This is a genomic window from Aerococcus urinae (genome assembly GCF_001543175.1).
Taxonomy (GTDB): Bacteria; Bacillota; Bacilli; order Lactobacillales; family Aerococcaceae; genus Aerococcus; species Aerococcus urinae.
The window spans coordinates 461,371-576,713 of sequence record NZ_CP014161.1 but is presented as its reverse complement, the minus strand read 5'-3'; the positions used below and the strand labels follow the sequence as shown (position 1 = coordinate 576,713).

Sequence of the window (115,343 nt, the reverse complement as noted above, 5' to 3'; positions counted from 1 at the left end):
TACTTCATCCAAACCATAGAGGGCATGGAGAGTCTGGGTCATCTCCTTCACTTCTTGACTAACCGCCCGCTCACTAAGGAAAGACCTTTGAACCAACTCGGTAAAATAAGCCATATCAAAATCACTGACCAGACTAGTTTTTAAAGAGGTTTTACTTGGCTTCTTTAACAAGCTTTGCTTTTCGCTTTCACTCAATTGGCGACTGCTTTGAGACAGGTGAAAAACATCCTGAAAAGTCGCTGTGACCTCCTGCCAGTCATTTTCCTGACTATCGGTGATTTTTTCAAAGCTAAAGCGGTCTAATAAGCGATTAAACCGCTCTTCCCCCACATGGTCCAAAAGCAAGCTAGTCATTAAGCTATCCTTAAAAAACTGCTCAGAAGAAACCGGTGCTAACAACTGATAGAGGGCCTGCACTGGAGCTTGACCACTTTGCTGGGTGTAGCTACGTAAGAGGCCAATGGCTTCTAAGCGGCGCCTACTTCTAACATAGCGTTCTTTAGAAAAAACCAATTGGTCCATGATTTCCCCATGGTTAATCACTTCTGATTGATAGTCTGAACGGTCAATATAGGCATAGAGAGTCATATAGAGTGCAAAGGCTTCGGCCCCAATAATTGGTTGATAGAGATAGGTTAGAACTTCCAGATTAACATTGGAAACAATTTGTGTGAGGATAATTTTGAGAGGTTCACGTGGATTTAACTTTTCCCATGGATTCAAGACTGATCTTCCTCCGCGTTATTGGCTTCTAAGTCTAAATTCGTTTGCCCCTCCGCGTTATTTTTTTGCATTTGCTTCAACTGCTCAATTTCTTGCAAAAAGACGGTAGGATCTTCGAAGTGACGGTAGACACTGGCATAGCGAATATAGGCAACTTCATCGATCTTGGGCAAAATATCCATGACCATTTCCCCTATTAGGGTTGAAGGCACCTCGTTTTGTCCTTTTTGCCGAATGTCCGATTCGATATTCTTAACCACTTCTTCTAAGGTTTCTAGGGCAATTGGCCGTTTTTCACAGGATCTCACTAAGCCCCGTAATAATTTTTCTTTGGAAAATTCTTCCCGGGTACCGTCCCGCTTGATAACCAGTAAAGGCATCTTTTCTACCCGTTCAAAGGTCGTGAAGCGAAAATCACATTGCGTACATAGGCGTCGCCTTCTTATCGATGTATTTTCCTCCACAGGCCGACTATCGATTACCTTCGTATTATTATCTTGACATCTGGGGCAGCGCACAATATTCACCTTCCTTGGACATTTTCTAAAATATTTCTTTTATTAATTATAGCACAGTTTAAAGGCGGAAGGATAAGGGGCAAAATCCAGCTTGGTCAGCTTATTTTATGGCTTGAAAGCCTTGGATGCTCAACCAGGCCTCGACTTGCTTTTCCGTTTGATGGATGCTGCCCTGGTTATCAATCACAATATCTGCCCAGCGAAGTTTCTGTTCAATATTATATTGAGACAGCATGCGGTCAAAGGCCTCGTCTTCACTTAAATTATCCCGGTCCATCAGTCGTTGCAATTGAATGCTTTCTGGAACATAGACCAACATCACCGCATCACAAGCGTCCTGGTACTTGGTCTCATAGAGTAAAGGAATATCCAAAACAATCAATTGATGGCCCTGGTCTTGGTAAGACTGGGCTTGGTCGTTGACCCAGTCATAGATATAAGGCAAGAGCAGTTGATTAAGCGCTGTGAGTTGATCCTTATCGGTAAAGACCACATCCCCTAGTTTCTTCCGGTTAAGGGTGCCATTGGGAAAGAGAAAATCCTCTCCAAAATGCTCTTTTATAGCTTGTAAACCCTGTGTTCCCGGCTCAACCACAGCTCGAGCCCCCAGGTCTGCATCCACTACCGGAAAACCAACTTTTTTAAAATAATTAGAAACAGTAGATTTTCCTGTAGCAATTGACCCTGTTAATCCTAAGCGAAAAGTCATTCATACACTCCCTTTATTTCTGACAATTGGGACAAAAATGCGTCCCTCGCTGTCCTAACTTAATTTTCTCAATGGTTCTTCCACAATTTAAACAGGCTTGGCCCTGGCGCTGGTAAACTTTGAGATAATTTTGATATTGACCGTCCTCCCCTAAGGTGTTCTGATAGGTCCGCACACTAGAGCCGCCTAAGTCTACCGCTCGACTCAGTATATCTCGCATAGCTTCTAATAGGAGCAAGGTCTCTTGGTCAGTCAACGAATTGGCTAGCCGACCTGGATAAATTCCCGCTTGAAATAGAGATTCATCAGCATAAATATTACCAATTCCGGCAATCTTTTGCTGGTCCAGTAATAATGATTTAATGGGTCGCTTGGATGCCGCTAATATTTTTTGGAATTGATCCAAGCTGATATCCCAGGGTTCTGGACCGAGTTTTAAATTTTTAATAGCTTGGGGCATATCTTGGCGAGAAAATAAGGATATCCGACCAAATTTACGCACATCATGATAGCGTAAGTCCCTGCCATCACGCAAGTGACAGATGAGGTGACTATGCTTTAAAACCGGTGTCTGCCTAGCGCAGACAAAATACTTGCCTTCCATCCGCAGATGGCTAATCCAGGCGTAATCGCTCCAATAAAAAAACAGGTATTTTCCATAACGGTCGACTCGTTCAAAGGTCTCCCCTTGCATGGCTTGGCGAAAGACTTGGGCTGGACAATTAATAATCTTTGCCCATTTTACTTCCACATCCTGTATTTGGGCTTGAGGAAGGACTCTATTAAGCCCCCGTCTCACATTTTCTACTTCAGGTAACTCTGGCATTAACTAGCCTCCTTCATCCCGCTAAAATACTGTTAGCAGTCTAACCTATTCTAATCAAACAATAACCATAAATAAAGAAAAAGAGTGCGACAGGTGCACAGAAAGGCAAGAGCACTGGAACTAAAGGGCGTAAGAATTCTAAAAAGAATTCATCGTCCTTTAGTGAAGTGGATGCTTGCCTTGCACCAGGAGCACGTTTAAAAGAGTGCGACAAGCGCAAAAAGAGGGGAGACCATTGGAAGAAGTGGAGCTCACCTCGCGCTTGGAACAGGTTTAAAAAGAGTGCGATGATCACATCAAAGGATGAAAACACTGGAGAAAACTGGAATAAGCTCAGTGGAACTGAGCGTTACCAGCTTTTTGAAGTGGACGTTCGTCCTGTGACCAGTGCACGTTTAAAAGAGTGCGACGGGTGCGCCAAAGGACGAAAACGCTAGTCATACTATATCCTCAGATTTGGACAGCTAAAACAAAAACGAAGAGAAAACCGTATTCAATAGTCTCCCTTCGTTTATGAAAATGCCAGCAAAGCTAATTTTTAAATCAGGTTTTACTCCCTTTATTTGAAGGGCTTTGAACTCCTGTCCCAGCCTATCTTCTCCATTAAAACCTTTCTTAGATTTTCCTACTTGGCATCATACCAAGTGGACCCGTAGTTACTATCAACAATTAATGGGACGTCTAAGGAAACTGCATTTTCCATGACCTCTTTAACTAAGGCAGCTAAGTCTTCTAAGTCCTCTTTGGCTACTTCAAAAATTAACTCATCGTGGACTTGGAGGAGAAGATTCGCTTGAAGTTGATGTTCCTTTAAGGCTTGATCCATCTCAACCATGGCTACCTTAATAATATCGGCTGCCGTTCCTTGAATTGGCGAATTCATTGCGGTTCTTTCGGCAAAGGACCGAACATTATAATTTTTAGCCTTTAAGTCAGGGAGGTAACGGCGACGGTTAAAGAGAGTCTTAGCGTAACCGGCCTCACGGGCAATTTCCACACTCTTGTCCATATATTCGGCCACTTTAGGGTAAATTTCAAAATATTTATCAATAAAGGCCTTGGCCTCTTGACGAGAAATCGAGAGGTTTTGACTGAGACCATAGTCACTAATCCCGTAAACAATTCCAAAATTAACTGCCTTGGCTTGACGTCTTTCATCCTTACTAATGTCCTTTTCATCTTTATGGAAGACTTTGGCCGCTGTAGCGGTGTGGATATCCTTATTTTCTTTAAAGGCTTCTTGGAGATGGGGGTCACCAGAAACATGGGCAAGGACACGTAATTCAATTTGCGAATAGTCCGATGAGAAAATGACCCAGTCCGTATGAGAAGGCACAAAGGCTTGGCGAATTTTACGCCCCTCTTCGGTACGGATAGGAATATTTTGTAAGTTCGGATCGGCTGAACTTAAGCGCCCGGTCGTCGTTAGGGTTTGAATGAAACGACTGTGTACCTTGCCATCTTGGTGGATGTAATCGAGGATTCCTTGAACATAAGTGGATTGGAGCTTAGCTAATTGGCGATAGGCTAGGATCAAATCAATGATGGGCACCCCTTGTAATTTTTCCAATTCCGATTGGGCCGTTGAATAATTACCGGACTTGGTTTTCTTGCCACCCTTTAGGCCCATATCTTCGAAGAGAATCTTGCTCAACTGTTGGGTAGAATTAATATTAAATTCAACCCCGGCTTCTCGGTAGATTTCTTCTTGCAGCTGGTCAAGTTGCTCTTCATAAGACTGGGATAAACCTACCAGCCTGCTGCGGTCAACGGAAATCCCCATAATTTCCATTTTAGCTAGAACTTGGGCTAGAGGGAGTTCAATTTTTTGGTAAAGTTCGACCATCTCATCCGCTTCGAGACGGTCTTTAATAATGGGTAGTAGGTCATTAATGACGGATACCTTAGCCACCAGGTGGTCATAAAGACGGGTTTTATCTTCAGGAACCGCCACTTTCTTGCCTTTCCCATAGACTTCACTATCATAGGCTAGATAATCCAAATTGAATTCTCGTGCCACATTAGCCACATCGCCACTTAAATCACGTGCATGGATGAGATAGGAAGCGATAAGGACATCATCACTAACCCCCTCTAAGTCCATCCCCAAGTCTTTTAAGATCACTTGGCTGCGCTTAGCATCATAGAGGACCTTTTTAGCATGGGGATCTTCAATCCAATTTTTGAAAGCTTGGCTTTCCCTCACCAGGTCTGGAGAGGCCAAGTAGATATTATCCTTATTCCCCCAAACAACGTAGATTAACTCCCCTTCATGGTAATTATTTTCGAACATTTCTAGGTAGAGGGCTGTTTGGTCTTGGGTGAAGTGCTTAGCTTCAAGCTGGTCAAGGACTTGATACTCAGGGACTTGCCAGCTGGAATCCTCTAATTCAAAGTCAGCGTCAGCCCCAGAGTTAGCTAAGAATTTTTCCATAAATTGCTTGAAGTTCATCTCACGATAAAAGTTAACCAAATCTTGAGCCTGAATGCCTTGGCATTTTAAGTCTGTCAGAGATTTTTCAACTGGGGCATCAAGAATAATTCGGGCTAATTTTTTGGATAAAAAGGCCTGGTCCTTATCCTTGACTAAGTTTTCCTTACGTTTTTTCCCGGAGACTTGGTCGATATTGGCATAGACCTCTTCCATGGAACCAAATTCCTGAATTAATTTCAAGGCAGTCTTCTCCCCAATCCCAGTCACGCCAGGATAATTATCGGAATTATCGCCCATCAATCCCTTAACATCAATGAGCTGTTCAGGGCTTATCCCTTGGTCTGCTTGGATGGATTGGGGGGTATAGGAATCGATATTAGTAACCCCCTTGCGGTTAATATCTACCCTAACCTGGTCTCTAGCTAGTTGAATCAAGTCCTTGTCCCCTGAAATAATGACCACATCCATCCCGGCCTCTGCGCCTCTTTGGGACAGGGTACCGATGATATCATCCGCTTCGTAATTCGCTAATTCATAGTGGGCAATACCAAATGCATCCAGCAATTTATTAAAATAAGGCATCTGTTCTACAAATTCTTGTGGCGTTTTATCCCGACCACCCTTATATTCAGGATAATACTCGGTTCGAAAAGTGGTCTTACCAGCATCCCAAGCCACCAGGGCATGGCTAGGCTTTTCTTTTTCTAAGACGTGGGTCAACATCAAGTGAAAAGCATATAGTGCATTGGTATGTAGCCCTTTATTATTTTTAAAACGATTTAAATCATGCATGGCAAAAAAAGCCCGAAAGGCTAATGATGAGCCATCGAATAGCAATAATTTTTCTTGCTTTGACAAGTTGATTCTCCTTTACACTCTTAATGGTCCATATATTGGGGAAGAACGGTTATCATGGCATCCATCACATTTTTTTCTCCCGTCGTTTCATTATTAGTAATGACATGAATAGTGAGGTAACCCTTTAATTCATCAACTCTTAAAATTTCAAAATGAAAGGTCAGGGTCACATGATGATAGATGGGATTATTAATCGTAAAATTCAATTCCACCAGGTCTGAATTAGGACCAGGGAATTGACCTGAAACTGTCCGTGTTACAGCTCCAATCAGAGCAATGGGCGGAATCTGGGCCCCCTCCCTACCAGGTAAATAAAGCGGATTATGATCATCCGTTACCCCCATGTAGAGCATGATATCGCGTTCACGAAAAGATTCCGTTGTGGAAAAAGTATCGCCCACTTGAAACCTTCTTTTCTGATTTTGCTTTTCTTCCATTAGCCACCACTCTTCTCCCTTATATTTTAAGTATTTCTTTTATTTTAGCAAAAGCAGACCCAGTTGACAAAAAGCCTAGCTAGGAAAAATAAAAGCCAATGATTAAAAAAGCCTGACCAAACTGGCTAGGTCAGCGATGACTTAGAGACAGTGGTCAGACTTTTCAAATATTTTTATATTTTATTGTGGAATAACCAATTGTTGACCAGGTAAAATCAATGAGTTGGCCTTTAATTGATTGGCTGCCAGTAATTGGTTTAAGGACACCCCATGGTTAAGTGCAATTCGATATAAGTTATCGCCGGCCTTAATTTGATAAGTATTGGCCGCTTGAACTTGACTGACTGGCTTAGGGCTGGCTGGCCTTTGACTAGGGGTTGGTGCAGTAATTTCTTGACTAGCACTTACTCCTGATTTAGCTGTGGGTTGATAAGCAGCTTTAGCCGCTAAATTCAATTTTTGCCCTACATAAATCGCATTAGAAGTTAAGCCGTTCATTTCTTTTAACTGATTCACAGTCAGGCCTTGGTTACGGGCAATGCGGTAGAGGGTGTCCCCAGCTTGGACTTGGTAGACCCCTGCCTGACTACCATTATGACTTGGTCTTGGGTTATTGGCAGCTGGGCTATTGTTAGATGGCTTATGACTGCCTTGGCTAGTTTGGTTAGTAAAGACTTGACCAGGATAAATGAAATTCGAAGTTAAGCCATACTTAGCCTTTAAAGTATCCACAGTCATACCCAAGTGCCGTGCCACTGTCCACAAGCCGTCCCCAGCTTGGACGGTGTAAGACTTGTAGCCTGCATGGCTTTGACCTTGAGATTGCTGATTGGTAGTTGTGCCTGCTGGGCTAGCTGAGTTTTGTTTTTGTCCAGGAGCATAGAGAACCTGACCAGGGTAGATAAAGTTAGAAGTTAAGCCATTAGCAGCTTTAACTGCTTCAATGGTCGTTCCCAAGTTCTTAGCAACCGTCCACAAACCATCCCCAGCCTGGACCCGATAGGATTGTTTTGCAGACTGAGCGGGCTTAGCAGCAGGGCTAGAAGTCCTTACTGGTGAGCTCGTATTTGCCTTAGCTGGACTGGATGAGCTTGCCCCGGCGTAAAGGACTTGACCAGGGTATATCAGGTTGGAACTGAGGCCGTTAGCTTGTTTGACTGCCTCAATACTGGTTCCGAGTTGGCGAGCTACTGTCCATAGACCGTCACCAGGTTTCACTACATAGGACCGTCCCCCAGGTTGAGCTGTAGGCGTGCTTACTTGGCTGGAATTTCTTTGATTGTTACTAATGGTTTTCCCTGGCGTATCGTATTGGCTTAAATTATTCTTAGCGATAATGCTATTTAATTTACTGCCATAGGAAGTATCGGTTGCATAGCGACCGGTTAACCAAGCCGTGGCATCCTTATAGGAATTAGTCTTGCTCTTCCAGGCCCCGCTATAGAAATTAGGGTTCCAGGAAGTCCCATTCTTTAATACGCCAACATAATCGATGAGGGATTCCCGGTAAGATGGATACATCCGAAAGCCATCATTAATTTGATAATAATTTCCGCGACCATCATCCTCTAGGGTGTTAAAATTAGCCGTTTTTCCTTTATAATTTCCCTTGATACCAAAGAGATTATTATAGGGTGCTTGAGATAAGCGACTAGATCCCCAGCCTGATTCTAAGGCAGCTTGTGCCATCATCACGGAAGCATAAAGGTCATTTTGATTGGCTAAGTCATAGGCGTAAGGTAAAATTTTATTAAGAAAATTATTGCTAGTGGGTGCCAAAGTCGTTGCTTGGACGGGTGTATAGTTTGCCAATGCATCTGCCCCAGCAATAGCAACTACGGAGCTCAATAAAACCGCACTGGTCTTAATAAGTTTCTTGGACTTTTCTTGATGACCTGTCATAATATTAGAAATCCCCTCTCATTATCTAGAATTACTCATTAATAATTATAGTATAAATTGCAAGGAAAAAAATGCCTTTTAACAAAAGAGGGGATTCTTAATATTCGTAATAATTTTGTAACATTGCTAGCGTATAATAGAAGCAATTCGATAGAATGCGAGGAAAATTTATGTTTAAAAATGTGATCGAAGTCAGCCATCACATTATCAAAGGACATTTACAAACCGGCATGACCGCCTTAGATGCCACTATCGGCAATGGCCATGACACCTTACTCTTAGCTCAAATCGTCGGCCAGTCAGGCCAGGTTTATGGCTTTGACCTCCAAGAACAAGCCATTGAAAACACTGAAGCTTTATTAGAAAAACACCACTGTCAAAAGCAGGTGAGTCTTTACCATGACTCTCACGCTAAAATTTCTCAGTATCTTAAGGCTGATGACTACTTGGACCTGGTTATTTTTAACTTGGGTTACCTCCCTAAGGGAGATAAAAGCATTATTACCAAGCCCGAGTCGACAATCCCGGCTATCGAGGCTAGTCTTTCACGGTTAAAACCCGAGGGAATCCTCTTAGTAGCGGCCTACTTGGGCCATCCTGGAGGAAGAGAAGAAGCTCAAGCCATTCAGGACTACCTCAGTCAAATCAACCAGGATAAGTATAGCGCTAGTCACTTTGAATTCCTTAACCAAAAACACCTCCCCCCAAAATTATTTCTTGTCGAGAGGAGATCCTAGTATGAATAGAGTGAAATCCCTGTTAAAAAGCTTCCAGCAGTCCTTTTCTTGGTCGAATTTTTGTTTTCAATTTTCTTTGCTTTTATTAGCCTTCCTTCCTGGATTAAAAGCCATCGGGTCAACCGAAATCATCAATTTTTACGGCCTAGGCCTGGCTTTTATCTTTCAATGGCTTACCCAGGAACTCTTTTTACTCTTTAGCTTTGGTGAAAAGCATTCCCTGATCGGCCAGGCTAAGGCTTTACTCTTCATCGAATGTCTATGCTTTATAATCATTTTTTTACTGGCTTTTTCTTTTGGTTGGTTGGCCCTAGTTCTAAGTATTCTTATCTGGCTTTTAACTCATAGCCATATGATCAGCCAGCAGTGGAGCCCTTATCTACCTATCATCGTCTATTCCGGGCAATTATTGTTAATGAATAACCTGTTAGAATATTTAAATTTTTCGACTTTTCTTACCGCATTTAGCCTAAGCTATTGGCTGGTTTACCTAGGATTTCTGGCCTGTTTGACCCAATTAATCACAAAAGTTAAGAAAAGCTTGGTCCTCTGGGGAGCCTTGCTCCTTATTGCGGCGATTCCAGCCGCCATTTTCTTCAGACAAGATCAAGTCTCACTAGTGGTCGGACTGATCCTCTTAAGTATTGTCTGCTCCATCAGTAAACATTACCAAGAAAAAAATAACCATCATGAAAACTAATCCTCTTTGCTCTCGGCAAGAGGGCTTTTAATATCGTAAGATTTAGCCAAAGCTGCTTGTATCACAGCAAATTTTGTTCTCTTAAACTGATAAAAGAGCTATGCCCCACCACTAAATGGTCCAAAAGTTCAATCCCGATTATTTTTCCTGCTTCCTTTAATCGGCGAGTGAATTCGATATCTTCTGGGGAGGGTTCTGGATTTCCTGAAGGGTGATTGTGACCTACCATGATCCGGGCCGCCGATACCCTGATCGCCTCTTTATAGATTTCCCGAGGATGGGCCACCGACATATTTAAGCCGCCGATAAAGATAATCTGTTTTTTGATCACTTCATTTTTAGTATTTAAGTAAAAAACCAAGACCTTCTCCTGATGGCTATCCGCCAATTCACTGAGATAATAGTCCCCTGCTTCCTGACTTGAATGAATGGTTCCCAATTTTATTAACCGAGCTTGGTGTAAACGCTTGGAGAACTCAAAAATAGCCTGGAGTTCCACTGCCTTAGCCCTACCAATGCCTTCAATGGCCAGTAATTCTTCCGTAGCAGCCATTTTCAATTGATATAAGTCTTCAAAATGGTTCAAGAGTTTATGGGCTAACTGGATGGCTGACCCATATTTGCCCCCTGATCGTAAAATAATAGCCAGCAATTCATAAGTTGGCAAACTATTGGCCCCATATTCCATTAAACGCTCCCGCGGTCTAGCCGATTCGGGCAAGGTTTTAATAGGAATACATGTTTTTTTACTATCCATATCTAAGCCACCTCCACCCTATATAGCCGCGAAGCCCCATTGAATTCATCAAACAGCGAAGAGTTAAAAACATAAAAAGATCAGAATCCTTAAAATCCTGATCTTCTTTTTATGATTTCTTTTATAAGTTAGCTATGTCTATTCTACTGTTACCGATTTAGCCAGGTTTCTGGGTTTATCGACATCTAAGCCGCGATCAATGGTCGCATAGTAAGCGAGGAGTTGCGCGGGGATGACTGTAATCAATGGCGTTAACAAATCATGCACATGAGGCAGGACAATTTGGTCCCCTTCTTGGTCTAGTCCTTCCATAGCAATAATTAAATTATGGGCGCCACGTGAGCGAGTCTCTTCCACATTACCACGAGTTAACAGGGCGGTGTTGGCTTGGCTAATGATCGCCACAACAGGGACGCCATCTTCGATCAATGAAATGGTACCATGTTTTAATTCTCCAGAAGCAAAACCTTCTGTTTGAATATAAGAGACCTCTTTTAATTTCAAAGCCGCTTCAACAGAAACCGCATAATCTAGGCCACGACCAATATAAAAGGCTGATCTTTGGTCTTTAAAGTAATCGGTTGCCAATTGATGGAAATAATCCGCTTGTCCAACCACTTCATCCATGGCTTGGGCAGCAATTGATAATTCATGTTTTAAGTCAAAGGGAAGGTCCAAGCCCTTCTTACGGGCAATTTGATCAGCAATAATTGCTAAAACTGTTATTTGTCCAGTATAGGCCTTGGTGGAAGCCACCGCAATTTCAGGGCCAACATGCAAGAGTAAAGTATAGTCAGCCTCCCGTGATAAGGTGGATCCTGGCACATTGGTAATGGTTAAGGAAGGATAAGCTTGGGCATTGGTTTGGACTAGGACTTGGCGACTATCCGCTGTTTCCCCTGATTGGGTTAAGTAAATAAAGAAAGGTTTCTCAGGTAAAAGCGGCGGATTATAAGAAAATTCCGAAGCCACATGGACCTCTGTAGGAACCTTAGCAATTCTCTCCAGAAGCACTTTACCAACTAAGCCAGCATGCATACTGGTCCCAGCAGCTACAATAAAGATACGGTCACTAGCAGTAATGGTTTCCAGCAAGTCATGGTCGATACTTAATTGCCCCTTGTCATCTTCATAGGCTTGAATAATCTTACGGATAGCTGCTGGTTGTTCAACAATTTCTTTCTCCATGTAGTAATCAAAGGTGCCTTTTTCTAAATCGTCAGCGTCCAAACTAGCAGTATAAGGCTCTCTGCTTACGACTTCACCCGCTAAATTCTCAATTTTAACTTGGTCTTTACTTAGGGTGACTAATTCACCATCATGAATTTCAATATATTGGTCAGTATAGGCAATCGAAGCCATGGCATCAGAAGCGATGGTATTATAACCTTGTCCTTTGCCAATTAAGAGCGGGCTCTTATTCTTAGCTGCATAAAGATGGTCAGGATCTTCAGTATCAATCAAACCTAAAGCATAGGACCCTTCCAAAAGACCGACAGTTTTTCTTAGGGCGCTAATCGCATCAAGGTCTTCTTCCCGGCTAAATTTAGCAAGCAATTCCACGACAACTTCGGTATCGGTATCCGAATAAAATTCAACATCGGCTAAATAGTCATTTTTTAAGGCTTGGTAGTTTTCAATCACCCCATTATGAACCAAGGCAAAGCGGCCATCGTGGGATAAATGAGGATGGGCGTTAGGGACTGATGGCACCCCATGGGTGGCCCAGCGTGTATGACCTATCCCTAAATGAGCCGGGATAGACAGATCGACTTCTTCGCGTAATTGAGCAATCCGCCCTTTGACTTTAAAGAGGTGTCCTTGGTCCTCTTCATCGACCACATAAATTCCCGCTGAGTCATAGCCCCGGTATTCTAGGCGTTCTAAGCCCTTCAAAAGCACCTCTTGAGCCCGCATTTCGCCAATAAATCCTACAATTCCACACATAAATAGTTTCCTCCTAAAAATACCCATCACTTAATGGGCACACTGATATTAACTACTTAAGCACGAGAAAAGGATTTTGTTTCATTTGCTAAAAATGATTTTTGTGCTTTTCTATGGATTGTGCAACCCCTAGGCCACCCGCCGAATCTTCGATAAACCTAGTCCTCGTCACTGAAAAAATCGCTTTAATCAGTCAGGCGCTATCTGTCAACAACAGATTTTATTAATAACATTTAAGTAGTAATTACATCCTAGGCCATTGTTAAAAGCTTGTCAATATAGGCAGAGCCCCTGTTAACAAAATTAAGTAAAATTTATAAAAAAGAAAAGAGTGCGACATAAATTAAAAAGGCTAGGACTTTAACCCTAGCCTCTTCTTATAAATTAAAACATCCTTAGCTTCTTTTATTTTTACTATTGATGAGCCTTCGTTCTGCTTTTGGATTTGGTAGTTGAAGAGCCATGGCACCGGCTCGAGCACAAGGTCTCTCGCCTAGCGAGCTTCAAACGGATAGTACGGCTAATGCCTACTATCCGTATTTCACATCGCTTGCTTATTCATGGCTAACAACCAAATTAAAAGCGCCACTACTGCTCAAAACTATTTAGAGATCAAAACTGGTAAATAATTAATCATCAACAGTAAATCAATAAAGAATACAAATTCATCCACTAATTCGTAGCTTTTAAATCAGCTAAACGTTCTTTAGTGGCTTGGTATTTTTGTTGGTAATCCTGGCCTTTTTGACGCTCTTTCTCTACCAGATCAGCGGGAGCATTATTCACAAAGCCTTGGTTGGCTAATTTCTTCTCTACCCGTTCAACTTCACTAGCCCATTTGTCTAGTTCAGCTTCTAAGCGTTGAATTTCTTCATCGATGTCAATAAAACCAGCTAAAGGCAGGTAAATTTCACCATCACTAAAGAATAGGGTCATGGCTTGGTCAGGGACTTCCGTATCCAGGGCCATTTCTAATTCACTTGGATTAGCAAAGCGATTAATATATTCTTTGTTTTCCTCTAACATGGTCAAAATCTCTTGGGAATTAGCTTTGACATGAATGGCAATCGGTTTGGAAGGTGCGACATTGTTTTCATTCCGTGCCGTACGGATAGCTCGAATAAAGGAAATCAAAGCCTCCATATGGCGAGCAGCTTCTTGGTGGATTTGACTTTCATCGACTTCAGGGTACTTAGCCGTCACAATAGAATTGCCTTGGTGAGGAATATGTTGCCAAATTTCTTCGGTAACAAAAGGCATAATGGGGTGGAGTAAAGCTAGCATTTGTTCAAGGACATAGCTGAGCACACTCCGTGTCGTATGTTTGGCCTCTTCATCATCACCTTGTAGGACTTCTTTACTCATTTCAATATACCAGTCGCAGAAGTCATTCCAAATAAAGTGATAGAGGGCCCGGCCAGCTTCACCAAATTCAAAGGCATCAAAACGGTCAGTCACCTTGGCAATGGTTTCATTTAAGCGGGTCAAAATCCACTGGTCAACAATGGAAGTGACGTTACTTAGATCAATGTCATCATAGGTCATTCCATCCAAGTTCATCAAGGCATAGCGGGAAGCATTCCAAATTTTATTGATAAAGTTCCATGCAGCTTCCAATTTTTCTGGATAGTAGCGGATATCTTGGCCTGGCGTTGACCCTGTAGCTAAGAACCAGCGTAAAGCGTCAGCCCCATATTGATCAACAACGTCCATGGGGTCCACTCCGTTGCCCAGTGACTTAGACATTTTTCGCCCTTGGGAGTCGCGAATCAAACCGTGGATGAGAACATTTTTAAAAGGACGTTCTCCGGTAAATTCTAATGATTGGAAGATCATCCGACTGACCCAGAAGAAAATAATATCATAACCGGTTACCAAGGTATCTGTTGGGAAGTAACGCTTATAGTCGCTAGCCTCTTCATCTGGCCAACCCATGGTAGAGAATGGCCAGAGAGCACTTGAAAACCAGGTATCTAAGACATCAGGATCTTGCACCCAATTTTCTTCATCCTCAGGAGCTTCCATCCCAACATAGACTTCCCCACTATCCTTATGGTACCAAGCAGGAATTTGGTGTCCCCACCAGAGTTGGCGGGAAATCACCCAGTCATGAACATTTTCCATCCAGGAAACAAAGGTTTGCTCGAAACGTGGTGGGTAAAAGTCGACACGGTTTTCGGTATTTTGATTGTCTAGGGCTTGCTTAGCTAAGGGAGCCATCTTCACAAACCATTGGGTCGAAAGCCGGGGTTCCACTACAGCGTCAGAGCGTTCGGAATGACCCACACTATGGACAATCTCTTCAATGTCTACCAAGCTACCATCAGCTTTTAAGTCTTCAACAATGGCTTGACGGCATTCATCCCGGGTCATGCCTTGGTACTTGCCGGCATTTTCGTTCATTGTACCGTCATCATTCATGACGTTAATCCGCTCTAAATTGTGGCGGTTGCCCACTGCAAAGTCATTGGGATCATGGGCTGGGGTGATTTTAACCACACCAGTACCAAAGTCACGGTCGACATAGTCATCACTAATCACAGGAATTTCTCTACCCACAATTGGTAGGATAACGGTCTTACCGATGTAGTCTTGGTAGCGTTCATCATCAGGGTGGACCGCAACGGCTGTGTCCCCTAACAGGGTTTCTGGACGGGTAGTAGCTAGGCGCAAGGAGCCTGACCCATCAGCCAGAGGGTATTCCAAATGATAGAAAGCTCCCTTGTCATCTTTGTAGACCACTTCAATATCTGATAAGGCGGTTTGGAAGACGGGGTCCCAATTAATAATGTACTCACCCCGGTATATAAGCCCCTTTTCATACAAGGTCACAAAAACTTTACGTACTGCTTCTGATAAGCCATCATCTAGGGTAAAACGTTCCCGCTTATAGTCCACAGAAATCCCCATTTTGGCCCATTGGTTACGAATGGTTTGGGCATATTCCTCTTTCCATTCCCAGGTTTTGTCGATGAATTTTTCTCGTCCTAAGTCATAACGGGAGAGATTCTCCTCTTTACGTAACTTTTCTTCAACCTTGGCTTGGGTAGCAATCCCCGCATGGTCCATCCCAGGTAACCACAAGGTATCATAGCCTTGCATGCGTTTTTGGCGGACGATCATGTCTTGAAGGGTCACGTCCCAGGCATGGCCGAGGTGGAGTTTACCAGTAACATTGGGTGGAGGAATCACCACGGAATAGGCTTCGACTGAAGCATCTCCATTGGGTTCAAAGACTTTTTCATCGAGCCATTGGTCATAACGGCCTATTTCTACCTCATTAGGATTATATTTTTTGGGCATATCAATTTCTTGCACTAAAAAGCACCTCTCTTTATGGAATGATTTCTTAAGTTTATTAGAAATAAGTAAAAAAGCCCTAGCTTCCTGATTAGGGAAGATAGGGCGCTAAGTGCACGGTGCCACCTATATTTATGACTGGATGATAACGGCATCGACCGGACAGTTCAGTTTGTAAGCAACCATGCTTTTTTCTCTTGATGGCCTCTCACCAAACGCCACTCGCTTCACTGATTCAAAAACAACCTCTTACGCATTACCTTTACTTATTTTCAATCTAGTTTAACAAGAAAGCTAGGAAAAAGCAATTTAATTTCAAGGTCTAGGCTAACCAACCATGGTCTGCCTGAGTCCTCCCCTTGGGCGAGGAAACATAGGGATTGCCTTTAACGTAAAAACGTAGCGGCTTATGGGTCCACTCGCCCTTATTGGGAATACCGATACGAGGACCTTGCGCAATCTCTGCTACGGCTTTAGGCTCATGAAAGTCAATGGTCAAGGGGTACTGTAAAACCGACGTTCCGTAGTCGACTTCCTTTTCAACCCCTAAAGCTTGAGATAATTTGCCCGGCCCATTGGTTAAGAGCCTGCGCTGGTCTTGTTTGCGCCGACTCTTCATCAAATCAATGCCTTCCACAGGTTCCAAGGCCCGGATCAATACCCCTTGGGGTTCATCTTTACTTTGGGTAATCATATTCACACACCAATGGCCGTGAATATTATAGATATAAAAAATCCCCGCCTCCTGGTAAAAGGCTTCTAAACTGGCGGTCCGCTTGCCACCATAAACATGGGCTGCTTGGTCACTTTCCCCCAGATAAGCTTCCGTTTCAACAATAATGCCACTAGTCACTCCATCAGAGGATTTCCTTCTTAGGCGACAGCCTAATAATTTTTGGGCAATTTCTGACGTGGATAAATCAGGATCTTTATAGAAAAGTTCAGCCATTAGTCAGCCGTTCCTTTAGTTTTACCTTCCCATTCATTGAAGCCACCCTTTAAGATATAAATATCTTCATAGCCTTCCTTCTTTAAAACTGAGGCCATCCGCGTGGCAATATTTACCCCATTGTCATAGAGGTAAATCTTTTGTGACCGGTTGAGACCAGGGGCTTTTTTCATTTGACGAACTTCACTATAAGGAATATTACGGGCACCAAGGATATGGGATGAACGGAATTCTTGGGCTTCCCTAACATCAATAATTTGGGCTTGGTGCATGGTAACTTGAAAATCTGCTTGGTCAATCATACTTGCTGATTGCTTTCTTTTGATCCAAAAATAAGCTTGATAAATCAAGAAAGCTAATAGGGCCACGACTAGTAATAGATAAATTAAAGTAAAACCACCAATTGTTTGTGCTAATAACATAAATTACTCCTTACTTTTCTGTCTAACTAAATTGGCCGCACCAATCACTCCCGCATCATTACCCAATTGGGCTAAAGAAATTTTGACTTGCCGGAGATTAGGGCGGTAAGTATATTCTTTAAGAATAGGTGTCATTTTGTCGATCAGATACTGGCCGGCATTAGCTACTCCCCCTCCCAAAACAATCTGTTCAGGGTTAAAGATGCAGGTTAACTGGCTCAAACAAAGCGCCAAGGCTTTCAGAGACCGTTCCATCACCTTCTCAGCTAATAAATCGCCCATCTTAGCCGCATCAACAATGCTTTTGACGTCCACCTCTTGGCCTCCACGAAGCTGCTTGGCTAAGGAAGAATCAAAGCGCGAGTCCCTAGCATAGTCCTTGCTGAGGCGAAGAATACCTGTCGCTGAAGCCAGGGTTTCCACACAGCCTCTGGATCCGCAAGTGCATAAGTAGCCATCGACTTCGCTAGTCATATGGCCAATTTCCCCTGCAGAACCTTGACCTAGCAGGAGCTCACCCTGGCAGATAATACCGCCACCCACGCCCGTTCCCAGGGTAACCAAGATCATATTTTGACTCTTACTTCCTGCTCCTTTGGCGAGTTCACCCAGAGCAGCCACGTTGGCATCATTTTCAATATAAACGGGAAGCTGGCCTAAGCGATTTTGAAATTGGTCAACAACTGCAATCTCATTCTCCCAACCCAGATTATAGGCACCAGTAACCGTTCCCCCCTCGCGATTTATAGCGCCAGGAGACCCCATACCGATCCCCATACAGTCCCTTAGGTCTAAATGGGTCGCCTCAACATGGTCTTGGATGGTTTTGGCCAGGTTAGAAACAATATTTCTCCCATGGTCAGACGTATCCGTAGGAATTTGCCACTGATCGATTTTTTCAAGATCTGGAGTAAACAAAGCCAGCTTGGCGGTTGTTCCTCCTAAATCAATACCAACTATAAATGCCATACTTGCCTCCTAATGTATAAATAGGGTATTAAAGGCCCCATGATTCGCAATAATTATACCAGCAATCACTGAATAAACAAGAATTGATAAGAGGATACTGCTTAGACGGTGTTTAGGGTTATTGGTGATAATGAGGGTGGCTAAGAAACCACCGATAATGCCCCCAATATGCCCTGACATATCTACATTGGCCATGAACAAATTCATAACAATATTCAAGATAATTAGGGTCTGGTATTGGTAGCCCATGGCCTGAAAATAGCGGTCATGAGGGTTGAGATAGCGCATGGCTAAGAAGAAAGCAAACAAGCCAAATAGTGCCGTACTGGCTCCTGCTGAAACGCTCGTTGAGAATTGGTAACTAAATAAGTTCCCCATAATTCCCGAATAAAGATAGATAAACAAAAAGCGCCAGGAACCAATAATCCCTTCCACCTCACTCCCTAAATACCAGAGAGTAATGGAATTGAATAAGAGATGAGAAAAACCGATATGAACAAAAATTGGCGTAATTAAGCGCCAGTATTGCCCATAGATTGCTATTAAAGCATTCTCCTTAGCGCCAAAATGCAGGAGGGTTGAGATACTGAGGCTCGATCCCGTGACTTCCATCAAGAGATAAATAATAATTTGAATAGCTAATAAAGCATAGGTGATATAAGCTTTTCTTCGCATTTTAACTCCTTCTGTGTCAACTAAGTCTAATTACCTATTAACTTTACCATACTTTTTCTCGACAAGCTGTCAATAAATAGGTAAATCAGATAAAGCACAATAGACAAGATGACGTTAAATATTTGGGCTTTACAATTAAATTTTTTCATGGTGTCGATGATAAGATCAGGTGACCAAGTCAAAGCGACTCTATCCTTAATAAAAGTGATTCTATCAAATGTAAAAGACTTCTTTATGGCCCCACAAGGTAATTTAGCTTGGTAGCTTTCATTATACTGCTAAACGTTCTCCTTCTTCATAGGAAAGTTGATAAGATTGTATCTTGTTTGAATAGCACTTAGCGATATTTTTGGTAGTATAATCTGCTAGTAAATGATAAGGAATATTTATCCATAAAAATAGTCCCAAGCCTTGAATGCCTAATCCAAGACTTGGGGCCACTACACACAAGGTGTTTTTATATTGCTCCTACACGGCCAAAAATTTAACCCTGCATGACTAAGCCACCATCAACGTATAATATTTGACCGGTCATCATCCTACTCCAATCTGAAGCTAAAAATAATACTGGACCAACTACATCATCGACTTGAACCATTCGAGCTAAAGGAGTTGATTCAATAATCTTTTCTTTCAATATTTCTTTCGTTGTTTTAGTTGAATCTGTTGGATAGACCAAACCTGGTGCTACACCATTCACCCTAATATTAAAGACACCTAAGTCCTTAGCCATGCTTTTCGTATAACCAACAATGCCGGCCTTAGTAGTGATGTAATCCGCATAGGGGACAACAGGATCAGCAACCAAATTAGATACCATATTAATGATACTGCCTGAATTATTTTTCATCATAGTGTCTAAAACCGCTTGGGTGAGTAGACAAGTTGCTTTTAAGCCCCCTTCCAGCTGCCTTTGATAGTCTTCCCAAGAAAGCTGCCAAACTTTCTTCCTTTTCTCGGCATCGAATTGAAAAGGAGAAAAGACATTATTTACTAAAACGTCAAGACGACCGAAATTATCTAATACTTTTTTAACAACTTGATGAACCCCTTCTTGTTTTGTAACATCTCCCTTAGCGAGAAGAGCTTGAACGCCTTGAGAGGTACAATATTCTGCCACCGCTCTTGCTTGTTCTTCACTTTTGCGATAATTAATGACGACATTAGCGCCTGCTTTGGCAAATCCTTTTGCTATTGCAGCCCCAATTCCTCGACTTGATCCACTAATGAAAACAACTTTTCCAGCCAGCAAATTACTCACTCCTTCATTTTCTAATCTCTATAGGAATTCCAGCGTTCAGAATCTCTAAGAGAAGCTGAGTCAATATCTACTATTCGAACCAATTCTCTTAGTAGGGAATAACCATCAGAATTCCAAGCTGGATGCACTTGCATCATCGCAGATAGACTCGTTACGCGAGTAACCCCTAATTTTCCCCAATGGTTAGCCATTTTAAATAAACTTTCTGTAGGAGCTGCTACCCCTACGCTCTGTAAAATGGATAATTTATTCACTAGTAAATTATCAATATCCTCCCATTGATCTACAGCAATCACTTGTATCACGCGAGACAATGGCGAAGGGCTAAAAGTCAATGCTTGGCTATAAGTCACTAGCCAATTCTCAGGGTGAGCTGGGAAGATCTCACACCCTCCCTGCCATTCGATTTTTTCGCGCCACTGAGATCGTAAGTAAGCTTCTTCGAGCGATAACTTTCTGAGTGGATAACGCTTTTCATAAGCTCTTAATTCTCCTGCTAACATAAGGGCAAATTCTCTGGGAGAAACTTGACCTCCTCCTTCCACAAAATAAATCTGAGGGGAATAGCATCCTTGTTGATCATAATAAACTACCGCTTTAGCTGCTTCATGGACGATATGATTTACCTTTTCAGCATTTAATACTTGATGATGAATCACGCCAAAACTCAATTTATTCCCAAAGCTAATAAAGTGACTTGCTGGTGATAGCTTGGCTTGAATAGCTGCCATGGTTTGATTATTTCCATAAGCAAGAACACAATCAGACGAGTCAATCAAGGTTTGTTCACGCTCCTCATCTCCTCCCTGCCAGGAAAGGATGGCTAATTTATTAGCCAATTTAGGCTCAATTCGAATCAGCAATTGACAAAATAAGCCAATAAAACTCGGTTCACTAGAAGATACTTTTCCAATCAGCTTTCCTTTCACTAATAAATTAGCGACTAAACTCCATAATGGTAAGGCAGGCACATTCCCTGCCCATATATGCGCACACATTTGTGGAGCAAAAGCGCGACTATATCCCCCATGCATTCTGGGCACAAATTCTTCTAAAATATTAGGATTTTCAAAATTTTCAGCTAGCCAGCGCCTGAGTTCATGTTTCCTAAAATTCAATAAAAATTTAGTCAGAGCTAAGCGTAGAATTTCTGAATCATAGCCGGTAATAATAGGAAGTATTTTTTCATATTTCTTTCTAAGGGAATTCTGGCGATCTAATAAACAAAGGATCGCCTTATCTATAGCAGCTATGATCTCTGTTAAACTAATTTCAGAGCTATCGTTTTTCATGCGTTCTATCATTATTTTTAACTGTTCAACATTAGGAGCTGGGACTTGGATACGAATTGAATCAAATATCAGTTCACGGTTTTCAATAGCAAGATCATTTACTATAGGCGGCAAATAGCCACAGTTTATATTAATCATGGTGACCCTCTAACCAATCTTTAGCTGCTATCGAGCAGCCCTTAGGCTCTCCATTTTTTACCCGTCCCAATAACTCAAAACCACATCCATGGTCAATGGCTAAGTCTCCTGTTTGAATAGCAGGGACAGAATTAATATTTGCTAAATCAATATGAACGAGTAAACCTGGTTTCCCTTGCTCAACCTCTAGACCCGTCGCGGGGTCAATGATTTTATATTTTATCCAATGCGGCCCTCGTTTTAATAGCACTTTATCAAAAGCAAACTGGGTATAATATTCTGTGGATAATTCTGTCATACCATACATATTCACCGGATTTGTTCTTACCGGAAAAACCGAAAGTAGCTTTTGATAAAAAGTATCTAGCTGATAAACCTTAGAGAAATTTTTGAACCCCCCAGTATCAAATAATAGACTATCCGGATGGATCGGAAGCACTTCTCCTTGGCTTAAGGCTTCAAACAAGTGGACGAAACTATAGCTAGCTCCTAAAATAATTACTGGTTGCTTTTGATGCGCCATTAGCCATTCTTTTAAAGCAGCGACTTCTAGGCCTTTCTCAGTGATAAAATGCATGGAATCCGGCTGACCATTAGCCTTCAATATTTCTAAATAGTGAGCCAGTGAAGAATTAGGCATCTCTTCTTCATTAGGAAAAAGAATTGCCGTAGGTAAAGATTTATCAGTGACATACTGCTTGAAACCTAACAAGGCAGACAAATCATAAATTTCTAGATCTTTATGATAGTGTTTTCCACTGATTCCTGTCGTCGTCCCGCTTGTCATAAATATACGCGAACATTGTTCATGTGGTGTTGCACTCAGAAATGCATTTTTAAAGGCGTCGGTTGACACTGCCGGGATGTCCTTCCAATGACGTACTTGTCTTATCCCTACAGCTCTTCTTTGACAGAATTGCTGATAATCTTGATTATGTTTATATAAATATTCAAATAAAAGTAGAGCCATATCATTAAAATTTTCTTTTTCTTCGGGATGCTCTATAAAATGTTTAATAATCTTTTTCATTTTTCCCTCCTACAACATAAAAAGGCCACTATCCTCTTGAGTTCAAGATGACAGTAGCCTTCTCCCGTTGAATAGATTTCCCTACGCAATAACTTGATCAGGTTCTACGGGTATATTCTCAGCCATCCGGCACCCCGAATCTCAATTCACATAAATTTTATCATAGCGCTTACATAGCATCAATATGTATGGCTTTTTTTAATGATTTCATAAAAAATGACTTGTAAGGAGGAAAGTGTGCTAAAAGTAGAAAAGCCCTGATATTCATTGAAGGAATTATGTGCGATAGACTTTCGATGCCTTCCCTAGTTAATTCAACTAGCTCAGGTCAGACTTTTGCAAGCTATTTCGATTAGAAATTTTTTAAAAAGAGGCTGGAAAGTTTTCCAGCCCCTTTTCACTATATCAATGTCTAAAAAGAAAATGTCATTCTAAAAGCAATCTCAGCCTTAACTGAATAAGAACTTCCAACGAATATCAGCAAATCGAGTGATAGTCTGAAGACTATCGGTACATTCTCTTTTTAGCAATAGAAATATTTCTATTTTTTAACTTCTCTAAATAAGCATACTTTACGTAATTTTGGACTATATTTTTTTAATTCAATACGGTCAGGGTTGTTACGACGATTTTTTTCTGTTAAGTAAATGCGTTCGCCCTTAAGTTCCGTATTTTCTAAAAGAATGTTAATACGCATTATTTTCCCTCCATCAGATCAATAATTTATCATAGATTTTTAATCATACCTTAAAAGTCTACCATAGTTCTCAGTGCTTTTCAAACTTTTTATAAAAATGCCCTGGAATTATTTTTTATGGTAATAGGCATCTAAGACCTTGTGACCAACAACCTCTGCTGTCTTATCAAAGGCCGAAGCACTGATTTCTGGAATGACTACCGATAAGGCAATCTTAGGTTGTTCGTAAGGCGCGTAAGAAACAAAGGTTGAGTTAATTATCCCTTCGGTCCCTGTTTCCGCCGTACCAGTTTTAGCAGCAATAGTCACCGGGAAGCCTCTAAATTCATTATATGAGAGACCTTGCGGATGGTTGGCTGCTGACCAGAAACCTTGTTGAATTCGTCCCAGTTCTTCTGGACTTAACTGTACGGCATTCAACAATTTAGGTTGGTTTTGATACACCACTTGAGGGGTGTCAGACTCATGCTCACCATTTTCTCTGAGCACTTGTTTAAGCACATGGCTGGCATAGCGTTTACCACCGTTAGCGATAGTTGCGACATATTGGTTCAATTGCATAGGCGTATAGGTATCATATTGACCAAAAGCCAAGTCAATATAGTTACCAGGGTTACCCCCTTCACCTTCCAGACCAGTCACTTCATTTTGTAGGTCAATGCCGGTCGAGCTTCCTAAACCAAATTGATGGTAAAAATTACGCAACTTATTACCCGTTTCTGGATCTAAACCAGCCAAGGACATCCCTGCTTCATAATTGGGTAAGCCCCCGATAGCCATGGCAGTCCGGATCATATAGACATTGGAAGACCTTGCCAGAGCCATGACATCATTAATAGGAACGGGGCTAGTATTGTGGGCTGCCCACCAGGAAGCCTTCCTTGGTGTCCCAGTAAAGTAAAGCGGTTGGTCAATAAAGATATTTTCTTGCCCCGGTTTTAAAACGCCATAATGGTAACCGGCCCCAACTGTGGCTCCTTTGACGGTAGATCCCATGGTAAAGGATGAATTAATGGTTCCCAGGGCATCGTCAATGATTTCGCCATGTTCGTTCCGGTATTTACCAGCCATGGCCAGGATCTCCCCATTATTAGGGTCACTGGCTACCACATAGATGGAATTATTTTTACCGGTACTTGAGCCGTGCAGGTAGCCCTCCAAAATTTCTTCAATTTTCTTTTGAAAATCAGTATCAATGGTCAGTTGAACGGTATTGCCCATCGAGCCAGGATAAGCCTTGTCGGTTCTCACGACCTCGCCTCTTTGGTTAATTTCAGTTTCGTACTTGGTCTTGGCACCATGCAGGGTATCTTCATGCATGGCTTCCAAGTAAGACTTACCGACCCGGTCATTGCGGGCATAACCTTGGGCCAGGTAGTATTCAGCCTTATCACTCGGCAGTCCCTCTTCTTCAGAAGTCACGCTACCGATTACTGAGCGGAGTAAGTCTTTTTGTGGATATTCTCTACGCCAATCCATGGTGGTATTGACCCCAGGCATTTCATTACTATGCTCACTGACCAGGGCAATTTCTTCATTGGAGACATCCTTGTTTTTAATCAAGGTTGGTGTGAGGGCGTAGGCCCCATTCATGCGCTTATAAATCAGAACCGCTTCGAGATCATCCCCAGAAAAATTGATATCCTCTTCAGAGACATAGGATAATTGCTTCTCGTACAGTTCACTATCCCTTAGCCGCAAGTCTTCTTCTGACATCCGCTCATTTAAGCGGTCTTGATTGCTGGCAATCCAATAATCCTTTCGGTCTCGCTCTGTGACTTCCCCAGTATCCAAATGAATAAAACTGGCTAATTTCCGGGCAGTCTTGGCCATATCTTCCCCCGTGACATTGGGGCCTCGGGTGTAATTAATGGCTTGGAGTCCCTCGTTATCCACCAACATCTTATGGTTACGGTCCACAATATAACCTCTAGGAACACTTTCTTCAGACATATTCTTTTCAGTCATATGGACCAGTTCTTGGAAGGCTTGACCATTAACAACCTGTAAGTAGCCTAAGCGGAAGATAAGCAGAGCAAATAAAATAAATACAATATAAAGTAAAATGTTTAGCCGATTCAAGTAATTATGCCAATGGGGCGATTTCCGCCGTAAAGTTTTGGAATTAACTTGGGCTTGTTTTTCTCTCCCCTTGTGCTTAGCTGACTTATCAAAGTCATGCGACATGCCTTCACCTACTTTCTTTTTCTTATCGTCATTAAGTGCCAACACTCACTTTCTAAAAAGCAAGTCACCTATCATTATAATCGATTTCTATGATTTTGTCTGACTGAAAGTAGACTTTTATAAATTCTTTGAAAGATCTCTTGACCTGGCCATGTTCTGATAAATTAATTTGTGCTAAGCTAAGGTGAAATCAAGCATCTTTAAGGAGTTAGCACGGTGTCTTTAATGAAGAATTTTTCCAAAATGAATGCAGTTAAACGGTCGCTCTTATTAGCGGCAGGCCTCCCAGTTTTAATCCTGGTCTTTATTTACCTGTTTCAGGGTATCTTTCCCTTTGGCAATCAGACGATTTTAACTGTGGACTTAGGCCAGCAATATATTGATTTCTTCCAATATTACCGGGAGACCCTGCTAGGCAATTGGCAGCAAATCTTCTACTCTTTCCAAAAGGGAATGGGAGGAGAGATGGTAGGAACTTGGACTTATTATTTAATGAGTCCCTTTAACCTCCTACTCCTCCTCTTTCCCCAAAAAGCCCTCCCCATAGCCTGTGTCTGCCTGGTCCTAGCCAAGAGCGCTGCTGCTAGTACCAGTTTTCTCTGGCTACTTTACAAAAATTATGGCGACCACGGCCCCTTGACCATCAGCTTTGCCTGTTTCTATAGTTTAATGGGCTATTTTTCCGCTAACCAACTCAATATCATGTGGTTAGATGGCCTGGTTTTTTTGCCTTTAATCATCCTAGGCATCCTAGACCTTATCCACCACAAAAGGAGCACTTATTATATCATTAGCCTGGCTCTCTTATTGATAGCCAATTATTATATCGGTTATATGGTTTGTCTTTTTGCTGTGCCCTTCTTTCTTTATGAACTCTTTGGCGCCCAATTTACCAAGAAGACTAAACAAGCGAGATTCTCATTAAAGCAATATTTTACTATAGGACTGCGCTTTATTTTGTCCTCTTTGGCAGCAGCCGGACTAGCGGCTTTCACCCTTATTCCGACCTACTTTGCCCTGGCTCAAAGTAAAGGCAGCTACCAAGAGCTTCATTTTGACTGGTCCTTTGCCTATCCACTCTGGCAGGTTATCAGCAAACTGGTGGTCGGTCCCTTTAACTTCGACCAAATGCCGGAGGGTTTACCTAATCTCTTTGTCCCTTCCCTGGCTATTTTAGCGGCCCTGGTGTTTTTTCTGCAAAAGCGGTTCAGCTGGCAGGAAAAACTGATGAGCTTTTTGGTCTTAGCTTTCTTACTCTTATCCATGAATGTTAAAGCCCTAAATTTAATTTGGCATGGTTTTCAGTATCCCATCTGGTACCCCTACCGTTTTTCTTTTGTCTTTTCCTTTTTCCTCCTTTACCTAGCTTATCGGACTTTAAGGCAAGTAGAGCCTCTAGGCAATCAGCCAGCCATTGTGACCCTGTGCCTGGTTGGATTATCCACCCTAACCTTGGCCTTACACTACCAAGATTTTTCTTATATTAGTCCTAATACCCTACTTTTCTCAACGATAGCTTTTGTGTTTAGTTTTTTTGGCCTTTACTATCTCAGTCATTCCAGTAAGAAAATGGCTCCCTTGCTACTCTTGTCTGCCTTGGCTTTGATTGAGAGCATGACCAATACTGCTTTAACCTTAAACTCTATTTCTTACCTTAACTATGACAGCTATGCCCAGTATTTAGAAGTCAGTCAACCGCTTTTAACTCGTTTGCAGGACGATTCCGGCGAGGATTTCTACCGCATTGCTAAGACCTTTCAACGGACTAAAAATGACCCCATGCAATTGTCCTACTATGGATTAGACCATTTTAATTCAACCATTGAAAGATCGACCACCGAACTTTTTAAAGCTTTGGGCCAACCGACAACCACTGGTTCAGTCAATTACTCGAATGGCAGCCTGGTCACCGATAGCCTCTTTAATGTCAGATATCTGATCAATAGCCAAGTCCAAAGCCAAAAAGAGGTCGAAGATAAGGCCTATGAGCGCCGCTTAGTTAGCCATCGCCCCGATTTTAACCATTATCCTTTAGTTGACCAGGTCCAAGGTTTTTCGGTTTTTAAGAACCCTTACGCCCTGTCGCTCGGCTTTCTGGTCGATGAAGCCATCAGTCAAATGGACTTGAAGCCTGACCAACCGATCGATAACCAAGATAAACTCTTGGCCTATCTCAATGATCAAGACAGTCGAGCTACTAAGGACAGCTATCTGGATTTCTTCCGGGTCAGGGACTTTAAGCGCATGGATTTAACTAATCTAGAAAGTGATGACCCCAGTCGGATTAATACCAGCTACCATAAGACGAACCTAGAAAGTAAAAGTTTTATCGACTTTACTCTAAAGATTGATAGCAAGCAAGCCTACTACTTGACTGTACCAGGGGATTTATCGGAGGAGGATGTGACTTATTACTTGGATGGCAAAAAGCTAAATTATGATAAAAGTTACAATTCCACCCAAGTCTTTAATATCGCCAACCAATCCAGCCCGGGGGAAAGAATTTTTACCATCGAGGTAAAAGCGGATAATATCAACCTTTCCCAGCTCAACCTCTATTCCTTAGCTAACCAAACTTTCGACCAAGTGATAAATAGCGTGGCGGATAAAAAACTACATATTGACCACTTTGCTGATAACCACATCAAAGGAAGCTTTGAAGGCAAAGCGCATGACCAAGCTCTCCTCCTTACCATCCCCTATAATGAAGGCTGGCGGGCCCAGGTCAATGGTAAAAAAGTCAATTTGGAACCGGTTTTAGACCGGAGTATGATGGTCATTAAAGAAATCCCTCAAGGAGAAAATCAATTAGAACTCCGTTTTCGTCCCCAGGGATTATCCTTAGGTGTGGCTATTTCCTTAGCCCATGTCCTTGTTTTGTGGTCGCTTTACCGAAGCAAACGGAAATAATACAATTAGAAAATGCATCCAATCATCATTTTGAAAGGATGCATTTTTTGCTTGATGAGTATTATTTCTCACCAGCTTTTTGCCAGAGCACACAGGTGAAACTGGGGCTGGCGGATTTAGCATACTTGGCTTCCTGACTGGCTAAATCAAGGTCAACATCAGGGTGAACAGGGAGATATAAGCCTTCGCGGTAGCCAAGCACCTGCTTAGGGTAATATTTTATAAAGTCTTGGCTATCTCGGAAATGGGCATAATTATAAATGGAGTCTTTTTTCTCTTGATAGTATTGCCCCCAGTCTCCAGACTGAGTAATGGAACCGATTAAAAGATAGCCACCCGGCTTTAATAAGTCAAAGCATGAAGCAATAAAGGCTTCTAAATCCTCAATAAATTCAATAGCGGTCATGGAAAAAATCAGATCAAACCTCTCCCTGGGGAAATCTAGGTGATTCATATCCATTTTTTGAAAGGTAATGGGCAGGTCCAGCGCCTCCGCTTTCCTTTTTGCTTCTTTTAACATTTGGCTAGAGATATCGATCGCTTGCACTTGAGCCCCCGCTTGAGCCAGGCGGACGCTATAATTGCCTGTGCCGCAACCTGCATCTAAGACCGACATGCCTGGATGAACATTAACTAATGAAAAAGCCAGTTTTGCTTCAATCTGATCGACAAAAGCCCCGACTTCCCCTTGGTACCAGCTATCATAATTTCCTGCTAGATCATCAAATAAGGCCATTGACTTCACCTCCTTTACTCAATATAGTTTATTTTATCCTATTTATTGATAAAATGGTGCTTGTAAGAACTTTTTAACCAGGCTAGAGTCTTTAAATATTAGTAAAAAAGCGATTTTCTAAGCGGACTCGGTTAATTTTTTGCTATACTAAACTGATGCAAAGACTGTTTAATGAGGAGGAAAATTTTGAAAACCTTACGTTTATTCTTTGATAGTATCTTTCGCTTTAAAGATACACTTGTGGCTTTTTATATGACTTTGAAGCATAAATTAGTCTACGTTTTATTATTGAGCCTAGTGATGACCCTACCGGCTATCCAACCCAGCTACCAGCTACTTCATACGGTGAGAGGCAATGGGGCCAGCATTATCCAATCCATACCCGATTTTACAATTGAAAATAACCAACTAGTCAGTGAAAAGGACCAGGCCTTTATCAATAAGACTGATTTCTTAAACTATGTCTATAACCCCAAGGACCAAATCAGTCAAGAAGACCTTAAAAAAATCGATTCATCAGCCCTAACCATTTATACCAACCCGAAAAATATCACATTCTCCTTTATGGGTCAGCAACAAAGCTTTCCTTATGCTGACTTTAGCACGGACTTAGATAGCCAAGGGCAAAAGCAAATCATCCAAAGCCTGACACAATTCCAACCTTGGGTCTATCTCTTAGTCTTTTTAGGGATTTTTCTATTTAATAGCTTACAGGTAAGTCTATTAGCCCTAGTAATTGCCTTATTTATGGCACCCATGGCCATTACCCGTAAATTGCAATTGACCCTCGGCAAGCGCTATAATTTTGCCTTAACGGCCATGACCTTCCCTCTAGTCCTTATCCAATTGGTTCATCTCTTTGGCTACCAGGTGACCTTTTCCTTTTACATCATCCTCTTTACTGCATTAGTTCGCATCTGGGCCTTTACCAAACAGATTAAAGTGGTAAAGATTGACCCTAAGCAATGGGACGCCAACAAAGATCAAGTGAAAAACGATAAGAACTTGGTAAACTTAGACAGACAAGAAGAAGAGACTAAGCGAGGCCAAAAAGATGACCCTGACCATTCTAATAAAAATGATGACTAAAAAATGCGCTCCAATGAGCGCATTTTTTAACGGTTGTTTTCTTTATTTTGCTTGCGTTTTTGTCGAGCGACTTGCCTTTGTTTTTTATTATATTTATCTCGTTTATAAGATTTAATTTGACGGTCAAGTTTTTTCTTATAACCGGGTTTAACTTTTCTCTTCTTATTGCGGTTTATCATTCCCCTAATGACATGGTCAGCTTCCTCTTGGTGGCGGCCTTTTCTTAACTGCCGTTCCTTATGGTCTTTAACTTCAACCCATTGACCGTTTTTAATGTCTTTCACCTCAAAGTGGATCCCACGATCTTCTAACCAGCCAATCGCTTTTTCTTGGTCAGGATGGTAGAAGGTCAAGGCAATGCCCTTCATTCCTTGCCGTCCCGTACGGCCTACCCGGTGGATAAAGAATTCTAACTCTTTAGGAATATCATAGTTAACCACATGGGAAACTCCTTCAATATCAATCCCACGGGCAGCTAAATCCGTAGCCACCACATATTGATAATCAAGGTGTTGGATTTGACGCATGACCCGCCGCCGTTCGCGACTATCCAGGTCACCGTGCAACTTAGCTACCGATAGCCCCCATTGCTTGAGTTTTAAATAGAGTTGGTCCACTTCCTCGATGGTATTAGCAAAGATAAGAACCAAGTAAGGTTCACCCATGGTTAAGGCTTGCTTGAGCAGATCATCTTTGGACCGCCCTCTTAAGGGGAGTAAGATATTGGTAATGGTTGGAGAAATCAGCTTTTCGTTGGCCACTTGGATCCATTCCGGATGTTCCAAGTACTTTCTAAGGAAGGGACGTAATTTCTCCGGGATGGTGGCGGAAAAGACGTAAATCTTCAAATCATCTGGCATCCGACTGGCGATTTGGTCCACCGTATGCAAAAAGCCCATATCCAAAGTCATATCAGCCTCATCCACCACAAAGTGTTCCACTTTATGGACATTGATCGATCCCTCAGTCACTAGGTCTAATAAGCGACCGGGAGTTCCAATCACCACTTGGGGATCTTGGTTTTCTAGGCGTTCTTTTTGCCGCTTGGTGTCAGTCCCCCCATAGGCTCTTTCAATATGAAAATCTACATCACTTTCACTAACCAGCTGTTGGGCGGTTTGATACAATTGGTCGGCTAATTCCCGGCTCGGTGCTGTAATGACTAATTGGGTATAATTAGCCGGTTTTAATTGGTCGATTAAGGGAAGCAAGAAGGCATGGGACTTGCCTGATCCTGTTTGACTTTGGGCAACTAGGCTTTTTCCTGCTTGAATAACGGGAATGACTTTCTTTTGAATCGGGGTAGGTTCTTTAAAGGCTAATTTCTCTAAGGCCGCCTCAATAAAAGGCTGGAACTGGTATTCTTTAAATGACATAAAATTCTCCTTTAGCTTTTAAGACTTAAGCGATGATTGTTAAATTAAAATACAGCTTGCCAAGCCGACGACTAGTGGTTATAATTTAGGGTTTATAAAGACCTGCTAGCCAGATTGCATTCAGCTGATAGACATTCTATAATAAAACCACTTTGAAAATGAAAAAATGAAAGGACTTATCACAATGGACCAACAAGTTTCGGGAATCATTGTTCTCTTCGGGGCATCCGGTGACCTTGCCCAACGGAAATTATATCCCTCTTTATTTCACCTCTACCAACAAGGCTGGCTCAGCCAGCGTTTTGCCTTGATCGGCACTTCTCGCCGCCCTTGGACAGATGAACACTATCATGAGATCATCGTTGAATCAATTATTAACTATACCAAGGATGAGAGTTTGAGAGCAGTAGCTGGTGAATTTGCCCAGCATTTTTATTATATCTCAAATGATGCTTCACAAACAGAGGATTATATCCTACTCAAGGACAAAATGCTAGACCTGCAAAAGCAATATCAAACTGATAAGAACTTTCTTTATTACTTATCCATTGCCCCTAGTCTCTTTGAAATCACCTCTCACCACTTAAAGAAAACCGGGATTATCGATATTCCAGGTAACCACCGGGTTATTTTAGAAAAACCTTTTGGTGTTGACCTGGCTTCTGCCCAATCACTTAATCAGGCCCTTAATATCTCCTTTGCAGAAAGCGATATTTATCGTATTGACCACTATGTTGGCAAGGAAAGTGTCCTAAATATTTGGGCAACCCGGCAGTATAATCCCTTTTTCGAAGCCATCTGGAACCACAACTATATTGACCACTTCCAAGTCACCCTGTCAGAAGATTTACCAGTGGGGAGTCGGGGGGGCTATTATGACCAAACTGGAGCCCTCTTAGATATGTTCCAAAACCATATCCTACAAGTGATCTCCTTTGTAGGCATGGACTTACCTAACTCTCAAGACGACCTCCATCCTAAGAAAGAAGCCTTTTTAAGAGAAATTCCTTCTTTTGACCTTGAAAGTGTCCAAACTAATATTGTCCGGGGCCAATATGGTCAAGCAAAAGATGGGAGTGAGCCGGCCTATCGCGACCTGGAAGGGGTTAGTGAAGACAGTAGTACCGAAACCTTTGTCGCTGGTAAGTTCCGTATCAACAATGACCGTTGGCAGGGAACACCCTTTTATTTCCGAACAGGTAAGGCACTCAGCAGCGGAAAATATACCACAGTTGAAGCGGTCCTCAAGGATAACTTGTCGACCTGCGATTCTCCTAACCGGATGACCTTTGTGATTACCCCTGAATACGGCTTAGAAGTCTCCATGAATCAAAAAGCCTTTAAAGGGGGCTTTAAACCGCAAACCATGCGCATGCTGCCTGATAAGGAAATCCTCGAATCACGGGTGGCCAGTGAATCCTACGAAATTCTCATCTACTACGCCTTCCTTGGTAATCAGATGCTATTTACGACTTGGGAGGAGCTCAAAGAACAATGGCGGATCGCCGACTCCATTAAGGATGCCTGGTTACAACTCGATCCCCCAGCCTTCCCTAACTATCCCGCCATGACCAAGGGCCCCGAAGCCGCAAAAGACCTGATCGAAAGCGACGGCCGCCGCTGGATCAACCCACAATACTAAAAAGAGTGCGACAGTCACAACAAAGGACGAAATCGCTGGAGAAAACTGGAATAAGCTCAGTGAGGCTGAGCGTTTTCAGTTTTTGAAGCGGACGTTCGTCCTGTGACTGGAGCAGGTTTGGAATAGAGTGTGACGGGTGCACTAAAGATCGATAGAGCTACGCATACTATATCTGTACGTCGCTTTGCTTCCTACAGCTATAGCAACTGGAGTTAAAGTGCAAAAATTCTTGAAAAGAATTTCTTGCGCTTTAGTGAAGTGGAGATCGATCTGCATCCGGAACAGGTTTGGTTAGGATGTGAGAATGCCACCAAAGGCTTGAATCGCTGGAGGAAAATACCATAAGCACAGAAATCTGTGCGTTGGCATTTTCTGAAGCGACTTCAAGGCGGCATTCGAACTCAACTAAAGAGTACGACAGTCACATCAAGGGACGAAAACACGTCATATACCATGTCTAAAAAGAGGCTGCAAGTCCATTTGCTTGCAGCCTTTTTAAAATACTAATAATTAATAAGAAAAATCACCGCCGAGGGGCGAATTTGTTTATTAGTTAAGACAAAATTTAGCCTTCATTGCCCTTTTCTTTTAAATAATTTTTAGCAGCTTCATTCAATTCTGCCACAATTTCTTGGCACTCTGCCTTGGAATAGGCATTGGCGCCTGATGCCTTGGCATGTCCGCCCCCTTCATGGCCCTCAGCCACTTGGTTGATGGCAGGCCCCTTACTGCGAATACGGCAGCGCATGGATCCATCGGCTTTTTCAACAAAGATTACCCAGGCCAGGACACCTTGGATCGATCCCGGTGTTTGCACAATATTATGGGATTCCGCCTCGGTTACTCCCAATTCCTTTAAGACTTCTTGGCTAATAAAGACCGCATTAACCAAACCATCTTCGCTTAATTTAAAGTTTTCTAGGACATAGCCTTTCAAGCGCGCTTGACCCATACTTTCGGTTAAGGAAGCCTGCATGCGTTCGCTAGCTGGGAAATCGTATTTGCGTAATTCGGTGGCAATGGCCATCGTTTTTACGGAAGTATTGTCGTATAGGAAACGTCCAGTATCGCCGACGATCCCTAAGAATAAATATTCTGCTCCTTGATCAGTCATAGTAAAGGTCTCCGGATGACTTAAGAGGATATCGGCCCAAATTTCACTGGCTGCACTAGCTTCTGGAAGGACATAGTTGATATCCCCATAAGAATCATGGTTAGGATGGTGGTCAACTTTAATCACCATTTTTGCCTTCTGATATCGTTGGTCATCAATGCGTTCGGTGTTAGCAGTATCATTAATAATCACTAAGGCTTCAGGGTATAGGTCATCAGGAATCTCATCCATTTGGCCAAAATTAGCCAGGGAAGGTTCATTTTCCCCAGCCGCATAGATCTTTTTCTTTGGGAAAGTAGCTTCTAAGACAGCCTTGAGTCCCATTTGTGATCCCAGGGCATCGGGGTCTGGGTTGACATGGCGGTGGATAATTATGGTTTCATAGTCTTTAATGGCTTGAATAATATCACTGATCACAAGTTTTCACTCTTTCTATATGGCTTCTTACTGTCTAAATAAGTTGACAGATATAATGGCTTGGGCAATATTTAATTGCTGGTAGTAGACTTTAATACTTATCTTACAATTTTGTCTACTATGGTAAAGCATTTCAGGGTAGATTTGAATGGATTTGTCGCAGTCAACAGCGGCAAAGTAATAGTAATTCATTGATTCAATAATAGCTAACTCCCCGATAGCGTCTTTTATATACCGGCAAGTTGCCACATTGATCAAGGTGGCTAGAAGACTCTCCGATAGGGTCCCCAGGTGGTTAGCAAAAGACCCATCACTTTGGAAGGTATAAAATAATTCCGACCGGTCACTGGCCGCACGTTTGAGCTTATCGTTTAATAGAATCTCTAAGCGGTAATCTTTGTAAGCAGCGTTTTCGTTAAACTGCATGGTATAGAGGACATCTTGCCGGGACATAATCCCCACTAACTTGCCCTGGTCATCGACCACAGGGGCCATTTCTAAATTATCCCACAGCATGAGCTGGGTGATACTGGCCACACTCATTTTTAATTTAGCTACCAAGGGCGAAGGGGTCATGACTTCAACAATGGGGGAATCCGCATTAGCATCGAGAATATCCTTAGCTGCAATGACCCCGACCACTTCATAGTTATGATTGAGGACAGGAAAACGCGTATGGTTACTCTCTTCATTCAACTGCCGGTAGCGGCTCACCTTGTCGTCCTGAAAGAGGAACTTGACCCGGTCTAAGGGGACATAAATATCTTCGACCAGGACAATATTTTGTTGAATTGCTCGCTCAACCAGGACCTTATTAATAATCTTAACCGTCGAATAGGAGTCAAAGCTCACGCCAAGCAAAGGAATTTGGCGTTGGTTAGCCAAGTCGACCATCCTTTGACTCGGGCTAAAGCCCCCGGAAATGATAACGGGAACATCGTGGGATAAGGCCAGTTCTTGAACATTGTCCCGGTTCCCCGTGATCATGAGTAGGTTAGGTTTCAAATAGCTAACAATCGAAGAGACCTTCATGGCTCCAATAATAAAGTCACGGATCATATAGTCCAATCCCTCTTCACCGCCAAAGACCTTAGCATTGGTCAAAGAGACGACTTCTCCTACTGACATAGCTTGGTATTTAGGACTTTCCGCCTCTTCAACCCGGACTGTCCCTACCCGGTCTATGGTTTGAACGAGGCCGCGGTTCTCCGCCTCCTTAATTCCCCGGTAGGCGGTCCCTTGGGACACGTCCAGGTTGCGTGCTAGACTCCTGACCGAAATGCTATGGTCAACTGGGAGGTCTTTGATATATTGAATTACTTGTTCATGCTTAGTAGTCATTTTTCTTCCTCTTCGTTAACTAATACAAGGGTAGCCGGATATTTTCAAAATCCACGGTTAATAAATCACTCAGGGTAATGCCTAATAATCGAACCCCCTGACTAACATCACCATACTGTTCCCACAAGTCTTGGGCATGAAAATAAATATCATCATAAGAATTAATCGGATCCTTCAAGGCCCGTTGGCGGGTGGTGGTTTCAAAATTGCCATAGCGGAATTTCAAGGTCACTGTTTGTCCTTGAATATTTTTGTCTTGCAGGCTATTAGCTACCTTCTGGGCAAGATGTCTTAAGACTTCATTAACTTGGTCATCATGATAAAGAAAGGGATAGAGGGTCGTTTCCGTGCCATTGGACTTACGACTAGTTCGTGCTTTAACGGGACGGTCATCCACTCCCCTAACCCGCTCATAGAGGACAATCCCCGCCTTACCGAAATGTTTAATACAATCTTCCTGAGACAATTCTTTGAGATCTTTTCCCTTATAAATATTTAACTCATGCATTTTTTCACTGGTACGCTTACCAATCCCGTAAAACTTTTCAATGGGGAGTTCTTCTAAAAAAGCAAGCGCCCGTTTGGGAGTAATGATAGTCATGCCATGCGGTTTATGAAAGTCAGAGGCTAGCTTAGCGATAAATTTATTATAAGAAACTCCAATACTACAGGTGAGCCCCAGTTTATAATAGATATCCTTTTGAATCCGTTCAGCCACGTCCATGGCGTAAAGGAGTTGGTAGTGATTGTTAGTCACGTCCAGAAAAGCTTCATCGATAGAGAGAGGTTCAATAATATCAGTATATTCACGGAAGATATCGCGGACGTCTTCACCGACTTTGCGGTAGTAGTCCTTATTGCCCTTAACAAAGTAAGCCTGGGGGCATAAACGGTAGGCCTCACTAGCACTCATGGCAGAATGCACTCCAAATTTTCGCGCTTCATAGCTCGCCGTTGCCACTACACCCTTGCCACTGTTTTCTTTAGGATGTTGGGCAATGATCACCGGTTTTCCCCGTAGGTGGGGATGGTCACGTTGTTCAATTGAAGCATAGAAGGCATCCATATCTACGTGAAGAATTTTTCTTGAAGGATCGATTTTGGGCTCCCTAAATTCTAAAACACCGATACGACGCATAAGTCACCTCCTCGTCTCCTTAATAAAATTATCATAGCATAAATTCGGTCCCTGCTTTCATGATGGCGCTCTTCCAAGCCAAAATAAAAAGGCTGAGCTCTCACCCAACCTGTTTAAGCATCACAATAGACTTTGGATATCGATGTGGTCTAATGAAGGAACATCATAGACCGTGGCCTCCAATTGCAAGTAATCAAAATATTGATTAATCGACAGTTGCTTAATGGCTTGCTTACGTTCCTGGTAAGAAGCCGGCAATTGGTGTTTCCAAGCAAAGTCAGTAAAATATTTTTCGACATCATGACGACTGATTTTTGGATAACCCGCTCGTTTAAACTCACGCGCCTTCTTTTGACAAAGCGGCTGAATTAATAAACTTTGCCATTTGGATAAGCTATTGTTCGTCTTCTTCACAATTATTGCTCATCCTCATCCTTGATTAGGATCGTATCTTCATCGGTAGTCACCACATCAACCGTTTCATCATCATTACTGTCCGCTTGAATATCTTCTGGCTCAGTCGGAGTTTGGCCAGTACCCGCTTGATGGTTTTTAATTTGAGCCACACTAGCGCGTTCAAAAACTAAGAAAACACCTTCAACGTCGATAGTTACGGTGTTATTCGTTTCATCAATTTCAGAAACTACCCCGTGTAAACCTGAAATCATCACCACTTCGTCACCAACAGTTAAGCTATCCATCATTTGCTTCTTTTGTTCTTGTTGCTTCTTGGCTGGACGAATCATTAAGAAATACATCATCGCACCAATAATAACAATATATAATAAAATACTTACCATAATTTATAACCTCCATCTATTTATTAACTCAATTATACTAAAAATTCTTAGGATTTTTCTTGTTTAAGCCATAACGTTCAAAAAAGTCTGCCTTAAATTCAAGTAAGTTATCCTCACGAATGGCTTGACGGACATTGGCCATGAGATCAGTCAGGAAGTGCAAGTTATGAATACTGGTCAAACGCGCCCCTAAGATCTCATTGGTATGGATCAAGTGTCTGATGTAGGCCCGACTATAGTTTTGACAGGTATAACAGGAACAAGCTTCATCTAAGGGTCTAAAATCACGTTTAAAAGTGGCGTTCTTTACTACTAAACGGCCTCGACTAGTCATACAGGTCCCATTACGGGCGATCCGGGTCGCAAGGACACAGTCAAACATATCTATCCCGCGAATAGCCCCTTCAATCAAAGCATCTGGGCTCCCCACCCCCATCAGGTAACGGGGTTTGTGGCTAGGCATAACTGGAGTCAAGTAGTCAAGGACTGCGTACATTTCTTCCTTAGACTCCCCTACTGAAAGACCACCAATAGAATAACCCGGAAAATCGAGATTAATTAAATCCTGGGCATGCTGGAGTCTTAAGTCCTTATAGCCACCCCCCTGGATAATTCCAAATAGGGCTTGGTCTCCCGGACGCTGGTGGGCCGCTAAGCCCCGTTCAGCCCAGCGGGTCGTACGATTAATACTATTCTTCATATAATCATAAGAAGCATCAAATGGAGGACATTCGTCCAAACTCATAATAATGTCTGCCCCTAAGTTATTTTCAATGGAAATCGCTTTTTCAGGACTTAAGAAAAGCCGGTGGCCGTTTAGGTGGCTTCTAAAATAGACCCCTTCCTCTTCCAGGCGGCGGATCTTAGTTAGCGAGAAGACCTGAAAACCTCCAGAATCAGTCAAGATAGGACGGTCCCAATTCATAAATTGGTGTAGACCGCCAGCTTCTTTAACGATATCATCTCCCGGGCGTAACCACAAATGGTAGGTATTGGAAAGAATGATTTCTGCTCCCAGGCCCTTCAACTCTTCAGGAGATAGTCCCTTGACTGTGGCTAGGGTTCCGACTGGCATGAAAATAGGTGTTTCAAATGACCCATGCGGCGTGGTCACCCGCCCTAAGCGAGCACCCGTGTGCTTTTCCGTTTTGATTAATTCATAAGTAAGTGCTGGCATTTCCTACACCTTTCTAGCTAAGAAAAAATAATGAACAAGACTATTTTAGCAAAGATTTCAGCATTTAACTAGGACTAGGCCAGTGAAAAAGGAAATTGTATTTACTAGGTTTTCCTCATAGCTAGTAATTAATAAAAGAGGCTGCGACTATGGTCACAGCCTCTCTCAGATCATTATTTTAATCGCTATTCATTAGCTTAGGCTTCTTTGATTTTTTCAAAGCTAGCCCGGTCTTGGTCCTTGTCATAGTCCACTTCAACCTCTTGGCCAGCGGCGACATCTCCGGCGATTATAGCGCGAGCCAATGGCGTTTCCACTTCATTGGTGATAAAGCGGCGGAGTGGACGAGCACCAAATTCAGGTTCATAAGCCGTCTCAGCAATCCAATCAATTAATTCATCGCTGAAGTGTAATTGAATGTGTTGGTCTTTGAGACGTTTATTGAGTCCGGCCAGCATCTTGGCAACAATCCCATGCATATTGTCTTGTGACAATGGCGTAAAGAGGATAATATCGTCAATCCGGTTAAGGAATTCAGGTTTGAAATAAGTATAGAGGCGGTCTTTAACCTTGTCTTGAGCCTCAGTAGATATTTCTGAAGTATTCCCATCTTTGGCATCTTCTAGGAGTATATCAGAACCGATGTTACTGGTCATGATAATAATGGTATTCTTAAAGTCCACTGTCCGGCCTTGACCATCTGTCAAACGCCCATCGTCAAGAATTTGGAGGAGGATGTTATAAACATCACTATGGGCTTTTTCAATTTCATCCAAGAGGACAACGGAATAGGGATGACGGCGGACTGCTTCGGTTAATTGTCCCCCTTCTTCATAACCTATATAGCCAGGTGAAGCCCCAACTAAACGAGACACATTGGCTTTTTCCATGTATTCACTCATATCGATACGGATCATGTTATCTTCAGAGTCAAAGATTTGTTCAGCTAAAGCCTTAGCCAGTTCAGTCTTACCTACCCCAGTTGGCCCTAAGAAGAGGAAGGAACCTAGCGGCCGGTTAGGATCTTGGATCCCTGCCCGAGAACGGAGAACCGTATCCGTTACGCTATTAACCGCTTGGTCTTGCCCGATCACCCGTACATGCAGGCGGTCAGCCAGGTCAAGTAATTTTTCCCGTTCATTTTGGGCTAACTTAGTCACTGGGATACCGGTTTGGCGAGAAACCACTTCTTCAATTTGGTCCTCGGTGACCGATTCTTGGACTAAACTTGGTTTACCACTAGCTTCAGTTTCGTATTTTTCTTCCATATCTTCTAATTCTTTAGCCAACTTAGGTAGAGTCCCATGTTGCAGTTGGGCAGCCTTTTCTAAGTCATAATTATTTTGCGCGATTTCAAGTTGTCGTTTAGCATCGTCAATTTCTTGACGTTTGTCTTGGATATGGCTGAGGGAGGCTTTTTCATCTTCCCATTCCAAGGTCAATTGGTTGGTCTTTTCACGGACTTCAGCCAATTCTTTTTGCAATTCTTCTAAGCGTTCCTTAGAAGCGGGGTCATCTTCCTCTTTTAAGGCTTCTTCTTCAATTTCTAATTGCAATTGACGGCGCCGTTGTTGGTCAAGTTCCGTTGGCATGGAATTCATTTCCACCCGAATCTCAGCGCTAGCCTCATCGACTAAGTCAATAGCCTTGTCAGGAAGATAACGGTCAGTGATGTAACGGTCAGATAATTCAGCTGCCGTCACCAAAGCTTGGTCATGGATTTTAACGTGGTGGTGGTTTTCAAAACTTTCTCTTAGGCCCCGTAAGATTGAAATAGTATCTTCAACGGTCGGTTCATTAACTAAAACCTTTTGGAAACGACGCTCTAAAGCCTTATCTGTTTCCATGTATTCACGGTATTCATCTAAGGTAGTCGCCCCAATACAGTGCAACTCACCACGGGCTAACATGGGTTTCAAGAGGTTACCAGCATCCATAGCCCCTTCTGCCTTACCAGCACCAACTATGGTGTGGATTTCATCAATAAAGAGGATGATTTCTCCGTCTGATTTCTTAATTTCATTAAGAACAGCTTTCAAGCGTTCTTCAAATTCTCCCCGATACTTAGCCCCTGCTAATAAGGACCCCATATCGAGAGAAAAGATAGTCTTATCACGTAGGTTACTTGGCACGTCACCCTTGACGATTCTTTGGGCCAAACCTTCGACAATAGCGGTTTTACCAACACCCGGTTCCCCAATCAGAACAGGGTTATTCTTGGTTTTTCTAGAGAGGATCCGGATAACGTCACGAATTTCATCGTCACGGCCAATAATGGGATCCATTTTCCCTTCTCTAGCAATCGCGGTTAAATCGCTCCCGTATTTCTCTAGGGAATCATAATTTTCTTCAGCGTTTTGTGAGGTCACGCGATCACCCTTTCTCAGGTCTTTGATTTTGTCCTTGACTTGGTCATAACTGGTATAAGATTTTAACCACTTAGTGAGGTCAAGATAGTTCAATTTAAACAGACTTAGTAATACAATTTCAGTAGACAAGTATTCATCTTGGAATTCTTTGGCCTCTTCTTGGGCGGTTTGCAATAATTCTGCTAGGGAACGGGAAATACTTTGTCCGTATTGCACATTGCTGCCATTGACAACAGCGATACTGTCCAGTTCACGGTCAAGTTCCTTATCGAGTTCATCCATAGGAATATTCATTTGATGATAAAAATTATAAGCAAATTGTCCAGGTTGTACTAATGCTTTGAAGAGATGCGGAATCGAGATTTCTTGATGATGTCTTGTCATCGCAATTTGTTGGGCATTTGCAAGAGCTTCTTGTAAACTTCTTGTCATTTCCATATTATTCATTCTCTTCGCTCCTTTGATTCATTCATTTTAAAGGTATCTTTTAACCTTTACATTGACTATTATAACATATTGGTCAGTATTGATCAACATATTTAGTCAAAGTTAGTCAAATTATTTATCAAAAATCCCCTGGAAAATGAAAAAAGAGCTGACCTTTAAGGCCAGCCCAAAGAAAAAGCTCCTTCTTAGCTTTACTTCACTTTAAAAATCACTTGCTCACTGTCTTTATCATAAGAGAGAGTCACTTGGTCTTGTGCTTGAATCTGTCCACTAATAATTCTTTCTGCTAGAGGCGTTTCCAGGTGTTTACGAATAAAGCGCTTTAAGGGCCGGGCCCCATACTCAGGTTGATAAGCTGATTCGGCTAAGCAATCCTTTAAGCCTTCTTGATAGCTTATGAAGATGTCTTGCTGACTTAAGCGGACTTTCAACTGGTCTAGGAGTTTCTCAACAATCGCCTCCATATCTTCTTTAGATAGGGCTGAAAAGAGAATGGTATCATCAATCCGGTTTAAAAATTCAGGTCGGAAATGTTCTTGGAGTTTCTTAGTTACTGCTTGACGAGCTTCATGCGATATCTCACTGTTTTTATGCTGAAGCATATCCGCAAGCAGAATATCCGAACCTAAATTACTGGTCATAATCAAAATAGTATTTTTGAAATCAATCACTTGACCCTGGTTATCTGTTAGCCGGCCATCATCTAGAATTTGTAATAAGAGGTTAAAGACATCCCGGTGAGCCTTTTCAATTTCATCTAAAAGAATAACCGCATAGGGTTGTCTACGAACTGCTTCCGTTAATTGTCCCCCTTCTTCATAACCAACATAGCCAGGAGGCGCCCCAACTAAGCGGGCCACACTATGCTTTTCCATATATTCACTCATGTCTAAACGGATGATTTTTTCTTCATCATTAAATAACTGGTCAGCTAGCGCTTTGGCTAGTTCGGTCTTTCCTACCCCTGTGGGACCAAGGAATAAGAAAGAACCAATCGGGCGGTTAGGGTCTTGGACATCAGCGCGAGAACGAATCACTGCCTGACTAACGGCTTGAACAGCAGGGTCTTGGCCGACAATACGTTGGTGTAAACGGCTAGCTAAGTGCATTAATTTTTTCCGTTCCTCTTCAGCCACTTGGGCAACAGGAATGCCGGTTTGACGCGCAATCACCTTGGCGACATCATTCTTTCTCACCCAAGGATCTAATAGGGCCTGGTCACCATCTTTTAGGACGGCTTGATAGTCTGCCTTCACTTTTTTGATTTTTTCTTCCAGCTGGGGAATGCTTTCCTCTTCTAAGACTTTCACCACTCGACTATCAAAGCTTTTTTGCGCCTGCTTCAGGTCTAAGTGGGCTTGAAAGAATTTTTGCCGGTAATCTTGCCAGTTTTTAAGCAAGGCTTTTTCTGCCTGCCACTGGTCATTTAAAGCAGTCTCTTTTTCTTGGGCCCTGGCTAAATCCTCTTTGACCTGGTTTACTTCATCATCCTGACCGCTTGAAGTGAGATGAGAATTAGCTAGAGTCAGCTCCAAATCATAGCGGTCTTGTCTAGCAGTTAATAAGCTAGCTGGTGCTTCTTTAAGAACCATACTTACTTCTGCACAAGCAATATCTAAGACATCAATAGCCTTATCCGGTAAATAGCGATCAGTCATGTAGCGATCACTTAAAGTCACACTTGCTTCGATGGCTTGATCTTCTATAAAAACGTGGTGGTAGCTTTCATATTGGGCCTGTAAGCCTTTGAGAATAGCCTGACTCTCAAATAAAGTCGGTTGTTCAACTAATATCCGTTGGAAACGACGATCAAGGGCGCGGTCTTTTTCGAAGTATTGGTGATACTCCTGATGGGTGGTCGCCCCAATACAGTGAATTTCACCTCGAGCTAACATAGGCTTGAGTAAGTTTCCAGCGTCCATAGCACCTTCTGTCTTTCCAGCTCCCACAATGGTATGGATTTCATCAATAAAGAGAATAATTTTTCCCTGTGAAGCCTTCACCTCATCAAGGACGGCTTTTAAGCGTTCTTCAAAATCACCACGGTACTTAGCCCCTGCAATCAAGGCCCCAATATCTAAGGCCATGACGATAGTTCCCTTTAAACTGGAAGGCAGCTTAGCTTCCTCAATATGCTGGACCAGGCCTTCGACTAAGGCAGTTTTACCTACTCCTGCTTCCCCGATAAGGAGGGGATTATTCTTTGTCCGCCGCGATAGGATGAGTACCATCTCAGCAAGTTCTTTTTCCCGGCCGATAATGGGATCCATTTCACCCGCCCGGTAGCTAGCATTTAAATTCCTAGCATACTTGGATATAGCGGGGAAGGATAAGTTCATATCGTCACTCTCAATTGTCCGCTTTTCCTGGTATTCGGCTAATTTTTTATGGGCACTGGCGCGGTTAACATAATTATTTAGCCAATGGGTCAATTCGTTGTTTTTAAGGTCGAATAGGGCCATTAAGAGGTCTTGACTAGTGATTTCATTGGCCTGGCGTTTTTCTCGGTAATTTTCTGCCCCTTGGAAGAGGTCGCCGACTTGTTTAGTGAATTGTTGGCCATAATTGAGATTTTTACCATAATCGCTACCTAAACGTGATAATTCGCGATTAATTTCTGCCTGCATGGCCTTCATTGGCACATTCAAGGACTTTAAAAAACGATAGGTAAAACTATCTTGATCCTCAATTAAATAGTTAAAAACATGGGCAATTGCAATATTTTTATGTTTTTTCTCAATAGCCAAATTTTCAGCTTCTTTTAAGGCCGCTTCAATATTTTCGGCTAAGCGTTTTTTATGATTAACCATTTTTCCCCTCCTTTACTCAGCTATAAATAAGAAGAAGGCTGCGACTCCTGTCCCAGCCCTCTCCTATTATCTCTGTTCAACTAATAGTCATTATGCTTATTCTTATAGCAGTAAACTATAAGGATTTTCTAGATAAGAAACAATTAGGTCTAAGAAAGCGCCAGCTGGATCACCATCTAGTAATTGATGGTCGAAGGTTAAACTTAATGGGAATTTACTTAACTCTACCACTTCGCCGTTTTCATCAAAGGCTAATTCTTTTTGGATGGCGCCTAGACCCAGAATACCTGCTTCTGGTGGGTTGATCACTGGGGTGAAGTATTCAACGCCTCGTCCTCCCATATTAGTAATGGAGAAGGTCGACCCTGAATAGAGCTCCCCTGGTAATTGGCCAGCCTTGGCTTGGCTAGTCACTTCATTAATCTTTTCACCTAACTTACTTAAACTGAGCCCCTGGGCATCTCTAATGACAGGAACCACTAGGCCATCAGCAACTGCGGTCGCCATTCCAATATGAACCGCTTCGTGTTGCTCCCATTGACCGTCATGATACCAACTATTCATTTCAGGCGTCTCTTCTAAGGCCTTAACAGCTGCCCGGGTAATTAAGGTGGTCCAGCCTAGTGCTGCCCCATCGTCAGCTTTAGACTTAATTTCTTGGCGCAGCTTGCTTAATTGGGTAACGTCTGCCTTACGATGTAAAGTCAATTGGGCAGTGGTTTGTAAGCTTTGGACCATCCGTTTAGCAATGGTCTTCCGCATACCTGGTAAACCTTGGCCAGCTTGACTAGTGGCCACTTGGCTAGGTTTAGCTTCAGGTTGATAGCGTTCGACATCACGACGGGTAATTCGACCATTACCACCTGTTCCTGGAATGTCCTCTATATTATAGCCTTTTTCTTCAGCTAATTTACGGGCTACAGGAGTGATAAAGATACGGTCGCCCTTAACGGCTCCTTGGCGTGCTTTGCTATCAGTTTTATCCTTGCTTGTTTCTTTTGGACTTTCTTTGCTACTGGAGCTGGATTCTGCTTCAGTTTCACTAGCCTCTTCAGTTGAGTCTTCAACTTCTACTACTTCACCGGCTTCCCCAATATAAGCCATGGCAGCCTTACATTTTAGGGTGTCGCCTTCATCAGCTAGAATTTTAATCACAGTTCCTGCTTCTGGGGCTTCCACATCACCAGATAATTTTTCTGAACTAATCGTTGCTAGGACGTCCCCTGAAGAAACTTCATCGCCTTCTTTAACATACCATTGTTCGATAGTTCCTTCTGTCATGGTGAGTCCTAATGTTGGCATTACTACTTCTGTCGCCATATATTTCCGCCTCCTTATGCTCTTAAGTCGTCAATAAGTTCAGCAGCTTCTTCAATGACCTTATCGGCATCAGGTAAATATAATTGTTCCAAGTTCACCGCAAAAGGTACCGGTACGTTAGGAGCACAAATACATTTAATTGGCCCATCAAGGTAATCGAAGGCCTTGTCACTCACCACCGAGGCAATATCGGTTGCTGTATTATTGTGTGGGTTGGATTCATCAATAACAATTAGACGACCGGTTTTCTTCACTGATTCAATCACAGTTTCTTGGTCCCAAGGGGCAACTGTTCTGAGGTCAATGACTTCTACTGAAATACCGTCCTCAGCCAAACGTTCAGCAACTTCTTCCGCTACAAAGAGCATTTTACCAATCGTCACAATGGTTAAGTCATCCCCTTGGCGGTAAACATTGGCCTTACCAATTGGGATGGTATAGTATTCTTCTGGGACCTCACCCTTTTGGCCATAAATGGTCTTGTCTTCAGAAAAGACCACAATATTATTGTCTTCAATTGACGCTAAGAGTAAGCCCTTAGCATCATAGGGTGTGGCAGGAACAACCACTTTAATTCCTGGAATGGAACCAAAGATCCCATAATAAGAGCCTGAGTGTTGGGCAGCTGCACTCGCTCCAGCCCCATGCATGGTCCGAACTACCATTGGAATCTGTGCCTTACCACCAAACATATAGCGCATTTTTGACCCTTGGCCTAATAAGGAGTCTAAACAGAAACCGATAAAGTCGTTAAACATTAATTCAGGAACAGGACGTAAACCAGTGGCGGCCATCCCGACTGCCGCAGCCATATAACCCATTTCTGATAAGGGGGTATCAATGACACGATCTAAACCGTACTTAGGTCCCAAACCCTTGGTAACCCCCATAACGCCACCCCAGGCATCCTCATTTTCTTCAGCTAAATGGTCAACTTCACGACCACCCGCAATATCCTCTCCTAAGAGGACAACGCGGTCGTCTTTTTCCATGGCTTGGTCTAAAGCTTCATTAATTGCGGTCATAAAGGCAATTTCTCTACTCATATTAAAGTCTCCTCTCTCAGCTAAATCCTCAGATTAGTCAGCGAAAACATCGGTTAATAGGTTTTCAGCAGCCGGAATTGGACTTTCTTTAGCATATTCCACTGCGTCTTCCACATCTTGTTTGGCTTGGGCTTCGATTTCTTCTAATTCTTCTTGACTGGCCAAGCCATGTTCAATGGCATAGTCTTTAAAGACTTGGATAGCGTCACGGTCAGCCCATTCTTTTTCAGGACCAGAGAGGGCTTTATATTTTTGTTCGTCACCCTCAAAGTGACCATAGTTTCGGTAAGCCACACATTCAATTAATGTTGGCCCCCCGCCTTGACGCGCCCGGTCAATAGCTTCACCAGCTGCTTCATAAACAGCCATCAAATCTTTTCCATCGACACGGACTCCTGGCATATTGTAGGCTGCTGCCCGTTCAGCGATGGTTTCCGAACCGGATGAATACCATTGTGGGGTCGATTCCGCAAAGAAGTTATTTTCATTAACGAAAATAACTGGTAATTGCCAAATACTTGCCATATTTAAACACTCATGGAATAAGCCTTCATTAGAAGCCCCGTCCCCAAAGAAACAAACAGCTACTGAGTCAGTTTTTAGGTATTTATTACGCATAGCAGCGCCAACCGCTAGTCCGAATCCGCCACCAACCATACCGTTGGCTCCTAGGATCCCCTTATCGAGGTCAGCAATATGCATAGAGCCACCCTTACCTTTACCGAGACCAGTCTCTTTACCAAAGATCTCAGCCATCATGCCTTTAAGGTCGCCGCCCTTAGCCACACAGTGTCCGTGGCCCCGGTGAGTAGAGGTAATATAGTCATCATCAGTTAAGTGGGCACAAACACCACTCGCAATAGCTTCTTCACCAGCATACAAGTGAACAAAGCCAGGGATTTCCCCTTGGGCAAAGAAACGGTGGACAGTATCCTCAAAGTCTCGAATTTCGTTCATCGTTTTATAGATCGCCTTGGCCTTATCCGGACTCATGGCTTTAACTTCAACATCAGAGGCAGTTTTAATATCGGTCGCCATCCGTTCTTTAAACTGGGCTTGTCCGGAGCTTTGTCTTTGCTCTTGTTGTTGTTCTTGTGTTTTCACCATAATGAATTCCTCCTATTGTCTCTGTTTAACTCATTAATATTTTCTTACCAATGCTTTAGCGACATCTCCAATAGTTTCCGATAAGGTAGGGTGGGCAAAGACCATTTGGGCTAATTCATCAATCGTGCCTTCACATTGATAAACTGCTAAGAGAATATGCATGATTTCACTGGCTCCATGGCCAACTACCAAGCCCCCTAAAATCTGCCCATATTGTTTTTCACTAATTATATTGACAAAGCCTTCACTCTCATCCAGAGCAGCGGCTGCCCCATTCATCATGAAAGGAATCTGATGACTAATCACATCATAGCCAGCTTCTTGGGCTTGGTCTTCATGCATACCAAAACTTTCAACATCAACGTCAACCGCCATCTTACGAGGCACAGCATTAAAATCAAGGGGATATTCAGCCTGTCCTAGGATTGCCTTGACTGCCTTGATACCTTCATGGCTAGCAGCATGGGCAAATGGCCATCCACCGATTAAGTCCCCAACACCATAGATTCCTGGAGAGCTGGATTGATAGCTTTCATCAACTGCTAAATAAGTGCCTTTTTTATCCAATTCAAGTCCCATATCCTTTACCATGGTCAAATCTGGACGCCGGCTAATCATTAAGAGAAGCTGGTCAAAGCCAATCTCTTGACCATCACTCAGATGGACCTGGTCCGGACTAAGATGGTCAATGGTTACTCCTTCAATCACTTCTACAGAAAGTTTTTTGAATAGCTTTTTGACATAGTCTTGTACCTCTTTGACTTGGTTTGGAATAATGGTTGCCTTTTCCTCAATCAGACTTACCTTGACACCCAAGGCAGCCATAGCAAAGGCAAATTCCACCCCATGCTCGCTGGCCCCAACAATCACTAAACGCTCAGGTAAATCTTCCATGTGGAAAAAGCTTTCATGGGTCAAATAATCTACCCCTTCAATTCCAGGAATTGTTGGTTCTAAAACCCGACTTCCAGTTGCCAATAAAACATTTTTGGCACTAAGGGTCTGATCATTAACCTTAAAGGTCTTATCTTTGACAAAGACTGCTTCACCTTCGATAAAATCAATCCCATTGCTTTTAAAGATCTGTAAGATTCCTTGCTGGTTTTGCTGGACGACTTGATCTTTCCGTGTCTTTAAGACTTTAAAATCAATGTCATCACTGACTTGAGCTAATCCATATTTGGCCAGTTGCTTACTTTGTAAGGCCCAGCGGCCATTTTGAACATAGCTTTGAATGGGAATACAACCTGAATTTAAACAAGTCCCCCCTACCGGACCTTTGTCAACGACAGCCGTTTTCAGCCCTGACTTTGCTGCTTCTTCTGCAGCAATATAGCCTCCCGGGCCTGAACCAATGACTAATAAATCATAATCTGCCAAGAAAATCACTCCTTCCAACCATAAATGTAATCGCTTTCATTAATGATAACACATTCTTTTTTAATTGCCAGAAAATTCATACATCATTTTGAATTTTATTGTGAAATTTATCCAATATATATTATTATTAGAAAAATTTCATACAAATCTTTATTAACTCTCAGCCCGATCACGCAAAAAGAGCTGGCTCCTCGTCCAGCTCACATGTAAAAATTTTTATTTCTAATAAAGACTTGCTCTTTACTCTAGCTGTCAAGAACTAGCATTAACTTTTCCTTTATGCCTTGTTTTGGCCAGACTTCAAGCGATCAGCAAGAAAGAGACAAAGAATGGAAACAACAGCTAAAATGATTGATAAGATAATCGCTAAGCGGTAAGAGCCGCTGAAATCATAGAGGTAACCATACATAGAAACAGCCACGGCCGCTCCGGCATTAGCAATAAAGTTCACTGAAGGATAGACCTTATCAAATAACTTTAATGAGAAAATATGCTTGGTCACCAAGGCCAAGCCAACCGCTGAAATAGAATAGACTGCCCCATAGAGGAAACTTCCCAATAATGAGATTTCTGCCACTCTAAAGGTCATAATGACAATAAGGCCGAGAACCATGGTTGCTAGCATAGTGTAGACCGACACCATCGCACCCTTGGCATCAGAAATAAAACCAATAATGATTTTAAAAATAATATTCCCTAACATTCCTGCAGATACCATTAATGCCGCCATAGTTGGTAAGTAACCGTACTCTTCGCCAATAGCAGGGAAGTGTTGGGCTAAACCGGTTAAAGCTGTGATCAATAAACTAGCTACAATCAACAAGACAAAGGTCGGTTGGGTATAGGAGAAGGCTTCTTCCCCACTATCGTCTCCTGTTTCATCCGCATCAGCTGCCTCTTCTTGATAGCCATAAGGTAGTTTATTTTCATCACGGGGATCAAAGGCAAAAGGATAGATAATAGCTGGTAAGGCTAAGAGAACAAATAAAAGTGCTTGAACCAGATAGGTTTGTCGCCAGCCAATACTTTGGATCAGTTGGGTTAACATCGGGGCAAAAATCGCACCAGCTACGCCTGAAAATGCAAAAACCACACTTGAAACCGTCCCATGCTTAGCCTTATACCAATTATTAATCAATAATTGTAAGGGAACAATCCCGTAAAAGGCAGCAAAAACGCCACGGGTAAAGGCTAGAATATAGAATTGCCACATGGAATTCGAAAACCCCATAGCCATGGTGGACAAGGCCGTCACTAATGAAGCTACGATCAAGACTTTCTTAAAGGAAAACCTTTTTAAAACGCCCGGAACCGCAAAAGCCGCAAAGGCCGTTCCAAAACTAATCAGGGTCGCGTGGATTGCAAAGGTCCCAGTCAGAACATTTAAATCTTTGGAAACCGGCCCTAAGAAGACACCAACCGAATTGATATTTAAACCGACAGCCCCAGCTACTGTAAAGGCCATTATAATTGTTAGAATAAGATATTTACCTTTCATACCATCTCCTCTTTCTATCATCTAATAGATAACAAAAGCTGGAGTGATGGGGATACTCCAGCTTTTATCACTTCTTAAGTTATTAAAGAATACTTAGTGATGAAATTACTTGGTCAGCTTCTTCAACCATGCTGTCAAGAATTTCTTTTACTGGACGAACTTCTTCAACGACACCAGCAATTTGGCCAATGGTCACTGTACCATTTTCAGTATCTCCCTTAGCCCCTTTAACTAATAGTTCTAGACTAACAGGTTCAAAATCTTCACGGCCACCGCCATTATCGATAATTTCTTGCAGGTGGTCAGAGCCTTTGGTTTGTAGTAAACGAATTGGAGAACCAATTTCACGGGCCATTTCAAAGGTTGAATTTTCTTGAGCAGAAACAGTTGCTTCCTTATAACTATCAGCGATTGGTGCTTCTTCACTAGCCACTAAAACTGTACCTAATTGCGCCCCAGATGCCCCTAAAGCGAAGGCAGCAGCCAGGCCATGACCATCAGCAACTCCCCCAGCAGTCACCACAGGGATCTTAACTGCCTTAGAAACAGCGCGGGTTAGGGTCATGGTTGCCACTGTCCCGATATGTCCACCGGCTTCGTTTCCTTCACAGACCACGGCATCGACACCGGCTGCTTCCATTTTTGCGGCTTGTCTAGCTGTCGCTACAACTGGAATTACCTTACAGCCTGCTTGGTGCAAGGGTTCGATCACTGGCTTAGGATTTCCAGCACCCGTTGTTACGACCGGAACTTTTTCTTCGGCAATAACTTCGATCATATCAGCAATATTTGGTGACATTAACATCAAGTTAACCCCAAATGGTTTATCAGTTAGTTCTCGAGTTTTTCTAATTTCTTCATGGAGGGTTTCTTTATCCATACCCGCTGAAGCAATTATCCCTAAACCACCTGCTTCTGAAACAGCGGCTACCAATTGGTGATAAGCCACGCCCCCCATAGCACCTTGTAGAATAGGGTATTTGGTTCCGATAACTTCTAATAATGGATTTGACATAGTAAGGATCTCCTTTGCATAATATTTTTTTGATAAAATGAAAGCAATAACAAGTCTTAACAGAATCCTAACCATATGGGCAATGGTCTATAAATAGAAAAGTTGGAGGCAGCTTGTCTTATTGATCTTTTTTCGTAAAATATAAGAAAGCGCTTTAACTTTTGCTACACCTTCATCCTACTGTATTGCTCACTCTTTCACCAGTTGATAAAATGCAAAACAGCCTTGCAATAAATACAAGACCTATTCAAAGGAGTATAGAATCATGAAAATGTCATCCATCAACCTCCAGCACCTCTACTATTTTATCGTTGCTGCTAGACATCAAAATTATAGTTTAGCCGCTGAAAAACTCTTTATCACCACCTCGACGCTCAGTCGAGCTATCCAAGGTCTAGAAGAAACGACCGGTGTACCCTTATTTATTAACAATAAAGGCCGGGTCCGTTTAACTGACTATGGGACGGTTTTTTATCGCTATGCTTACCAAAGCATTCGTACCATTGAAGAAGGAATTTTTGACCTCCAATCCATGGCGGATATCCGCCACGACACCATTCATATTTCTTGTGACAGTCTCTTTTCCATTGCTAATAACATGATTCCCTCCCTATTAGCCTACTGCCAAAGAGCAGACAGCAACCTTAAGATTAACTTTGAACAACTCCCTACTAGTCAAATGATTAAAGACTTGCTGGATGAAAAATTAGATGTCGTTTTTGCCAGTGACTTTGGCTTTGATAACTACAATACGCAAATTGAAACGGAACTCCTCTTTGAAGAACGCCTAGCCTTAGCTGTGCCCGATGCTCATCCCTTAGCCAAGAAAGACCAAGTCACCCTACAAGAAACGGTCGACCTCACCTTTATTCGTACCAGTGATAACGAAAATTTCAAAAAATTGATCACTAACTTGCAATTGGCCTCTATTTCGAAGAAGACCTATCCCATTCATACTATCCACCGGGTGGTCGACGACAATACCCTAATGGCTATGGTAAGAAATGATATTGGGGTTGCCCTGGTCTCTGAAAATACCATTGCCGGAACCGTTGGTGTTAAAATCCTACCCATTGTCGACCTACCTATTAAACGTCCTATCTATATGATAAAAAAGAAAGAAAACCTCCCTTCATATAGTGTGGACGTCTTCACCCAATATGTGCGTCAATTTATCACTGAGGAATACAAATAATTTTTATCTTTTACTGATTTATCTGGCCTCTTGCATTTCCTGTAAGGGGCCTTTGCCTTTTTTGAAATACAATTTCGTGATTTTCTTCACTATAATAGGAGTTGAAAGCAAAACAAGTCTTTTCACTTCCACTCATGGGCAAAACGGAAGAGAAAGGATACTATATAATGAACATTCAATTACTTGATGGCGTAAAAGTTATTGATTTTTCTACCATGGTAGCCGCTCCAACTACAGCCCGCGTAATGGCTGACTGGGGAGCAGATGTTCTCAAGGTGGAAGCCCCCTCTGGAGACCAATTAAGAGGGACCGGTGCCACCATGAACGTTACCGCTACTGAGGATGAAAACCCTATTTTTGAAACCGATAACCTCAATAAAAAAGGGATTACCCTAAACCTAAAAAGCGAAGAAGGTTATCAAATCATGATGCAATTACTTGAAGAAGCCGATGTTTTTATTTCCAATATTCGCATTCATTCCTTAGAAAAATTAGGCTTAGGCTATGAAACCCTAAAGGCCAAATTTCCTCATTTAATTTGGGGTCATTTTTCAGGTTACGGGACTAAAGGCGAAGAAGCCCATCGTCCAGGTTATGATGTCGTGGGTTATTGGGCCCGCGGTGGCTTTATGGCCAGCTTAGCACCAGTTAACCATCCCCCAATTTCTGCTCCTTCAGGGGTTGGAGATAGTGTGGCTGGTCTTTCCCTCTTAAGTGGGATTTTAGCCGCTCTACTCAAGCAAAGACAAACCGGTCAAGGGGAAGAAGTCCGTGTATCACTTTTAGGTTCTGCCATTTTCTGTAATAAGATGATGATTGTTTCTTCCCAATACGAGGACCACTATCCTAAAGACCGTATGCATCCCAATAACCCCTTCCTACAATCCTATCAAACCAAAGACGGCGAATGGATCATGCTCTGCCTCGTGCGCTATGAAAGTGAATTCCCTCGCTTCATGAAGATTATCGGTTTAGAGGAATATATCGATGATGAAAGCGTCAATACCTTGGATGCCTTCCAAAAGAATCCTAAGCAATCAGAATTTGTCAAACAAGTAGAAGCAGCTATTGGTAATATGGAAAGTCAAGATCTGATTAATAAAATGCTGGCTGAAGACTTTACCTTTGAACGGGCACAAACTTTTGATGAAATTCCAAATGATAAACAAGCCTGGGCTAATAATTACCTGGAAAATATGGAATTTGGTAAGGATGGCAAACGTGTGGCCATGCCTGCTTCGCCAGTCCAATTCTCAGATGATAAAAAAATACCATTTAACCATGCGCCCCGCTTAGGAGAACACAATCAGGAAATATTAACCGACCTGGGTTACAGTGAAGAAGACATCCAGTCACTAAAAGAAAAAGGCGTTATTTAGTTCAAAGCGTATAAAATAGAAAGGGAAATGATTATGTCTGACTATGTAGTAACTTCGATTAAAGATGGTATTATGACAATTTTGGTCAATCGTCCCGAAGTCCTCAACGCGATTGATACCCAAGTGGTGAATATGATTGGGGACGCCATCACAAGTGGTGAAGAAAATGATGAAGTAGAAGGCATGCTTCTAAGAGGTGCCGGTGATAAGGCCTTTATTGCTGGGGGAGACATCGCTTGGTTCTTAGACAATATTCGTGCGAAGAACTGGGCCGCCTTTGAAGAAAATATGAAAGGCCACAAAGTAATCCGTGGCAAAATGGAACAATGTAAGAAACCATTAATCGCAGTAGTTGACGGCTGGGCCCTGGGCGGCGGTTGTGAACTGGCCTTAGCCAGTCGGGCCATGATTGTCACTGACAAAGCCAAATTTGGCCTTCCTGAATCTACTTTAGGAATTATCCCAGGCTACGGTGGCATGCTGCGATTAAACCACCAATTAGGCAAGGAAATGGCTAAATTCTTCGCTATGACTGGGACCATCTTCGGACCTGATGACACCGAAAAATTAGGCTTATCCCATGCCCGAGCAAATACAGAAGAAGAAATTTATGTGGCAGCTAAAGAATTAATTAATAATATGCCTGACAAATACCGGGAACGTGAAATTCCTGAAGACTACCATGACCAATTAGTGGCCTTCAGTGATGAAAATATTATGAAGACCATTTACGGGGAACCGGTAGAAGGTATCGATAACTCTAAATTCGTTGAAAAGATCCACGAACGCTCTCCTTCATCCATTTTCACTGCCAACCGGGTTATCGATGAACAAAGCGGTAAAAGCATTGATGAAGGGATTCAAATTGAAATTGATGCCATCTTGAAACTTTTCCAATCTGAACAAGCCGAATATGGTATTGCAGCCTTCGTTAATAAAGAAAAAACCGACTACTATAACGATTATTGGAAGGAAATTCTTGAAAAAGGACGCCAATAAAAAGATTATTATATAAACTAGCCTTCATAAAATAGATACACCTAGATAAAGAGCTTTCTACCACAGGGTAGGGAGCTTTTTCTTTGCCTACTTTTAAGAGTTCTACATATTTAGTAAGGAAGATAGGCTAGCTTACAGGCGCTATAATCTCTCCTTGTCACCTAAGCATTCTTAGCCTCACTAAGAAATAAAATAAGGCCGGGGGTTTCCCCCAGCCTCTTTAAACCATTCATTAGTTTATTTAAATTATCCTGTGAACTCTTGCATATCTTCTTGACCCAAGAGCACTCGTTCTGCCCCTTTCGATAGGGCGATCATTTCATGTTCGCCAGCTTCCACAATAACCGGGGCGATAAAGGCTACTCGGTCACTGATTGCCTCCGTTATTTTTTGGGAATGAGCGACTCCCCCGGTAAGAATAATCCGATCTACCTTTCCTTTAAGGACAGTAGCTAATGAGCCAATAGCTTTAGCAATTTGATAGACAAAGGCATCGATCACTAGTTGGTAATAAGCATTACCGTGGTCAGCCTCGGCTTGTACTTGCCGCATATCTGTATGACCTGTATACGATTTAATACCGCCCTCTTGTTTATTTAATCGGACCATTTCTTCATAAGAATAGCCCTCTATCACTTTAAAGAGTGCTAATAAAGGAAGTTCACCGGTCCGGTCCATCCCCATAGGGCCTTCATCATCAGAAATGTTATCAATCATCCGACCTTTTTGGTGGGCACTAGTTGAAATACCTCCCCCCATATGGCAAACAATCAAATTACTTGCCTCATAGCGAGTTCCCAGGTCCTGGCAAACCTTCATGGCTACCGCACGGGTATTTAAGGCATGGCTGCCACTGACTCGGTCAGCCCCCTTTAAGCCTGATAGCCGGGCCACGGGCTCAAACTGGTCAACCGCCACTGAATCATAGATCATAATCGGTACATCCTTTTGCTCATGCTCTGCCTTTAATTCATAGGCGATGATAGCAGCCAGACTGGAAGCATGGGGATTTCTGGTCTTGTGCGTCAGATAGTCCACCATCTGCTCACTAATCCGATAGGCCCCGGCATTCACTGCTGGTAGAGTCCCTCCCCGGGCTGAAATCGCATCAAGATCTGCCAGAGTCAAAGCATTTTCCTCTAAAAATTTTTCTACGCATTGTTTACGCAAGTCCTTTTGCTGAATGACTGGCCCTAGATGGGCTAAGTCTTCAGGACGATGTTGGTAATTTTCTACTGCTTGGATCTTACCATCACTATAAAGCGACACTTTAGTCGAAGTGGATCCCGGATTTATGGCTAAAATTTTCATAGGCTACCTCCAGGAAAAAAGTGCTAAAAGTAAGGCAAAAACTTTTTCATCACTGCTCGAGCCCCGAGAATTCATCACAATGGGGACTTGAGCGCCTTTGACAATCGTGGCCAAGCGTCCCTTACCCAATATGGTCAAGGCCTTGCTTAAGATATTCCCCGTGGTCATATCAGGAGAGATTAAAATATCCGCCTGTCCTGCTACTGGAGACTGGTAATCCTTGAGTTGACTAGCCTCTTGGCTGAGAGCAAGATCTAAGGAAATTGGCCCAGCAATCCTGCCCTTAAAATAAGGATCTTTGGAAAAATAATCCCTTAGGTCACGAGCATCAATAGAAGATTGAATTTTTTCGTTGACTTCTTCAGTAGCCCCTAAGACAGCAATTTTAGGCGCCTCTATTCCAATATCATTCATAACTTCAATGGCATGATTGATAATAATCTTTTTCTGGTCGAAATTGGGATTTAAATTCATTCCCCCATCAGTATTTACCAGTAACTTAGGGTATTGAGGAATATCCAGTAAGGTTACTGTTGAGAGTAAGCCACTACGCACGATCCCCTTCTCCTTGTTGACGATGGGGCGGAGAAAATGACTGGAAGGCAGTTTCCCCTTACAAAGCATCTGGATTTCCCCTTGATGAACTTTTTCCACTGCAAGCTTAGCAGCAGCAATATCATCTTTAGCATCAAACACTTGATAGTGACTCAGCTGGTAATCCTTGACTAAGAACTCAATCTTAGTCTTATCCCCCAGAAAAACGGGTTCAATATAGTCTTTTATTCTTGGGTCACTAGCGGTTTTAATACTGGAATGGTCAAGGGCATTAACAAAGCCCACCTTGACCCTGGTCTTGGGCTGAAATATTTCTAAAAGTTCTTCAAAAGATTTCATGGCAAAGCTCCTTTACCAGCCATGGTCAATTTCTCCCAGATCAATTGGATCAGAAATACGGGAAACATTAAGTAGGTGACGATAGGTCAAGTTTTCTGAAATCACGTTATTGCCCCAGGTTCCGCAACCTAAAGATACTGACGTATTCAGACCGTTTGTCGCACCACCCATGGCATTGACAACCTGGTTAACCATTAAACGTGAAATAGGTAAGTGGAGGCCAACATATTCTTCGCGCTCGCGACTATTGGTGAAGACGACAGAAGAATGCCCTGCCCCACCCTGGATAACTAAGTTTCTCTTGGCTAAGTCAACAGCTTCCTCGAAGTCATCATAGGCAGCCATAGTCATTAAGGGGAACAATTTTTCTTTAGTTAAGGCTTCCTCTTGGTCATTTTTAGTGATTTTTGCGACAACAATTTCGGCTTCTTCAGGAATCTCTACTCCCGCTACTTGGCCGATAAAGTGAGGACTCTTGCCAATTAATTCTGCTTTAAACTTACCTGACTCATCAATTAAATTGTCTCTTAGCTGGTCAACAATTGCTGAATCGGTGATAACGTGGGCCTGATGTTTTTCTAAAGCGTGAACTAAGTCAACTTCTTTATCTTTCGGATAGAATAAAATTTGTTGGCTAGTACATGGTAAGCCATTATCAAAGGCACGAGCAGCAACACTCAATTCTGCGGCTTTATCAACATCAAAGTCTTCATCCAAAATTCCCTGAGAGTTTCCAGCACCGACACCATAAGCTGGCGTCCCACTGGAATAGGCCGCATAAACCAATCCTGGTCCCCCGGTGGCCACAATTAAATCAGTATGGGCCATTAAGTCCTGGGTTGCTTCATTGGATGGTGATTCATAGTAAACCAATAGGTCCTTAGGTGCTCCTACTTCTGCTAAGGCATCCCGCATAACTTCAATGGTTTTAGCGGTACTTTTAATGGCACTTGGATGGGGAGAGAAAACCAAGGCATTCCGACCTTTGAGTGCCATCATCCCATTACCTAAAGGGGTGATGGTGGGTTGGGTAACTGGCGTCACCGAACCAATAACTCCAGCCGGATGGGCGACTTCAGTGATACCAGTTTCCTCGTCATAGTGGATAACTCCCACTGATTTTTCATCCTTGATATCTTCCCAGACATTTTTAGCAATATTTTGCACTTTTTCGGTACCGGAATCTAACCTTCCCATACCGGTTTCTTCAATGGCAAAGGCTGCTAATTCTCCGGCTTTTTGATAAACCCGCTTGGCAACATTTTCTACCATAGCATCCACTTCAGCTTGACTATAGTCTTGGATAGCCCCCATGGCTTTTCTAGCCCGTTCAATTAAGTCCTTAACATCTGACATTGTTCTTCCTCCTTATAAAATCTCTAGATAACTTGCTTGGTTGGAAATATAGTAATCTCACTGACATTAGCATCAGCTGGTGCACCAATAGCAAAGGCAATAGCCTGGGCCACCCGGTCAGCTGGAATAGCGACTTCTTCATAAACCTTCTCTAAGCCGGCCTTTATAGCTTCATCAGTAGTATGGGCAGTGAGGTTGGTATCTATATCTCCAGGATAGAGGGTAGTCGTCCGAATATTAGTCCCCTCATCAGCGGATTCGCGCCGAATGACTTCCATAAAGACTCTCACCCCCCATTTACTTGCACAATAAGCTCCTGTATCAATAAAAGGATGGAGGCCAGCAATGGAAGAAACCGTGAGAAGATGACCCACCTTTTGCTCTTTAAAGACAGGCATGGCTGCGGCGATCCCATACATAACTCCCTTTAAGTTAATATCAATCTGCCGATCCCATTCCTCGACCTTAATATCTGATAGGCGGGACAGTTGCATAATTCCGGCACAAAGGAAACTGGCATCTAAGTGGCCATATTTCTCAATACTAAAATCAACTAATTTTTGATTGGCTTCGTATGAAGTCACATCAATTTGAAAATATTGACTATCTCCCCCTTTGGCATTAATGGCTTGAGAGACTTCCTGGGCACGGTTGGCATCTAAATCTGCCACAATGACCTTGGCCCCTTTTTCCGCCAGCAAATAAGCAGTAGCTTGACCAATTCCGCTAGCCGCACCAGTAACAATCACTACCTTGCCTTGAATATTCATAGTATTCTCCTATCTTATGTTGTTAGCGCTTTCATTTCTTTAGCTAAAGGACTCGTCATAAAGATATCTTTACTGCAGTTTACCAAGAAAGATCGATAAATAATAATACATATTTTGCATTTATTAATAACTTTAATTTATATAAAGAGGAGATTAATTTAAACCAGTAAAAAATCCCCCAAGTCTATAAGTATGACTTGGAGGAGATATTTGAGTGCTATATATTCTGTTAGGCAAAGTCGCGGAGGTAATCCCTAGAAAAATCGAACAAGACTTTAGCGGCTTGGGAGAAATAATGGTCTTTCTTATAGACCAGGCTGATCGTCCGCTGGATGGAATAATCGGCAACCCTAAGCGGGATTATCTTTTCTTGACTGGATAAGAGGGAAATTTTAGGGGTAAAAGAAATCCCATAACCGGCTTCGACCAATTTATGGATCGCAGCGGCATCTTCTAATTCGATCTGATAATCAGGGGTAAAGCCGGCCTGTTGACAGAAACCATCCGTTAACTCCCGAAAACTATAACCCTGACTCGAACCAACAAATTTTTCCGCCTTTAAATCGCTTAAGAAAACCTGCTTAGCCTGGGCCAAGGGGTGTTTCCGACTCACTGTGACAAAGATTTCTTCACTGATTATAGGGAGGGTCTCGACTTGGTCATGGTTAATCTCATGGGTAGCTATCCAAAAATCCAATTGGTCCTTTAACAATTTTTCGAGCATCAAGCCACTCGCTGCTTCATACTGCTTGACCCGAACCTTGGGATAATCGTGGAGAAAGTCACTCAATAAGTTAGGGAAGACATGGGGAAGGGTAACGCCAATGATAATTTCACCATGTTCTAAACCGGAAATTTCCCTAACCACCCGCTTGCCTTCACTTAAGGCGCTAAAAGAATGGTCCAAGTAAGTTAAAAAAGTCTCCCCATAGTGGTTTAAATGAATACTACGGCCTTGACGAATAAATAAATCGACCCCTAAGTCTTCTTCTAACTGTTTAATAGCCCGGCTAATGGCTGGTTGAGATACATTTAATTCTTCTGCGGCACTGGTCATATTGCCTATCTCAGCCACCGCTTTAAAATATTTCAAAGCATAGTAGTTCATTTTACCACCTCTTCATTGATTGTCCTTATTATTTCAATTCCTCATCCAATTTTCAAGGGCTAGCCAGCAAGCTTTCTTGGATCAACTATCCGTACAAAAAATGCCATACCATATTGCGGTATGACATTGTTAATTAAAATTCACATCAATACAATTTAGCCTAAAAGCAAATCGCTTGGGACAAAATTCCTAATCATAAGCTTAGATATTAAGCCAATTCAGCACGGGCAGTAGCGAGGGCTTGACGAAGGGCATTAGCTGCTTCATCAACTTCTGCATTGCTTGCTTTCAAGTTGAGGCGAGTTCCTACAGCCTTGGTGATTACTTGATTTAGATGATTGTAGGCATTGAAAGAAACCTTGCCCAGTAATTCGCTATCGCGGATGCTCCGAACTTCACCGATCAAGTCACGGAGTTCAAGTTTTCTTTCTTTAGAAGCACGGGCATTCAAGGTCGCTTGTGCAATTTCACGGGCTTCACCTAATTGAGCCTTAATTTCTTCCATTGCAGCTTGAACATCGACTGTTTTAGCGTGAAGATCTAATTGTAGGCCAACAGCCTTAGTTAATGTGGCATTGAGTGCCGTGTAAACTTCAGTTGGCACATTCCCTAAGATTGACCCATCGCGTTCAAAGCGGGTGTTCCAAATGAGGTCTTTCAATTCACGTTTGAGGGCATTTGGAGCGATTTGTTGGTCAGCTGGGATACTTTCTAAGTAAGCAAGAGCATCCCCATAAGCGGCCTCAAGTTCAGCAACCGCATCGTCGATTTGATAAACGCGGGTTTCTGAATATAATTGAACCCCAACCGCACGGGTAATAGCCTGGTTTAGCTTGTGGTAAACGTCAAATGGGACTTTAGAAAGGATGTATTCGTCACGTTTGAAGCGGGTGTCCCAGATAGCCTTGTCCAATTTTTCCTTAATATAAGTTGTGGCAATGTCTTTAGGGGTGATATTCCGGTAAGCATTACCGAAGACTTCTAAGGCTTTTAATTCATTTAAACGCTTAGTCAAACGTTCTGCCGTTGAGAAAGGATCGACAACAGACATAAAGGCATGAGTAATTTCTAGACCAGCTTTAGAATGAACAATTTGTGGTTTCATCCGCCATTCACTGGTTGCTGTTTTAATTAATTCGGCACCCTTGCGCAAGACTTGAGCGCGTAAACGGATGGTATTTGGGTTATAGAAGCTGCCTGGGTGGTAACTGAGAACCATACCGTCTGCAACGCTACGACCAATATCCAAAGCCATTTGCCCTAATTTGTCTAAAACATAGTTCACAGGTGTCCCATTGAAGGTCACTTCAGAAGGAATTAATTCAGCAATGGCACCGACAACTTCTGTTGAGAGATAGACATCGTGACGAACCGCTTCGGCTTTAAGTTCAGCGATACGTTGGATCAATTCACCGATTTTAGTGAAGTTTAAGTTTACGGGTAGGATCGAATCCATGATCGCTCCGATACCAGCAGCAGGCCGTTCCCCTTTTTGTAAATTTTCTAATAGGCTAAGGATGCTATCCGTTGTTCCAGTTACTTTACCCACTAATTTTTCAAAGTCTTCGAAGCTAACAGCAGGTTTATCTTCACCAGCTGCATAGAAGGAGAAACCAGACGCCCGGCTAACACTTGGTTGGCCTTCCACAATGTGGTGAACGTCACTTTCATCTGGGCCCAATTCGCCGTAACGGATAACAAATTTAGACAATTCGACTAATAGTTCATGGTTTAATTCATTATCAACGAGCACTTCCCCTAAGGTCTTTAAAACCTCTTCGCTAGTCGCACGGTCTTCGTCTTGAACCGATACTGCAATCGCAACCGAGAGAACTTTATTGAAGCCTGCGGGATTTTCCTTAGCAAAGTTTTCTAAAGCGGCAAAGTCAATCGCTTCTTCTTCACTAGCAAGGCCTTTTCCCTGGTTGACTTGTTTATAATCATCGTCAACTTTTTCGACCTTCACTGCTTGCTTGTCTTTACCAGTAGCCTCTCCATCGACTGCTTCTGTTTCTTCTTTTTCATCTTTTTCTGCTTTCTGAGCTGTTTTATCAAGCTCTTTTTCACTATCTTCTACTGGAGTAGACTCTTCCTTATTAGTTGACCTTTCTGGACTAAGCTCTTTTGGCTCACTAACTTCTTCATGCTGACCAAGCTCTTCACTTTCCGCAGGAGAAACTTCTTCCTGATATTCTAGAGGAGCTTCAGCTGCTTTTTCAGCAAGTTCTTCCTCAAGATCTTTAATTTCTGCTTCAGGCAGAGCCGTTTCAGTTTCTGCTTCACTCTCAATTGTTTGTGATTCTTCTAATACAGCATCATGGTCTTGGCCTTGCTGTTCTGGGATAACCAATGATTGTTCTGCTGTTTGATTACTTTCAACTTGATCAATTTCAGCTGCTAATACAGCTTCTTGAGAAGCAAAAAGCATAGTCATCCCAAAAGCTATAGAAAGCGCGCCTTTGCTAACTTTGCGACTTAACAAAATGTGTAATTGAGTGGTCGATTGACTCATCTTCATTCCTCCTGTATTCACATGAAAACCAGTGATAACATCAGCAACATCTTAAGCGCTTACAAAGATGGCAAAAAGAAACAATTTATTGTTCCGTTTCACATTCCTACTTTAAAACTTTGATCCTAATTTGTCACCCTTATCAAGGAAATTAATTAGAAAATGTTTAAAAAGACTGTTAAATCAAGGATGAATTTTTTAGCAAAAAACAAAATGGTATTTATGGTGAAATGATAGAGGACTATCATTTGATTGACCAAAAAATTGCTTCATTGTGCTCCCCTGTCACCGTAGACATTAACCAAAGTGATGTCCCCTGCTACCAAGCAGACGACAAAAAAGAACTGGGAAACTTTTCCCAGTTCTTACTTGGATTTCATATTTGAGGAGAAGGAAATCTTTAGCTTGTTAACTTTATTTATCTTGTTTTTCTTCTCGCTCTTCACCATCGGCTTGAGAGTCCTTATCTTCCTTGCCGGATTTCTTCCCATCTTCTAGGAAGGGAATACCGAAATCAAGGAAATGACCTGGTCTAAAGTCGGTAAAGAAACGACTGAATTCATCATTGAAGCGTTGGTGCATTTGATTAAAGTGATCCATTAATTGATCATATTGAGCTTGGTTTTCATCAGTAACATCGACCCAACCAGTGTCTTGACCATTAATGTTCATCCGCATTTTGCGGCTAACTTGAGGTTTTGAACTATTGGCTTGAGCTGGATGCTTAGCAGCTGCTGATTCTTCAACCTTATAAGAAACCACATCATCATCTTCTAATTCATTGACATCGACTTGGAATTGAGCGCCCTTATCTTTTAAGAAAGCTAATTTATCTTGGTCTGAAAGGTTAGCATATTTGATGAAATCTTGTTCATTAAGTTCTGCAACTAGGGTACCTTTACCATATTTATCACTGTTAACTTCTGCAGTTACTGTATACATTTTCATAAATGATCACCTTTCTTAGTTATTTTGATTATCTTACTATTAGGATCTCTTTCATCCTACAGCTATATTATAAGCTTTTAATCAAAATTAGTCAATCTATATGGTTGACTTTATTTGACCTTATAGATAAAAAGGAGAGTGACCTCACTCTCCCTATTAACTAAAATCTTTATCCTTAGCAAAAACAACCACTTTGGATTCATTTTCTAAGACGACATCATCTTCTTGGTTGATAACTTTTACAGATACAAAGGCAATGCCACGATCTGGCTTACTTTTAGAAGCTTTAAAATCAGTAATTTTCCCTTCGATATGCAAGTCGTCTCCGGGATAGACAGGTTTAGTCCAATTGAGGGTCACTCCGGCACCAATATCCCCATGTTTAAAAGGAATACTTTCAACCATTAATTTCATCATAATGGCAGTCACCAACCAGCCACTAGCGCAAAGTTGCTTAAAGAAGCTGTTTTCAGCGGCGCTTTTATCCAAGTGGAAAGGTTGGGGATCATATTTTTCTGCAAAACTGATGGCTTCTTCTTCAGTCAGATGATAGCTCCGGCTTTTGAATGTTAGACCTACCTGACAGTTTTCTAAATAGATAGCTTCCACGGTCTATTCCTCCCTTTTTCCTAATCATCAGACAATTAAAAAAACTGTGCCTAAGACACAGTTTTTTAATCGCTTATTTTTTGCGACGACGTTCAGCAATACGAGCTGCTTTTCCGTGACGATCACGTAAGTAGTAAAGTTTCGCACGACGTACTTTACCTTGACGGATAACTTCAATTTTAGCTACTCGAGGAGTATGTACTGGCCAGATACGTTCAACGCCAACACCGTTTGATACTTTACGAACGGTGAAGGTTTCGCTGATACCTTGACCTTTACGCGCTAAAACAACGCCTTCAAAAATTTGGATACGTTCACGTTCACCTTCAACAACACGTGCGTGTACACGTACAGTGTCTCCGGGACGGAAATCTGGAATATCGCTGCGTAATTGTTCGGAAACAATTTCATCGATTAACTTTGGGTTATGACTCATGATAATTCTCCTTTTCCAACAGATATTCATGTTCCATAGTGACAGCGGAATATTGTTTAAATTTGTGAAATAACCTCACTCGTAAAATGATACCAAAATTCAAGACCTGTGTAAAGGCTTATTTTGGATTTTCTGTCTGGACTTCTAGCAGCCACTGCTTTTCTTGGTCAGACAGGTCAGCTTGGGCTAAGAGATCGGGGCGTCTGAGATAAGTGCGACGGATGGCTTCCTTTCCCTTCCAGTCGGCGATCTTTTGGTGGTCACCGCTGACGAGGACATCAGGAACTTCCATGCCCATAAATGACCGTGGTCGGGTATATTGGGGATATTCCAATAGGCCAGTAGAAAAAGACTCCACTTCCACTGACTCATTATTACCTACCGCCTCATCCAATAAACGCACAGTGGCATCAATCACCGTCATAGCCCCTAGCTCTCCACCGGTTAAAACAAAGTCACCAATGGAAATTTCATCAGTCACATAGTTTCTAATCCGCTCATCATAGCCCTCATAATGTCCACAGATAAAGATTAACTGATCTTCTCGGGCCAGTTCTTCCGCCTTGGCTTGGTTAAATCGCTGTCCAGCAGGATCCATTAAAATCACCCGGCTAGCTGGACGCTGGGATAAATCCTCGCTCACTAAATGCGGATCAATCGCTTCCAGGGCCCGATAAATTGGTCCGACTTGAAGCAGCATACCTGCTCCCCCGCCAAAGGGATAATCATCGACATGACCATGCTTATTATTGGCAAATTGGCGAAAGTCAGTGACTTCAATATCAACCAGACCCTTCTCCTGAGCCTTACCAATAATGGACTGGTTCATGGGTCCAGTAAACATGTCTGGAAATAGACTTAAAATATTAATCTTCATCGTCAATCAATCCTTCAAGTACATCGATTACTATTTTTTTCTCGTCTAAATCGATCGCTTTGACCACGTCATCGATATAGGGAATCAGAACATCTTTCTTGCCGGGCTGACTACGTTGGATAGTCCAAACATCATTGGGCCCTAATTGGGTGATGGCTTTGATCTTTCCTAGCAGCTTACCCGCTAGGTCATAGACCGCCAAGCCGATGATTTGATCATAGAAGAACTCGCCTTCAGCTAAATCATCACTTTGCCGATTTTCAGCTGCAACCATTACTTCCATTCCCTTAAAGCCTTCTACATCATTAATTGACGGCATGCCTTTAAAACTAAGAATATGAAAATTTTTATGCTGGCGGTGACTATTAACTTCGACTTCAGCTTCCTTATTCTTATGGTCAAAGATGACTAGTTGGCTTCCTGGTTGAAAACGTTTGTCGGGAAAATCAGTGGTCGCAATCACACGCACTTCTCCCTTTAAGCCTTGGGTATTCACAATCTTTCCCACACGGTAAAATTCTTGACTCATCGTATCTCCTTATCAAGTTTGGTTGATGCCTAAGAAAAAAACTAGGATATAATCCTAGTTTAACTGATAATCTTACTAATACCAATCATCTTATTGGGCTTCGTCGATACGGTCGATAGTTAATCGAACCCGACGATGACCTTTTACGCGTACACTATATAAAATTGTGCGAATAGCATTCGCTACGCGTCCGCGCTTACCAATGACACGTCCAACGTCATCGGGATGTACCATTAAATGGTATTCTAAGAATTCATCCCCATCACTCACTTCGAGTTGAATGTCTTCAGGATAACTCACTAAAGGTTGAATAATAGTCATTAGTAAATTTTCAATGTCCGGCATGCAATTCACCTATCTTTATTTATTATGCTTAGCTTCGTGATGTTTTTGCATAATTCCTTGACGAGAAAGAATGTTACGAACAGTATCAGTTGGTTGAGCACCGTTTCCTAACCATTTTAAAGCAAGTTCTTCATCTAAAACAACTTCTTCTGGTTGGGTAGTTGGGTTATAGGTACCAATCTTTTCGATGATACGTCCGTCACGTGGTGAACGCGCATCTGCTGCGACGATACGGTAAAATGGGTTACGTTTTGATCCCATACGTTTTAAGCGTAATTTAACTGCCATGAATAAAATTCCTCCTTGTATTTTTATTTTTTCAATCTTTTATTCACATTGCTATACTATAGCAAATTCTAAGGAGTCTGTAAAGTATTTTTTCTTTACAGCTGGAATTTATTACTGGAAGCTATTCGTTTTTTCTTTTCAACTGACAACCGGAACCTCCCAGTTTTTTACCAGCCCTTGGGTCGGTCAAGAATTTCTTTATAGCGAATGGCCTGATCTAAATTCTCTTTAGAAAGGCGGGGCTTAGCCGTGGTTAAAACAGAGGGCTGTTCCTCTGCTGTTAGGGGAAGATCTTGAAAATCATCAAGATCCGCATAAGTTTCCCGCAGCTCGCGGCCTAAATAATCCTTGAAGGCTTGTTCGTCTTTGGCAATCAAATCAAAGTCAACGGCATTGGTCTGCTTAGGCTCTGCTTGCTCTTTATCCAAGGCTAAATCCTCAGCCTCGTCAGCTAGCTTGAGGATTTTTGCCTTCAGGTCCTGCTTGTCTCTTTCTAAGGCAATGCTTTGACGATTAGACTTAGTCAAGTGAGGTGGACGAGAAGAATCTTGCTGGCTTTTGGGAGAGATCTCCTCCCTAGCTTCATCCTCACTTACAATCACTTGACTGTTTTCTTCCTTCTGACCTTCTTCGTCCTGGAGGGCTGGGTCCCCTTGGTTGTCAGAATGAGCTATTTCTTCTTTGATGAGGGACCAGGCCAATTTCACTTCTTTAAAAAGTTGCCGCCACTCTGCCTTATCCATTATTTATCACCTGACTTATCCTCATGGGCTAGGGATTGACGCATGTCCGTATCCGCTTGAACATTTTGCATCCGGTAGTAGTCCATAGCCCCCAAATGACCGGATTCTAAGGCACTGGCCATGGCTAAGGGGACCTTAGACTGAGCTTCAACGACCTTGGCCCGCATTTCTTGGGTCTTAGCGACATTTTCTTGTTCCTCAGCCACGGCTAGGGCCCGGCGTTCTTCAGCCTTGGCTTGGGCAATTCGCTTGTCTGCTTCAGCTTGTTCGGCCTGTAATTTAGCCCCAATATTTCTTCCGACATCCACATCAGCAATATCAATGGACAAGATTTCATAAGCAGTCCCCGAGTCAAGTCCCTTGCGGAGGATGGTTTGAGAAATGGAATCTGGATTTTCCAAAACCTCTGAGTGATTTTGCGAGCTCCCTACTGTGGTCACAATCCCCTCGCCAACCCGGGCAATAATGGTTTCTTCTCCTGCCCCACCGACTAAGCGTTCAATATTAGCGCGAACAGTTACCTTAGCCTTTGCCTTGACTTCAATCCCATTACGGGCCACTCCGGCAATGATTGGGGTTTCAATAACCTTAGGGGTAACTGAAACTTGTACCGCTTCAAAGACGTCACGCCCGGCGAGATCAATGGCCGCCGCTTGCTTAAATTCCAAATCAATATTAGCTCTTTGGGCAGCAATCAAGGCATCAACCACCGAATTCACGTCCCCGCCGGCTAGGTAATGGGCTTCGAGTTCATTAATATCGATGGCTAAACCGGCCTTGGTCGCTTTGATCATTGGTTTAATAATACGTGAAGGATTCACCCGCCGTAAGCGCATCCCAATTAAGTTACCAATGCCTACCTTAACTCCGGAAAAATAGGCCGTTATCCACAAACCAATCGGAACAAAAACGAAAAAGAGAATGATTAATGTCAGTAGTAAAACCATGATAATAAAAAAACTGCCCGCCTGTAAATTTGTCATTGGATATCATCCTTTCTGTATTGCTTTTTCCAAGTAAAACAAAAATTTTTACCTGATCGCCTTATTTTATTTCAGCGACTAGCAAGCGATCATTCTTCACCTTAATGACTGTGACCTCGCTTCCCTTTTCTATATAGTGATACTGACTAAGAACTTCGAGAATTTCCCCATTAGAGAAGCGGGCCTTGCCCACTGGACGGCAATCAGTGACTGCGATCGCCCTCTGGTTGAGATATTTGGATGGGTCAGCTAAGGACTGGAAACCATCCGCTTCTGTCAGTGAAGTGTCTAAAACCATTTTCTTTGTGAAGGGCATTTGAAAACCTAAGCGGGTTAAGATTATCACTGTGACTATAGCAATCGTTAAGGCCAGGGTGCCGTCGATTAAGGCCCTTAACCAATCTCCCTGCAGTTGCCATAAGGATAGATAAATCACAGCTAGACCCATCAAGCCTAAAAGCCCCATAGTGGGTAAAAGAAATTCAAAAGCCAGGAGAGAAAACCCTAGAACCAATAAGATCACAGCCAGCCAAGAAGCACTAGCAAAGAAATAAAAGTATAAAACAAAGAGAATCAGGCTTATTAAGCCCATAAAGAGATACTCTCTAGTCATCAAAGCGACTATTAAAGCCAGGACTCCTAAAAGAAAGAGCAGACTTCCCATCCTACCACCAACTCCCTTCTTTTCTCGCTTTAATAATAGCACAGCCTTAAATAATACAGAAACAGAAAGATAAGAAAAATGTCCCAAAAGTTGGCTTTGCCCTGGGACAAGACTGACTTTTGAAAGACATTTTACCGAACTTAATATACAAAAAAGCTGGGATTATTTCCCAGCAATTTCGCCCTTTAGCTCCAGTTGCTATAGCTGTTCGAAGCGGAGCGAGTTACAGATATAGTATGCGTAACGGTCTTGCTCTTTAGTGCACTTGTCGCACTCTGTTCATTAATCATTAAATTGGCTTTGGTAGAGTTGGGCGTATTTACCATTTTTAGCCAGTAATTCTTCATGGCTTCCTTGTTCAACAATATCCCCCTGGTCTAGGACCAGAATTTTATCAGCTTCCACAATAGTGGACAAGCGGTGGGCAATCACAAAGTTGGTTCGCCCTTGCATGAGCTTAGCCATGGCTGACTGGATAAGTTGTTCGGTACGGGTGTCCACTGACGAGGTGGCTTCATCAAGGATCATGACTTCCGGGTTAGATATAAAGGCCCGGGCAATGGTAATTAATTGCTTTTGCCCTTGAGAGATATTATTGCCTTCTTCATTTAAGAGAGTGTTAAAGCCATCAGGCAGGCTTTGAATAAAGTGATAGCAATGAGCATCCTTGGCTGCTTGAACCACTTCTTCATCGCTAGCTCCCTCGGCCCCATAACGGATATTATCCGCAATGGTCCCCTGCTGGAGCCAGGTATCTTGAAGCACCATGCCAAAAAACTGACGCAGGTTTTCCCGGCTGGCTTGGCGGATATCAATACCGTTGACGCGAATAGCCCCGCGGTTAACATCATAGAACCGCAACAATAAAGAAATCAGGGTGGATTTTCCTGCCCCGGTTGGCCCTACAATCGCTATAGTTTGACCTTTTTCAACCTGGAGATTCAAGTCTTTAATAATCATCTCTTCCTCATAGGCAAAGCCAACATGGTCAAAGACAATACTTTCAATGGGTGCCTCTATTTCATAAGTGCTATCCTCAACCACTTCGGGAGCATCTAATAATTCAAAGACCCGGTCGGCCGAGGCCAGGGTTTCTTGGAGAAGAGTAGCCATTTCGGCAATGGTATTAATGGGCCGGGTAATTTTTTGACTATATTGGATAAAAGCCAAGACATCCCCAATTAAAATTCTCTGCCCTAAGACAAGTAACCCTCCCACAATGGCAATGGCCACGTAGCCAATATTACTGATAAAGGTCATCACTGGCAGTAAGATCCCCGCCATAAAAGAGGCATGGTAGGAGACTTCATAGAGATGGTTATTATAGCGTTGAAATTCTTGGTCAGCCCGGTCTTGATAATTATAGGCCTTAATCAAATCAGTCCCGGTGAAACTTTCCTCAATGTAGCCCACAATAGCTCCCAGGCCCTTCGCCTTGGCCCGAAAATATTTCTGCGACCGTGAGGTGATGAAGCGGGTTGCGAAAAAGGACAGCGGAATGGTAATAAAGAAAATTCCCGTCATGGTGACTGAAATTCTAAGCATCATAATCAAAATTCCCACTAAGAGGATGGCCCCGTAAAAGACTTGGTCAATACTTTGCTGGATATTACGTCCCAAGCTTTCAATGTCATTGGTCATCCGACTCAATAAGTCCCCAGTCAATTGTTGGTCGAAGAAGGACAGGGGGATTTTCTTGATTTTTTCCGAGACGGCTTGGCGCAATTCCTTGATAAAGGATTGAGCCAAATAGGTCAGCAAGCGCCCCTGAAAGTAACGGAAAAGGCCCAGGACCAGGTAAATGGCAATAAGATAGAGACAGAAGACCTTGATCTGGTCAAAATTAATGGCCTGGCCCTGGCTGATGTCGGCTGCAATGCCATTGGTTAAGTCTCCCATAATCCGAGGAGCGATAATATCACAGGCTGCAATCACAATAGTCGCTAACAAGCTAAAAATGAGCAGCCAATGGTACTTGCCTAAATGTTTGATTAAACGCAGCAAATTAGCTTGGCTACTTTGGTGTTTCTTCCTAGCCATGGATGTCATCCTCCTCCCCTTGACTAATAACAATTTCACGATAGAGTTTAGAATGCTTCATAAGCTCTTCGTGGTTGCCATATGCACTGACCTTGCCCTCATCTAAGACCAGGATCTTATCGGTATGGCGGATGGTGGCCACTCTTTGGGCCACAATAATTAACATGGCATCGCCCAAGTTATCTTTTAGGGCTTGGCGCAATTGATAATCCGTTTGATAGTCTAAAGCTGAAAAAGAATCATCAAATAAGTAAAGGGGAACCCGGCGGCTAAGAGCCCGGGCAATGGCCAAGCGCTGGCGTTGCCCACCGGAAAAATTAACCCCTCCCCGAACCATGCGGTCAGCTAGGGGACTGTCAGATAAGAAGTCCCTAGCTTGGGCAATTTGGAGGTTATCCTCCATAGCGGCATCCGTGACGGATTCATCCGCATAAGATAGATTTTCCCCCACAGTCTTGGTAAAGAAGAAATTCTGTTGGGGAATATAAGAAATGTACTGGCGAACCGATCCTGGCGCTAAACTTTCAATGGCATGACCATTAATTAAGAGCTCGCCCTCACTGGGTGGGTAAAACTGTAAGAGGAGTTTTAAGAGGGTTGATTTCCCTGACCCGGTTCCACCAATGATCCCTAGGCTTTCCCCTTTACTTAAAGAGAAATTAATCTTATCTAGGGCAGGTAAGGCCGCTCCTGGATAATAAAAAGTCAAATCCTTGGCCTCTACCCGACTAATGGGTTCGGTAAGTAAATTATCACCGATCATCTCTGCTTGTGGATAGGCTAAGACTTCACTAATTCTTTCCGTAGAAGTCACGGTCCGTGGCAACATAGTAAGTAAGTTACAAATCATAATTAAGGCCGTTAAGACCTGGGTAATATACTGGAGATAGGCCATTAAACCACCAATCTCTAAACTTCCCTGGCTAATTAAATGAGCCCCAAAATAGGCAATGGCAACAATTCCTAGATTTAAAACCGTGGAAAGAATCGGCATGACCGTAATCATTAAATTGTTGACCTTTAAGGCGATTTGATAATATTCATCATTGGCCTGACTAAAGACGGTTTCTTCATAGCCATTCTTATTAAAGGCCCGAATCACCTTTAAACCGGTCAAGCGCTGGCGAAAGAGCAGGTTGATCCGGTCTAACTTCCCTTGTAAACGGGGAAAATAAGGGAGGGCCTTCTTGATAATGACCCACATCCCCAAAAATAAAAAGGGAATACTCAGTAAAATAATAACGGATAATTGCATGTTGGTTAACATGGCCATAATCAGGCCCCCAATAAACATGAGCGGACCACGCACCCAAGGCCTTAGTCCCATAAGCGCCATTTGTTCTACCTGGCTGACATCGTCTGTCGTTCGCGTGATTAAGGATGAAATGCCAAAATGTTCGGTGTCATCAAAGGTCATATGGTTGACCTTGGTATAAATAGCATGTCTGACGTCACGGGAAAATCCCATGGCTACCTTGGCAGAATGAAAGGCCGCAGACCCCCGACAGATCACTGTCAACAGCACGACCACCAGCATTAAGCTCCCAATTTTTAAAATAAATGAGGTATCCCCTTGGGCCACGCCCTGGTCAACCACTTCAGCCATTAAGCGCGGTAAAAATAATTCCCCTAGGGCATTACCAAAAGTTAAAGCAATCACCAGCAAAATCCGCCAGCGATAACCCTTTAAATAGGAAAATACTTGCATAAAAATGACCAACCTCCCCCTTAAATTGATTACTGACTAACTACTAAAATACCCTATCTAAAAAAACATAGCAAATCATTTACCTATCCACTAAAAAAGCCCCGCTAGAAGCGAAGCTTGTTAATAGGTAATTTGAATATAGTCTCCCAAACTTAATCAATCATAGGCTTATGTATTTGACTCACTGCCCGGCTTGAATTCTTGAGAGCTATTTTTTGGCCAGCACAAGGCCTAGCCGCTTAATTATAGCGACCAAGAAGACGTTTAACCTTCTCATAGAGGGCGAGAAAGTGGGGATGTGGTGACCAGGTAAAGGTCCCAATATTTCTTTCCGCATAGCCGTTAAAGGATTGCTTGAAATGAAGCAAGCCGTTATTTTCATCAAAGGGCTCACTGATGCCCAGGAAATTATAGACCGGAATGTCATGGTCTAGGGCCAGCTTGATGGATTGATCTTGGATGAGATAAGGAGCATTGATGATGGAATATTCCTCATCTGAACCCGAATAGAGATAGGTCATCTCATAAGGACTCTCAATAAAGAGAGCCACTGCTAAAACGGTTTGTTCTTCTTTGGCTTGGTCCACCCAGACTTGGGCATCGGTAATCTTTTTCACTTGAGCGTCATATTGGGATTGGTATTCCCGTCTTTGGTTGTTCTTTTTGCGGCTATTGGGATTTTTAACCAGGTCTTCATCTAAGTCCGCTAAGATTCCTTCTAATTCCTCTTGACGTTCAACTAAACTCGCTTGGTAGTCTTTGAAGTTAATTTCCGCAATGACAAAGCGGGCCGCACTGCCAATGTTTTGGTAAACTTCTTCAAAGTATGGATATTCCTTAGGCGCAATCCCCAATCGCTGACAGGTCTCCTCATAGCAAGCATAGAAGCGCGGCATTTCTTCAATGCCAGTAATCTCTCGGACCACGGTACTATACTTATGGGCTTGTTTGAGGGATTGTTGGGCGCCATGGAGGTAGGATTTTTCCACCTTGTTGGGGTCAACTGTAGTCAAATCCTTCTTATAATTCCAGTCAAAGCCGGCAAATTCTGGTCTTTTGTCTTGGTAATGGTAGGTGAAGCCTGCTGCTTGAATCCAGGAAACCAGATCTTCATTAATCTTTTTGGGGTTTTGTGCCTTTTCATCAGTAACAATAATCCCAACATCTGGCTTCACGAGTAAGGAGATCCCCTTATGAGACTTGACAAAATCCTTAATCCCATTCAAGAAAGTAATGATTTGGTCGCGATTGCTTAAATCGCCAGGTAGCCAGCCTTCTAATTCAAAGGCCCCACCCACATGGGTAGGTAAGCTGGCCAAAATGCAGGCTTCTAGAATCTGATTTTGGTCGTCTGCTAAGGCTAAATAATGAATGTCTCGGCCCCGGGCGGCTTTTAAGCGCGCCATGTCTAGCGATTGCAAGTGGTTACTGCGGCCTAATTGCTTGATCCACTTGTCAAAATCATCTGCTGCTATTTCAACGAATTTCATTTATCCCACTAGTCTCCTTCACATTTACCCTTTTTTGCCACGTTTTTTACGTTGCTTATTTAATTTCTTCTTCATGTGTTTTGCTGCTAGTTCTTGAGCCCGCTGTTTCTTGCGACGGCCACCATCCATACCAGGCATATTAGGCATATTCCCCATTCCATTAGGCATGCCCCCCATTAGGGAAGATAAGGAACTCATATCCCCATTGGTCATGGCTGACATCATGGTCCGACTTTGGTTAAATTGTTTAATCAATTGGTTAACTTGGTTGACCGTGGTTGCTGATCCCTTAGCAATCCGCCGACGCCGGCTTTGGTTAATTTCATCCGGATGGGTCCGTTCATAATCAGTCATGGACTGGATAATGGCCTTGGTACGGACCATATCTTTAGGGTCGATGTTTAACTTATCAACCGGTAGTATCTTATTTAAGCCCGGTATCATCTTGATAATGCTTTCAAATGAGCCCATCTTGTTCATTTGATCCATTTGCTTAACGAAGTCATTAAAGTCGTAGGTATTGGCCTGCATCTTAGCTGCCATCTCTTCGGCTTCTTTTTCATCAAATTCTTTTTGGGCCTTTTCAATTAGGGTCATCATGTCCCCCATACCCAAAATTCGGTTAGACATCCGGTCAGGATAGAAGGTTTCAATGTCTTCTAATTTTTCCCCGACCCCGGTAAATTTAATTGGTTTGCCAGTGATAGAAGCAATGGACAAGGCGGCCCCACCACGAGTATCCCCGTCTAACTTAGTCAGGACTACCCCGGTGAGTTCTAATTCTTCATCAAAAGTCTTCGCCACATTAGCAGCTTCTTGACCACTCATGGCATCAACGGTTAAGAGAATTTCATCGGGATGAACAGCTGCTTGGATGTTTTTCAATTCATCCATCAGGGTTTGGTCGATCTGTAAGCGTCCGGCAGTATCGATAAAGATAGTATCGTAGTTATTCTCTTTGGCATAAACGACTGCCTTTTGGGCGATCTCAACAGGGCTCACTTGGTTACCTAGTTGAAAGACTGGTAGATCCAGCTGACGACCAATGGTTTCTAGTTGGTCAATAGCAGCAGGCCGGTAGACGTCAGCGGCCACTAAGAGAGGTTTGCGATGGTCTTCTTCCCGTAAGTGATTGGCTAGTTTACCCACCGTGGTAGTTTTACCAGCCCCTTGTAAACCAGCCATCATAATAATTGTTGGCCCTGCTTCATTATAGTTAATGCCAACTTGCTCGCCACCCAATAATTCAGTCAATTCTTCATCGACGATTTTGACAATTTGTTGGGTGGGACTCAGTGATTCTAAGACATCACTATTTAGGGCCTTATCTTGGACCTTGCGAACAAAGTTTTTAACCACTTTAAAGTTAACATCAGCCTCGAGTAAGGCCAAACGCACTTCCCGCATCATTTCTCGCAAGTCGCCTTCTGAGATTTTTCCCTTTTTACCGACTTTTTCTACCGCTCCTTGCAGGCGGTCCGATAAACTTTCAAAAGCCATTCCTTACACCTCTTTATCATCCATTATTAGTAACTTATCTATTGTTTGATTGAGTACTTCATCTTGGGCATAGTTGTTTTTGACATAGTCCCTGAGGCCCTTGATCGTCGCTTGTCGCTTACGGAAGTCAGTGGCTAAGTGTAAACGGGACTCATAATTTTCAAGGGTCTTCTCCGTTCTACGAATGTTGTCATAAACGGCCTGCCGACTGACATCGAAATAGGCCGCAATTTCACCGAGGGAGTAGTCATCTTGGTAGTAAAGACTAATATAATCTTGTTGTTTTTTAGTTAATAACTGGTAATAGAAGTCCAGTAAACGGTTAATTTCATTAGTCTTTTGAATTTCCATATCTGCCTCCATCACTAGATTACTTCTAGCTTACAATCTTTAAGAATACCGAAGTCCTTAGGGAAAGTCAATGCAGATCCCAGTAAAATCCCCTTAAGATTAGGGAGTCAGAAAAAGGCTGGGACCCATTCCCCAGCCTAGTATATCAAAACCTGTTTCAAGCGCAGAGCAAGCGTCCGCTTCAGAAAATGGCGACAATTTCTTCTTAAAAATTTTTACGCCTTTTTCTTCCAGCGATCTTGCTCCTTGACGCGCTGGTCACACTCTCATGATTTTTAAACTTCAACGACGTCTTTAACTAATTGATAAATAAATTTCTCCCCGTCAAAGGGTTGTAAATCATCCATGCCTTCGCCTAGTCCTATCAGCTTCACTGGTAGGTCTAACTCATAACGAATGGCAAAGATAACACCACCGCGAGCAGTACCATCTAACTTGGTTAGGACTAAACCGGTAATGTCAACAGTTTTGTTAAATTCCTTAGCCTGTACCAAGGCATTTTGTCCCGTCGTAGCATCCAGGACTAGTAAGGTTTCATGGGGAGCGTCAGGGATTTCCCTTTTAATGACCCGGTTCATCTTATCCAATTCATTCATTAGGTTCTTCTTGTTTTGTAAACGACCAGCTGTGTCGATGAGTAAATAATCATAGCCTTCACTGACCGCCTTATGAACAGCGTCATAAACCACGGCAGAAGGGTCCCCATTGGCCTTACCACTAACCACCGGCGCTCCGACCCGTTGACCCCAGGTATTTAATTGTTCTACCGCTCCGGCCCGAAAGGTATCTCCAGCAGCTAGGAGAACTTTCTTGCCCTGGCTGATGTAATGGTGGGCCACCTTAGCAATGGTGGTGGTTTTTCCAACTCCATTAACCCCGACAAAGAGCATCACAGTTGGTCCATCGGGATTTTCCTTTAAGGAAACTGGGCTGTCCTGACCCTTTTCATAGATCTTGACCATTTCCTCAATCACAGTATTTTTGACATCTTCTCCCTTGGTCACATTCCGTCTTTGCACTTCCTCACGAACGGCATCTGACAGGGCTAAGGTCATATCAAAGCCCACATCACTGGTAATCAAGGCTTCTTCTAAGTCATCAAAGAATTCCTCATCCACCTCACGAAAACCAGCAAAGAGGTCATTCATACGCTCGGAAAAACTTTTCCGCGTTTTCTCGACACCTTTGTCGTATTTTTCAAAGACAATCTTTTCTTCTTCTTCCTCCCGGTTCTTCGCTTGTTCAGCGACTAGCGGATCTTCACCGGTAAAGGCTTGTTTAATACGGTCAAATAAACCCAAATTGTTTCACTCCCTTATGACTTCAATACCAATTCTTCAATGGCATGGGCAACCCCATCGTCCATATTAGATTTGGTAATATAGTCAGCATATTTTTTTATTGCTTCATTGCCATTAGCCATGACAACGGCTGTTCCTGCCCATTGTAACATAGCCTTATCGTTCTCTTCATCACCAATGGCCATGACCTCACTAACATCGATATTTAAATAATTGGCCAAGGCCGCCAAACCTTGTCCCTTATCCACGCCCTTAGGCATGACCTCCAACTGATGGCCGTGAGAACGCATGACGGAATAGTCTTGATAAAGCCAGTCCGGCAATTTTGATAGCTGGTCTTCAATATGTTCCTTAGGGGTATTGGTCACCGTTTTATAAAAATGATGGTCCATACCCACAGCTTCCAAGTCAAAAGGGACAAAGGGAAGAAAAGGCATTTGTTGGTCATAGTGACCCGGCCAGTCCTTGGGATACTTCAAACGATGGACAGTATTAATGTCTACCGCATCAATAGGCAAGCCCAGCGGATACATCATGTCATAAATCCGCAACACATCTGCTGTCGTCATAATGGTTTCAGAAATAATCTCGCGGGAATCATTATGTAGAACTAAGCCACCATTATAGGTAATAGAGAAATGTTTCGCAGTATTCATGTTAAAGCGATCCAAGGCAAATTGAATGCCTTCAATGGGACGACCGGTGCAAATCACCACTTCAATCCCCGCTTCCACCGCTCTTCTTATGGTAGAAGCATTGGCTTCACTAATGGTCTTATCATCGCGTAATAAGGTTCCATCTAAGTCAATAGCAATAAGTTTAATCATGCAATCTATCCTTTATAAATCCTTAGCGCATGCCGAAGCAAACTTTACAAAATTTCTTTCTCATTATATCACAGATCAAGAAAATAACCCATTTTGGAAAGGATGTGAGGAAGGATCAGTGAGGGAGATTCCTTGGAAGAAAAGATGATAAGATCAGCTTGCTGATCGTTCAACTTTTCTGAAAGGACATCCCCTTACCCTTCCGAACTCAACTAAGGAGAGTGTGAGCTGACGGCAAAAAGTGAAACGCTGGAAGAAATATGCGGAAATCCTTGAAAAGGATTGACAAATATTTCTGAAGCGGAGGTCACTTTTGTCAGCGAACAGGTTTGGGGAGAGTGTGACAAGCGCGCCAAAAGGCAAGACCGCTACGCATACTATATCTGTAACTCGCTAACGCTTCGAACAGCTATAGCAAACTGGAGCTAAAGGGCGAAAGAAGTCTCCAAGAGACTTCGTCGACCTTTAGTGAAGTGGACGCTTGCTCTGCTCTTGGAGCAGGTTTGGAGAGTGTGAGCTGACGGCAAATCCTTAACTAAAAAAGCTGGGAGACTCGCCCCCAGCCTTGATGACTTTTTAAATCCATTATCTCCTAATTCAACTGGTCATCAACGTCTTCTAAACGAACCGAAGCCAGCTGGGAAATTCCCTCTTGTTGCATGGTCACGCCATAGAGAATGTTAGCGGCTTCCATGGTTCCCTTACGATGAGAAATAACAATAAATTGAGTTTTTTGAGCAAATTTTTGCAAATAGCGCCCATAGCGGGCCACATTGGCATCATCTAAGGCGGCTTCAACTTCATCCAGAATGGAGAAAGGCACCGTTTTGACATCCAAAATAGCAAAGAGCAGGGCAATAGCAGTAAGGGCCCGCTCACCGCCCGATAATAAGCTCAAGAGCTGGAGTTTCTTCCCTGGTGGTTGGGCCATGATTTCTACCCCAGTATTCAGTAAGTCATTGGGATCGGTAAGCTTGAGGGTCGCCTTCCCCCCACCAAAGAGAGCCGGGAAAATACTTTCAAAGGCGTCGCGGATAGCTTCAAAGGTAGTCTTAAAGCGGCTAGAGACTTCACTGTCCATTTCAGCAATGGTTTGATAGAGATTTTCACGAGCATCGATAGCATCTTGGCGCTGTTTATCGATAAAGCAAAAACGCTCATAGACCTCATCATATTCCTCAATGGCCTGCATATTCACTGGTCCCAGGCTGTCAATGGCCTGCTTTAATTGCTTAACCCGGCTGGAGGCTTGGTCAATCGACATGGTTAACTGACTTTCTGCCCGCGCCCGTTCATAGGTCAAACCGTATGATTCACTCAACTGTTCCAGGTGATTATCGATTGAAACCTCATAGCGACTGGCACTGGCTTCTAACTTAGCAATACTTTGTAAGTTGCTTTGAATTTCTGAGTTCAGTTGACTAATCATTTGATTGGCAGCTTCAACCTTTTGACTAGCTTTCTGGCGTTCTTCTTTGGCTGTTTTTAACTGAGACTGGATATCTTTACTTTGCTTTTGGAAACTTTGTAATTGAGCCTCTAAATGCTTTTTCTTCTCCTCCTGGTCGCTATCATTAGTCAGAGCTTGGCTGAGTAAGTTAGCAAGTTCTTGATAAGACTTTTCCTGGTCAGCGAGCTCTGCGGATAAACTGTTTTTTCGGTCCTTAGCCTGCTTCACTTGCTCCTTGGTGACCGCAAAGTCAGTCGCAATCTGTTGAAACTCGTCTTGCAAGTGGGCTTTTTGTTGGCCCTTTTCTTCATCAGAGAGTAAACGAGCATCGATCTTGGCCTTGGCTGCTTGAATTTTTCCCTGTAAGTGAGTCAGTTTTTTCTGACTGGTGGCCAGGTCTGCCTGACTCTGCTCAACATCCTCTTGGCTGAGATTTTTCTCATAGTCTTGGCCTTGAACTTCCTTAGCCAATTTCTCCAGCTCTTGAGTCAAGCGCTCCCTTTCGGTCTGGCTAGAGCGCAGGTCATAGCGGGCTTCACTGCCCTTTTCTTTCAAGCTTTCTAAGGCCTGGGCCATCTGATCTTGGTCTTTCTCTTGGGTCGCTATCCGGCTAGCTGCTTCTTGGTAAGCGGCTTCCATAGACTCAATCGCTTGGCTTAAGCTTTGGATGTCATTTTTACGACTAAGGAGGGAGGTCTGGGTCCGCTTATTAGCACCCCCGGTTAAGGATCCGCCTGCATTAACGAGGTCCCCGGTCAAAGTGACGATCCGGTAACGAGCATGGAGGGCCTGGGATAGACGGCGAGCCCCGGTTAAGTCCTCAGCCAGAATGATATTTCCCATCACATTTTCCATGACGGTTTGAAATTGATCGTCAAAGTCTACCAAGTCAACCAACAGGCCGATATAAGCGGGATCAGCTTGGACCCGGCTGACTTGCTGGTCACTGATTCGCCGACTTTTCATAGTATCCAGGGGGAGGAAGGTCGCCCGCCCAGCCTTCTTGGCCTTCAAGTAGGTAATCACTTCCTGGGCCACTTGGCCATCCTGGGTGACGATATTTTGCATGCTGCCCCCTAAGGCCGTTTCTACCGCCAGGGTATAGTCCTCAGGCACATCGATCAATTCCGCAATAGCCCCAAAAATCCCTCTTTTTTGACTCTTTAATTTCAGGGCGTTTTTAACCCCGTAATAAAAGCCTTCGTGATTATCCTCTAAATTCTTTAAGGAATCTAATTGAGCTTGCTTTCTCAAAAGCTTTTGATTGAGTGTCTGGTTAGCATTGGTCGCCTTTTGAACTTGGGCTTGGGCTTGTTGCAAGGACTGGACTTGGGTTTGGTATTCTTGGAGCAAGTCTTTTAACCTTTGCTCTTTGTGACTAATTTCTTGGTCCAATTCTTCCTGCTGGTCTTCCAGTTTAGCCTGTTCTTTTTTAGTGGACCGGATCCTCTCAGCATATTTTTCTTGGTTCTTTTGCCCTTGTTGGATATCCTTCTCATTTTGCTGGATTTGATTAGATAAATGACTCTCTTCCTGTAAATAAGCGATATATTGGTTACGTAAATCTTCCAAATCTTCTTCGCTATAATCACTTAAAGCGGCTAATTGATCCTTGAGGGATTGATAGGAGTCGGCTTGGCTTTGATAAGTTTCTTGGTACTTATCTAGCTGAGCCTGGTTACTTTTTAAGTTTGCTTTCAGTTTTTCAATTTTTGCTTGTAAATTGGCCTGTTCTTTTTCTTGGCTTTGGCGGTTAGACTGGATAAAACGCTGCTCCTGCTCCATCATTTGCAGTTGACTACGCAATTTCTCCCCAGCCTGGAGCTTGACCACATAGTTGTCATTGAGATCATTGACACGGTCATCAGACTGTTCTTCAGCAACCTTGGCTTGGGAGAGAGCTGTTTCTTCCTGGTCAAGCTGCCTCTTCTTAGTTTCATTGCTTGCTTGAATGCTTTCCAAATCTTTTTTAGCCAGTTGCCATTGTTCATTGAGGGTTTCAATTTGAACGGCAGTCAGGGCAATTTCAATTTGACTGAGCTCTTGCTTCTTATCCCGGTAGGAAACGGCTGCTTCTTTTTGCTCCTTGAGGGGGTCCAAGCGCCCTTCAATTTCTGACAAGATATCTTCAATTCGATTTAAATTCTCTTGAGACCGGTCAAGCTTACGTTCAGCTTCTTGCTTCTTACTCTTATACTTCATGACCCCAGCAGCTTCTTCAAAGATAGCGCGCCGCTCTTCAGCCCGCTGGGTAAAGATTTCTTCCACCTTACCTTGGGAAATAATAGAGAAGGATTCCTTCCCCACTCCCGTATCCATCATTAACTGGGTGATATCCTTTAAGCGGCAATTTTGGCCATTAATTTTATAGATACTGTCCCCCGAACGGGTATAGCGTCTCAAGACCGAGACTTCATCACTATCCATATCAAGAACCCGGTCACTGTTATCAAAAGTTAAAACAACCTGGGCGTATTGGGATTGCCGTCGACTTTGTGAACCTGAGAAAATAACGTCATCCATTCTTTTCCCCCGCAGTGATTTCGCGGATTGTTCACCGAGCACCCATTTCACTGCTTCAGTGATATTCGATTTACCACTACCGTTTGGTCCAACTATGGCTGTAAAACCCCGGTCGAGTTCAACCCGGGTTTTCTCTGCAAAGCTCTTAAAACCGACCATTTCAATTGTTTTTAAATACACACACTTGCCGTCCTTTATTTATCTTTTTGTATATCCTCGAGGGCCTGTTTGGCTGCCGCCTGTTCAGCGTGCTTCTTGGAAGTCCCCTGGCCTTGCCCGATGATTTCACCATCCAAACAGACCGCTACTTCAAAACGTTTATTATGGGAGGGTCCAGATTCCTTCAACAAACGATAAGATAGGTTAATCTGACCATCTTTTTGTAGTTCTTCTTGGAGGGCGGTTTTATTGTCTCGGTGGTCCTTAAATTCACCGCTCTCGATCTTAGGATAAATGGTTTGCTCTAGAAACTTCTCAATAGCATCTAACCCAAGATCAAGATATAAGGCTCCCACAACGGCTTCAAATAAATCACAAAGTAAGGAAGAACGTTCGCGACCACCATTGGCTTCTTCACCGTGCCCTAGACGGACGTATTGGTCAAAGCCACACTCCTTACACCGTTTACTCAAACTTTCCTCACAGACAATTAAAGCCCGAATCCGAGATAAGTCGCCTTCTGGCAGTTGGGGAAAGTAATGGTAGAGGAAATTAGACACCGTTAATTCTAAAACGGCATCGCCTAAAAACTCAATCCGTTCATTATCTTCTAAATTTTCTTTGCGTTTTTCATTCACATAGGATGAATGGGTGAAGGCAATTTGATAATGACGTTTTTCTTGAATGTCCAAATCAAATTGTTCTTTAAAAAGCTGCTTAATGGCTTTAAACATGGTTTTCCTCCTTAATAATTAACTCTTTTTCGCCAAACTGATAGCATCAACTAATTCTTCTAAGGTTTCAATATGGTCTGCGGTTGAATCGGGAATGGAGACCTTGAAATAATCTTCTAAGGTCATGACCAGCTCCACAATATCTAAGGAATCCGCCCCCAGGTCCTTAGATAAGTGGGTGGTTTTATCGATTTTCTCATCTTCCAAACCGAATCGCTCGCTGATCATTTCTCGAATGATATCAAAAATTTTTCTCTCTTCCATAGTTGGTCTTCCTTCCCAAAGCAATTCCTTTCTAAAGAACTAGTCTTCTGCTTGAATTTCCTTATTAGTGATTTGTTGGGCCAGACTGTCATAGGTGCCTGACTTGACAATTTGCCGGGCCTGGCCGATGGTTGCAGCAACGGTCTTGGCACTAGCGTTACCGTGACACTTAATCACTGGGGCTTTAACCCCAAACAGGGTCGCTCCACCAACACTTTCAATATCAAATTGTCCTAGGGTTTCCTTTAAGGAATTTTTTATCAATAGAGCTCCTAATTTTGTTTTTAGGTTCCCTGATTTGAGGCTATGACTGACTAATGTAAGAATCTCTTTAGCTGTCCCTTCAATGGCCTTTAGAACGGCATTACCGGTAAAGCCATCACTAACCACCACATCGCAGGCCCCAGCTAAGATGTCACGGGATTCCACATTACCGATGAAGTGGATCTGTTCTTCTTGGCTCAATAATTCAAAGGCTTCTTTAGTGACTTTGTTGCCCTTAGTATCCTCAGAGCCATTATTCAGAAGCCCCACCCGTGGCTGACTCTTGCCTAAGACATCCTTGGCATATTGGTTACCCATCAAGGCATTCTCCCAAAGTTGCTTGGCCTTGGCATCGGCATTAGCGCCCATATCTACCAAGACAAAGGATTCCCCTGATTCTCTTAAATTAGGTAGGGTTCCCAATAAGGCCGGACGGTCAATTCCTTTAATTCGTCCGACTAGCAAGGTTCCTGCTGCTAAGAGGGCCCCCGTATTACCGGCTGAGACCAAGGCATGAGCCTGACCCTTCTTTACCGCCTTAGCGGCAACAACCATGGAGGCATCCTTCTTGCGGCGGATGGCCCGGACTGGTTCATCATCACCAGCAATTTTTTCAGAACAATGGACAATCTCAATAGGATAGTCGCCCTCAGGGAGCAAGGCTTGGATTTGGTCTTGGTCCCCATAGAGCAGAATCTGAATATCGGAATAGGTCTGGACTGCTGCCAGGGCCCCTTCCACGATAGCTTGAGGGGCGTGGTCACCACCCATAGCATCTACTGCAATTTTAATCATGTGCTTCACTCCTTTAGCCTCGATCAGGCTTGACGTTCTTCTTCCACTTGATTCAACCAGGCGCCTAGTAAGGGATAGTCCTGGGCATTTTCCATGAGGTAGGGAGCAAATTGAATAGCGTCCTGGCGGCTATATTCCAGAATCTCACCATCTTCGACCGGGTCGGCTAAGTGGAATTCAGGTAAGCCACTTTGCTTGGTTCCAAAATAGTCCCCTGCTCCCCGCAACTCTAAGTCTTGCTGGCTCAAATAAAAGCCATCATTGGACTCAGTCATTATTCGCATCCGTTCTTTACCGTTTTCCGTATGGGGGTCAGCCAACAAGAGACAGAAAGAGGCTGCCTGGCCCCGGCCAACCCGACCTCGTAATTGGTGGAGCTGGGCTAGACCGAAGTGGTCGGCATCCAAGATAACCATTAAGCTAGCATTGGGAACATTGACTCCCACCTCAACCACCGTCGTGGCAACCAGAAGCTGGATCGTATTTTCACTATAGGCCTGCATGACAGCTTCTTTTTCTTCATTAGATAACTGCCCATGAAGGAGACCGACCTGGTAGTGGTCCCCAAAACGGGCCTGGTAATCAACATAAATTTTCTCTGCGTTTTGGGCCTCGACTTTTTCTGACTCTCCTACCAGGGGACAAATAATATAAGCTTGTCGCCCCTTAGCTAGTTCCTGCTTTAAGAGGTAGTCGACCTGGCTAGCCTCCTGGGGCCTTAGCCAGAGGGTCTTAACCGGCTGACGGCCAGCGGGGAGTTCCTTTAATTTGGAAACTTCCATATCGCCCATCAAAGTAATCTCTAGGGTCCGGGGAATGGGGGTAGCGGTCATATAGAGAACATTGGGATGGCGGTCTGTATTCTTATCGATTAATTGCCGACGCTGCTTAACCCCAAAACGATGCTGCTCATCGATAATGACTAGCCCCAGGTCCTTAAAATGAACATCTTCCTGGAAGAGGGCATGGGTGCCGATCATTAAGTCAAGGTCTCCCTGGGCCAGCTGGGCGAGGATTTGCTTGCGTTCTTTGCCCTTGGTAGACCCGGTTAACAAGGCACAGCGCAGTCCTGTGGCTTGGTAGATACTTTGGGCCTCTTTAAAATGCTGTTCAGCTAAAATTTCGGTAGGTACCATTAAGGCCCCTTGAAAGCCAGCCGATACAGCAGCCGCTAGAGCGATTAAAGCCACAATGGTCTTCCCACTCCCCACGTCCCCTTGCAAAAGCCGGTTCATGGGATAGGGCTGTAGGAGGTCCCGACAAATTTGATTAGTAACTTCTTTTTGTCCCTGGGTCAATTCAAAGGGAATCGAGCGGATAAATTCTTTCAGCTGGTCATTGTCATAGAGAATCTGTACCCCTGCTTCTTGGTAGCGCTGGTTGAGCTTGCGCCATTGGATACGGAGACTATAAAGAAAGAGTTCCTGGTACTTAATCTGGCGCCGGGCATGCTGGCTATCAGACTCAGTATTTGGAAAATGCATTAAGCGAATGGCCTGGCGATGGGGAATTAACTGGTAGCGCCTTGACAATTCTTCGGGGATTAGCTCAGGAATCTGATCTTCATACTGGTCAAGAGCTGTCTTAATTAACTGCCTTAAAGCGGACTGTGAGAGCCCCTTGGTGGTATGGTAGACAGAGGCAGTCTCATTATCCTCACTGGAAAAATTAATGAGTTTAATTCCCAATAATTGCTGGCGCTTAGCTTCATAGGTCCCATAGATCAAGATCTCTTCTTGGCTGTGAATTTGCTTTTTGAGGTAGGCTTGGTTGAAGAAATTGACATTGATAATTTCATGGTCCACCTGCAAACGAAAATGGAGGCGGTTGCCCTTACGTCCCCGAAAATAATTTACCACGGGTTCAGTAACCACACGGCCCTTCAAGGTTGCCTTTTGGTTATCAGCCAATTCCTGAATACTTTTAACCGACAAATCTTCATAACGGAAAGGAAATTGACAGAGTAAATCATAAATGCTTTCAATCTTCAAACGCTTCAACAGGGCCGCTTTTTTCGGGCCTACTCCAGTTAAGACGCTGACTGGATCAGTGATACTCGACATTAACTTACTCCTTCCCGCTATAGGCTACTATAGATCGATGTCCGCTAAGATATTAATTAAGTCGCGGCGATAATTGTAACCAGATAATTGGTTTACCACCAGGAATTCATCACAGTCTAATTCTTTCATCAAATGGCTAAATTTAGCCTGAATTTCTTTAGGGCTAGCGATTAATTTAGCCTCTTGGTAGTGGTCAATGGTTTCCTTCTCCTCATCAGAAAAAGGATAGAATTCCGCTTCCTCCACACTCAAGAGTTGGTACAAGGCCCGCTTGTTACTCCTAAAGGTCAGTATCCAAGCATTAATGGCCTTCTCCAAGCCTTCTAAGACATTTTCATCATAGGCCGAAATGACATAGAGAGACACCATGACATGGGGGGTATTACTAATCCCATTGGGTTTAAAATACTTGCGATAAATGCGGATGGCTTCTTTACATTCCTCATAGGAAGGATTGAGGAAGAGACCAAAGAGCATGCCCCAGCCTTGTTCAGCAATATAGCGAACGTGGCGGGTGGAGGTCACCATGACATAATAAGGAATCTCATGGTCAAATAAGACTGGCATGGCCCGAGCTTTTCCTTCTTGGTGGACTGACCGTTGATCATGCATATAGTCATAAAGGGCGACTAATTCATCCTTATAGGGTTTGGGATTCTTAAAGTCAAAGCCCCCCATTTCCTTTTGGTCAGCCTGTTCCTTAGGATTACTATAACCTACCCCCGCTTCAATCCGGTGGGGGGCTAAGCATTCCAAGACTTTAAAGTTCTCAGCCAATTGATAGGCACTTAAATTATCCAGCATCACCCCACCTGTGCCCAGGCGGATATGCTTGGTAATTGCCGCTGCGTAGCCTAATGTGACTTGGGGGCTTGACCCTAAGAGTGCCGGGGTACTGTGGTGTTCAGCAAACCAGTAACGAGCCAGTCCCTTTTCATCTGCCAATTGTAATAAATTCATGGCGCTTTTAAAGGATTCGATCGCCGTCATTTCACGATCGCGAGGGATAAAATCCAAAATACCTATTTTCATATGACTCATTCTCTTTCACCCTTCTAAATATAGAAAACAGACTGCAAGACAGCCTGTTTCTTAACTATTCAACAGAAATTAAGTAACTATAGACAGGCTGGTCCCCTTTATAGACTTCAACTTCTAATTGATCATTATCTTCAGTGATAAGGTCGGCTAACTGACTAGCCTCTTCTTCACTGATGTCTTCACCATAGATTAAAGTCACTAATTCACTTTCTTCATCGGTTAAGGCCTGGACTGTTTTACGGGCTGCCTGACTCTTATCCTTATCACAGACTTGAATATCGCCTTCAACGAGGCCCATATAGTCACCCTTGTGGATGGTTAAACCAGAGATGGAGGTGTCCCGAATCGCATGGGTCACTTGCCCACTCTTGACTTCATGGAAGGCTTCTTTCATGGAGCTTTCATTACTTGCTAAGTCATCATTGAGGTTAAAGCCAAGTAAAGCTGCTAATCCTTGGGTAATCGACTCGGTTTCCAAGACCACGGTAGGTACTTCGCTAACGTCAGCTGCTTGTTTAGCCGCCATAAAGATATTCTTATTGTTAGGTAAGAGGATGATATTTTCAGCGTTAACCGCTTCAATGGCCTTAACAAAGTCTTCCGTTGACGGATTCATGGTTTGGCCACCGGAAATGATGTAGCTAGCCCCCGCCTCTTTAAAGAGTTCGCTCACGCCTTCACCGGCACAAACAGCAATAATACTGTAGGCTTGTTTTTCCTTAGGGGCTGACTTGGCCTTATTGGTCAAGATATCCTCATGTTGCTGGCGCATATTATCCACTTTCACCTTGATTAAGGTCCCAAATTTTTGCCCATAATTGAGGACATCACCAGGACGTTCAGTGTGGACATGGACCTTGACTACTTCATCATCATTAACCACTAATAAGGAATCCCCGCGTTCACTTAGGTAATTTCGAAAAGTCTCATAGTCAAAGTCTTCATAGTCTTCTGAGCCTTGACCTAAAGCCACCATAATTTCGGTACAGAAGCCGAATTTGATATCTTCTGAAGACACGGAATGGGAAGTATTATAGTAATTTTCTTCATGGGCTAATTCCGTGAGGTCAGTATTTTCCACATTGGTATGGAAACTAGCAACCGCTTCACCCGTCAAGGCCTCTAAGAAGCCAGCATAGATTAAGCAAAGTCCCTGACCGCCAGAATCAACAACGCCTACTTCTTTTAATACAGGAAGCAGGTTAGGGGTGTTCTCTAAAGCCAAGTTAGCGCCTTCAGAAACAGCGCGCATAACCTCTATGACGTCATCACTCTTTTCAGCTTGGACTAGACCGGCTTCTGCTCCCTCACGGACCACGGTCAAGATCGTTCCTTCCACTGGCTTCATGACTGCCTTATAGGCCGACTTAACCGCCTGGTCAAAGCTATTAGCTAGGGCCTTGGCATCTAACTTTTCGAGACCCTTACAGCCCTTAGCAAAGCCTCTAAAGATTTGGGATAGGATTACGCCGGAATTTCCCCGTGCACCCATTAGCAAACCCTTAGCTAGGGCATCAGCGACTTCTTCGACACTTTGCCCATCGTTCTTCTCGACTCCGTCTAAGCCCGCTGAAAAGGATAGGTTCATATTGGTTCCTGTATCCCCATCAGGTACCGGAAAGACATTTAAGGAATCGACATAATCTGCTCCTTGCTTTAACTTGTCGCAACCTACGGCAACCATGTTTCTTAATTCTGATGCATCAATGACTAACTGACTCATGCAGCGTCTTCCTCCCTTCGCTTATTGATCCTCTGTATATATGCCTTGGACAAAGACGTTCACTACATTAGCAGTGATGCCTAGTTGCCGTCCTAAATCATATTTTACAGAGCGTTGCACGTTACGACAAATTTCTGAGATCTTGGTGCCATAGTTTACCATAATATAAACATCGACGATCACCAGATCAGCCTCGCTACGCACAACGACTCCCTTGGTATAATTTTCAATTTTTAAGATTTCAGAAATGCCATCACGGATTTGGTTCTTGCTGGCCATGCCGACCACACCATAATTTTGTGTGGTAGCCATTCCCACAACCTTAGCAATCACGTCATTAGTAATTTCAATTTCGCCATATTCAGAATCCATTTTTACAGGCATTGTTTTTCCTCCTTGTTAATAAGAGTCATTTTTTCGATGAATACGCTTGAAGATTCTTATATCATAATCCTTTTCCCATTGTACCAGTTTTTGGCGGATATTGCACTCTCTGGCCTAAATTAAAAGCTAATAATAAAAAAACACATTAGCGGTAGAATGATTAACACTCTATGGCTAATGTGATTTTCTATCGTTAGTTTGTTGACTAAACACGTTGAACTTTTCCTGATTTAAGGGCACGAGCTGAAACCCAAACACGTTTAGGTTTTCCATCAACTAACACACGAACTTTTTGCAAGTTTGGTTTAAAGGTACGTTTTGAGCTGTTTAAAGCGTGTGAACGGTTGTTTCCAGATTTTGCTTTACGACCTGTGAAATAACATTGTTTTGCCATGTTGAATAACTCCCTTCTTACAGTTTTTTGAACATACTAGAATATTTTATCATAGGGGTTACTGGGTTGCAAGTTCTTTTAGAAAATACTTAGCAAATAACTAGTGAGCATCCCGGGTTTGTAAGACCATCAAGAGCCCAGAAGTAAAGCTTAAGGACATGGGGCATCCATCAGGGAGAAACTCGTTAGAAATAAAGGACCGCGGGTTATCAGAAGCAAAGTCCTCTAAGCGGTATTTGACGTCTTTTAAGGTCAGCCCGCTCACGGGCCCCATAGAGATCAAGGAAAGATAAGTCATCCCTGCATAGGGATAAATGGTATGGTCACCAGGCTCCAAAAAGCGAACCGTGTTGGTGACGGAAACAAATTCTAAGCGAGAGATGACCGGTTGAAAACGGTCTTGGTAGGCCATCCAGAGGTTATTAAGGGTATGGTCGAGACGACCACCCAGCATGCCATAAAAAATGATATGTTCAGCCTGGGGCCAATTTTTTATCATTTCCACCAGTGCAGCCTCGGTATCAGTATCATTCTTCTCACTGGGTAAGACAATACATTCCTGGGCCGCTTCTTGGATCGCTTGTCTTTCCTCCGCGGTCACCGAATCAAAGTCCCCCACAGCCAGGTTGAGGGGTAAGCCGGCCCAGAGCAACTCTCTCGCCCCACGGTCAATGCCTACCCAGGCCACTTGAGGGTCGCTTTTGTAGCTAGCAATAATGGGATTGTCCAAATGGGCAATGGCGCTTCCCACAGCAATAATACGTTGAATCATTTTCCTCACTCACTTTTAGCAGCAAGCATCGCGCAAGGAAGCGATGGCTTGGTTAGAATCCCCTTTGTAGACATAAGAGCCGGAAACAAAGACATCCACCCCTTGGTCGTAGCACTGACGAATGGTGGTGTTATCGATCCCTCCATCGACTTGGATTTGATAATGGTAGCCTTTTTCCTGACGGATTTGGTCCAGTTCAGTCATTTTTTCTACCATATCTGGAATGAAGGCTTGGCCACCAAAGCCTGGGTTAACCGTCATGACTAAGACCATATCAACCATATTCAAGATCGGTGTGATGGCTGCTACTGGAGTCGCTGGGTTAAGCGCCACCGCAGCTTTCATACCTTGGGATTGAATATTTTGAATGGTGCGGTGTAAGTGGGTGACCGCTTCAAAATGCACCGTCATGCTATCTGCTCCCGCTTGGGCTAGGGATTCAATATAGTCATCTGGATTATCCACCATCATATGGCAATCAATGAAGAGTTTGGTGTGAGGACGTAGGGCTTCCACCATGGGCGCACCAAACGTGAGGTTGGGGACAAAGTGGCCATCCATAATATCCACATGAACCCAGTCTGCTCCAGCCTCTTCAATCCGGGCAACTTCTTCACGCATACGACCGGTATCAGCATTTAAAATACTTGGGGCAATTTTCATTTTTTCTTCCTCCTATTTTTCTGTTGGTAATCGGGTTTTTTATTAATAATTTCCTGCAAAAATTCCACATAATGGTCATAACGACTCTGACTAATCTCGCCTGCCTCTAGGGCTGCTTTAATGGCGCATTGGGGCTCGTGAGTGTGGGAGCATTCCCGGAACTTACAGAAATCACTCCGCTCTCTCATTTCAGGGAAGTAGTCTCCCAGGTCTTCCTTTTCAATGCTATCTAAGCTTAAACTGGAAAAGCCAGGCGTGTCGACTAGCTTACCCCCATAGACATCATGTAATTCAACATGGCGGGTGGTATGCTTGCCCCGGCCCATCCCCTTAGAAATAGCAGCCGTTTCCTTATGGAGATCAGGCAGGAGATGGTTTAACAAGGTGGTCTTACCAACCCCTGACTGTCCCATAGCGGCAATGGTTTTCCCATGAAAAAGTTCAGTCAGTAAATCTTCGTCTGCTTGAGATAGGTCTAAATTCGTTAAGACTTGGTAGCCCAGGGACTGGTAATTAGCCAAGAGCGTCTGCAATTCTTCACGTTCTGCTTCATCGAGTAAGTCTAACTTGGAAAAGTAAAGCGCTGGTTGGATCCTTTGGCTTTCACTATAGACCAACATGCGGTCAATCAACTTGCTAGGAATGTGTGGTTGAGTCACGGAAGCAACGACAAAGGCTAAGTCAATATTGGCCACGGGCGGCCGGTCAAGCTCATTTTTGCGCTCCTTCACAGCAGTTAAGACCCCTTCATGGGGATTATCTGCTTGAAAGCTGACATAGTCCCCCACTAAGGGGCTCAGCTGTTCCTTACGAAAGAGACCGCGCGCCCGGGTTTGGTAGATCTCTCGACTATCTTGGTCTTCAATATAGTAAAAGCCACTCAAGACCTTAACGATTTGGCCCTGTTTTTCGGTTTCTCTATTAGTCATCGCCTGGTTTCACTCGATTCTCTAAAATCGTCTTGCCGTCACGAACCACCTTGAAACGAGCGGTTTTATTAGGCTCAGTTTCAAAACTCAAAGTATAAGACTTATCGTCAGTGATGGTAAAGTGATCGGCCACTTCATTGTAAGAATGGTTTAAATCATCAATGTAAATCTCAATGTCATTGACTGCCTGCCGTTGAGAAGTAGACTCGCTATCCGAATCTCCACGAGATCTTTTGCCCTTGTAAGGAATAGTGATGGTGTGACGGAAGCTGTGTGTGGGCTCCTCCTCAGGCCCTAAAGAAAGGGTCACAGTCAAATTCGCCCCGCGGTTAAAGTTGGCTCCAGGGGCGATACTTTGGGAGACCACTAAGCCCTTAGGCACCGAATCTGAATTAGCTTCATTAAAGCTAACATTCAAGCCCACACTTTGGGCATATTGTTGGACGCCCGCTTGGTTTAAGCCTTGCAGGTTGGCCATCGTTAAGGGTTCCTTACCCAGACTCACGACCAAGTGCAGGTTGGTTTCACTAGCCACCACACTAGCACCCGGAGCTGGGTTTTGGGAAATCACTTTACCCTTTTCAACCTCTTCACTATAGACTTCTTCACTACTTACAGAAAAGCCTTTCTTCTCAGCATCTTTCTTAGCCTGTTCTAGGGTCTGTCCTTGGTAGTTAGGGATTTCAATGGGTTCCTTACCCTGGCTAATATAGAGATCAATGGGCTGGTCTGCCTTGACCTTTCGCCCACTACTCGGATCGGTCCGGATCACTCGCCCGCTTTCCACCTGGTCGCTATATTCTTGATGGCTCTCACCCAGGCTAAAGCCATTATTAACCAGGCTATTACGGGCCTGGTCTTCGGTCATATTGGTTAAATCAGGGACCGGTTGACTTTGTCCCTGGCCAAAGACAAAGACGCCGAGAAGCAATAAGATAGCCAAGAGCCCCCCAATGAACCAAGGCCATCTCCGCTTGGGCCGACTGGATGTTTTTGGCGGAGCTGCTTTTACTTTTGGCTCACTTTGGGCCTCTGCCTTTTGACTCGCTAAGCCAGCACCGATCGGCATGGCCTTGGTCGCTTGAGCCGTTTCTTTGGGCTCTGGCTTGGCTTGAGGAGTGACCTTAGTTTCGTCAGTAATTTGTTTTTCGATCGCGTCTTTAGCCATAACAATGGTTTCATTCTTCATCAATGAAGGCGTAAATGGTGCTTCATTGGCCCGGCTGGGATCTAGACAGGTCGCTAAATCTTGCCGCATCTGTTCGCAAGTCTGATAGCGTTCATTAGCTTCCTTGGCCGTCGCCTTCATAATAACATTTTGCATGGCTTGAGGGATATCGGAACGGAATTGATTAATATCCGGTAAGGATTCTTGGAAGTGTTGAATGGCTATGCTAACGGCGGATTCCCCGTCGAAGGGGACCTGACCAGTGAGCATTTCAAAGGAAACAATCCCCAAACTATAAATGTCGGATTGGTAACTAGCCATCGACCCCCGGGCTTGTTCGGGGGAGAGGTAATGGACCGAACCAATAATGGTATTGGTCTGGGTAATTGAAGTCTCGGTAGAGACCAAGGCAATCCCAAAGTCCATGATTTTTACCTGACCATCCGGTTTAATCATGATATTTTGCGGTTTTAAGTCCCGGTGGATAATCCCCTTGCGATGGGCGCATTCAACCCCAGCTAGGATTTGCATCATGATTCCTTGATAAGTTTCTTTACTGATGGGATGGTTTTTGCGAATAAATTGTTTAAGGTCAATTCCCTCAATGTATTCCATCACGATATAGTGGCCATCATCATCGTCACCGACATCGTAAATATTAACAATATTGGGGTGGTTTACTTCTGAAATCGACATAGCCTCTCGTTTGAAGCGCCGAGTCGCGTCATCCATATCCGAAGTCCCAATGCGGAGGAATTTAATGGCGACCTCCCGTTCCAAAATCGGATCATAGGCTAAATAGACAGTTGCCATTCCTCCAGAGCCAAGGTGGCGGATAATTTCATAACGATTACCAATCACTTGACCTTGTTTCATGACACATCCCCTCCCTCAATCCTGGCGAGGACCACCGAAATATTATCCCGACCCCCGGCTTGGTTGGCCGCTGCGATTAAGGCCTGAGCTGCTTGATTAACGTCTTCATCGCTAGCGATAATCTGACCGATGTCGTCATCAGTCAGCATATCGGTTAAACCATCTGAACAGAGTAAGAGCATGGTCTGAGCCTCTAAGGCAAACACCGAAATATCCACCTTAATATCTTCGCTTACCCCCACGGTTTGAGTCACAATATTCTTTTGCGGATGGTTTTGGGCTTCAGATGGGGTGATCATGTTCATATCTAAGAGTTCTTGGACAAAGGAATGGTCGCGGGTCAAAGGCTTCAAGGCCTCCCCATCGTAGCAATAGGCCCGACTATCACCGACATGGGCGACAATCCCCTTCCCTTCAATAATCGCAATTCCCACAATAGTGGTCCCCATACCTGACAAATCATTATATTTTTTTGAAGCTTGTAAAACCCGGTCATTAGCTGAAACAATATTATCTTCTAACCAAGTTTGAACCGCTTCAGTATCAGTCTTAGGAGACTCCTCCCAGGCATGGCCAACTGCATAGAGGGCCATTTCACTGGCTACATCCCCAGCATTATGGCCGCCCATGCCGTCACAGAGCAGGAGTAGGGCCTGCTCGGCTTGATTATAAAAAACTCCTACTTGGTCTTGATTTGAGCTTCGAATTTGACCAGTATCGGTCAACTGACTAACTTCCATAGCAATTGCTCCTAACTTTGTTTTTCTAATAAGGCGACAAAAAAACCATCGCTATTAAAATGATGCGGTAAGATTTCCAGGCAAGCGTCATTGATCAAAGATGGCTGTAAAACTTCCTGCCACTCAGGGCCAATGGCTTTGAGAGCGAAGTCTGGGTGGGTCGCTAGAAATTTTTCGACCACTTGCCAGTTCTCTTCTGCTGTTATTGTACAGGTACTATAGACCAAGCGGCCAGCCTTTTTTAGTAGGGGACTGATATTATTTAAGATTTCTAATTGAATTTTTTGCAAATTCTTTAGATCTTGAAAATCTTTGTTCAACTTGGTATCCGGTTTACGCCGGAAGAGGCCCACACCTGAACAGGGAGCGTCAACTAAAATTCCGTCAAAGCTTTCCGTTGGAAATTTTTCACCTAGTTGGCTGGCATCCCCTTGTTGGATCCTTACCTGACTATCGACATGCATGCGTTTAACATTATCAGCAATTAAGGGTAATTTATTCTCAGCAATATCAAAGGCGAAGACCTGGCCCGTTTCACCTACATATTCAGCTAATTGGACCGTCTTGCCCCCAGGTGCCGCACAGGCATCTAGGACCCGGTCGCCAGCTTTGGGATTCAAGATATCGACGGCCAGGCTGGCAGCCTCATCTTGAATGGTAATAACTCCCTTCTCAAAGAGTTCAGATTGCGCTGGATTACCGGTTTTAACTTTTAGCTGGTGAGGAGCTATCTGACTGCTTTGGTTAGGAAAACCTTGATCGGATAAACTCTGACTAATTTTGTCCTGGTCCTGCCAATAGTCGCAACTAATTCGCACATTAACCTGGGATGGTTCTACCATGGCTTGGGCAATTTGCTGGGTGGTTTCCATACCGAAACGTTGGACAAAATAATTCACCCAATCTAAGGGCAAGCTAGTCTCTAAGGAAAGAACATAGGCCTGGTCGCCTACCTGCTGGCTAATAAAGTCCTCGATGGTCGGATAGGTCCGGAAGAGGTTACGCAGGGTCCCATTGGTAAAACGTCCCATGGTCTGGTTACCGCGCTTCTTAGCGATACGCACGGCCTCGTCGACAATAGCGTGGTCAGGAATGGCATCGAGATAATAATGCTGGTAGGCTGACAATTCGAGTAGGGCTAGCAGCCACTTCTTGGTCCGCTTATAGCGTTTCAATACCTGTTTTAAGAGTTCTTGGAGGGTCCAATGGAATTGCAGACTCCCGTAAACTAGGCGGGTATAGAGATCTCGGTCCGAGTCTCCTACCCGACTGTGGCTGAGCACCTGGTTGACTTCTTGGTTAACAAAGGCCTCGCCCTTATAGACTAGGTCTAGGGTTTCCATAGCCTGGTAGCGGGCGCTAGCTTTGAGGCCTGAGGGCTTATTGGAATGTGTCGCCGACTTCAATTTGACCCGCTCCTCCATTAATAAAACTCGTAATATCCATGGCCTTCTTCCCTGCTGGTTGGATTTCAGTAATAGCTAAGACCGTTCCGCTTCCGCAAGCCACTAGGAAACGGGCTGGTTTCTTGTCAATAGCGATCACCGTTCCTGGGACTTGATCAGTTTCATCGTCTTCAAGCACTTCACTTGCCCAGATCTTCCAGCGCTTATCATCAAAGAAGGTGTGGGCCACTGGCCAGCTATTAAAGGCCCGAACTTGGTTATGGATTTCTTGGGCAGTATTGTCCCAGTTGATCCGCTCCTCTTCCCGGGTGATATTAGGTGAAAAAGTTGCTTCCGCTTCATTTTGAGGAGTCTCAGTCACTGTCCCATCAAAGAGAGCGGGTAAGGTTTCTAGCAATACTTGACTGCCCAGTTCACTCAAGCGATCAAACATTTCAGCGACAGTAACTTGGTCATCAATAGGGATAGCGGCTTGCTTTAGGATTGCTCCAGCATCCATTTTCTTAACCATACGAATAATACTTATCCCGGTCTCCTTTTCTCCCTTCCAGATGGCGTAGTGGACAGGTGCCCCGCCCCGGTACTTGGGTAAGAGGCTGGCGTGGACATTAATGGCCCCGTACTTGGGATAGTTCAATAAACGCTCGGGTAAAAATTGTCCGTAAGCAGCAGTCACGATTAAATCGATATCCCCTTGGCTGAGTAGTTGGTCGAGGTCTTGGTCTTGACTGATTTTTTCAGGTTGGTAGACGGGAATATCAGCCGCTTGGGCGGCTTCTTTAACCGCTGAGGCTAGGAGGCGGTGTTTCCGTCCCACGGGTCGGTCAGGCTGGGTAACCACTGCGGTCACTTCATAGTCAGGGTGGTCAATTAAGGCCTGTAGACTCTTCACCGAAAATTCTGGTGTCCCCATAAATACAATTTTTTTCATAATGAATAACTTCCTCCTCAGTGCAATCCATGTCCCCGGTTTCCTATAAGAAAGATAAAGGCTCGACATCAATTGAGACATAAAGTTTCTTTTTACTCCAGTCTTGAGCCAAGTCACGGATTTCTTGGAATAGGGGCTGAATGTGTGCTTGATTGCGGTACTGGTACAAAATTTGATAATAATAACGGTTTTTAATCCGAGAAATGGCATTTTGACTCGGACCAATGACATAGTCCTTACTGCCCTGGCTGCGTTCACGCAGTAAAGTAGCCAAGGTTAAGGCCGCTTTGAGGGCATCTTTTTCATTAAAGTGTGAGATAGATAATCTGATGGTATAGAAATAAGGGGAATAATGGTTGAGTTTACGGTAGGTCATTTCCTTTTGGTAGAAGCGGTCATAGTCATGGTGCTTAGCAAGTTGGAGGGCATAGTGGTCGGGATTAAAGGTTTGAATCATGACCCGCCCTTCCAAGTCACCCCGGCCAGCCCGACCACTCACCTGGGTTAAGAGCTGAAAGGTTCGCTCTGAAGCCCGGAAATCAGGCAGGTAGAGGGAAGTATCCGCATTGATCACTCCCACTAGGGTAATATTAGGAAAATCCAATCCCTTAGCTATCATTTGCGTTCCCAATAAGATATCCGCCTCGCCACTCGCTACTTTGGCTAACAAACGCTCATGGGCGCCCTTTTTACGGGTGGTATCATTGTCCATTCTGACTAAGTTCTTACCAGGAAAGAGTTGGTAGATCTCTTCTTCAACCTTTTCCGTTCCACTACCAAAGGGACGTAAGTGTTGGCCTTGGCAGAGGGGACAGACTTGAGGGTAGGGCCGGCTATAGCCACAATAATGGCACTGCAAACTGCGATCACTATAATGATAGGTTAGGGAAACATCACAATTTTGACATTGAAAAACATAACCACAATCCCGACACATGACATAATTGGCATAACCTCGCCGGTTAAGCATGAGGGCCACTTGTTGCCCCTGGCTTAAGGTCTGGTCGATGGCTTCTTTGAGTGAGCGGGAAAATTGGTGGTAATTTTTATGCTTAAATTCTTCCCGCATATCGATCAAGTCGACTGCTGGCAAGGCCTTACCGTTAATCCGCCCAGGCAGGCTAAGCAAGTGGTAAACCCCATTTTGGGCCCGGGCCCGACTTTCTAGGGCGGGTGTTGCTGACCCTAAAAGTAAGGGACAAGAATGATAAGACGCCCGCCACTTGGCTACATCCCGGGCATGGTAACGGGGGGCTTCCTCTTGTTTATAAGTGGTCTCATGTTCCTCATCAATAATAATAATGCCAATATTATCAATCGGGGCAAAAATCGATGACCTAGCTCCCACGACTACCCGGGCATCCCCCCGGCGCATCTTCCGCCATTCATCAAAATGTTCACCAACGCTTAATTGACTGTGAAGAACCGCGACCAAGTCTCCAAAGCGCCCCTTCAGTTGGGCCACCATTTGCGGGGTCAGGGCAATTTCTGGCACCAATAAAATCGCGTTTTGCCCTTGGCCGAGGGCTTGGCGGATTAATTGCAGGTAAACTTCCGTCTTCCCACTACCCGTCACCCCTTGCAAGAGATAGGTGTCATTAACTTGGTCACTAATCGCCTGTTTGACTTCTTGGTAAACCTGACTTTGATCATCAGTTAGGGCTTTATCTTGAGTTCTTTCTTGATAACGGTCAGCATAGGGATCCCTGTCAACTTCCACTTCAAATAACTTTAACCAGCCGAAGTCTTGACCACGGCGGATGGTCTGTAGGGAGAGGTCATAATTCTCCCGCAACCATTTGACGCTCACCCGCCGCCCTTCAAGTTCCATGAGTACTTCACAGAGTAGGATCTGCTTTTTAGCAGTTTTTCTTAACTGGTCACGTTCTCTGTCTAATTGGTCTGCATCCATCAGGGGTTGGATCCATTTTTCAGTTTTATAATGTTTGCGGTCAGCAACCCGGTAGTCAACACTAACCTCGCCTGCCTCTTTTAAAGCTAGCAAGTCTTTTAACTGGTCGGCTTCCTCAGCTGTCTCCCAAGCCACTTCTTCCTGGTCTCTAAAGTAGCTTTGCCGGTGTTGGTAAGTCAATGTCTCACTAGGAACGAAATACTTATGATAGTCCACCTTTAACAAGCGGGGCAGCATGGTTTGGTAACAAGTCACCACATAAGAAAACAAATGCTCGGCCATATCTCGACCCAGATTCAACATTTCCGGAGTTAAAACCGCTTGGTCATCAAGCAGGCTAGTGATTTCCTTAAGTTCACCTTCAAATTCACTGCTAGTAGTTAATTCCACCACATAGGCCAGTACCTGGCGAACACCAAAAGGAACTTGGACGCGCATCCCCACCTGAATCAAGTCCTGATAGCGGTCGGGAATATAATAATCATAGGGATGGTCAGTCTGCATAGTGGGAACATCAACAATGACCCGGGCAAAACGGGGGACTATTGCCTTTTCTGTGACCATATCCATTCTCCTTTCCGCTATTTCTCTATCTATTGTACTAAAACTTAAATCAGCTTCCAACTATCTCTAGTTTTCTTAAGCACGAAAAAAAGACCGGCTAACCGATCTTTGTTCGTGCTTATTATTAGTTAAGGCTTTCGTCCTTAGCTAAAGAATCTGGATCAATACCTAAGTCACCAGAATTAATCTCTTCTAAGGCTTGACCAACATACTTAGGAGAACGATAGTCTGTTAACATCGGATTTTGGTTTTCTTGAAGTTCGTGGGCCCGTTTAGCGGCAATGGTACACAGAGAATATTTAGAATTTACTTGCTTTAACAAAGAATCAATCGATGGATAAATAATCATAATTAATCTCCCTCTCCTAGATAATTCTCAACAATATCGTCAATAAAACGGTCAACTTTCAAATGTTCCGCCTTAATGATGGTTTGGATCCGTTTTACCGCTAGATCCACATCATCATTTTCCACCACATAGTCATATTGGGTCATTAATTGTAACTCGGTACGCGCCTTGTCCATCCGTTCCGCAATCACTTCTGGACTGTCCGTTCCCCGGTTAACAATGCGTGACTCCAATTCTCTCAAGTTTGGTGGCGCCAGAAAAATGAAAACCCCATCTGGCATCCGTCGTTTGACCTGCAAGGCACCCTGTACTTCAATTTCTAAGAAGACATCCTTTCCTGCATTAGTCATTTTATCAATGTAATCCAGGGGTGTCCCGTAAAAATTGCCTACATATTCCGCATATTCTAACAACTTTTCATCTTCAATCATTTTCTCGAATTCTTCTCGCGATACGAAAAAATAATCCTTTCCGTCTACTTCCCCTTCACGTGCTTGACGTGTAGTTGCTGAAACGGAATAGAAAAATTGATTTTTTTCTTGATCAGTCTCAAATAATGCTTTACGGACCGTCCCTTTACCTACCCCAGAGGGTCCTGAAAGCACAACCAATAATCCTTTCGATTTCATAGAACACCTTTCATCCTTTAAAAGTTTATAAAGTGTATCATACCACAAATTAAAAGACTTGTCGTAAATTATTTAAATAAAGTAAATAATTAAAAATCCTTATTCTTTTCATGACTAAGTGTCGCATGGAATAAATAGGCAGCCACACGATCTTTATTAGAGTTAAGTTCATTTTAGCATAGATTTATCCCTTTGAAGTGATTTTACTTCACTTAAAAGCTTTCTCACCTATAAAAAACATCTGTTCGAATTTTACTTGACACCAGAACGAACGTTCGCTATACTATAAATCAGTTAGAACAAACGTTCTAAAATTGTTTATTTTTATTATTTAAGGAGGGTCTAAGATGCAAAATCCAAGTCAATCGTTCTCATGGAATAACTTAATTCACAACATTATCCCCTTAAGTGCACAGACAAACGTCGCTAGACCGTTACAGTCCATTAATAAAACCCCCGCTGAAAAGCTTACAGACCTAGCGCCTAGTTTGGAAAATGACGCCCTATCCAGTCAGATCAAGGATTACCAAAAACAACAGCTTCCCGTCTACATTACCGTTAGACGCAATATGGGTAATATGTATACCAAGGACACCCTCTTTGGCTATTTTCAAAAATATTCTTCCCATCCCCAAAGTCAAATGGTTATCTTTGAAGATATCGATAGCGAGGTTAACTTTATGATTCCTAAGCAAGAAATCCTTGCCATCTGGGAACCCAATGCCTAGAATGAGCACTTATTTATAACGATTCAATCACTTTACTAAATAAAAACTTCTACCATCACCAAAATAACTTCTCAATCATCGTTTAACTAAGAAAAAGCCAGTTTACTCACTTTCTTGATGTCCTTCCTAAGCGAAGCACTAAGAAATCCCCCAGAGAGTAAACTGGTTTTTATTTTTCAATGAAACTTAATAAGCATTCGGTCAGCTTTTTAACGACTATCTTTCAAAAGCAGAACGAATGCTCATAAGTTTTTATAAAATCGGTGCTAAGAGACGAGAGCCCTTTTGTTTGAACTTCTTCCAACTGGATTGATTGTCGAAGTATTCTTGGGTCAGGACCGTCGAATCCTTTAAGTCGCGTTCATATTGGGCAATCAATTCAGCCACCACCGCCTTATCGTAGATAAAGGCGTTCACTTCAAAATTCAAGCGGAAAGAGCGAATATCGAAGTTGGCTGTCCCCACACTGGCAATCCGGTCATCCACAATCATCATCTTGGAATGCAAGAAACCCTTGTCATAACGATGGACATGGACGCCAGAGGCTAAGACTTCCTTACTATAATACTCAGTGGCCCGATAAACAAAGGGGTGGTCCGGCTTACATGGGATCATGATATGGACTTCAATCCCAGACAAAGCAGCAAGTTCCAGGGCCTCCAAAATCGGTGAATCCGGAATAAAGTAAGGCGTGTGCAAATAAATCCGTGACCTGGCCATGGTGATCATCTTCAAATAACCCATCTTAATTTGGTCAGTTTCATCTTCAGGTCCCGAGGAAACAATTTGCATAGGCACTTTATCCGCAACCGGGAATAAGGGGAAATAGTCATGAGCCAATTCAGGTTCAGCCAGTAAGAGACTGGTATCTTCGTCCGTTGACGCATACCAGTCAACCACAAAGCGACTTTGCAGGGCTTGAACCGCCTCACCAACTACCCTTAAATGGGTATCGCGCCAGTAACCCAAGGACCCCTTACCGATATATTCCTTAGCAATATTAAAGCCGCCGATATAGCCAACCCGCCCGTCAATAACAACAATTTTGCGGTGGTTACGGAAGTTCAAGCGGAAATTTTGAATCCAGGTCGAGTAACCAAAGAAGGCCGAAGCCACTCCTCCTGCTGCTCGCAACGCTTCTAAATCCTTATCCTTTAACTTACGACTTCCTAGGGCATCATAGAGGAGCCTGACTTCAACCCCCTCTTGGGCTTTTTTAGTCAGGGCGTCTAAGACCCGGTTACCGACCTCATCAGGAGTAAGGATATAGTATTGGATATGAATATGATGCTTGGCCGCCGCGATATCCCTTAAGAGGGCTTCAATTTTTTCCTTGCCCTCATCAAAAATTTCAACCTCATTATTAGCCGTTAAGATGGAAAAATTAGAGCGATAAAGCAGGATAATTAATTCTTGCAGTTCAGGATCATAGTCAGAGATGAAACGCTGTTTACCCGAGTCATCAATGTTTTTGTTGACCAGGGTGGTCATCCCCATGGCTTCCTTCTCATTCAATTGGAAGATCTGCTTATCAGAAATTTTACGCCCCAAGAAAAAGTAAATCACAAAGCCTAGCCCTGGCAGTAAGATTAGGACAAGTAACCAAGCCCAAATCGTCGCTACTGGCCGCTCTTGGCGAAAAACCGTGTAAATCGCCGATACCGTATTAATTAAAATAATGGCAATAATTAAAATATTTACCCAATTGGTCATAAATCCTAACCTCTCTCTCAAACTAAATAAGATTATAGCAAATTTCACAATAAATAAAAATAAAAACTAAAAGGTATGCCTTCCCCTAATAAGCAAAAGAGCTGGAGCCAGTGCTCCAGCTTGCTTGGGCTGTCTTTGCTTTAATCATCATTCAGTAAGCGAGAACGCTCACGCCTTGATATATAAGGCGTATTTTTAGGGATAAAGTTCTTAGCCGAAACATTCATAATCACAATCAAGATAATCAGGCTAAGGGCAATATTCACCAAGGCTGACAGGGCATTTTGTTGGAAGTTAACCTGTGTCGTTAGGCTAAGATCACTGACTAAATATTCATAAGTCAGGAAACGCACTAAGAAATAGGCTAGCCATGCCAGGATAGTGCCGGTTACCAAATTAAGATAGGCTGAGCCCATCCGACGATTATGCAAGGTCCGTTGTAAATTACGAGCAAAGAGACCCGCAATGCCTAAACAACCACTAGCGATAATCATACCAATAATTTGACCGATATGGTCAGCCGGGTTATCCAGTCCAATGCAGGAAACGGCTCCTAACAAGAGGCCAGCGAAACTTCCGGCAAAATTTCCGCGCCTGAAAGCATAGTAAATCAGCAAGGTATAGCCAATTCTTAAAGCAATTCCCCACTCGGAAATAACCGCTGGGAAAATTAACTGAATAAGAAAAGCTAAGGCTAGGTAAAGTAAGCCTTCAACGATAATCACTAAACGTTGGGAAGATTTCATAACTTAGTCCTTTCTAATGCTAGGATTTCGCATCTTGTTTCTGCTTGTGATTTTTATTGCGCTTGTTTTTTGGATTCGGTTTATTATTTTTCTTGGAGTTATTCTTTTGCTTGGAATTGTTCTTTTGATTGGAAGTATTCTTTTGGTTCTCTTTCTTGAAATTACGCTTACCACGACGGTGAGAAGATTCCATGATCACCGGTAAAACCATGGGACGGCGGTTAGTTTCCTTATAGAGGTATTTAGCCACCACTTCACGAATTTTACCCTTTAAGTCGGCCCAGTCAAAGTTTTTGGGATCTGCTAGAGCCTTCTCAACCTCTTCACGCACCAGTTCCTTGCTGGCGTTAAGGAGGTCGGTACTTTCCTTCATAAAGACAAAGCCCCGCGAAATAATTTCAGGTTGGGAAAGAATCTTGCCTTGGCTTCTCGAAATGGTCAAGACAATCACAAAAATCCCATCTTCTGAGAGGATACGACGGTCACGTAAGACAATATTACCAATATCGCCAACCCCACTCCCATCAACCAAGACATTCTCAGACGGAACTGAGTTGGCTAGGCGGAGTTTGCCCTTCTCGTATTTAAGGACGTCACCCTTTTCAAGTAGGAAGATATGGTCATCATCATAGCCCAGGCTTTGAGCAATTTTGCCGTGAGCATGTAAGAGACGGTATTCTCCCGACACCGGCACCACATAGTCTGGGTTGAAAAGGCCAATCAAGACTTCCAAATCCTTGGGTGAAGCGTGACCACTGGATTTATAAGCCGATAAGACTTGGAGGGCATGGCCACCAGCCCGGTAGATCTCATCTTCAGTATCAGCCATGACGGTTTCTAAGCCCACCGATGGACTGGAAGTAATCAAGACTAAGTCGCCCTTTTGAATTTTAATATTCTTGTGCGAGCCCTTAGACATGGCTTGTAAATTGGTTAGGATTTCCCCGTATTCGCCCGTCTCCAAGATAATAATTTCGTCATCAGCAAAGTTCTTTAAATTGTCGTTGGGTTGAATCAGGTTCTTGGAAGGGATGGTGAGCTTGTTCAAGCGAATGGCCACATCGATAATTTCTTCAATTTGATCACCTGATAAGAAGACATGGCGGTTAGTTGCCCGCGCCACATTTAAGACTTGTTGGATCCGTAATATATTACTATCCACCGTGGCTAAAACGACCCGTCCGCTAGCCTTGTCCACTTCCTTTAAAATGGCCTGTTCCAGTTTTTCTTCCGAGGTATTCTCAAAATAGGAATCCGCATGTTGGGAATCACTCAAGAGGGCAATGACGCCAGATGAGGCAATTTCGCCAATGCGGTTAAAGCTGGTCTTATAACCATCACCAACCGTCAAATCAAATTTGAAGTCCCCGGTATAGACGATGCTGCCTTCTTCAGTTTGGACTGCAATCCCTAGGGACTCAGGAACCGTGTGGGTCGTGCTGAAGAACTTAACCACAGCATCGTCAAAATCGATCTCGTTGGAATCATCGATCACGTAGAAGTCTTTGAAGTTCTTCACCCCACGCTTCTTACAATTAATCTTAGCTAGTTCAATGGTCAATTCCGTCCCAAAGACGGGAACATTGACCTCTTTTAAGAGATAAGGCAAGGCCCCAATCGCATCGGCATGGCCGTGGCTTAGGAAGACCCCAGCCACCTTATCTTTATGTTCGATGACATAGGTAAAATCAGGGATCATGATATCGACCCCTAACATTTCATCAGGTGGGAAGATTAGGCCACAGTCCAAGATAAAGATCTTATCATTGACTTCGACCAGGTACATGTTCTTACCATCTTCACGAACACCACCCAATGGAATAATACTTATTCCACTCATTACAACTCCTCTTTCTTCTTACAAAAATTCTTTATAAAGGAAAGAAGCATCTTTATAACCTATTGATAAAGATGCTCACTTCATCTTTTATAGCTTTTAGATCAAATCCCGAGCAATTAAAGTTTCGGCAATCTCGATGGAATTATAGGCCGCACCCTTCCATAAATTATCGGAAACAATCCATAAATGGAAGCCATTCTTCACATCCAGGTCTTGGCGAATCCGTCCAACGAAGGTTTCAGGACGGTTGACTGCATTAACGGGTTGCGGATAGACTTGTTGCTTCACGTCATCTTCCACAATCACATTGTCTGCTTGGTTTAAAACAGCCATCAAGTCCTCAATGGTCACATCATCACGGTCAATTTCGATATAAACGGATTCAGCGTGACCTTTAACGACTGGTACTCGGACACAGGTTGCGGAAACGGGTAAATCCGGACGACCTAAGATTTTCTTAGTTTCATTGGTCATCTTCATTTCTTCAAAAGTGTAGTGGTTGTCTTGGAACTTATCAATTTGTGCCAGGACATTGAAGGCCATCTGATAATGTTTTTTATCGCCAGCCACCGGTAAAATTTTAGGCTCATCAATCGCATCACCAGATAAGATATCACGGAATTGATTTTCCATTTCTAAGACAGCCCGAGTCCCTGCGCCAGAAACCGCTTGATAGGTCGAAACAATAACCCGTTTTAAGCCGAAAGCCTTTTCGATTGGTCTTAAGGCCATCACCATTTGAATGGTTGAACAGTTCGGGTTAGCGATGAGACCGTGGTGGTTATCCATGGCTTCTTGGTTAACCTCTGGAACAATCAAAGGAGTGTCTTCGTCCATACGGTAGGCGCTGGTGTTATCCACCACAACTGCTCCAGCTTCAACGGCCTTAGGCGCAAATTCCTTAGACCGATCGCCACCAGCTGAGAAAAAGGCAATATCGATACCTTCAAAAGAATCAGCAGTTAATTCTTCTACAGTATATTTTTCATCGCCCACGCTTAATTCTTTTCCAGCAGAACGGCTAGAAGCCAGTAAACGCACCTTGTCATAAGGAATCTTGGATTGCGCTAATAAATAACGGAGTTGTTCGCCCACAGCTCCAGTCGCACCAACAATAGCGATATTATATTTCTTTGTCATGTTTACACTCCCTCTATTTTCATGTTTGATCAAGCTTATAACTCATTTTACCAAATTATCAAGGCTTTCACAAATTAACTTCATTGTAAAGTATCAATAGGCAAAAAAGAGTACGGCAAGCGCGTCAAAGAGTAAGCGTCCGCCTGAAGTAGGTTTTGATTAGCCTTGCTAATCGAGTAGGACTCTGTCCGTTAGTCGGACAGAGGACCTCTCACACCACCGTACGTACGGTTCCGTATACGGCGGTTCAATATCTTAAATAGGCAGACTTCGCCAGGAGGGTTAATGATTTTAATCCCCACTGACGGAGTCTTTTTGTTGTCAGAGCGTAGTGCACCTCCGGTGTCTTGGATAGGCGCCAATATTTCTTGCGTGAGAAAGCAATACGCTTCGCGCTATCACTATCCAATCCCAACCGCATGAGGCGTATAATCTTCGTTCGACAGTTTTTCCATCGCTTCAAAATGAGTTGCCTTAGGCGATGGTTTAACCATTGTTCTATATCTTCAATATAGGTTTTAATATAACCTAATCCAAAATAGTTGATCCAGCCTTGTGTGACTTGGTTGATCTCTTTTACAATGGTTTTAAAGGGACCTGGTCGCTTTCGACTTGTCAGACGTTTTAACTTTGCTTTGAATTTCTTCTTCGCTTCATTCGTCGGACGAAAACGACAACCCTTTCGGGTAGGCATGATAAGGCAACCCAAGAATTTTAAACGGGTTGGCGAACCCACTTGACTTTTCTCATGGTTAACGGTTAATCGAAGATCTTTTTCAATGTAAGTAGTAATACTTTTTAGCACACGTTCTCCTGCTCGCTTAGATTTGACGAAAATCGCAAAGTCATCTGCGTAACGCACAAAACGATGTCCACGACGTTCTAATTCTCTATCCAATTCATTTAAATAAACATTACATAGAAGCGGTGAAATGACACCCCCTTGAGGGGTGCCCGTATGACTGTTAATCAATTGACCCATCAGATCAATAACACCTGCACTCATAAAACGTCTAAGAATACGTGATATCGCTGGATCTTTTACCATTTGTTCCAAGTAATGAATCATTTTATCTTGATTAAAATTATCAAAACAATTCTTCAGATCACAATCAACCACAACTTTATAGCCTGTTTCGTAATAGTCGACACATTGTTTCAGTGCACTATGTGCACTCTTGCCTTTACGAAAACCATGACTATAAGGTGATAGTTGAGGATCTATGATTGGTTCAATCACTTGTCGAATGGCTTGTTGAACAATGCGATCCCTGACAACAGGAATACCTAATCGACGAACTCCTCCATTGGCCTTAGGGATTTCTACCCGCTTGACCGGTTGAGGTTTATATGTTGCATTCATCAGTTTCTGTTGTAAGGGTCTAAGATACTTTCTTACTTCGGCTTCCGCATCTTTTGCGGAAACACCATCAATACCAGCTGCTCCTTTGTTCTTTCGAACCGATTGAGCCGCACGCATGAGGTTTTCTTCTCTGACAACGAGACTCATTAGAGACCCATCATGTCTTTTCATATATTCAATAGCTCTACTACTAAGCACACCTGCATACTTTTCAGGTTCCACCTTATTTCTCTGTAGGCTGCGTTGCTTTCGCAACTTTTCTGCTTTTCCCATAATTGAGCTACCTCCCATCTAAATAAACATGGATATTGTTCAGTCCTTCGTTTCCTCTGGAAACTACTATGACTTCGGCTGACTTCTTACAGTAAACCTTTTTCGACCGGCTTCTTATAAGGGGACTCCTGCGCCGTCTGTGAGATCTCCCTGGGTAAGAACGACAACTTTCTACTCATGTCACTGCTTCATCTACTGTCTCAGATTCGTGCAGTATTGGACTTCACTTTGTTAGGCAAGCTCATCCATCTTTTGACAGCCTTTCTTTATGAAGTTTCTGTACGTCAGTGCAAGTATTTGCCTCCAACTTCCTTCAGATTCCACCTCACGGTGGACACCCTTGTCTTTGGCTAACAGTTCCTACTGCAAAGGCCTGTAGTGGACTTTCACCACCGAGTTGTCGCCCATGCCAGGCGCACCTTAAAAAGGCTGGAACTTTTGTCCCAGCCTTCTCAATATAAAAAATTTAAACTTATTCAGCGTCTTTATCGGTCAAAGCTTTCATGGAGAGGTTGATCCGTCCGCGGTTATCCACTTCAATAACTTTGACTTTGACTTGGTCACCAATTTGGACCACATCTTCCACCTTATTGGTGCGTTTATGTTGGAGTTCTGAAATGTGAACCATCCCGTTTTGTTTAGGGGTTAATTGGACGAAGGCGCCAAATTTTTCAATCCGAGTAACGGTCCCAGTGAAGACTTGGCCGACTTCAATTTCCAAGGTGAGTTCTTCAATGATTTCAATCGCCTTATCAATCATAGCCTCATCACTCGAAGAAATACTTACTTGGCCATCGTCATCGATATCAATCTTGACTCCGGTAGCTTCGATAATCTTATCGATGGTTTCGCCACCCTTACCGATCACTTCACCGATCTTTTCAGGTTTAATTTGAATCATCTTAATCTTCGGTGCATAAGGGCTGAGATGGTCACGTGGCGCATCCAAGGTGCCTTGGAGGTGGTCCAATAGTTGCATCCGGGCAACTTTAGCTTGGGCTAGGGATTCACGGAGGATATCTTCAGTGATTCCTTTGATTTTAATATCCATTTGCAGGGCGGTAATCCCTTGTCTGGTTCCGGCTACCTTAAAGTCCATATCACCTAAGTGGTCTTCGAGGCCTTGGATATCGGTCAGAATAGTATATTTGTCGTTATCTTCTGGGTCCATAATCAAGCCCATGGCAATCCCCGCTACGGGTGCTTTGATCGGTACACCAGCATCCATCAAGGCCAGCGTCCCCGCACAGATAGAAGCTTGGGAAGAAGAGCCATTAGATTCTAAGACTTCAGCGACTAAACGAATGGTATAAGGGAATTCCTCTTGAGAAGGAATCACGCGTTGTAAGGCCCGGTGACCTAATTCCCCGTGACCAATTTCCCGACGACCTGGTGAACCGTAACGTCCAGTGGATCCCACTGAATATTGGGGGAAGTTGTAGTGGTGGATGAAGTGCCGTTCGGTTTCAGGACTAATCCCATCCAAGGGTTGGTATTCAGATAGGGGGGCTAGGGTACATGCGGAGAGGACTTGGGTTTGTCCCCGGGTAAATAAACCGGACCCATGAACCCGTGGCAAGAGCCCTACTTCGGAAGAGAGAGGACGAATTTCGTCAATTTTACGCCCATCCGGACGGACCTTATCTTCGGTAATCAGACGGCGAACTTCATCATACTCTAACTTATCAGCTAGAGCCACAATTTGATTATGTTTAGCGACAAAGTCTTCGTCATCTAAGAATTGGCTATCGTAAAACTCAATCATTTCGTCCTTAACCGCTTGAACGCCCTCTTCACGTTCTAACTTGTCAAAGATTTGGATAGCATCAACCATTTTTTGATGGTAGCGAGTATAGACTTCCGCTTCAGTTTCTGGTGCAAAAGCTTCCGCCTCAAAAGGCATTTTTTCTTGGCCAACTGCTTGGCGGATTTCTTCTTGGAAGTAGCAAAGTTCCTTAATGTTGGCATGACCAAACATCAAGGCTTCTAACATTTCTTCTTCACTTAATTCTTGGGCAGAGGATTCCACCATATTAATAGCAGTTTGAGTCCCAGCAACGGTCAGTTCCAAGTCAGATTGGGCTTGTTGGTCCAGGGTTGGATTAATGACTAAGTTGCCATTTACACGGCCCACATTCACTCCAGCAATGGGACCATCGAAGGGAATATCCGAAATGGTCAAGGCCACTGACGACCCTAACATAGCTGCCATTTCAGGGCTACAGTCATTATCCACCGACATGACGGTGTTAATGACTTGGACTTCATTTTTGAAGCCTTCGGGGAACATGGGACGGATGGGACGGTCAATCAAACGCGCAGTTAGGGTGGCGTGTTCGGTTGGCCGGCCTTCTCTTTTAATGAAGCCACCAGGGATTTTCCCCGCAGCATATTGTTTTTCTTCATAATTCACTGTAAGAGGGAAGAAATCTTGCCCTTCTTTGGCTTCCTTAGCCCCAACAACAGCGGTTAAGACGACAGTATCTCCGTAGCGGACCAGGGCCGCAGCATTAGCCTGTTTAGCCAGTTGACCGACTTCGATTTGGAGCGGACGGCCCGCCCAATTCATTTTAAATACTTGTTTTTCAGACATATTTACTCCTTTTCTACCCCAACCACCTACTAAGCAAGGTTATATGTTTTTTCTAAAGCACATAACTTTGATTAGTAAGAGGTCAATATAGGGGCTTTATCTAGATTTTACTTTAAAAAAAGCGAGACTCCAAAGAATCTCGCTTTTTGTGGGCTTGGAACCCTTTCGCTTCAATTAACGACGTAAACCTAAACTCTTAATCAAGTTACGGTAACGAGTAACGTCTTTGTTACGTAAGTAAGCTAGTAAGTTACGACGGTGACCGATTTTCTTCATTAAACCACGGTAGGAATGGTGGTCCTTCTTATGAGTTTTAGCGTGTTCGTTAAGGTTGTTGATATCTGCAGTTAATAAAGCAATTTGTACTTCAGCAGAACCAGTATCCCCTTCATGTGTTGCGTATTTTTCGATAATAGCGTCTTTTTCTTCTTTAGTTAATGCCATTATATTCACCTTTCTTTCTCTTGTATTCTTCCATAGTCTGAGTAAGCCGTTGGTGATTCGGCTGACCAAGAAAATGGTTGTGCTATAGCACAGCAGTCATTATACGAGAAATCGGTTAAACTTGCAAGAAATATCCCTAATTTTACTCGACATTCCCATCAATTTTTGGCCTTTTTCCAGTTTTTCACTTAAAATAAAGATAATTATAATAAAGGAGAAGTCTTATGAAACATTTAGATCGAACATTCTTCCCCCATTTACTCGGCTCGCTACTTGCTTTGATCCCCTTCGCCTTAATTTGTTTAACGGCAGCTATCCATCCTGCCTTTATCCAAGGGGCTGATCAGGCGATTGGCGGAGCACTGTTTGCTTGGGGACCCCAGTGGTGGCAGACCTTTGTCACTTACTTCACTGAAATGGGGACCACGGTGTATATTATTATTGCCGCTCTCATTATTAGTGCCATTCTCTATTACTTCAGGTACCCTTTCCTAGGGATTTGGTTTTCTAGCCAACTGATTCTTGGCGTCCTGCTCGGTAACCAAAGTATTAAATATATTGTTAAACGCCCTCGGCCTAGCTTTATCCAACCCCTCATCGAACAAGGCGGTTATTCCTTCCCTAGCGCCCATTCCATGGGGAGCGTCTTAATGTATGGCGGTTTGTGCTTAATTGCTTTTTACTTTGTCCGTTCTTATAAGAAGCGCCAAATTTTAGGAATTGCTACAGGGATCCTCTGTCTGGCCATTGCCCTCAGTCGGGTCTATCTGGGTGTTCATTATTTTTCCGACATCGTGGCCGGCTTATCCTTAGGGGTAGCCTGGTTAAGCTTATCCAGCACTCTCTTACCTGCTTTTCCGAGGGCCATTAAAGACGAGCCAGCTGACCCTGATGCTAGTCAAGCGACAGCCACAGAAGATGACCAAGCAAGGGCTAAACAAACCAAAGAAAAAAGCGGCCCCCAGCTCCACGTGATTCAAAGTAAGAGTGAGGATCCAGACACACAGGACCGCTTCATCACTAGCTTAGACACTGCTGAAGGCAAGGACTTAGCTGACGATTTAGAGAAATTGGAAGCAGAGCCTGACCCTAGTGATGACAATAAGGGCTAGTCAAAAACAAAAGATAAATCTGAAGAGCAAATAGCTCCCCTTTGCTTAATTAGGCAAAGGGGAGCTATTCTTTTATGGTTATTTACTGTTAGTAAGCATAGTTTATTTAATTGAGTAATATCATTTAATCTTATATTCCGCTTTGAGTTCTAAGATGATATCCCGCAATTCAGCCGCTTTCTCAAAGTTCAGGTCTTTAGCCGCTTGGCGCATTTCTAATTCGACATTGTGAACCGCTTCTTCTTTTTCATTGCGGTTCATGCCCCGGATGGTATCCATGAGTGATTCGTTCTCTTCTTCACTATTGACCGCTGTGGTAATGCGGATGGAATCACGGATTTCTTTTTGGATGGTTTTCGGGGTGATGTTATGCTCTTCGTTATAAGCTTCTTGAATGGCCCGCCGTCTAGCAGTTTCATCAATAGCCGCCTGCATAGACCCAGTCACGGTATCAGCATACATAATCACGTGGCCATTCTCATTCCGAGCCGCCCGGCCAATAGTTTGGATAAGTGAGCGCTCATTACGGAGGAAGCCTTCCTTGTCCGCGTCGAGGATAATCACCAGAGAGACTTCTGGCACATCGATCCCTTCCCGCAAGAGGTTAATCCCCACCAAGACATCGAAGACGCCCAGACGGAGGTCACGGATAATTTCGGTCCGCTCGAGGGTTTTAATATCCGAGTGCAGGTATTTCACCTTAATGCCGACCTCCTCTAAGTAATCGGTCAGGTCTTCCGACATTTTCTTGGTCAGAGTGGTGACAAAGACCCGGTCGCCTCTATCTACCCGCTCATTAATTTCACTAATCAAGTCATCAATTTGCCCCTTAATCGGGCGAACTTCCACTTTAGGGTCTAAGAGACCAGTTGGCCGGATAATTTGTTCCACAACTTCGCCATTAGACTTCTCAATTTCATAGTCCCCAGGGGTAGCGGAAACATAGATAGCTTGGTTGACCCGTTCTTCAAATTCAGCTAATTTCAAAGGCCGGTTGTCTAAGGCACTAGGCAGGCGGAAACCATAATCCACTAACTGTTCCTTACGAGCTTTGTCGCCGTTATACATGCCGCGTACTTGGGGCATGGTCATGTGGGATTCGTCCACCATGAGGAGGTAATCATCAGGGAAGAAATCCAGCAAGGTATATGGGGGTTGACCCGGAGCCCGACCGTCCATATGGCGGGAATAGTTCTCAATCCCGTTACAATAGCCCATTTCTAAGAGCATTTCAATATCATAGCGAGTTCTCTGTTCCAGACGTTGGGCCTCTAGAAGTTTGCCTTCGTCATTAA

95 protein-coding genes and 1 riboswitch (2 of these 96 only partly in view) are annotated in these 115,343 nt (G+C 43.3%); of the genes, 10 read left to right on the top strand and 85 right to left on the bottom strand.

Annotated features, from left to right (window positions below; genetic code table 11):
• The 7 genes from AWM73_RS02520 to AWM73_RS02490 all read right to left on the bottom strand — a co-directional run.
• Positions 1-723, bottom strand: the 5' portion of a protein-coding gene (locus AWM73_RS02520) for a DnaD domain protein (RefSeq protein WP_060777947.1). The gene continues 681 nt to the left of window position 1, outside the view; the window shows 723 of its 1,404 coding nt (coding positions 1-723); it begins with the start codon at positions 721-723; its stop codon lies off the left edge, out of view.
• Positions 720-1,241 carry a transcriptional regulator NrdR gene (gene nrdR / locus AWM73_RS02515; protein WP_041706156.1) on the bottom strand — a complete coding sequence of 174 codons (522 nt, stop codon included), beginning with the start codon at positions 1,239-1,241 and terminating at the stop codon, positions 720-722. The genes AWM73_RS02520 and nrdR overlap by 4 nt, the downstream gene beginning before the upstream one ends.
• A 100-nt stretch (positions 1,242-1,341) precedes the next feature.
• A complete protein-coding gene (gene coaE / locus AWM73_RS02510) occupies positions 1,342-1,950 on the bottom strand; it encodes a dephospho-CoA kinase (protein ID WP_060777946.1) in 609 nt (202 codons plus the stop codon).
• A 13-nt stretch (positions 1,951-1,963) separates the two neighbouring features.
• Complete coding sequence (gene mutM, locus AWM73_RS02505; protein ID WP_060777945.1) at positions 1,964-2,776, bottom strand: DNA-formamidopyrimidine glycosylase; 813 nt, start codon at positions 2,774-2,776, stop codon at positions 1,964-1,966.
• Positions 2,777-3,401: 625 nt separating this feature from the next.
• Complete coding sequence (gene polA / locus AWM73_RS02500) at positions 3,402-6,068, bottom strand: DNA polymerase I (protein ID WP_060777944.1); 2,667 nt, start codon at positions 6,066-6,068, stop codon at positions 3,402-3,404.
• Positions 6,069-6,088: 20 nt separating this feature from the next.
• Complete coding sequence (locus AWM73_RS02495; RefSeq protein WP_060777943.1) at positions 6,089-6,505, bottom strand: hotdog family protein; 417 nt, start codon at positions 6,503-6,505, stop codon at positions 6,089-6,091.
• A gap of 180 nt (positions 6,506-6,685) precedes the next feature.
• Positions 6,686-8,407 (bottom strand): LysM peptidoglycan-binding domain-containing protein, encoded by a 1,722-nt coding sequence (locus AWM73_RS02490; RefSeq protein WP_060777942.1) that lies wholly within the window; start codon positions 8,405-8,407, stop codon positions 6,686-6,688.
• A gap of 170 nt (positions 8,408-8,577) precedes the next feature.
• Here AWM73_RS02490 and AWM73_RS02485 point away from each other — a divergent pair, with 170 nt between their 5' ends.
• Together AWM73_RS02485 and AWM73_RS02480 are read left to right on the top strand one after the other, a co-directional pair.
• The gene (locus AWM73_RS02485) at positions 8,578-9,144 is read left to right on the top strand and encodes a class I SAM-dependent methyltransferase (RefSeq protein WP_060777941.1); all 567 of its coding nucleotides are present in this window, start codon (positions 8,578-8,580) and stop codon (positions 9,142-9,144) included.
• A 1-nt stretch (position 9,145) separates the two neighbouring features.
• A complete protein-coding gene (locus AWM73_RS02480) occupies positions 9,146-9,844 on the top strand; it encodes a hypothetical protein (protein ID WP_060777940.1) in 699 nt (232 codons plus the stop codon).
• A 61-nt stretch (positions 9,845-9,905) separates the two neighbouring features.
• On the opposite strand, the gene radC is transcribed toward AWM73_RS02480, so the two are convergent.
• The 12 genes from radC to AWM73_RS02420 form a co-directional block, all read right to left on the bottom strand.
• Positions 9,906-10,601 (bottom strand): RadC family protein, encoded by a 696-nt coding sequence (radC, locus tag AWM73_RS02475; protein WP_060777939.1) that lies wholly within the window; start codon positions 10,599-10,601, stop codon positions 9,906-9,908.
• A 138-nt stretch (positions 10,602-10,739) separates the two neighbouring features.
• Positions 10,740-12,548, bottom strand: coding sequence for a glutamine--fructose-6-phosphate transaminase (isomerizing) (gene glmS, locus AWM73_RS02470; RefSeq protein ID WP_060777938.1), 1,809 nt, complete (start codon positions 12,546-12,548; stop codon positions 10,740-10,742).
• A 672-nt stretch (positions 12,549-13,220) separates the two neighbouring features.
• Positions 13,221-15,851 carry a valine--tRNA ligase gene (locus AWM73_RS02465; protein ID WP_060779049.1) on the bottom strand — a complete coding sequence of 877 codons (2,631 nt, stop codon included), beginning with the start codon at positions 15,849-15,851 and terminating at the stop codon, positions 13,221-13,223.
• Between the two features lie 319 nt (positions 15,852-16,170).
• Positions 16,171-16,797, bottom strand: a complete 627-nt coding sequence (locus tag AWM73_RS02460; protein ID WP_060777937.1) for a DNA-3-methyladenine glycosylase — start codon at positions 16,795-16,797, stop codon at positions 16,171-16,173.
• Entirely contained in the window at positions 16,797-17,219 is a 423-nt protein-coding gene (locus AWM73_RS02455; RefSeq protein ID WP_060777936.1) for a rhodanese-like domain-containing protein, read from the bottom strand. Before AWM73_RS02455 ends, AWM73_RS02460 begins: the two co-directional genes overlap by 1 nt.
• Before the next feature lie 3 nt (positions 17,220-17,222).
• A complete protein-coding gene (locus tag AWM73_RS02450) occupies positions 17,223-18,188 on the bottom strand; it encodes an ROK family glucokinase (RefSeq protein ID WP_060777935.1) in 966 nt (321 codons plus the stop codon).
• Between the two features lie 9 nt (positions 18,189-18,197).
• Positions 18,198-18,863: a rhomboid family intramembrane serine protease gene (locus AWM73_RS02445; protein ID WP_060777934.1), complete on the bottom strand. Its 666-nt coding sequence runs from the start codon at positions 18,861-18,863 to the stop codon at positions 18,198-18,200.
• 484 nt (positions 18,864-19,347) lie between these two features.
• Complete coding sequence (locus AWM73_RS02440; protein WP_060777933.1) at positions 19,348-20,115, bottom strand: SDR family oxidoreductase; 768 nt, start codon at positions 20,113-20,115, stop codon at positions 19,348-19,350.
• Positions 20,116-20,135: 20 nt separating this feature from the next.
• Entirely contained in the window at positions 20,136-21,554 is a 1,419-nt protein-coding gene (locus AWM73_RS02435) for an acyl-CoA reductase (RefSeq protein ID WP_060777932.1), read from the bottom strand.
• Positions 21,547-22,584 (bottom strand): LuxE/PaaK family acyltransferase, encoded by a 1,038-nt coding sequence (locus AWM73_RS02430; protein ID WP_060777931.1) that lies wholly within the window; start codon positions 22,582-22,584, stop codon positions 21,547-21,549. The genes AWM73_RS02435 and AWM73_RS02430 overlap by 8 nt, the downstream gene beginning before the upstream one ends.
• Positions 22,585-22,645: 61 nt before the next feature.
• Positions 22,646-22,731: riboswitch (TPP riboswitch) on the bottom strand.
• Positions 22,732-23,125: 394 nt separating this feature from the next.
• Complete coding sequence (gene rpmG, locus AWM73_RS02425) at positions 23,126-23,281, bottom strand: 50S ribosomal protein L33 (protein ID WP_013670055.1); 156 nt, start codon at positions 23,279-23,281, stop codon at positions 23,126-23,128.
• Positions 23,282-23,389: 108 nt separating this feature from the next.
• On the bottom strand, positions 23,390-25,510 hold the full coding sequence (locus tag AWM73_RS02420) for a penicillin-binding transpeptidase domain-containing protein (protein ID WP_060777930.1): 2,121 nt from the start codon (positions 25,508-25,510) through the stop codon (positions 23,390-23,392).
• Positions 25,511-25,693: 183 nt separating this feature from the next.
• On the opposite strand from AWM73_RS02420, the gene AWM73_RS02415 reads away from it, so the two are divergent.
• A complete protein-coding gene (locus tag AWM73_RS02415; protein ID WP_076340250.1) occupies positions 25,694-28,378 on the top strand; it encodes a YfhO family protein in 2,685 nt (894 codons plus the stop codon).
• A 61-nt stretch (positions 28,379-28,439) separates the two neighbouring features.
• On the opposite strand, the gene AWM73_RS02410 is transcribed toward AWM73_RS02415, so the two are convergent.
• Entirely contained in the window at positions 28,440-29,123 is a 684-nt protein-coding gene (locus tag AWM73_RS02410; RefSeq protein ID WP_286057900.1) for a class I SAM-dependent methyltransferase, read from the bottom strand.
• Positions 29,124-29,300: 177 nt separating this feature from the next.
• Between AWM73_RS02410 and AWM73_RS02405 the strand changes: the two genes are divergently transcribed.
• Positions 29,301-30,203: a DUF1189 family protein gene (locus AWM73_RS02405; protein WP_060777927.1), complete on the top strand. Its 903-nt coding sequence runs from the start codon at positions 29,301-29,303 to the stop codon at positions 30,201-30,203.
• 26 nt (positions 30,204-30,229) lie between these two features.
• On the opposite strand, the gene AWM73_RS02400 is transcribed toward AWM73_RS02405, so the two are convergent.
• The gene (locus AWM73_RS02400) at positions 30,230-31,579 is read right to left on the bottom strand and encodes a DEAD/DEAH box helicase (RefSeq protein ID WP_060777926.1); all 1,350 of its coding nucleotides are present in this window, start codon (positions 31,577-31,579) and stop codon (positions 30,230-30,232) included.
• 184 nt (positions 31,580-31,763) lie between these two features.
• Here AWM73_RS02400 and zwf point away from each other — a divergent pair, with 184 nt between their 5' ends.
• Entirely contained in the window at positions 31,764-33,221 is a 1,458-nt protein-coding gene (zwf, locus tag AWM73_RS02395; protein WP_060777925.1) for a glucose-6-phosphate dehydrogenase, read from the top strand.
• 565 nt (positions 33,222-33,786) lie between these two features.
• Here the strand turns inward: zwf and AWM73_RS02390 are convergent.
• From AWM73_RS02390 to AWM73_RS02325, 14 genes are all read right to left on the bottom strand, one after another.
• Positions 33,787-34,749 (bottom strand): DHH family phosphoesterase, encoded by a 963-nt coding sequence (locus tag AWM73_RS02390; RefSeq protein WP_060779048.1) that lies wholly within the window; start codon positions 34,747-34,749, stop codon positions 33,787-33,789.
• A gap of 30 nt (positions 34,750-34,779) precedes the next feature.
• A complete protein-coding gene (locus AWM73_RS02385; protein WP_060777924.1) occupies positions 34,780-36,093 on the bottom strand; it encodes a DRTGG domain-containing protein in 1,314 nt (437 codons plus the stop codon).
• 19 nt (positions 36,094-36,112) lie between these two features.
• Positions 36,113-37,231: a DNA polymerase IV gene (dinB, locus tag AWM73_RS02380; RefSeq protein WP_060777923.1), complete on the bottom strand. Its 1,119-nt coding sequence runs from the start codon at positions 37,229-37,231 to the stop codon at positions 36,113-36,115.
• Between the two features lie 120 nt (positions 37,232-37,351).
• On the bottom strand, positions 37,352-37,645 hold the full coding sequence (locus tag AWM73_RS02375; protein WP_060777922.1) for a post-transcriptional regulator: 294 nt from the start codon (positions 37,643-37,645) through the stop codon (positions 37,352-37,354).
• A gap of 2 nt (positions 37,646-37,647) precedes the next feature.
• Positions 37,648-38,031, bottom strand: coding sequence for a preprotein translocase subunit YajC (gene yajC / locus AWM73_RS02370; protein WP_060777921.1), 384 nt, complete (start codon positions 38,029-38,031; stop codon positions 37,648-37,650).
• A 37-nt stretch (positions 38,032-38,068) separates the two neighbouring features.
• The gene (gene tgt / locus AWM73_RS02365; RefSeq protein ID WP_060777920.1) at positions 38,069-39,208 is read right to left on the bottom strand and encodes a tRNA guanosine(34) transglycosylase Tgt; all 1,140 of its coding nucleotides are present in this window, start codon (positions 39,206-39,208) and stop codon (positions 38,069-38,071) included.
• A 197-nt stretch (positions 39,209-39,405) separates the two neighbouring features.
• Complete coding sequence (gene clpB / locus AWM73_RS02360) at positions 39,406-42,024, bottom strand: ATP-dependent chaperone ClpB (RefSeq protein WP_060777919.1); 2,619 nt, start codon at positions 42,022-42,024, stop codon at positions 39,406-39,408.
• Positions 42,025-42,215: 191 nt separating this feature from the next.
• Positions 42,216-44,834, bottom strand: a complete 2,619-nt coding sequence (locus tag AWM73_RS02355; protein ID WP_060777918.1) for an ATP-dependent Clp protease ATP-binding subunit — start codon at positions 44,832-44,834, stop codon at positions 42,216-42,218.
• A 102-nt stretch (positions 44,835-44,936) separates the two neighbouring features.
• Positions 44,937-46,154 carry a dihydrolipoamide acetyltransferase family protein gene (locus AWM73_RS02350; protein WP_060777917.1) on the bottom strand — a complete coding sequence of 406 codons (1,218 nt, stop codon included), beginning with the start codon at positions 46,152-46,154 and terminating at the stop codon, positions 44,937-44,939.
• Positions 46,155-46,168: 14 nt separating this feature from the next.
• Positions 46,169-47,200 (bottom strand): alpha-ketoacid dehydrogenase subunit beta, encoded by a 1,032-nt coding sequence (locus AWM73_RS02345; protein ID WP_060777916.1) that lies wholly within the window; start codon positions 47,198-47,200, stop codon positions 46,169-46,171.
• Between the two features lie 33 nt (positions 47,201-47,233).
• A complete protein-coding gene (locus tag AWM73_RS02340) occupies positions 47,234-48,238 on the bottom strand; it encodes a thiamine pyrophosphate-dependent dehydrogenase E1 component subunit alpha (protein WP_143238437.1) in 1,005 nt (334 codons plus the stop codon).
• 102 nt (positions 48,239-48,340) lie between these two features.
• Positions 48,341-49,687 carry a dihydrolipoyl dehydrogenase family protein gene (locus AWM73_RS02335; RefSeq protein WP_060777914.1) on the bottom strand — a complete coding sequence of 449 codons (1,347 nt, stop codon included), beginning with the start codon at positions 49,685-49,687 and terminating at the stop codon, positions 48,341-48,343.
• 277 nt (positions 49,688-49,964) lie between these two features.
• Positions 49,965-51,185: an MFS transporter gene (locus AWM73_RS02330; protein ID WP_060777913.1), complete on the bottom strand. Its 1,221-nt coding sequence runs from the start codon at positions 51,183-51,185 to the stop codon at positions 49,965-49,967.
• Positions 51,186-51,267: 82 nt separating this feature from the next.
• A complete protein-coding gene (locus AWM73_RS02325; protein ID WP_060777912.1) occupies positions 51,268-52,200 on the bottom strand; it encodes an NAD(P)H-dependent flavin oxidoreductase in 933 nt (310 codons plus the stop codon).
• 265 nt (positions 52,201-52,465) lie between these two features.
• On the opposite strand from AWM73_RS02325, the gene AWM73_RS02320 reads away from it, so the two are divergent.
• The 3 genes from AWM73_RS02320 (at position 52,466) to AWM73_RS02310 (ending at position 55,773) form a co-directional block, all read left to right on the top strand.
• On the top strand, positions 52,466-53,395 hold the full coding sequence (locus tag AWM73_RS02320; RefSeq protein WP_060777911.1) for a LysR family transcriptional regulator: 930 nt from the start codon (positions 52,466-52,468) through the stop codon (positions 53,393-53,395).
• A gap of 167 nt (positions 53,396-53,562) precedes the next feature.
• The gene (locus AWM73_RS02315; protein ID WP_060777910.1) at positions 53,563-54,774 is read left to right on the top strand and encodes a CaiB/BaiF CoA transferase family protein; all 1,212 of its coding nucleotides are present in this window, start codon (positions 53,563-53,565) and stop codon (positions 54,772-54,774) included.
• 33 nt (positions 54,775-54,807) lie between these two features.
• Positions 54,808-55,773, top strand: a complete 966-nt coding sequence (locus AWM73_RS02310; RefSeq protein WP_060777909.1) for an enoyl-CoA hydratase/isomerase family protein — start codon at positions 54,808-54,810, stop codon at positions 55,771-55,773.
• Positions 55,774-56,019: 246 nt separating this feature from the next.
• On the opposite strand, the gene buk is transcribed toward AWM73_RS02310, so the two are convergent.
• From buk to gmk, 42 genes are all read right to left on the bottom strand, one after another.
• The gene (gene buk, locus AWM73_RS02305) at positions 56,020-57,084 is read right to left on the bottom strand and encodes a butyrate kinase (protein WP_060777908.1); all 1,065 of its coding nucleotides are present in this window, start codon (positions 57,082-57,084) and stop codon (positions 56,020-56,022) included.
• 3 nt (positions 57,085-57,087) lie between these two features.
• Positions 57,088-57,978 (bottom strand): phosphate acyltransferase, encoded by an 891-nt coding sequence (locus AWM73_RS02300; protein WP_060777907.1) that lies wholly within the window; start codon positions 57,976-57,978, stop codon positions 57,088-57,090.
• A 12-nt stretch (positions 57,979-57,990) separates the two neighbouring features.
• Positions 57,991-59,334, bottom strand: coding sequence for an aldehyde dehydrogenase family protein (locus tag AWM73_RS02295; RefSeq protein ID WP_060777906.1), 1,344 nt, complete (start codon positions 59,332-59,334; stop codon positions 57,991-57,993).
• 23 nt (positions 59,335-59,357) lie between these two features.
• Positions 59,358-60,104: an SDR family oxidoreductase gene (locus tag AWM73_RS02290; protein WP_060777905.1), complete on the bottom strand. Its 747-nt coding sequence runs from the start codon at positions 60,102-60,104 to the stop codon at positions 59,358-59,360.
• A gap of 229 nt (positions 60,105-60,333) precedes the next feature.
• Positions 60,334-61,212, bottom strand: a complete 879-nt coding sequence (locus AWM73_RS02285; RefSeq protein WP_060777904.1) for a LysR family transcriptional regulator — start codon at positions 61,210-61,212, stop codon at positions 60,334-60,336.
• A 208-nt stretch (positions 61,213-61,420) separates the two neighbouring features.
• A complete protein-coding gene (locus tag AWM73_RS02280) occupies positions 61,421-63,724 on the bottom strand; it encodes a CAMP factor family pore-forming toxin (protein ID WP_060777903.1) in 2,304 nt (767 codons plus the stop codon).
• 414 nt (positions 63,725-64,138) lie between these two features.
• Complete coding sequence (locus tag AWM73_RS02275; RefSeq protein ID WP_060777902.1) at positions 64,139-64,672, bottom strand: hypothetical protein; 534 nt, start codon at positions 64,670-64,672, stop codon at positions 64,139-64,141.
• A gap of 156 nt (positions 64,673-64,828) precedes the next feature.
• The gene (locus AWM73_RS02270; protein ID WP_060777901.1) at positions 64,829-65,281 is read right to left on the bottom strand and encodes a MaoC family dehydratase; all 453 of its coding nucleotides are present in this window, start codon (positions 65,279-65,281) and stop codon (positions 64,829-64,831) included.
• A gap of 73 nt (positions 65,282-65,354) precedes the next feature.
• The gene (gene rplS / locus AWM73_RS02265) at positions 65,355-65,717 is read right to left on the bottom strand and encodes a 50S ribosomal protein L19 (RefSeq protein ID WP_013669011.1); all 363 of its coding nucleotides are present in this window, start codon (positions 65,715-65,717) and stop codon (positions 65,355-65,357) included.
• A gap of 118 nt (positions 65,718-65,835) precedes the next feature.
• Positions 65,836-66,594 carry a tRNA (guanosine(37)-N1)-methyltransferase TrmD gene (trmD, locus tag AWM73_RS02260; protein WP_060777900.1) on the bottom strand — a complete coding sequence of 253 codons (759 nt, stop codon included), beginning with the start codon at positions 66,592-66,594 and terminating at the stop codon, positions 65,836-65,838.
• Complete coding sequence (gene rimM / locus AWM73_RS02255) at positions 66,584-67,123, bottom strand: ribosome maturation factor RimM (protein ID WP_060777899.1); 540 nt, start codon at positions 67,121-67,123, stop codon at positions 66,584-66,586. Before rimM ends, trmD begins: the two co-directional genes overlap by 11 nt.
• Positions 67,124-67,213: 90 nt before the next feature.
• The gene (locus AWM73_RS02250) at positions 67,214-67,468 is read right to left on the bottom strand and encodes a KH domain-containing protein (RefSeq protein WP_060777898.1); all 255 of its coding nucleotides are present in this window, start codon (positions 67,466-67,468) and stop codon (positions 67,214-67,216) included.
• A gap of 15 nt (positions 67,469-67,483) precedes the next feature.
• Positions 67,484-67,756: a 30S ribosomal protein S16 gene (rpsP, locus tag AWM73_RS02245; protein ID WP_013668726.1), complete on the bottom strand. Its 273-nt coding sequence runs from the start codon at positions 67,754-67,756 to the stop codon at positions 67,484-67,486.
• A 167-nt stretch (positions 67,757-67,923) separates the two neighbouring features.
• Positions 67,924-68,499 (bottom strand): hypothetical protein, encoded by a 576-nt coding sequence (locus AWM73_RS02240; RefSeq protein ID WP_060777897.1) that lies wholly within the window; start codon positions 68,497-68,499, stop codon positions 67,924-67,926.
• A complete protein-coding gene (floA, locus tag AWM73_RS02235) occupies positions 68,499-69,482 on the bottom strand; it encodes a flotillin-like protein FloA (protein ID WP_060777896.1) in 984 nt (327 codons plus the stop codon). Before floA ends, AWM73_RS02240 begins: the two co-directional genes overlap by 1 nt.
• Positions 69,483-69,543: 61 nt before the next feature.
• Positions 69,544-70,146 carry an NfeD family protein gene (locus AWM73_RS02230; protein WP_060777895.1) on the bottom strand — a complete coding sequence of 201 codons (603 nt, stop codon included), beginning with the start codon at positions 70,144-70,146 and terminating at the stop codon, positions 69,544-69,546.
• 282 nt (positions 70,147-70,428) lie between these two features.
• Positions 70,429-72,186 carry an ABC transporter ATP-binding protein gene (locus AWM73_RS02225; protein WP_060777894.1) on the bottom strand — a complete coding sequence of 586 codons (1,758 nt, stop codon included), beginning with the start codon at positions 72,184-72,186 and terminating at the stop codon, positions 70,429-70,431.
• Entirely contained in the window at positions 72,179-73,894 is a 1,716-nt protein-coding gene (locus tag AWM73_RS02220) for an ABC transporter ATP-binding protein (protein ID WP_060777893.1), read from the bottom strand. The genes AWM73_RS02225 and AWM73_RS02220 overlap by 8 nt, the downstream gene beginning before the upstream one ends.
• Positions 73,895-74,133: 239 nt before the next feature.
• On the bottom strand, positions 74,134-75,384 hold the full coding sequence (locus tag AWM73_RS02215; protein ID WP_060777892.1) for a peptidoglycan bridge formation glycyltransferase FemA/FemB family protein: 1,251 nt from the start codon (positions 75,382-75,384) through the stop codon (positions 74,134-74,136).
• Between the two features lie 24 nt (positions 75,385-75,408).
• A complete protein-coding gene (gene ffh, locus AWM73_RS02210) occupies positions 75,409-76,884 on the bottom strand; it encodes a signal recognition particle protein (RefSeq protein ID WP_060777891.1) in 1,476 nt (491 codons plus the stop codon).
• Between the two features lie 3 nt (positions 76,885-76,887).
• A complete protein-coding gene (locus AWM73_RS02205; RefSeq protein ID WP_060777890.1) occupies positions 76,888-77,235 on the bottom strand; it encodes a putative DNA-binding protein in 348 nt (115 codons plus the stop codon).
• A 275-nt stretch (positions 77,236-77,510) separates the two neighbouring features.
• Positions 77,511-78,536: a signal recognition particle-docking protein FtsY gene (ftsY, locus tag AWM73_RS02200; RefSeq protein ID WP_060777889.1), complete on the bottom strand. Its 1,026-nt coding sequence runs from the start codon at positions 78,534-78,536 to the stop codon at positions 77,511-77,513.
• 14 nt (positions 78,537-78,550) lie between these two features.
• Complete coding sequence (locus AWM73_RS02195) at positions 78,551-79,363, bottom strand: Cof-type HAD-IIB family hydrolase (protein ID WP_060777888.1); 813 nt, start codon at positions 79,361-79,363, stop codon at positions 78,551-78,553.
• 592 nt (positions 79,364-79,955) lie between these two features.
• Positions 79,956-83,516 (bottom strand): chromosome segregation protein SMC, encoded by a 3,561-nt coding sequence (gene smc, locus AWM73_RS02190; protein WP_060777887.1) that lies wholly within the window; start codon positions 83,514-83,516, stop codon positions 79,956-79,958.
• A 14-nt stretch (positions 83,517-83,530) separates the two neighbouring features.
• Positions 83,531-84,229, bottom strand: coding sequence for a ribonuclease III (gene rnc / locus AWM73_RS02185; protein ID WP_060777886.1), 699 nt, complete (start codon positions 84,227-84,229; stop codon positions 83,531-83,533).
• Positions 84,230-84,247: 18 nt separating this feature from the next.
• On the bottom strand, positions 84,248-84,493 hold the full coding sequence (gene acpP / locus AWM73_RS02180; RefSeq protein WP_060777885.1) for an acyl carrier protein: 246 nt from the start codon (positions 84,491-84,493) through the stop codon (positions 84,248-84,250).
• 39 nt (positions 84,494-84,532) lie between these two features.
• Positions 84,533-85,552 (bottom strand): phosphate acyltransferase PlsX, encoded by a 1,020-nt coding sequence (plsX, locus tag AWM73_RS02175; protein ID WP_060777884.1) that lies wholly within the window; start codon positions 85,550-85,552, stop codon positions 84,533-84,535.
• A gap of 23 nt (positions 85,553-85,575) precedes the next feature.
• Positions 85,576-87,615 carry an ATP-dependent DNA helicase RecG gene (recG, locus tag AWM73_RS02170; RefSeq protein WP_060777883.1) on the bottom strand — a complete coding sequence of 680 codons (2,040 nt, stop codon included), beginning with the start codon at positions 87,613-87,615 and terminating at the stop codon, positions 85,576-85,578.
• Between the two features lie 27 nt (positions 87,616-87,642).
• Positions 87,643-88,647, bottom strand: a complete 1,005-nt coding sequence (locus AWM73_RS02165; protein ID WP_060785021.1) for an MsnO8 family LLM class oxidoreductase — start codon at positions 88,645-88,647, stop codon at positions 87,643-87,645.
• A 64-nt stretch (positions 88,648-88,711) separates the two neighbouring features.
• The gene (locus AWM73_RS02160; protein ID WP_060777881.1) at positions 88,712-90,379 is read right to left on the bottom strand and encodes a DAK2 domain-containing protein; all 1,668 of its coding nucleotides are present in this window, start codon (positions 90,377-90,379) and stop codon (positions 88,712-88,714) included.
• Positions 90,380-90,400: 21 nt separating this feature from the next.
• The gene (locus tag AWM73_RS02155; RefSeq protein ID WP_013668911.1) at positions 90,401-90,763 is read right to left on the bottom strand and encodes an Asp23/Gls24 family envelope stress response protein; all 363 of its coding nucleotides are present in this window, start codon (positions 90,761-90,763) and stop codon (positions 90,401-90,403) included.
• Positions 90,764-90,968: 205 nt separating this feature from the next.
• Positions 90,969-91,157, bottom strand: a complete 189-nt coding sequence (rpmB, locus tag AWM73_RS02150) for a 50S ribosomal protein L28 (RefSeq protein ID WP_041706165.1) — start codon at positions 91,155-91,157, stop codon at positions 90,969-90,971.
• A gap of 100 nt (positions 91,158-91,257) precedes the next feature.
• On the bottom strand, positions 91,258-91,929 hold the full coding sequence (locus AWM73_RS02145; protein ID WP_060777880.1) for a thiamine diphosphokinase: 672 nt from the start codon (positions 91,927-91,929) through the stop codon (positions 91,258-91,260).
• 15 nt (positions 91,930-91,944) lie between these two features.
• A complete protein-coding gene (gene rpe, locus AWM73_RS02140) occupies positions 91,945-92,592 on the bottom strand; it encodes a ribulose-phosphate 3-epimerase (RefSeq protein WP_060777879.1) in 648 nt (215 codons plus the stop codon).
• The gene (gene rsgA, locus AWM73_RS02135) at positions 92,589-93,521 is read right to left on the bottom strand and encodes a ribosome small subunit-dependent GTPase A (RefSeq protein ID WP_060777878.1); all 933 of its coding nucleotides are present in this window, start codon (positions 93,519-93,521) and stop codon (positions 92,589-92,591) included. The genes rpe and rsgA overlap by 4 nt, the downstream gene beginning before the upstream one ends.
• Positions 93,514-95,565: a Stk1 family PASTA domain-containing Ser/Thr kinase gene (gene pknB / locus AWM73_RS02130; protein ID WP_060777877.1), complete on the bottom strand. Its 2,052-nt coding sequence runs from the start codon at positions 95,563-95,565 to the stop codon at positions 93,514-93,516. The genes rsgA and pknB overlap by 8 nt, the downstream gene beginning before the upstream one ends.
• Positions 95,562-96,305: a Stp1/IreP family PP2C-type Ser/Thr phosphatase gene (locus tag AWM73_RS02125; RefSeq protein WP_060777876.1), complete on the bottom strand. Its 744-nt coding sequence runs from the start codon at positions 96,303-96,305 to the stop codon at positions 95,562-95,564. The genes pknB and AWM73_RS02125 overlap by 4 nt, the downstream gene beginning before the upstream one ends.
• Before the next feature lie 11 nt (positions 96,306-96,316).
• Positions 96,317-97,711: a 16S rRNA (cytosine(967)-C(5))-methyltransferase RsmB gene (gene rsmB, locus AWM73_RS02120; RefSeq protein ID WP_060777875.1), complete on the bottom strand. Its 1,395-nt coding sequence runs from the start codon at positions 97,709-97,711 to the stop codon at positions 96,317-96,319.
• Positions 97,686-98,642: a methionyl-tRNA formyltransferase gene (gene fmt / locus AWM73_RS02115; RefSeq protein WP_060777874.1), complete on the bottom strand. Its 957-nt coding sequence runs from the start codon at positions 98,640-98,642 to the stop codon at positions 97,686-97,688. Before fmt ends, rsmB begins: the two co-directional genes overlap by 26 nt.
• Positions 98,643-98,685: 43 nt before the next feature.
• Complete coding sequence (gene priA, locus AWM73_RS02110; protein ID WP_060777873.1) at positions 98,686-101,118, bottom strand: primosomal protein N'; 2,433 nt, start codon at positions 101,116-101,118, stop codon at positions 98,686-98,688.
• 124 nt (positions 101,119-101,242) lie between these two features.
• On the bottom strand, positions 101,243-101,467 hold the full coding sequence (gene rpoZ, locus AWM73_RS02105) for a DNA-directed RNA polymerase subunit omega (protein WP_060777872.1): 225 nt from the start codon (positions 101,465-101,467) through the stop codon (positions 101,243-101,245).
• Between the two features lie 2 nt (positions 101,468-101,469).
• Positions 101,470-102,096, bottom strand: a complete 627-nt coding sequence (gmk, locus tag AWM73_RS02100; RefSeq protein ID WP_060777871.1) for a guanylate kinase — start codon at positions 102,094-102,096, stop codon at positions 101,470-101,472.
• Between the two features lie 347 nt (positions 102,097-102,443).
• On the opposite strand from gmk, the gene AWM73_RS02095 reads away from it, so the two are divergent.
• Positions 102,444-102,824 carry a hypothetical protein gene (locus AWM73_RS02095; RefSeq protein WP_060777870.1) on the top strand — a complete coding sequence of 127 codons (381 nt, stop codon included), beginning with the start codon at positions 102,444-102,446 and terminating at the stop codon, positions 102,822-102,824.
• 252 nt (positions 102,825-103,076) lie between these two features.
• Here AWM73_RS02095 and cls read toward each other — a convergent pair whose 3' ends face one another.
• The 7 genes from cls to rpsO all read right to left on the bottom strand — a co-directional run bounded on the left by cls (position 103,077) and on the right by rpsO (position 112,936).
• Positions 103,077-104,537 carry a cardiolipin synthase gene (cls, locus tag AWM73_RS02090; RefSeq protein ID WP_060777869.1) on the bottom strand — a complete coding sequence of 487 codons (1,461 nt, stop codon included), beginning with the start codon at positions 104,535-104,537 and terminating at the stop codon, positions 103,077-103,079.
• Between the two features lie 140 nt (positions 104,538-104,677).
• Positions 104,678-105,283: an energy-coupled thiamine transporter ThiT gene (locus tag AWM73_RS02085; protein ID WP_060777868.1), complete on the bottom strand. Its 606-nt coding sequence runs from the start codon at positions 105,281-105,283 to the stop codon at positions 104,678-104,680.
• Between the two features lie 19 nt (positions 105,284-105,302).
• Positions 105,303-107,123 carry a ribonuclease J gene (locus tag AWM73_RS02080; RefSeq protein ID WP_060777867.1) on the bottom strand — a complete coding sequence of 607 codons (1,821 nt, stop codon included), beginning with the start codon at positions 107,121-107,123 and terminating at the stop codon, positions 105,303-105,305.
• A 96-nt stretch (positions 107,124-107,219) separates the two neighbouring features.
• Positions 107,220-108,263 carry an aspartate-semialdehyde dehydrogenase gene (locus AWM73_RS02075; RefSeq protein WP_060777866.1) on the bottom strand — a complete coding sequence of 348 codons (1,044 nt, stop codon included), beginning with the start codon at positions 108,261-108,263 and terminating at the stop codon, positions 107,220-107,222.
• Positions 108,264-108,510: 247 nt separating this feature from the next.
• Positions 108,511-109,899 carry a group II intron reverse transcriptase/maturase gene (gene ltrA / locus AWM73_RS02070; protein ID WP_230082297.1) on the bottom strand — a complete coding sequence of 463 codons (1,389 nt, stop codon included), beginning with the start codon at positions 109,897-109,899 and terminating at the stop codon, positions 108,511-108,513.
• A gap of 472 nt (positions 109,900-110,371) precedes the next feature.
• The gene (gene pnp / locus AWM73_RS02065) at positions 110,372-112,492 is read right to left on the bottom strand and encodes a polyribonucleotide nucleotidyltransferase (RefSeq protein WP_060777865.1); all 2,121 of its coding nucleotides are present in this window, start codon (positions 112,490-112,492) and stop codon (positions 110,372-110,374) included.
• A gap of 174 nt (positions 112,493-112,666) precedes the next feature.
• Positions 112,667-112,936 carry a 30S ribosomal protein S15 gene (gene rpsO, locus AWM73_RS02060; RefSeq protein ID WP_013668480.1) on the bottom strand — a complete coding sequence of 90 codons (270 nt, stop codon included), beginning with the start codon at positions 112,934-112,936 and terminating at the stop codon, positions 112,667-112,669.
• Between the two features lie 224 nt (positions 112,937-113,160).
• Between rpsO and AWM73_RS02055 the strand changes: the two genes are divergently transcribed.
• Positions 113,161-114,048, top strand: coding sequence for a phosphatase PAP2 family protein (locus AWM73_RS02055; RefSeq protein ID WP_060777864.1), 888 nt, complete (start codon positions 113,161-113,163; stop codon positions 114,046-114,048).
• Between the two features lie 120 nt (positions 114,049-114,168).
• Here AWM73_RS02055 and uvrB read toward each other — a convergent pair whose 3' ends face one another.
• Positions 114,169-115,343: the 3' portion of an excinuclease ABC subunit UvrB gene (gene uvrB, locus AWM73_RS02050; RefSeq protein ID WP_060777863.1), read on the bottom strand. It continues 820 nt past the right edge of the window; 1,175 of the gene's 1,995 nt are visible here — the last part of the coding sequence; its start codon lies beyond the right edge, outside the window; the stop codon is at positions 114,169-114,171.

Excerpts from the sequence above, each read along its gene's own strand:
- coaE (WP_060777946.1), bottom strand. The coding sequence starts at position 1,950 with ATGACTTTTCGCTTAGGATTAACAGGGTCAATTGCTACAGGAAAATCT.
- mutM (WP_060777945.1), bottom strand. The coding sequence starts at position 2,776 with ATGCCAGAGTTACCTGAAGTAGAAAATGTGAGACGGGGGCTTAATAGA.
- AWM73_RS02495 (WP_060777943.1), bottom strand. The coding sequence starts at position 6,505 with ATGGAAGAAAAGCAAAATCAGAAAAGAAGGTTTCAAGTGGGCGATACT.
- AWM73_RS02490 (WP_060777942.1), bottom strand. The coding sequence starts at position 8,407 with ATGACAGGTCATCAAGAAAAGTCCAAGAAACTTATTAAGACCAGTGCG.
- AWM73_RS02485 (WP_060777941.1), top strand. The coding sequence starts at position 8,578 with ATGTTTAAAAATGTGATCGAAGTCAGCCATCACATTATCAAAGGACAT.
- AWM73_RS02480 (WP_060777940.1), top strand. The coding sequence starts at position 9,146 with ATGAATAGAGTGAAATCCCTGTTAAAAAGCTTCCAGCAGTCCTTTTCT.
- radC (WP_060777939.1), bottom strand. The coding sequence starts at position 10,601 with ATGGATAGTAAAAAAACATGTATTCCTATTAAAACCTTGCCCGAATCG.
- glmS (WP_060777938.1), bottom strand. The coding sequence starts at position 12,548 with ATGTGTGGAATTGTAGGATTTATTGGCGAAATGCGGGCTCAAGAGGTG.
- AWM73_RS02465 (WP_060779049.1), bottom strand. The coding sequence starts at position 15,851 with ATGCCCAAAAAATATAATCCTAATGAGGTAGAAATAGGCCGTTATGAC.
- AWM73_RS02460 (WP_060777937.1), bottom strand. The coding sequence starts at position 16,797 with ATGGCTGAACTTTTCTATAAAGATCCTGATTTATCCACGTCAGAAATT.
- AWM73_RS02455 (WP_060777936.1), bottom strand. The coding sequence starts at position 17,219 with ATGTTATTAGCACAAACAATTGGTGGTTTTACTTTAATTTATCTATTA.
- AWM73_RS02450 (WP_060777935.1), bottom strand. The coding sequence starts at position 18,188 with ATGGCATTTATAGTTGGTATTGATTTAGGAGGAACAACCGCCAAGCTG.
- AWM73_RS02445 (WP_060777934.1), bottom strand. The coding sequence starts at position 18,863 with ATGCGAAGAAAAGCTTATATCACCTATGCTTTATTAGCTATTCAAATT.
- AWM73_RS02435 (WP_060777932.1), bottom strand. The coding sequence starts at position 21,554 with ATGATTAATATAAACTGTGGCTATTTGCCGCCTATAGTAAATGATCTT.
- AWM73_RS02430 (WP_060777931.1), bottom strand. The coding sequence starts at position 22,584 with ATGAAAAAGATTATTAAACATTTTATAGAGCATCCCGAAGAAAAAGAA.
- rpmG (WP_013670055.1), bottom strand. The coding sequence starts at position 23,281 with ATGCGTATTAACATTCTTTTAGAAAATACGGAACTTAAGGGCGAACGC.
- AWM73_RS02415 (WP_076340250.1), top strand. The coding sequence starts at position 25,694 with ATGAAGAATTTTTCCAAAATGAATGCAGTTAAACGGTCGCTCTTATTA.
- AWM73_RS02400 (WP_060777926.1), bottom strand. The coding sequence starts at position 31,579 with ATGTCATTTAAAGAATACCAGTTCCAGCCTTTTATTGAGGCGGCCTTA.
- zwf (WP_060777925.1), top strand. The coding sequence starts at position 31,764 with ATGGACCAACAAGTTTCGGGAATCATTGTTCTCTTCGGGGCATCCGGT.
- AWM73_RS02385 (WP_060777924.1), bottom strand. The coding sequence starts at position 36,093 with ATGACTACTAAGCATGAACAAGTAATTCAATATATCAAAGACCTCCCA.
- dinB (WP_060777923.1), bottom strand. The coding sequence starts at position 37,231 with ATGCGTCGTATCGGTGTTTTAGAATTTAGGGAGCCCAAAATCGATCCT.
- yajC (WP_060777921.1), bottom strand. The coding sequence starts at position 38,031 with ATGGTAAGTATTTTATTATATATTGTTATTATTGGTGCGATGATGTAT.
- tgt (WP_060777920.1), bottom strand. The coding sequence starts at position 39,208 with ATGCCAGCACTTACTTATGAATTAATCAAAACGGAAAAGCACACGGGT.
- clpB (WP_060777919.1), bottom strand. The coding sequence starts at position 42,024 with ATGAATAATATGGAAATGACAAGAAGTTTACAAGAAGCTCTTGCAAAT.
- AWM73_RS02355 (WP_060777918.1), bottom strand. The coding sequence starts at position 44,834 with ATGGTTAATCATAAAAAACGCTTAGCCGAAAATATTGAAGCGGCCTTA.
- AWM73_RS02350 (WP_060777917.1), bottom strand. The coding sequence starts at position 46,154 with ATGGCGACAGAAGTAGTAATGCCAACATTAGGACTCACCATGACAGAA.
- AWM73_RS02345 (WP_060777916.1), bottom strand. The coding sequence starts at position 47,200 with ATGAGTAGAGAAATTGCCTTTATGACCGCAATTAATGAAGCTTTAGAC.
- AWM73_RS02340 (WP_143238437.1), bottom strand. The coding sequence starts at position 48,238 with ATGGCGACCGATATTAAAACTGCCTCTGATGTTGAAGTTAAAGCCATG.
- AWM73_RS02330 (WP_060777913.1), bottom strand. The coding sequence starts at position 51,185 with ATGAAAGGTAAATATCTTATTCTAACAATTATAATGGCCTTTACAGTA.
- AWM73_RS02325 (WP_060777912.1), bottom strand. The coding sequence starts at position 52,200 with ATGTCAAATCCATTATTAGAAGTTATCGGAACCAAATACCCTATTCTA.
- AWM73_RS02320 (WP_060777911.1), top strand. The coding sequence starts at position 52,466 with ATGAAAATGTCATCCATCAACCTCCAGCACCTCTACTATTTTATCGTT.
- AWM73_RS02315 (WP_060777910.1), top strand. The coding sequence starts at position 53,563 with ATGAACATTCAATTACTTGATGGCGTAAAAGTTATTGATTTTTCTACC.
- AWM73_RS02310 (WP_060777909.1), top strand. The coding sequence starts at position 54,808 with ATGTCTGACTATGTAGTAACTTCGATTAAAGATGGTATTATGACAATT.
- buk (WP_060777908.1), bottom strand. The coding sequence starts at position 57,084 with ATGAAAATTTTAGCCATAAATCCGGGATCCACTTCGACTAAAGTGTCG.
- AWM73_RS02300 (WP_060777907.1), bottom strand. The coding sequence starts at position 57,978 with ATGAAATCTTTTGAAGAACTTTTAGAAATATTTCAGCCCAAGACCAGG.
- AWM73_RS02295 (WP_060777906.1), bottom strand. The coding sequence starts at position 59,334 with ATGTCAGATGTTAAGGACTTAATTGAACGGGCTAGAAAAGCCATGGGG.
- AWM73_RS02290 (WP_060777905.1), bottom strand. The coding sequence starts at position 60,104 with ATGAATATTCAAGGCAAGGTAGTGATTGTTACTGGTGCGGCTAGCGGA.
- AWM73_RS02285 (WP_060777904.1), bottom strand. The coding sequence starts at position 61,212 with ATGAACTACTATGCTTTGAAATATTTTAAAGCGGTGGCTGAGATAGGC.
- AWM73_RS02280 (WP_060777903.1), bottom strand. The coding sequence starts at position 63,724 with ATGAGTCAATCGACCACTCAATTACACATTTTGTTAAGTCGCAAAGTT.
- AWM73_RS02275 (WP_060777902.1), bottom strand. The coding sequence starts at position 64,672 with ATGAAAATGTATACAGTAACTGCAGAAGTTAACAGTGATAAATATGGT.
- rplS (WP_013669011.1), bottom strand. The coding sequence starts at position 65,717 with ATGAGTCATAACCCAAAGTTAATCGATGAAATTGTTTCCGAACAATTA.
- trmD (WP_060777900.1), bottom strand. The coding sequence starts at position 66,594 with ATGAAGATTAATATTTTAAGTCTATTTCCAGACATGTTTACTGGACCC.
- rimM (WP_060777899.1), bottom strand. The coding sequence starts at position 67,123 with ATGAGTCAAGAATTTTACCGTGTGGGAAAGATTGTGAATACCCAAGGC.
- AWM73_RS02250 (WP_060777898.1), bottom strand. The coding sequence starts at position 67,468 with ATGCCGGACATTGAAAATTTACTAATGACTATTATTCAACCTTTAGTG.
- rpsP (WP_013668726.1), bottom strand. The coding sequence starts at position 67,756 with ATGGCAGTTAAATTACGCTTAAAACGTATGGGATCAAAACGTAACCCA.
- AWM73_RS02240 (WP_060777897.1), bottom strand. The coding sequence starts at position 68,499 with ATGGATAAGGCAGAGTGGCGGCAACTTTTTAAAGAAGTGAAATTGGCC.
- floA (WP_060777896.1), bottom strand. The coding sequence starts at position 69,482 with ATGACAAATTTACAGGCGGGCAGTTTTTTTATTATCATGGTTTTACTA.
- AWM73_RS02230 (WP_060777895.1), bottom strand. The coding sequence starts at position 70,146 with ATGGGAAGTCTGCTCTTTCTTTTAGGAGTCCTGGCTTTAATAGTCGCT.
- AWM73_RS02225 (WP_060777894.1), bottom strand. The coding sequence starts at position 72,186 with ATGGCTAGGAAGAAACACCAAAGTAGCCAAGCTAATTTGCTGCGTTTA.
- AWM73_RS02220 (WP_060777893.1), bottom strand. The coding sequence starts at position 73,894 with ATGCAAGTATTTTCCTATTTAAAGGGTTATCGCTGGCGGATTTTGCTG.
- AWM73_RS02215 (WP_060777892.1), bottom strand. The coding sequence starts at position 75,384 with ATGAAATTCGTTGAAATAGCAGCAGATGATTTTGACAAGTGGATCAAG.
- ffh (WP_060777891.1), bottom strand. The coding sequence starts at position 76,884 with ATGGCTTTTGAAAGTTTATCGGACCGCCTGCAAGGAGCGGTAGAAAAA.
- AWM73_RS02205 (WP_060777890.1), bottom strand. The coding sequence starts at position 77,235 with ATGGAAATTCAAAAGACTAATGAAATTAACCGTTTACTGGACTTCTAT.
- AWM73_RS02195 (WP_060777888.1), bottom strand. The coding sequence starts at position 79,363 with ATGATTAAACTTATTGCTATTGACTTAGATGGAACCTTATTACGCGAT.
- rnc (WP_060777886.1), bottom strand. The coding sequence starts at position 84,229 with ATGTTTAAAGCCATTAAGCAGCTTTTTAAAGAACAATTTGATTTGGAC.
- acpP (WP_060777885.1), bottom strand. The coding sequence starts at position 84,493 with ATGGAAGAGAGAAAAATTTTTGATATCATTCGAGAAATGATCAGCGAG.
- plsX (WP_060777884.1), bottom strand. The coding sequence starts at position 85,552 with ATGATTAAAATTGCAGTAGATGCTATGGGTGGTGACCACGCCCCTCAA.
- recG (WP_060777883.1), bottom strand. The coding sequence starts at position 87,615 with ATGTCGAGTATCACTGATCCAGTCAGCGTCTTAACTGGAGTAGGCCCG.
- AWM73_RS02165 (WP_060785021.1), bottom strand. The coding sequence starts at position 88,647 with ATGAAAATAGGTATTTTGGATTTTATCCCTCGCGATCGTGAAATGACG.
- AWM73_RS02160 (WP_060777881.1), bottom strand. The coding sequence starts at position 90,379 with ATGAGTCAGTTAGTCATTGATGCATCAGAATTAAGAAACATGGTTGCC.
- AWM73_RS02155 (WP_013668911.1), bottom strand. The coding sequence starts at position 90,763 with ATGCCTGTAAAAATGGATTCTGAATATGGCGAAATTGAAATTACTAAT.
- rpmB (WP_041706165.1), bottom strand. The coding sequence starts at position 91,157 with ATGGCAAAACAATGTTATTTCACAGGTCGTAAAGCAAAATCTGGAAAC.
- AWM73_RS02145 (WP_060777880.1), bottom strand. The coding sequence starts at position 91,929 with ATGATTCAACGTATTATTGCTGTGGGAAGCGCCATTGCCCATTTGGAC.
- rpe (WP_060777879.1), bottom strand. The coding sequence starts at position 92,592 with ATGAAAATTGCCCCAAGTATTTTAAATGCTGATACCGGTCGTATGCGT.
- rsgA (WP_060777878.1), bottom strand. The coding sequence starts at position 93,521 with ATGACTAATAGAGAAACCGAAAAACAGGGCCAAATCGTTAAGGTCTTG.
- pknB (WP_060777877.1), bottom strand. The coding sequence starts at position 95,565 with ATGAAACAAGGTCAAGTGATTGGTAATCGTTATGAAATTATCCGCCAC.
- AWM73_RS02125 (WP_060777876.1), bottom strand. The coding sequence starts at position 96,305 with ATGGAAGTTAGTCAGTTGACCGATACTGGTCAAATTCGAAGCTCAAAT.
- fmt (WP_060777874.1), bottom strand. The coding sequence starts at position 98,642 with ATGAAAAAAATTGTATTTATGGGGACACCAGAATTTTCGGTGAAGAGT.
- priA (WP_060777873.1), bottom strand. The coding sequence starts at position 101,118 with ATGGTCACAGAAAAGGCAATAGTCCCCCGTTTTGCCCGGGTCATTGTT.
- rpoZ (WP_060777872.1), bottom strand. The coding sequence starts at position 101,467 with ATGATTATTTATCCATCGATTGATTCTTTGTTAAAGCAAGTAAATTCT.
- gmk (WP_060777871.1), bottom strand. The coding sequence starts at position 102,096 with ATGAAATCGAAAGGATTATTGGTTGTGCTTTCAGGACCCTCTGGGGTA.
- AWM73_RS02095 (WP_060777870.1), top strand. The coding sequence starts at position 102,444 with ATGCAAAATCCAAGTCAATCGTTCTCATGGAATAACTTAATTCACAAC.
- cls (WP_060777869.1), bottom strand. The coding sequence starts at position 104,537 with ATGACCAATTGGGTAAATATTTTAATTATTGCCATTATTTTAATTAAT.
- AWM73_RS02085 (WP_060777868.1), bottom strand. The coding sequence starts at position 105,283 with ATGAAATCTTCCCAACGTTTAGTGATTATCGTTGAAGGCTTACTTTAC.
- AWM73_RS02080 (WP_060777867.1), bottom strand. The coding sequence starts at position 107,123 with ATGAGTGGAATAAGTATTATTCCATTGGGTGGTGTTCGTGAAGATGGT.
- AWM73_RS02075 (WP_060777866.1), bottom strand. The coding sequence starts at position 108,263 with ATGACAAAGAAATATAATATCGCTATTGTTGGTGCGACTGGAGCTGTG.
- ltrA (WP_230082297.1), bottom strand. The coding sequence starts at position 109,899 with ATGGGAAAAGCAGAAAAGTTGCGAAAGCAACGCAGCCTACAGAGAAAT.
- pnp (WP_060777865.1), bottom strand. The coding sequence starts at position 112,492 with ATGTCTGAAAAACAAGTATTTAAAATGAATTGGGCGGGCCGTCCGCTC.
- rpsO (WP_013668480.1), bottom strand. The coding sequence starts at position 112,936 with ATGGCATTAACTAAAGAAGAAAAAGACGCTATTATCGAAAAATACGCA.
- AWM73_RS02055 (WP_060777864.1), top strand. The coding sequence starts at position 113,161 with ATGAAACATTTAGATCGAACATTCTTCCCCCATTTACTCGGCTCGCTA.